The sequence below is a fragment of the Citrobacter sp. ANG330 genome (assembly GCF_047467925.1).
Classification (GTDB): domain Bacteria; phylum Pseudomonadota; class Gammaproteobacteria; order Enterobacterales; family Enterobacteriaceae; genus Citrobacter_A; species Citrobacter_A amalonaticus_G.
Map to the genome: position 1 here is coordinate 115,343 of NZ_JASJUI010000007.1, position 114,997 is coordinate 230,339.

Sequence of the window (114,997 nt, forward strand, 5' to 3'; positions counted from 1 at the left end):
AAGTAAGCCTCTCTCTGCCTGCTACTCCTTTTCCCGCACGGGTTGATACAGACGCCGGTAATAATTCAGTCGTTGCAGGTACATCTGCGCATTTTCAGCAGGCACTTCGCTCGGAACGTCATCACGCTCAGGCATTTTATTCAGATACTCTTTAAATGCCTGACTTGAGGCCATAAAATCCACAGCTTTATCAATCAGAAGCGGAACATTCTCGCCTATTTTTGCCATGTTATCTCCTCCATGCGGTCCTGCCGTGCTTAAACGCAACGGTCAATTTTAGTGTAGGATCGTCCGCGTTATAACATTAAGGAAAACGTGCTTAATTCGTCGGCGGAAAGTTATCCCTTACATGATCCTGTTATCGTCTAAAATCATAAATTAATCAGGTTATTACAAAAATAGCTAGCGAGTTAATATTCGCATCATTTGATTATTTTTATCCCATTAGTTGTGAATAAACCCGCTCTGCGCGCATACTATAGGCTATTCACCCTATTTCTATCAGAAGCCATACCATGAAAGAAGTCGAAAAAAACGAAATAAAACGTCTGAGCGATCGCCTCGACGCCATCCGCCACCAGCAAGCCGATCTGTCACTGGTTGAAGCCGCCGATAAATACGCGGAGCTGGAAAAAGAGAAAGCCACGCTGGAAGCGGAAATCGCCCGGCTGCGTGACGTCCACAGTCAGAAACTGAGTAAAGAAGCGCAGAAGCTCATGAATCTGCCGTTTCGCCGTGCGATTACCAAAAAAGAGCAGGCCGATATGGGCAAGCTGAAAAAAAGCGTACGGGGCCTGGTGGTGGTTCACCCAATGACCGCGCTGGGTCGTGAAATGGGACTGCAAGAGATGACCGGCTTCGCAAAGACCGAGTTCTGATATTCCGCCAGGCGGCATCTATGCTACCTGGCACGTCATCTGATTGGCCCTACCAATTCCCCTTCGTTACGACCACTGGTTCACAATTCATTAATTTCGACCTACACTTCCGTTGCCAATAAATAACATTTGATTAACTATTCGTTGTCATTATCCCTACACAACAATATTGGCAGGACCACTTTTACACAGAATGTGACGACGAGATGAGCACAGACTCATTGCAATTTGTGTGTGGCCCTCAGGAGACCTGCAATGAATCTCTGGCAACAAAACTACGATCCGGCCGGTAATATCTGGCTTTCCAGCCTGATCGCATCGCTCCCGATTCTCTTTTTCTTTTTCGCGCTGATTAAGCTCAAGCTGAAAGGCTACGTTGCCGCCTCATGGACGGTGGTTATCGCGCTGGCCGTGGCGCTGCTGTTCTACAAAATGCCGGTGGATCACGCGCTGGCTTCGGTGGTGTACGGTTTCTTCTACGGCCTGTGGCCGATTGCCTGGATCATCATCGCCGCGGTGTTTGTCTACAAAATCTCAGTGAAAACCGGGCAGTTCGACATCATCCGCTCGTCCATACTGTCAATTACTCCCGACCAGCGTTTGCAGATGCTGATTGTTGGCTTCTCGTTCGGCGCTTTCCTCGAAGGGGCCGCAGGATTCGGCGCACCGGTGGCCATCACCGCCGCGCTACTGGTAGGTCTCGGCTTTAACCCGCTGTATGCCGCCGGGCTGTGCCTGATCGTCAATACGGCGCCGGTCGCCTTTGGTGCGATGGGCATTCCGATTCTGGTCGCCGGCCAGGTGACCGGGCTGGACAGCTTTGAAATCGGTCAGATGGTCGGCCGCCAGTTGCCGTTCCTGACGATTATCGTGCTGTTCTGGATCATGGCGATTATGGACGGCTGGCGCGGCGTGAAAGAGACCTGGCCCGCGGTGATGGTGGCAGGCGGTTCATTCGCTATTGCTCAGTACCTCAGTTCTAACTTTATTGGCCCAGAATTACCGGACATTATCTCCTCGCTGGTCTCGCTGGTTTGTCTGACCTTGTTCCTGAAACGCTGGCAGCCGGTTCGCATCTTCCGTTTTGGCGATATGGGCGCATCACAGGTCGATCAGACGCTGGCACGCACGAACTATAGCGCCGGGCAGGTTGTTCGCGCCTGGTCGCCGTTCCTGTTCCTGACCGCCACGGTGACGGTATGGAGCATTCCGCCGTTTAAAGCCCTGTTCGCTCCCGGCGGTGCGCTGTACGACTGGGTGATTAACATCCCGGTTCCGTTCCTCGACAAACTGGTTGCCCGCATGCCGCCCGTGGTCCACGAAGCCACCGCCTATGCGGCGGTGTATAAATTTGACTGGTTCTCAGCGACCGGCACCGCCATCCTGTTCGCCGCGCTGCTGTCTATCGTCTGGCTGAAGATGAAGCCTTCCGCCGCCATTCAGACCTTCGGCAGCACGCTGAAGGAACTGGCGCTGCCGATTTACTCCATCGGGATGGTACTGGCCTTTGCGTTTATCTCCAACTATTCCGGGCTCTCCTCGACGCTGGCGTTAGCGCTGGCACACACGGGCAGCGCCTTTACCTTCTTCTCGCCGTTCCTCGGCTGGCTGGGGGTGTTCCTGACCGGTTCAGATACCTCTTCTAACGCGCTTTTCGCCGCCCTGCAGGCGACCGCCGCCCAACAAATCGGCGTGTCCGATGTGCTGATGGTGGCAGCGAATACCACCGGTGGCGTCACCGGCAAGATGATTTCGCCGCAGTCCATTGCTATCGCCTGTGCGGCGGTCGGACTGGTCGGCAAAGAGTCGGACCTGTTCCGTTTTACCGTCAAACACAGCCTGATTTTCACCTGCATGGTGGGCGTGATCACCACGCTTCAGGCTTACGTCTTAACCTGGATGATTCCATGATCGTAATGCCCAGACGCCTGTCAGACGAGGTTGCTTCTCGTGTGCGGGCGCTGATTGAAGAACAACAGCTGGAAGCGGGCATGAAATTGCCCGCCGAGCGCCAGTTAGCGGTACAGCTCGGCGTGTCGCGCAATTCCCTGCGTGAGGCCCTGGCGAAACTTGTCAGCGAGGGCGTGCTGCTCAGCCGTCGCGGCGGCGGCACGTTTGTCCGCTGGCAGCATGAGGAGTGGTCTGAGCAAAACATCGTTCAGCCGCTCAAAACCCTGATGGCCGACGATCCGGATTACAGTTTCGATATCCTCGAAGCCCGACACGCGATTGAAGCCAGCACCGCCTGGCATGCGGCGATGCGCGCCACCACCGCGGACAAAGAGAAAATAAAACTCTGCTTTGACGCCACGCTCAGTGAAGACCCGGATCTCGCTGCACAGGCTGATGTCCGTTTTCATCTGGCCATTGCCGAAGCCTCGCACAACGTGGTGCTGTTACAGACGATGCGCGGATTCTTCGACGTGCTGCACTCGTCAGTGAAACAAAGCCGCCAGCGCATGTATCTCGTCCCGCCGGTCTTTTCCCGACTGACGGAACAACATCAGGCCGTGATGGACGCCATTCTCGCGGGCGACGCCGATGGCGCACGCAAGGCAATGATGGCGCATCTCAGCTTCGTCCATACCACCATTAAACAATTTGATGAAGACCAGGCCCGTCAGGCGCGTATCACCCGTCTGCCCGGCGAGCACAATGACAATGTCAGGGAGAACAAAACATGATTATTTCAGCCGCCAGCGATTACCGCGCTGCCGCCCAGCGCATTCTGCCGCCGTTCCTGTTCCACTACATCGACGGCGGGGCGTATGCGGAATACACCCTACGCCGTAACGTGGAAGACTTATCGGAAGTGGCGTTGCGCCAGCGCGTACTGAAGAACATGTCTGATCTCAGCCTGGAAACGACGTTGTTTAAAGAGAAACTGTCGATGCCGGTGGCGCTGGCGCCGGTCGGACTGTGCGGCATGTATGCCCGTCGCGGTGAGGTGCAGGCCGCTGCCGCTGCCGATGCAAAAGGGATCCCGTTTACCCTTTCCACGGTTTCCGTTTGCCCTATTGAAGAGGTCGCTCCGACGATTAACCGTCCGATGTGGTTCCAGTTGTATGTTCTGCGTGACCGTGGATTTATGCGTAATGCGCTGGAACGGGCGAAAGCGGCAGGTTGCTCAACGTTGGTCTTTACGGTGGATATGCCAACGCCGGGCGCACGCTACCGTGATGCCCACTCCGGCATGAGCGGCCCGAATGCTGCGCTGCGTCGCTACTGGCAGGCGGTCACCCATCCGCAGTGGGCATGGGATGTCGGTTTGAACGGTCGACCACACGATCTCGGCAATATCTCCGCTTACCTCGGCAAGCCAACCGGGCTGGAAGATTACATCGGCTGGCTGGCAAACAACTTTGATCCTTCGATTTCATGGAAAGACCTTGAGTGGATCCGCGAATTCTGGGATGGCCCGATGGTGATCAAAGGGATCCTCGATCCGGAGGACGCCCGTGATGCGGTTCGTTTCGGCGCCGACGGAATTGTGGTCTCTAACCACGGTGGCCGTCAGTTGGACGGCGTGCTCTCTTCTGCGCGCGCTCTGCCCGCCATCGCCGACGCGGTGAAAGGTGATATCGCTATTCTGGCCGACAGCGGCATTCGTAACGGACTGGATGTGGTGCGTATGATTGCGCTGGGTGCGGACACCGTTTTGCTGGGCCGTGCGTATCTGTACGCGCTGGCGACGGCAGGTCAGGCGGGAGTGGCAAACCTGCTGAATCTGATCGAGAAAGAGATGAAAGTGGCCATGACGCTGACTGGCGCAAAAGCCATCACCGACATCAGCAAGGATTCCCTGGTCCAGGAAATCAGCAAGCTCCCTGCCGCACTGGCGCCGCTATCGCAAGGTGATGCGGCGTAATGAAAGTGCTATTCTGCCCTCCGTCATTAAGGGGGCAGCATGCTTAACATCGTCTTATTTGAACCAGAAATCCCGCCGAACACGGGTAACATCATTCGCCTTTGTGCCAATACCGGTTTTCGTCTGCACATTATTGAGCCGATGGGCTTTACCTGGGACGATAAGCGCCTGCGCCGTGCCGGTCTGGATTATCATGAATTTACCGCCGTGGTTCGCCATCATGATTACGCTGCGTTTCTCGACGCCGAAAAACCGCAGCGCATGTTCGCGCTGACGACCAAAGGCACGCCAGCACACAGCGCCGTAAGCTACCAGGACGGTGATTATCTGATGTTTGGTCCGGAAACGCGCGGTCTGCCAGCCAGCATTCTCGACGCCCTGCCCGCTGAACAAAAAATACGTATTCCGATGATGCCGGACAGCCGCAGTATGAACCTGTCGAATGCGGTATCGGTAGTGGTGTACGAAGCCTGGCGCCAGTTGGGGTATCCTGGCGCAGTCTTGCGCACACTTTGAATTGTCGGATGGCGGCTGTCGCCTTATCCGACTTACGGTTTTGTAGGCCCGGTAAGCACAGCGCCACCGGGCAAGAGATTAAATACCGTCGCCATACTCGAACGTGTGATGTATCCCGTTGAAATGCTGATCCATATCCATTGACGGCTTATCGCTGTCTGGCTTACCGACAATGCGCGCCGGGACGCCAGCGGCGGTGGTATGCGGCGGAACGGGTTGTAACACCACGGAACCGGCGCCAATTTTCGCCCCACGTCCGACTTCAATGTTGCCGAGGATTTTCGCCCCCGCGCCAATCATCACGCCTTCACGAATTTTCGGATGGCGATCGCCGCTGGTTTTACCGGTACCGCCGAGGGTGACCGACTGCAGAATCGACACATCATCTTCGATTACCGCTGTCTCACCGACCACAATACCCGTAGCGTGGTCGAGCATGATCCCACGACCAATCTTTGCCGCCGGGTGAATATCCACCTGGAACGTCACGGAGACCTGGTTTTGCAGGAAGATAGCCAGCGCGCGGCGGCCTTCATTCCATAACCAGTGACCAATGCGGTAGGCCTGCAGGGCATGAAAACCCTTCAGGTACAAAAGCGGAGTGGAGTATTTATCGACCGCCGGGTCACGCGTGCGGACGGCCTGAATATCACAGGCTGCTGAGGCGATCATTTCCGGGTCTGCCGCGTACGCTTCTTCGACCACTTCACGGATAGCAATGGCGGGCATAATGGGCGATGCCAGTTTGTTCGCCAGCATGTAGCTCAGCGCACTGCCCAGATTCTCATGCTTGAGTAGCGTTGCGTGGTAAAAACTGGCCAGCATAGGCTCACAGTCTGCCAGAGCGCGGGCTTCGGATTTTATATTGTTCCAGACGATATCCAGTTCTTCACACGGCATTGCGGACTCCAGGTAATGAGGCTAACGACCGGCCCGTTCTTCGCGGGCCGGGTCATTTTTTAAAAACGGATCCTTGAGACTAGTGGCTGCTTCGCTCATCCTTGCGTGCACGACCTAATAACGTCAATGCTGCCTCGCGCGCGTTTTTTCCGCAATATAATACTTGATAAATTTCCTCGGTTATTGGCATTTCGACACCAAAACGGTGCGCCAACTCGCGAACTTCTTTCGTATTGCGGTAGCCTTCAACCACCTGTCCAATCTTATCCTGCGCGCCTTGCACATCCATGCCCTGACCGAGCATCATGCCAAAACGGCGGTTGCGCGACTGGTTGTCGGTACAGGTCAGCACCAGATCGCCTAACCCGGCCATTCCCATAAAGGTCTGGGGATCGGCACCCAGCGCTGCGCCCAGACGCGACATCTCTGTCAGGCCACGGGTAATTAGCGCAGTACGGGCGTTAGCGCCAAAACCAATGCCGTCAGACATTCCCGCACCAATCGCAATCACGTTCTTCACCGCGCCGCCCAACTGGACGCCGATGAAATCCGGATTACTGTAAACGCGAAAGCTTTTGCCGCAGTGCAGCAGTTGCTGTAGGTCGTCAGCAAAGGTGTCGTCAGTGGAGGCCAGGGAGATGGCCGTTGGCATGCCTGCCGCCAGCTCTTTCGCGAACGTCGGACCAGAAATCACCGCCAGCGGGATTTTATCGCCCAGCGCTTCACGGGCAACGTCCTGCAACAGGCGCCCCGTCTCTGCTTCCAGCCCTTTGGTTGCCCAGACCAGACGCGCGTCAGGACGCATCAGCGGTTTAATCTGACGCAGCACCTCGCCAAAGACGTGGCTGGGCACGACCACCAGAATATCGCGGCTGGCCGCCAGCGCAGTGGCTAAGTCGCTTTCGAGGCGTAACGTATCGGGGAAAGGCACATCCGGGAGGAACGCGACGTTGCAGCGATCGTGCTCAAGGGTCGCGATATGTTTAGGATCGTGGCCCCACAGGACAACCTGGTGGCCATTTCTTGCCAGGGTGATGGCAAGAGCGGTGCCGTACGAGCCGGCACCGATCACAGTCATTGAAGCATTACTTTGGTTCATCAGGCATCCTGATGTTCTTCAGTACCTTCGCCAGCCTGCTGCTGTAAATAGTTCATGAACAGCGCATCGAAGTTAACCGGCGCAAGGTTCAGTTGCGGGAACGTACCACGTGAAACCAGGCTGGTGATGCATTCGCGGGCATACGGGAACAGAATGTTCGGGCAGTATGCGCCCAGGCAATGCGCCATCTGGGTGCCTTCGATTCCGCTGATAGAGAAGATACCGCCTTGCTGAACTTCGCACAGGAACGCCGTTTCTTCACCGAGGGAAGCCGTTACGGTAACACGCAGCACCACTTCGTATACGTCATCTGCCAGTTGGGTAGATGCTGTATCCAGATCAAGTTTAACCTCTGGCTGCCAATCTTTCTGGAAAACATGCGGCGCATTTGGCGCTTCGAAAGAGACATCTTTGGTGTAAATACGCTGGATCTGGAAAGCCATTTCGGTGTTATTTTGTTCTGACATGTGTAGAAAACCCTTTAGTGTTGTCCTTAAATAGCGCTTGATGCCAATAACATGGCCCAGCGTTAGCTCAGCAGGGGATCAAGTCCACCACGCGCATCCAACGCATACAAGTCGTCACAGCCGCCAATGTGCTGTGCATCAATAAAAATCTGCGGAACCGTCGTACGACCACTGCGCTTGATCATCTCTTCACGCTTCACGGCGTCGCCGTCAATCGGGAGTTCCTGGAAACTCACACCCTTGCTGTTTAACAGCGCCTTCGCACGATGGCAAAACGGGCAGGTTGCTTTGGTATAGATCTCGATGTTGGCCATACTTATCTCCAAATTCGTTTACGTCGGGAATATTATTTCCCGCGAACCAGCGGCAGGTTCTCGCCGCTCCAGCCTGCAACACCTTCTTTCAGCACAGACACTTTCTCAAAGCCCGCTTTGATCAGCGCATTCGCCGCTTCCTGGCACTGCATACCGGAACCATCAACTACGATCACCGGTTTGTCTTTGTGCTTGTCCAGCTCGCCTACGTTATTGGCTTTAATTTCGCTCGGCAGCAGATTAACAGAGCCTGCGATATGACCTTTACGGAAATCGTCACGCTGACGTAAATCGACGATCACGGCGTCTTCTTTGTTAATAAGACGCGTGGCTTCGCCACGAGTGATGACCTTAACTTTTGACGTCAGGCCCTTAAACGTGGTGAACAAAACCGCCACCAGTAACGCAATCCAGGCGATACTCAGTATGGGATGGCGACCAACAAATTGCATAATTTCTTGCATGGGGGGTAACAACTCCCGACTCAGTGATTAAAAAAACCAGGACAGGAGTATACCTGCGCGTTGGCGCAAATACAGCCAGCGCGTGCAATGGATTGCATTTTTGCGGGGCACTACGGAAAAAAAAGTGCAAATCGGAGCCATCCAGGAACCACCCTGCCCCATTCTTTGATCTTCTGAGGCTATTTTATCGATTCAGCTGTAGTAAAATTACGCAATTATTTTGTCTCTTGAGTGTGAGGTTTCGCAATGTCGGTTTCTAAAAAACCTATGGTACTGGTGATTCTGGATGGCTATGGCTACCGTGAAGACAGCCAGGATAACGCCATTTTTACTGCCAAAACCCCGGTTATGGATGCACTGTGGGCAAAACGCCCGCATACCCTGATCGATGCTTCCGGTCTGGAAGTGGGCCTGCCCGATCGTCAGATGGGTAACTCCGAAGTCGGTCACGTTAACCTGGGCGCGGGCCGCATCGTGTATCAGGACCTGACCCGTCTGGACGTTGAAATTAAAGAACGCACTTTCTTTGCTAATCCCACGCTGACCGCAGCCGTTGATCAGGCGAAAAACGCCGGTAAAGCCGTGCACATCATGGGCTTGCTCTCTGCCGGTGGCGTTCATAGTCACGAAGATCACATCATGGCGATGGTTGAACTGGCTGCTGAACGTGGCGCAGAGAAAATCTATCTGCACGCCTTCCTCGACGGTCGCGATACGCCGCCGCGCAGCGCTGAATCCTCCCTGAAAAAATTCGAAGACAAATTTGCCGCACTCGGCAAAGGTCGCGTAGCGTCGATCATTGGTCGTTACTACGCCATGGATCGTGACAACCGTTGGGATCGCGTGGAAAAAGCGTATGACCTGATGACGCTGGCGCAGGGTGAATTCCAGGCCAATACCGCCGTGGAAGGGCTGCAGGCGGCCTATGCGCGTGATGAAAACGATGAATTCGTCAAAGCGACTGTGATCCGTGCTGCAGGTCAGGCCGATGCCGCGATGGAAGATGGCGACACGCTCATTTTCATGAACTTCCGTGCTGACCGTGCGCGTGAGATCACCCGTGCGTTTGTTAACGCTGACTTTGACGGCTTTGCGCGTAAGAAAGTGGTTAACCTGAACTTCGTGATGCTCACCGAATACGCGGCCGACATCAAAACCGCGGTGGCCTACCCACCAGCCTCGCTGGCGAACACATTTGGCGAGTGGATGGCGAAGAATGACAAAACCCAGTTGCGCATCTCCGAAACCGAAAAATACGCCCACGTCACCTTCTTCTTCAACGGCGGCGTTGAAGAACCGTTCACCGGTGAAGATCGCATTCTGATCAACTCGCCGAAAGTGGCGACCTACGATCTGCAGCCGGAAATGAGTTCCGCTGAGCTGACCGAAAAACTGGTTGCCGCTATCGAAAGCGGAAAATACGACACCATCATCTGTAACTATCCGAACGGCGACATGGTCGGTCATACAGGCGTGATGGAAGCGGCTGTTAAAGCGGTTGAAGCGCTGGACCACTGTGTTGAGCAGGTCACGAAAGCGGTTGAATCCGTTGGCGGCCAACTGCTGATCACCGCAGACCACGGCAACGCCGAGCAGATGCGCGATCCGGCAACAGGCCAGGCGCACACCGCGCATACTAACCTGCCGGTTCCGCTGATTTATGTCGGCAACAAACAGGTGAAAGCGGTGGAAGGCGGCAAACTTTCCGATATCGCGCCAACCATGTTGACGCTGATGGGCATGGAAATCCCGCAAGAGATGACTGGTAAGCCGCTGTTCATCGTGGAATAATCCCTCCCCATGAGGGGAAAGGCGATGAATACCAAAGCCGGGGCCATGAAAACAAAGCGGTTTTCAGTCAGGCCCCTGATTTACGCCAGCGTGGTGAGCGCTGGCGTATTGTTGTGCGCCTTTTCCGCCCACGCGGATGACCGCGATCAACTTAAATCCATTCAGGCGGATATCGCCGCCAAAGAACGTGCCGTTCGTCAGCAACAGCAACAGCGTTCAGGCCTGCTTGCGCAATTGAAGGCGCAGGAAGAGGCCATCTCCGCCGCCGCGCGCCAGTTACGTGAAACGCAGAACACGCTTGCGCAACTCAATAAGCAAATCGATGAGATGAATGCCTCCATCGCGAAGCTGGAACGACAAAAAGCCAACCAGGAACGCAGCCTTGCTGCGCAGCTGGACGCCGCCTTTCGTCAGGGTGAACACACCGGTATTCAGCTTATCCTCAGCGGTGAAGAGAGTCAGCGCGGCCAGCGTTTACAGGCCTACTTCGGTTATTTAAACCAGGCGCGTCAGGAGACCATTAGCGAGTTGAAGCAGACTCGTGAAGAAGTCGCAGCGCAGCGTGCCGAACTCGAAGAGAAGCAGAGCCAGCAACAGACGCTGCTCTATGAACAGCGCGCCCAACAGGCGAAGCTCGAACAGGCGCGTAACGAACGTAAGAAAACCCTCGCCGGTCTGGAATCTTCCATTCAGCAAGGTCAGCAACAGCTCAGCGAGCTGCGCGCTAACGAATCCCGTCTGCGTAACAGCATTGCTCGCGCCGAGGCAGCCGCCAAAGCCCGTGCTGAACGCGAAGCGCGCGAGGCGGAAGCGGTACGTAATCGTCAGAAAGAGGCCACCCGCAAAGGCACCACCTACAAGCCCACAGACAGCGAGAAATCGCTGATGTCGCGTACCGGCGGCCTGGGTTCGCCACGCGGCCAGGCATTCTGGCCCGTTCGCGGTCCGACGCTGCATCGCTATGGCGAACAACTGCAAGGTGAGCTACGTTGGAAGGGGATGGTTATCGGTGCGTCTGAAGGCACTGAAGTGAAAGCCATTGCCGATGGTCGCGTCATTCTGGCTGACTGGCTGCAGGGATACGGACTGGTCGTCGTCGTTGAACACGGCAAGGGCGACATGAGTCTTTATGGCTACAACCAGAGTGCGCTGGTCAGTGTCGGTACGCAGGTTCGCGCCGGCCAGCCGATTGCGCTGGTAGGTAGCAGCGGGGGTCAGGGTCGACCGTCGCTCTATTTCGAAATTCGTCGCCAGGGTCAGGCCGTCAATCCACAACCGTGGTTGGGAAGATAAGTTTTGCCTCAATTTCGTCGTACCGTTCTTTCATTCGCCAGCCTGCTGGCATTCGCCTCCCCTGTTTTTGCCGGCAAACTCGCCATCGTGATCGACGATTTTGGCTATCGTCCGCATTATGAAAATCAGGTCCTGGCGATGCCGTCCGAAATCTCCGTCGCCGTGTTGCCGAACGCGCCTCATGCCCGCGAAATGGCGACTAAAGCGCATAACAGCGGCCATGAAGTACTGATCCATCTGCCGATGGCTCCGTTGAGTAAACAGCCGCTGGAGAAAGACACTCTGCGCCCGGAAATGAGCAGTGATGAAATTGAGCGAATTATTCGCGAGGCGGTTGGCAAAGTTCCTTTCGCGGTGGGGCTCAACAACCACATGGGCAGCGCGATGACCTCCAGCCTGTTTGGTATGCAGAAAGTGATGCAGGCGCTGGGACGCTACGATCTCTATTTTCTCGACAGTATGACCATCGGCAACAGCCAGGCGATGCGTGCCGCATCCGGGACCGGTGTGAAGGTGATTAAGCGGAAAGTGTTTCTCGACGACACGCAAAACGAGGCGGACATTCGCCGCCAGTTTACCCGTGCGATTGATCTGGCGCGCCGCAACGGTTCGGCCATCGCGATAGGCCATCCTCATCCGTCAACGGTGCGTGTTCTGCAGCAAATGGTGTATCACCTGCCAGCCGACATCACTCTTGTCCGCCCGAGCAGTCTGCTCAATGAGCCGCAGGTGGATACCTCCACGCCGAACCTGACGCCGCCAAAAACTATCGACGCGCCGCGAAATCCATTCCGCGGCGTGAAGGTGTGTAAACCGAAGAAGCCGTTAGAACCTGTCTACACCAGCCGGTTCTTTAGCGTATTAAACGAAAGCATCAGCCAGAGTACGCTGGTGAACTGGTTTCAACATCAATGGCAAGGCTGGGGAAAAGCGCCCCGCGATACTACCGCTAACCCAGATTAAGCGCTTTACGCGCAGTACGATGGTGCGAACGCGTCTTGTCGCGCCATTGGTACAATCTCACGGACCACAGTAACGTCTGATACGCGACTTTTGCGCTGCGCACGTTCATCAGCATACGTTTATACATCCCCGAGGTAAAAATCTCGGCGATCATTCGCTGGCGCGTCAAAATATCCGGCTCTTTGCGCACGGAATGACAAACACGCAATGCTTCATACGTTATTTGTTGATGAAATTCCGGATAAATCGTAATCCGGTCGGCATAATTGCGGTTCAGCTTTTCTAATAAGCGGGTGATTTTAATGTAATGCCGCTGATAATTCAGATTTTTATTACCCTGACGTTTCAGTCGGCTGACAGAATTGTGATGCAGGAAATACTTATACAACGATTCTTCGGTATAACGGGCACGTAGCACGTTAAACATAAACTCGGTAGTCCACACAATATCCTGATGATGCAAGCCAGGAATAAAGCGAATATTATTCTTTTCAATCACCTCACGGCGATAAACCCCCATCCATACCACGTGGGTCCAGCGGCGAGAAGAGAGCGCCATACGCAGCCAGTCCGGGCCGGTTAATACGCCGGTCGAGCGGATACGGTCTGTCGGAATAGATTGCCAGGTCACGCCTGTATCGCGTTCGCTCCAGTCGGCATTGCACTGCGCAACGTCCAGATTGTCTTCCAGCGCCATCGTCATCAGCGTTTCGTACATGTGCGGATAGACGAGATCATCCGCATCGACAAACGCAACGTATTTGCCGGTTGCGACGTCCATTCCCCGGTTACGGGCCACCGATGCCCCGGCATTCGCCTGGTGCAACAGTCGTACATGAGGATAGTTTTCGGCGTAATACTTTGCGATATCAACAGAATTATCCGTTGACCCGTCATTGACAATAATAATTTCCAGGGCAGTCCATGTTTGCGCGATGAGCGATTCCATGCAGGCTTTAAAATCATTACCCGCATTATATAACGGGATAATAACACTGAGTCTGTTTGTACTGTTCATCATAATAAATTACCGAATGCCTTTGAAGTTATCCGCCTTTTTACAGCCTTTGTATTAAGAAACGATTAAGGCTGATAATAATATTTGTAAAGGTTCCAGGAGACTTCAGCGTAGGGGCATCAGATAAACAGCAATATAAGACTACGGCGCAATTACGAATTATTTATGACAATGACATTTCTTTACAGCTTTCCGGATATTCCTGAGGAAATAAGGCCGGATTTTCCGGCCTTTTCTGATTAATTCCAGCTGAGAATGACTTTCCCGGACTGGCCTGAACGCATGGCGTCAAAGCCTTTCTGGAACTCATCAATCGAGAAGCGGTGGGTGATGATCGGCGACAGATCCAGACCAGACTGAATCAGCGCGGCCATCTTGTACCAGGTTTCGAACATCTCGCGGCCGTAAATGCCCTTAATGAACAACCCCTTAAAGATGACCTTCGTCCAGTCGATAGACATGTCGGATGGCGGAATTCCCAGCATCGCAATGCGGCCACCGTGGTTCATGGTGTCGAGCATCGTGCGGAAAGCTGGCGGCGCACCGGACATCTCCAGGCCGACATCAAATCCTTCAGTCATGCCCAGTTCTTCCATCACGTCCGTCAGGCTCTCTTTTGATACGTCGACTGCGCGGGTGATGCCCATCTTACGCGCCAGCTCAAGGCGGTACTCATTCACGTCGGTGATTACCACGTTGCGTGCGCCCACATGCTTCGCTACCGCCGCCGCCATGATGCCGATAGGGCCAGCTCCCGACACCAGCACGTCTTCGCCGACCAGATCGAACGACAACGCCGTATGCACCGCATTGCCAAACGGGTCAAAGATGGAGGCCAGATCGTCAGAGATATTATCCGGAATTTTGAACGCGTTGAACGCCGGGATCACCAGGTATTCTGCGAAACAGCCCGGACGGTTCACGCCCACGCCCGTGGTATTACGGCACAGGTGCGTGCGTCCGCCACGACAGTTGCGACAGTGTCCGCAGGTAATATGGCCTTCCCCGGACACGCGGTCACCGATCCTGAAGCCTTTCACTTCCTGACCGATACCGACCACTTCGCCAACGTACTCATGGCCGACGACCATAGGAACCGGGATGGTTTTTTGCGACCATTCATCCCAGTTATAGATGTGAACGTCAGTGCCGCAGATGGCTGTTTTACGGATTTTAATCAGCAGATCGTTGTGGCCGACTTCCGGTTCCGGAACGTCGGTCATCCAGATGCCCTCTTCCGCTTTCAGTTTGGATAACGCTTTCATCTCACATCCTCAGGCAATAACGCCCAGTTGTTTACCAATGCGGGTGAAGGCTTCCACCGCGCGGGTGATTTGTTCCGGGGTATGCGCCGCAGACATCTGCGTACGGATACGCGCCTGGCCTTTCGGAACAACCGGATAGAAGAATCCTGTGACGTAAATGCCCTCTTTTTGCAGCTCGCGGGCAAAGTCTTGCGCGATCACCGCATCACCCAGCATCACCGGGATAATTGCGTGATCGGCACCCGCCAGGGTAAACCCGGCGGCAGACATTTGTTCGCGGAACTGGCGGGCGTTTGCCCACAGGCGATCGCGCAGTTCACCACCCGATTCGACCATCTCCAGCACTTTGATGGAAGCAGCGACAATCGCCGGTGCCAGCGAGTTAGAGAACAGATACGGGCGGGAGCGCTGACGTAACCACTCAACCACCTCTTTACGGGCAGCAGTATAGCCGCCGGACGCACCGCCAAGGGCTTTACCCAGCGTGCCGGTGATGATGTCTACGCGGCCCATCACATCACAATACTCATGCGAGCCACGCCCGTTCTCACCGACAAACCCGACCGCGTGAGAGTCATCGACCATCACCAGCGCGTTGTATTTGTCCGCCAGATCGCACACGCCCTTCAGGTTGGCGATGACGCCATCCATGGAGAACACGCCATCAGTGGCAATCAGCACATGACGAGCCCCGGCGTCGCGCGCTTCTTGCAGACGCGCTTCCAGTTCCTGCATATCGTTGTTGGCGTAGCGGAAACGCTTCGCTTTGCACAGACGTACGCCATCGATGATGGAGGCATGGTTCAGCGCATCAGAGATAATGGCGTCTTCGGCGCCCAGCAGCGTTTCAAACAGACCGCCGTTAGCATCGAAGCAGGAGGAATAGAGAATGGCATCTTCCATGCCGAGGAAGGAAGCCAGCTTTTGTTCAAGCTGCTTATGGCTGTCCTGGGTGCCGCAGATAAAGCGCACCGACGCCATCCCGAAACCGTGAGAATCCATACCGGCTTTTGCCGCGGCAATCAACTCCGGATGGTTCGCCAGCCCCAGATAGTTGTTGGCGCAGAAGTTAATGACGTGGCTGCCATCCGCCACCGTGATATCTGCCTGCTGAGCAGACGTAATAATGCGCTCTTCTTTAAACAATCCTTCCGCACGGGCGGTGTCGAGATCGTTGGCTAACTGTTTGTAAAAATCCCCACGCATTGCGATTCTCCAGACTGGGCAAATTTCAGCACATCTTACCTAACCATGGACCCTGATACGAGATGACGCATTATCACTTCTTCAAAATGCAGGATAAATCACGCGTACCCACACGACCCTTCGGTGAATGGCTGAAGCCTGCGCTATGTAGTGATATGATAAGAGGTATTCGTGTCTGAGATTGTCTCTGACTCCATAATTCATAGGTTACAGTTATGATCATCGTTACCGGCGGCGCGGGCTTTATCGGCAGCAACATCGTTAAATCCCTGAATGATAAAGGCATCACCGATATCCTGGTGGTGGACAACCTGAAAGACGGCACCAAGTTTGTTAACCTGGTGGATCTGAACATTGCCGACTATATGGATAAAGAAGATTTCTTAATCCAGATTATGGCGGGCGAAGAGTTCGGCGAGATCGAAGCGATTTTCCACGAAGGCGCCTGCTCTTCCACCACCGAGTGGGACGGCAAGTACATGATGGATAACAACTATCAGTACTCCAAAGAGCTGCTGCATTACTGCCTGGAGCGCGAAATTCCGTTCCTGTACGCGTCTTCTGCTGCCACCTATGGCGGTCGCACGTCTGATTTCATCGAATCCCGCGAATATGAAAAACCGCTGAACGTCTACGGCTACTCCAAATTCCTGTTTGACGAGTATGTCCGTCAGATCCTGCCAGAAGCTAATTCGCAGATCGTCGGCTTCCGTTACTTCAACGTCTACGGACCGCGCGAAGGCCATAAAGGTAGCATGGCGAGCGTGGCTTTCCATCTCAATACTCAGCTCAACAATGGCGAAACGCCAAAGCTGTTTGAAGGTAGCGAAAACTTCAAGCGCGACTTCGTGTACGTCGGCGACGTGGCGGACGTCAATCTCTGGTTCTGGGAGAACGGCGTCTCCGGCATCTTTAACCTGGGCACCGGTCGTGCAGAATCCTTCCAGGCGGTGGCCGATGCCGCACTGGCCTACCATAAGAAAAGTGAACTTGAGTACATTCCGTTCCCGGAAAAACTGAAAGGCCGCTATCAGGCATTCACCCAGGCCGATCTCACTAACCTGCGTGCTGCCGGTTATGATAAACCGTTCAAGACCGTTGCCGAAGGCGTAACGGAATATATGACCTGGCTGAACCGCGACGCGTAAGGCAGGCAATCTATGAGGATTCTGGTGATTGGCCCGTCCTGGGTAGGCGACATGATGATGTCGCAAAGTCTCTATCGCACGCTCAAGGCACGCTATCCCCAGGCGATAATCGACGTGATGGCACCCGCGTGGTGCCGTCCGTTGTTATCGCGGATGCCGGAAGTCAACGAGGCGATCCCGATGCCGCTCGGCCACGGGGCGCTTGAACTCGGCGAACGGCGCAAGCTCGGTCACAGCCTGCGCGAGAAGCGCTACGACCGCGCATATGTCCTGCCAAACTCCTTCAAATCAGCACTGGTGCCGTTCTTTGCCGGTATTCCTCACCGCACTGGCTGGCGCGGCGAAATGCGCTACGGCCTGCTTAACGATGCGCGCGTGCTGGATAAAGAGGCCTGGCCGCTGATGGTAGAGCGCTATGTGGCGCTGGCCTATGACAAAGGCGTCATACGGTCGGCAAAAGATCTGCCGCAACCGCTTTTATGGCCGCAACTCCAGGTAAGTGAAGGGGAGAAGTCGTTAACCTGCAATGCATTTTCCCTTTCCGATGAACGCCCAATGATCGGTTTTTGCCCCGGCGCGGAGTTTGGTCCGGCAAAACGCTGGCCGCACTATCACTATGCGGAACTGGCCAAACAGCTTATCGACGAAGGCCATCAAATTGTGTTGTTCGGCTCGGCAAAAGACCACGAAGCCGGTAACGAGATACTGGCTTCATTAAGCGATGAACAGCAGGCGTGGTGCCGTAATCTGGCCGGCGAAACACAACTTGAACAGGCCGTCATTCTGATTGGCGCGTGTAAAGCGGTAGTCACTAACGATTCCGGTCTCATGCACGTCGCGGCGGCGTTAAATCGTCCACTGGTTGCGCTGTATGGTCCCAGCAGCCCGGATTTCACCCCGCCGCTGTCACATAAAGCCCGCGTGATTCGCCTGATAACGGGTTATCACAAAGTACGCAAAGGCGATGCCGCCGAAGGCTATCATCAGAGTCTGATCGATATTACGCCGGCGCGTGTTCTGGAAGAACTCAACAGTCTGTTACTGCAAGAGGAAGCCTGACGAATGCGGGTTCTGATCGTCAAAACATCCTCCATGGGTGATGTGTTACATACGTTGCCCACGCTTACGGATGCGCAACAGGCTATCCCGGATATTCAGTTTGACTGGGTGGTTGAAGAAGGATTTGCGCAAATACCGTCATGGCATCCCGCGGTGAATCGCGTTATTCCCGTGGCGATTCGCCGCTGGCGTAAAGCCTGGTTTTCCGCGCCGGTTACAGCCGAACGCAAAGCCTTTCGCGATGCCATACAGGCCGAACGCTATGACGCGGTTATCGATGCGCAGGGGCTAGTGAAAAGCGCGGCGTTGGTTACCCGTCTGGCAAAAGGGATAAAACATGGCATGGACTGGCAGACTGCGCGCGAGCCGCTGGCCAGCCTGTTCTATAATCGCCGCCATCATATTGCCAGACAACAGCATGCTGTAGAGCGAACCCGCGAACTGTTTGCCAAAAGCTTAGGCTATCAGAAACCGGCGTCGCAAGGCGATTATGCTATTGCGCAGCATTTCCTGACTGATGGAAATACAGATGAACCGCCTTATGCGGTATTTTTGCATGCCACAACGCGCGATGATAAGCACTGGCCAGAGGCAAACTGGCGAACCTTAATCGGTCTGCTGGCTGACAGTGGGATAAGCATTAAATTGCCCTGGGGTGCGCCTCATGAAGAAGCGCGGGCGAAGAGATTATCAGAGGGATACGCTCACGTTGAGGTATTACCGCGAATGACGCTGGAAGGCGTTGCACGCGTGTTGGCGGGGGCAAAATTTGTCGTTTCAGTCGATACCGGGTTAAGCCATCTGACCGCCGCACTCGATCGCCCCAATCTGACGTTATACGGCCCTACGGATCCAGGGCTCATTGGTGGTTACGGGAAGAACCAGGCGGCGTGTCGCGCGCCAGAGAATAATTTAGCGAAACTCAATGCTAATGTGGTTCACAGCGAATTATTATCATTCTTCTAAAGGTAAATGAATGCCAACCTTGAGTCTTACGAGTCCGTGGAATAGCTACGTCAGGAAGATGTCTTCAGCTCTGGAAATAACAACCTATTTACTCTGCGCGGTTACGCTGATTGTTGCACTGTTTGATAATACGCTGAGCATGAAGCTCTATAATGTCACCGCGATACTGGGTCTGTTAGCGCTGCTTTTGCGCGGTAAACCTGAAAGTTATTCGGTGCAGTACTGGTTGTTGCCGCTTGCTATTTTGATCATCGGCGCACTGGATGTTGCCTGGTATTCTGCCTTCAAGGTTGATAACTCTCCTTTCCGTGCGACCTACCACAGTTATTTGAACACGGCGAAAATCTTTCTCTTTGGCGCTTTTCTTACTTTACTGGCGCTGACGTCAAGAATTCGCTTTAAGAAAGAATTACCGCTTTATATCCTGTATTCGCTGTCATTTTTTATCGCGGGATATGCGTACTATATAAAAGTCCTCACAGGGGTACCACGTATTCATTTTGGGATAGGTTCAGCCACGGGCGCAGCCTACTCCATCATGTTTGTCGGGATTGTCAGCGGAATATCGATTCTCTACACCCAGCGGAATCATCCGATATTATTTTTACTGAATGCCATCGCGATATTCTATGCCCTGGCACTTACCCAGACACGCTCCGCGCTGCTGATCTTCCCGGTGATATGTGCGCTGTCGTTGGTTGCAGGGTATATCAAATCTCCCAAAAAACTCTTCTTTTCCGTGATTGGCTTTTTGATTGCGCTGGTTGTCCTGATCGCCGTATTCAGTAAGCCGATTTATAACCGCTACCATGAAGGTGTTTCAGATTTGAATCGCTACAGTCAGGGAAACAGCAATAGTTCTCTGGGCGCACGACTGGCGATGTATGAGATTGGTTTTGATATCTTTAAAGACGCACCGTTCGCCGCACGCTCGGCCGATACACGGGCACAGCGAATGACGGAATTAGCGAAAGAACATAAGTACCTGCAAGGCGCACTCGAATTTTCGAATGTCCATTTGCACAACGAGTTCATCGAAGCCGCTTCGTTGAAAGGGATTGCCGGGGTTCTGTCGACGCTTTTCTTCTATATCGCGCTGTTCTTTACGGTCTATTACCATCGTTCGCTGGGACTGTTTGCCTTAACGTTAGCCGCCATCGGTATCGGGCTGAGTGATGTTATTCTCTGGTCTCGTAGCGTACCAATTATATTAATCACAGCGATTGTGTTAATGCTTTTCCTCAAGAAAAATCGACAGCACAGCGATATCGCGCCACAATAACCTGACGATCAGAAGTGAGCCTTCCCTCACTTCTGATATTTCGACAGCAAACCCTCTACCGATTCAGTCAGCACTTTCAGGCTTATATCCTTCACTGTATACGTCGGAGAGACCACCTGTAGCGCGTTGCAATTATTCGGTGCCCAGATGAGGTGTGATGGGTAGGTAGTTTGTCGCGCATTTGGATAAAGTGCGAGCGTGGGAATTTCATAGGCCGAAGCAATATGGACCAGTGCGGTATCCACCGAGATTACATACTGACTGAATTTGGTCAGTGCAACGGTATAAATAAATTCATTAAAAGGAAGAGATTCTATTCCGGATAGCGCAATTGAACGGATGTCTTCTGCTAAGCCGGTAAAAATCACTCTGTATTCAGGGTAATGTTTGCGTAGATGCGAATAAATAATACTGATCTGCTCATTAGACAATCGGCAGATTTTCTTTGCGCCTAACGCATTGATAATAATTACTTTATCGTTACCAATAAAATTCAGAACATCTTTTTCAACAGATTCAGGCAGCGGCAAATCATAACTTACATCAAATTCATTACGCTCATCGCCATAAAAATGATGCAGGATCTCACTTGCCCGCGTGCACATATGCGCCGTTAACTTCTCATCATGCGGATGATAAACGGTGTAATAACGTTGATACCACTTATCAAAACCAAGGACATAGGAGTGGCTAACGCCAGACAACAGCATGCTATGGCCAAAGGAGGGCATGGTTTCAAAAGGGTCAAGCACAATGTCGAAAGACTTGCCAGAAAGTTGTTTCCGCAATGCCAGCACATCACTGATAGCATTAGATTTCTTAATATAAAATTGATGTATTCTGCTGTTACCAGAAAGAAATGCGCGTCCTGTTGCTGAGGTTAATATTGACAGTTTAACACCACGATTAGACAATTCACGATACAGCGAACTCAAAACAATTAAATCGCCTAACTTGTTGTTATCATGGATGAGCAAACAGGTCTGAATGTTGTCTGCATTAACTTTTATATTCTTTTTCGGGTTAAAGAAAAAAGACAGAAAATTAATCTTAATTTTATTTATGCAGTATCTTTTTTTCTTATGAAAAGCACCTAGACCCATTCGAGTTACCACACGACAATAAAAAAGAGGTTAACACTAACTGACATAAGAATCAGCACGATCGTGGAGATCGTGCGCTTTGTTCATAATGCGTTGTTTAGATGGCAAGTTTGCAACATCCATTGCCTTGATAAAGGGAATAATATCGTAGCTTATTGCGGTATCGTCAGACAGATTATAGATACTAAAATCATCTACGTTCTCACACATAAACTGGAAAAATGGCAGAATTTTGCCCAAATCCTTGCTCAGTTCAGAAGGCATCGGGTTGCGACTCTCATCATAAAAGCGCGCACAGCTGCCGGTGATATCTAACCCGGAGCAGATCGTGTTGTTATAACCTAATGAATAAGCAATCTGCATCGCCGTATATGCCACGGTATGACATGAGCAGTATCCTAAGCTGATATCCTTGCTAAACCCAACCAGTCTTTTACGTTTAGAAACCGGCACACGAATCAATAACGCTTTGTGCCATTTTGAAAGCATTTCCAGTTTCAGCTTCTTGAACAAACCACCTTTTTCACGTTTATAAAATGCACGTAAAATATAACAATGAGTCCGCATATATTTTTTATCATCTTCCGTGGCGGCTTCATAAACATCCATATTAACAACAGTAAATTTGCTTGCCCGACTGAATTGATAAAAATCATGACGTCTTTGTAGCAAAAAACGCGCATCTGTTAAAACATAAATGAAGGGAGTAATACTATTACTGAGCAAGTATTCCGCTGCACCGTTAACGGTAATGACATCATTGTTTTGTAAAAGAGAAAGCGGTGTCCCTCGGGAAGTTGGTCCCGATAAGAAAATGATTACGTTATCAGATGTTCTGCTGGCAATAAGTTGCTGAACACCTGCTCGAGTTATAAACTTAACATTACTCATACGAAACCTGTAGGCTTGTCATGCAACTTAAATCACGATGAATCTTTGAGGAAAGTGTTCATTGTTAATCTTTAGCGTGGATGAACAAACCAGGACAACAGATTTGCTCATAAAATATACGAACTCATTTTTGCATTTAGAACGACCAAAAGCAATATTCGAAAATTCACATTGAAGCTTAGCGCACACTTTTTCCTTTCAGACGACGAAGGAAATTTCGCCATTTCTTCTTATAAACCAGGAGATAAAAACCTAAGTCTTTTTCAGTATTTTCAATACCATAGTGGCGTTCTAAATCAATGCGATCTTTCGCCATTCGCTGTCGGGAAGGTCTTTTCCCGGACAGATCGATTATTCTTATCTCATCATTCTGTAATATGAAGTTACCTTTATGTGGGTCACCTGAAACCATACCATGCTGATGTAATCCCTGAATAGACTGTTTTATCTTCTCTTTCACGTCGGAAGAAATGACGGGCATGTCAACCAGCTCAATACCCTGGATATACTCAATAATCATTATGTAAGTATGCACATAACGCAGGGTCTTCACTTCGGCAAGCAAATAGAAATCATTTAGTGCATCAAAACCTTCCCGGCGAACGCGATCGGTCTGATAAAAAAGCTTTTCGTAGTAATCCCCTTTAACCAGCGATTTAAAAAATCTCTCAGTGTTTTTTACTTTAGGGTGAAATACTTTCAGGATATATTGTCCATGGTCAGTATCGATTAACACGACCTTAGTGTCCTCAATACTACGAAAGACTTTTCGTACCTTAAGATTCTGTGTTAAAAAATCATTAAAAATATCAATGTATTTTTCACCATCTTGCTTTACGAATACAGTATAGTTTTTAACTTTTGTTTCAATGATCATAATTATAAAGTTATCATTTTGCTAAAATTTTACGATAGAGGTACGCTGCACCCGCAATGACTCCTCGCAGATAATGTTTCTGAACTAAAAGATGTTTATATCTTTTTTTATACTCAACCATCGTCCGTGCTTCTTTGGCGGGAACATTTTTCCACGGCGATTTAATAAAGGCATTGGTATAATAAATTACGGATGGATAGTTTGCCCAGGCATGCCAGGGTTTTGTCGCCCCCGTAAAGTGAATCAGTTTTGTATCCGCATGGATTATATTTAAATACTTCTTATGCGTTTTATCGCTTAGCTCACTTTTAATCGTGTAAATCGTATTATATTCACGAGGCAAAAAATAAACTTTATCACACAGCAATATATTCAGGACATCCTGATCGGGGTATTTAAAAAATGTTGCACATCCATCGTCGCCTATCAAAAGCGATAATGCCCTTTCAGTTAATCGCTTCTCAGCCCATTGCCGAAGATTTATCAACACAACACCGGAGTTAAAATATCGTCCCTGCAGATTATAGGAGGGGAGTCGTTCATTTACCCGAGACTGAATAGAGTCAACATCTTTTACCACCGCCGCGACGTTATCATTAAGGTCAAGGTTTAGAAGATGATCCAGAGGGCCTTTGCAGATAACATCGGCGTCAAGATACAGCAATTTATCTAGCTTATGATACAGATAGTCAAAAGCGAATAGTCGAAAATACATGGCTCTTGACCAGACCTGTGTTTTCGGCAATATCTCAAGGCATTTGACATCGATAAGATACAATGAAATTTTTATTTTATATTCTTGCGCCAGCGCTTCAATTTTATCAACGAAACTTTGTGTATAGTTGTCACAAATGATATGAAATGCAACATTTATATCATTATTAATTAATACCGAGGTAATAGATACCCCGACACCATCAAGATAGTTCTCATCGATTCCATAAGAGATATTTAATGTGTTATCAATATCATCATAGCGCTCATCAAAAACTTTATATTCTGTTATCTCTATTTCAGGAAATGAGTCCACTGCATCACCTATAATTATTTTTATTTAATAATCTTGCTTTTAAAGTAAAGTGCATAATCAATCAGGCCTGCGACGTATTGCTTCTGATTAAACATATGCTTTGCCGCATAACGTAATTGATGACTGTTTTTAGGTTTCAGCAATTCAACATCACACCAGGGGGACAATTTTTTTGCATTCAAAAAGCTCTGTGCAATAGGGTAGTTTCCCCATTGATGCCAGGGCTTGGTTGGCCCGATATAATGAATGAACACCGTGTTTCCATCCACGGGATTGACCACGTCAGGCTTTAACTCGTAATTGATGCTGAACTGAGTATTAAACTTTTTGCCAATAAAACGCGCCTTGCCGACCAGCAACATATTCAATACATCTTGATCCAAATGAGTGATGCGCTGCACCACATCAGGATCGTGTAACATCTCAATAGCCTTGCGGGAAATATCCTCAGCGGTCCAGACGGGGAGGTTAATCAGCAAAAAGCCCGCATTAAAGTAGCCAGAAACCAGTCCCGGCGTTGCCAGACTGATTGAGCGTTTCGTCCACCACTCTGATTCACCCTCCGCAACGACGGCAGCAATTTCATGTTCCGCAAACTGAAGGTCAATCAATTCTTGCACACTTCCCTGGCAGGCAATATCCGCATCCAGATACAGCACTTTATCCGTTTTATCCGCGAAGCGATCAGCGATAATAAATCGGAAATACGTTGCATAAGACCAGTTTTTGGTACTCGGTAACGATTTTAATTGTTCACAGTCAACGAGATATACAACAATTTGGGTAGCGTATTGCTTTGCAAGCGCAGTAAATCGCGCTTTTTCTTCATTGCTAAATGAATCTGTAAATACATGAAAAGCAAATCGAATATCGGGGTTGGCAATCAGTATCGACGCAATGGACACACCGCAACCAAAAAGAAAATTCTTGTCAATTCCATAGGCAATATTAAACTTTTTAACATCACTATGTTCTGCATAGTTATAATCTAAAGTCTGCTGAATGACTTTTTCTTCAAAATACGTTTGAGTCATAGTGATCACTTATTGATTTTGGAAAATATTGCACTGCTTAAATTTTGAAAATAGACTTCATTATAGAATTTGTCTATCGTAGCGGGAATCAGATTATTATCATACTTCACCTGCCCACTAAGGATTTGGTTGAGCAGATCTGTAAACTGTTGGAGATCCTTCGGCGGATATAAATCGCCATTAATCCCCGGTTGGATCATATCTCGTGGGCCAGATATACAATCAGAACTGATACAAGGAATGCCATATGACATCGCCTCGAGTATCGCCATGCCAAATCCTTCAAACGATGATGTCAGCAATAATGCTGATACTTTTTTAACGTCATTCCGAACGACCTGCCATGGTTCGACCTGCCAGCCATGCCAGGTAATACGCGTGTCAATGCCCAACTCTCGCCCATAGGACTGACATTTTTCGAAATCAGAACCATCGCCAATCACATGCAACCGCCACTCGCCCTGAGCATGAGATAAGCCATCCAGCAGGTCCTTAATTCTTTTTTGTCCCTCAAACTTCATCCTTCCGACATACAGAAAGACTGCGGGTTGACCTTCTTCAGGTTGCGGAATAATCTCTGATTTTCTGGATACAGGATTATAAACAACGGTGATATTTTTTTGATCAATACCGCGAGCAATCATTTGCTGTTTAATACCACTACTGATTGCCAGATGGTAATCGGCCCAGACAACACATTCTGCGTGTTTTTTATGATCCAGTGAAAAATGGGGCCAGGAGAATATTGTAAAATTCCGTCCCGACTTCTTCCGCGCTTTGCTGGCAAACAGGCAAGACAGCACATCAATACAGATCACCACATCGGGTTCTGTTTTCTTTAACCAGTTGCTAAAGTTATGGATATGCTTTGCCCGACGTAAAAAACCTAGTCGAATATTAGAAAAAGAGCACGAATAATGGATGCCGCTTAACCATGCTTTATCCATCTTGTCATTACGACAAAAGAAGAACATTTCGCATGGGAATCCAGTATATTCGGTCTGAAAGTTATTGATAACATCCCGGATGACCGTTTCCATTCCGCCAAACCCGGAAACGGCTTCACCTACAAATGCAATCTTTAACGAAGTTGGCCTGGCGGGACTACTCATCGTTCAACTACCTTCAAAAATGCCGGGGTCTGCAACGAAAATTACAAATTCTTCCGCTGTGTACGTTCTTTAATCCGGGCGGCCTTTACCGTTGCCTCTGCAAGTAAGCTCGCTTCTTCACGCAGGATGCTTCTCAGTGGGGCGCCAAAATAAACCCGCATAAACCGCCAGATATCCCGCTGTGTCAACCCGATGTTTAGCGATGAAAAATAGAGGCCAATCAGGTCTTTGTCACGCCAGCGACGAGGTACTTTCGTACGTATCTGCGCTCTGTGTAGATCAATAACCGAAATTTTTAAGTCTTCTTTATTGCCCGTAAAAGGCAGATGCAGCAGGAAATGGCAGATATAGCAATCGCGGTGATTGATACCGCCTGCGTGCATCTTGCGCACCATCGTGGCAACCCGGTCGATGAGCATCCGCTTCACCTTCACATCCGGTGGGTTTGTCACCCAGTCTGCACAATAATCTTCCAGGCTGATGGTTGGCGTGAGATCTTCGGTAATAATGAACGACGTTTTGCTCAGAGGGTTAAGCCCCTTCTCACCGAATCCAACACCGTACATCGTATCCACGCCTAAATCCTGGAGGCGATGAATAGCGTTCCATTCTCTGTCGGCGCCTAATACCGGCATACGTAACGAAAGAAGGTTTTTGACGATTTCTTTGAGAGAAGTACCCCGATGCCATTTAAGGAAATAGCTTTTCCCCGCCAGTTCAAATCGCAGCGTACGTCGGGTTTCCAGTTCCCTGAAGACTTCCCCCTGCAGCGTTTTAACTTCTTCAAACGCATCTTTTCCGCGCCATAATGTGGCTAACGGTTCTTTCAGTTCAACCATCCAGGCCACCTGTAATAATGTCCGCCGCCTTTTCCGGCAAACTGTACAAATCTTGCGTGTCCGCATAATGCCGCGCGTTTTCTGCCCATGCTGCACGCAATGACGGTTGGGTCAGTGCCTTACGCAAAATATCGTTCAACGCGTCCTGTCGCCAGGGCTCTTCAATGACATCGCCACAGTTAGCCTGCGCAATATAATGCGCATAACCACAGACGGCGGAGGTCAACACCGGCAGACCCGCAGTAATTGCTTCAAGCAGAACAATACCTGCCGCTTCCTGATAGGCCGGATGCAGTAATAAATCAGCGGCCGCCATCAATTCTGCGACATCATTGCGTCCGGAGAAAAAATGGACATTACTGCGCACGCCGCGTTTTTCCGCAAGCGCTTCAAATTTTCGCGGCTTATCCTGACCGACAATATACAAAAGCGTGTTATGTCGTAGTGCCGCCGGCAATGAAGCAAGCGCTTCGATCGAGCGATCCACCCCTTTACGGGTAAAATCTGAACCGACCTGTAGTAATAAGTTTTGCTGCTCCGTAATACCGTTTTTCTGGCGAACGATTTCACGGGCATTCGGGATTTGTGCACTGTATTTTCTGTCCGGGTAAATTCCCGGAGGGAGAATATGAAAACGCTCAGCTTCGGTTTGATAATGCTTCTGGAAATCAGCAATCTGCGTATCCGTCAGCATTAATAACTGCGTCGGCTTACCCTGCTCAAAGGTTGCCCGTTCAAACGCCGCATAATGGCGATAACGAGAGGTCAGCCGGTAGAAGAAACCTTTTTCCTGGGCAACTTTTTCGGCGTAACAAACGTCAGCGGCAAAATAGACATCCAGTCCGGGCATTTTGTTAAAACCCACGACCCGATCAACCGGATGCTCACGCAAATGCGCCTGCACCCAGGCGTAATACTCCGCATTGCGCCCGTGGTTAGTCCGTGATTTAACGGGTACGCGAATGAGCTCAAATACCTCCGGGCATTCTCCGTCCCAGGATTGGGTATAAATACGGACCTGATGGCCTCGTGCGGCTACAGTTTGCGCAATGCGCATAAAGTCACGTTGTAATCCGCCGAACGGAAAATACTTATACAAACAAAAAGCCACGATCATACAGGCGCATCCATATCGATAATTTGCGCGTGCTGCGGCAACATTTTTTCCGTTGCTGCAATCACATCCTCAGCGGGAATAACGGACATATATTTTTTATCACGGTCCAGTTCAGATCGTTTAGGCATGGGCTGATAGTCACCTGCCCAGAACTGAATAATATTGTCCGTCCAGGGGCGCCAGAAGACGTGGTCTGTCGCACCAAACAGACATATCACCGGCGTTTTCACTGCCGCAGCGATATGCCCAGGCGCCGAATCGACGCCGATAAACAGGGCAGCATGATCAATCAGCGCGCCTAATTCCGGGAATCGGGTTTTGCCCGCCAGCCCGGTTACCGGCTTGGTTTCGCACCCCAGCGCAATCTCTTCCACACAGGCTAAATCGTCAGCAGAAGGGCCGGACGTCAGCACTACCTGATAACCTCGACGCTCAAGAGCATCAATGACGCGGGAGAATTTATCGTTATCCCAGCATTTAAATAACTGCCTTGCCGTGGGTTGAATCACTACATACTGATGCGTCACGCCGAGTTGGCGTAACTGCCGGCGCATATTCTCCCAGTGTTCAGGCCGATAACTCATGGTCGTTTCGGTAACCACCTGCACCAGTCCCAGCGGTTTGAGTGCTGACAGCGTGCGTTCAACAACGTGTTCACCGGAATAGGGAACGAGATGGGTAAAACTCTGTTTCCAGAATGCAGACTGCCGGTTAGCGAAATCCTGGGATATTTTTACTCTTGCACGCAAAAAACGAACAATCAGCGCCACAATCCACTGATCGGTCAGGTTGATGACCAGATCATATTGGTTGTTGCGTAAGGTCTTAATCAGGGAAAACGTATTTTTAATTTTTTCTGCCGCTCCCGTTCCCTTATTACTAATGCCATAAAGGGCATTAATCTCAGGATTTTCCGACAAAATAGGCATCGTATCCTTGTAAAGAAGCATATCGATTTTGGCGTCAGGATAGTTCTGCTTCAATGTACTGATAACGGGAGTGGTTAATAGCATATCCCCGTGGAAACGCATCTTGATGACCAGAATTTTTCGAAAAGGCTTTTCCACACGCGACTCTTTTGTTGTGATTGTCCGATAAAGTTAAGCACAAAACAGCACGCTACCGCCCCGGGCTCAACAGCTACCCGAACACTGATATTGCACTGACTTTTACGCGTTAGTGTATCACTTCTTTCGCTGCGATCCGACCCGAATAAATTAACCGTAAGCAGTACATTTTTCTTTTTTAAATCAAATTGATATTAATCCAGGCATCGCTTTATACGATACTCGCTAACTCCGCAAACAACGACAAGGACGGCAAAAATCAATAAATGGCATAAAAATGCAAAAAAGCTGAGCCTGACTAGCGGAATTAGTCTGACTTAAAGCTATTTAAGTCAAAAACAGGAAAAGTAATGGTAAAGCCCTGGCTAAATACATAGAATCCCCAGCACATCCATAAGTCAGCTATTTACTATGCTCGAATTGCTTTACACCGCCCTTCTCTACCTTATTCAGCCTTTGATCTGGATCCGGCTTTGGGTGCGCGGACGTAAGGCCCCGGCCTACCGTAAACGCTGGGGTGAACGCTACGGTTTTTACCGCCGCCCCCTGAAACCGGGCGGAATTATGCTCCACTCCGTTTCTGTCGGCGAAACACTGGCAGCAATTCCTTTGGTTCGCGCCCTGCGCCACCGCTACCCCTACCTGCCGATCACGGTCACCACGATGACACCAACCGGCTCCGAGCGTGTCCAGTCCGCCTTCGGTAGCGATGTTCAGCACGTCTACCTGCCTTATGATTTACCCGATGCGCTGGGACGTTTCCTGGATAAGGTCGATCCTAAGCTGGTACTGATTATGGAAACGGAGTTGTGGCCGAACCTGATTGCCGCGTTGCATAAACGCCGTATTCCCCTGGTCATCGCCAATGCGCGTCTTTCCGCTCGTTCCGCTGACGGTTACGCGAAACTGGGAAAATTTATCCGCAGAATCCTCCGTCGTATTACGCTAATTGCGGCGCAAAATGAAGAAGATGGTCAGCGCTTTGTGACGCTGGGCGCGAAGAATAATCAGGTGACCGTCACCGGCAGTCTGAAGTTCGATATTTCCGTGACGCCACAGCTTGCCGCGAAGGCAGTAACGCTACGTCGCCAGTGGGCGCCGCATCGCCCGGTGTGGATTGCCACCAGTACGCATGAGGGCGAAGAGAGTATTGTCATCGCCGCTCATCAGGCATTGTTACACCAGTTCCCCAACCTGCTGTTGATTCTGGTCCCGCGTCATCCGGAACGCTTCCCGGATGCGATTAACCTCGTGCGTGACGCCGGGCTAAGCTATACAACACGCTCATCCGGCGAAGTCCCCTCGACCAGTACGCAGGTTGTTGTGGGTGATACGATGGGTGAACTGATGCTGCTTTACGGAATTGCGGATCTGGCCTTTGTCGGAGGCTCTCTGGTTGAACGTGGCGGACATAACCCACTGGAAGCCGCAGCACACGCAATTCCCGTGCTGATGGGACCTCACACCTTCAACTTTAAAGATATCTGCGCCCGCCTGGAGCAGGCCAGCGGTTTGATTACGGTCACCGATGCCACAAGCCTCGCCAAAGAAGTTTCCTCTTTACTGACCGATGCCGATTATCGTAATTTCTATGGTCGTCACGCAGTTGAAGTTCTCTATCAAAACCAGGGCGCGCTACAGCGCCTGCTGCAACTGCTGGAACCTTATCTGCCACCGAAAACGCATTGAGGGCTGTTATGCAAAAACGGGCGATTTATCCAGGCACTTTTGATCCGTTGACGAACGGCCATATCGATATCATCACGCGCGCTACGCAGATGTTTGACCATGTCATTCTGGCGATTGCGGCAAGTCCTGGTAAAAAACCGATGTTCACCCTTGAAGAGCGCGTTGCGTTGGCTCAGCAGGCCACTGCCCATCTGTCCGGCGTTGAAGTGCTGGGCTTTAGCGATCTGATGGCCAATTTTGCGCGGGAGCAGCAGGCCAACATCCTGATTCGTGGATTACGCGCTGTCGCGGATTTCGAATACGAAATGCAACTCGCCCATATGAATCGTCATTTGATGCCAGAACTCGAAAGCGTCTTTCTGATGCCGTCTAAAGAGTGGTCCTTCATCTCATCGTCACTGGTGAAAGAAGTGGCGCGCCATAAAGGAGATGTCACCCACTTCCTGCCAGTAAATATTCATCAGGCGCTGCTGGCTAAGCTTAAATAGCGTCCCGGAGACGGGACGTATCACGTTACTTCTGACACTGGCGGCAATAGTATGTCGCACGTTGCGCGTGTTTGGATGCCACGATCGGCGTTCCGCACACTCTGCATGGCTCTCCTTTACGGCCATAGACCTGTAACTCCTGAGCAAAATAGCCCGGTTTACCATCACTTTGCAGAAAATCTTTCAGCGTCGTTCCGCCCTGCTCTATCGAACGCAACAAAACGGCCTTAATCACGCGCACCAGCAGTTCACATTCAGCCTGCGACAGCGACGACGCCAGTCGGTCAGGATGAATGCCAGCAGCAAACAGAGATTCACTGGCGTAGATGTTCCCGACGCCCACCACCAGTTTGTTATCCATCAGCCAGGGTTTAATCGCCGTTTTTTTCTTCGTGCACTTCTGTTGCAGGTATTCAGCGTTGAAATCGTCGCTAAGCGGTTCAGGACCGAGATGCGCCAGCACGTTGTGCCCTTCCAGCGCTTTCGTCCATAGCCAGGCGCCAAAACGTCGAGGATCGGTGTAGCGCAGGACTTTACCATTACTCATCACTAAATCGACGTGGTCGTGTTTTTCTGCCGGAAGATCTTCAGAAAGAATACGCAAACTGCCCGACATCCCCAGATGGATGATGATCCAGCCATCGGAGAGTTCCAGCAAAAGGTATTTTGCGCGACGTTGAACGCTGAGCACCGGTTTGTCGCTCAGACGGTAGATCTCTTCTGATACCGGCCAACGCAGACGCCCATTACGCACATTGGCATGCAAAATGGTTGCCCCGACCAGATGCGGCTCAATACCGCGGCGGCTGGTTTCAACTTCAGGTAATTCAGGCATAACGTCTCCGGCTGTGTATCAGGTCTCACTAATATGGGGATGGCCAGAAAACAAAAAACCCCGCCGAAGCGAGGTTTTTTATTACAGCAAAGCGAGAATTACTTAATTTTCGCTTCTTTGTAGAGAACGTGCTGACGGACAACTGGATCGAACTTTTTCAGTTCCAGTTTTTCCGGCTTAGTACGTTTGTTCTTCGTGGTGGTATAGAAGTGACCAGTACCAGCAGAAGAAACCAGCTTGATCTTCTCACGAATACCTTTAGCCATGATTTATTTCCTCTTAGTACTTAGTACTTTTCGCCACGGGCACGCAGTTCAGACAGAACTGTTTCGATGCCTTTCTTATCAATTACACGCATACCTTTAGCAGATACACGCAGGGTGACAAAACGCTTTTCGCTCTCAACCCAGAAACGGTGAGAGTGCAGGTTAGGCAGGAAACGGCGTTTAGTCGCGTTCAGTGCGTGGGAACGGTTGTTACCGGTCACCGGACGCTTGCCAGTAACTTGGCAGACTCGGGACATGTCTATTCTCCAAAAATCAAATTAGCTCGAGCTTCGTATGGGGTATCGGCGCCTCGTCAGGCTTTACAGCCCGGTCATCGCGGTTCAATGTGAACACTCGATTGCCAGGCCCAAATGCCAAACCCGAGATTCTCAAAGGTGGCGTAGTATACGCTGAGTCAGCGATGTGCTCAAGTCCCGAACAGACAAAGATCCCGATGGATCGCGCAAAGTGCGTCAAATCCAACCACGTTCCGCAAACGAAACGTACTCTCCGCGTCCAATGACAAGGTGATCAAGCACACGGATATCCATGAACTGACAGCATTTTACGACACGCTCAGTGATAAGTTTATCCGCTTTACTCGGCTCTGCACACCCCGACGGATGATTATGAGCAAGGATCACCGCAGATGCATTGATTTTTATCGCTTCACGAATAATTTCGCGCGGATGGATCTCAACATGGGTGAGCGTGCCAGAAAAAAGGCGGCTATGTTTAATGACCTTATGTTGGGAATCGAGAAAAACCACCATAAAAACTTCTCGCGCTTCCTGCGCAAATTGACTCTGCAAAAAATTCCGTGTTAACAACGGACTAAGTAACGGGTTTGTGCCTTTTATTTGCACTTGATAAAAGCGTCGGGCCAGCTCCGCAATACCTTTGAGCTGCGCATACTTTGCTACGCCAATCCCCGTCACCGTGCTGAACTGAGAGTAGTCCGCCGTCAATAAGCTATAAAGAGAACCAAAATGTTCCAGAATCTCTTTTGCCAGCGTAAAGACATCTTTCCCGGGCGTTCCTGTTCGTAAGAAGAGTGCTAACAGTTCATCATCCGTCAGTGTATCCACCCCAAGCGCCAACAGTTTTTCCCTCGGCAGTACGTACTCAACCGTCTCCATCCCACACCTCCTTATGGCTGCACGCATGGTGGCATAGCCCTGCGCGGGATTCGACGTGCAATTTTCACTCCTGCGTAGCGCCTCGCAAAGTGATTCATGGGTGAACGCACGACAGTTTACGGATTGTGATAAAATATCCGCCTTCTGGTGTAATCCAACAGGAAAGATCATGATGAGCCTGGCCGGTAAAAAAATTGTTCTCGGCGTCAGCGGCGGCATTGCGGCCTACAAAACCCCTGAACTGGTGCGTCGTCTGCGCGAGCGCGGCGCTGATGTCCGTGTAGCAATGACCGAGGCGGCTAAAGCCTTTATTACCCCACTCAGCTTACAGGCGGTTTCCGGGTATCCCGTTTCCGACAGTCTGCTGGATCCCGCGGCAGAAGCCGCGATGGGCCATATTGAGTTGGGGAAATGGGCCGACCTGGTGATTCTCGCCCCTGCCACCGCAGACCTTATTGCGCGTGTCGCAGCAGGTATGGCAAACGATCTGGTGTCCACGATTTGTCTGGCGACGCCGGCACCCATTGCCGTTTTACCGGCAATGAATCAGCAGATGTATCGGGCTGCAGCAACACAACACAATCTGGACGTACTGTCTTCCCGTGGGTTGCTCATTTGGGGGCCTGACAGCGGCAGCCAGGCATGCGGTGACGTAGGTCCGGGTCGCATGCTGGATCCCTTAGCAATCGTCGATATGGCCGCGGCGCATTTCTCCCCTGTCAACGATCTGCAACATCTCAATATCATGATTACCGCAGGCCCAACGCGTGAACCGCTCGATCCGGTGCGTTACATTTCTAACCACAGTTCCGGAAAAATGGGCTTTGCCATCGCCGCAGCGGCCGCCCGTCGCGGAGCGAACGTCACGCTGGTCACCGGCCCCGTATCGTTATCCACACCACCTTTTGTACAGCGTGTCGATGTGATGACCGCTCTGGAAATGGAAGCGGCGGTACATTCCGCGATACAACAGCAACATATTTTTATCGGCTGCGCTGCCGTAGCAGACTATCGCGCCGCCGTTGTCGCTCCGGAAAAAATTAAAAAGCAGGCAACACAAGGCGATGAATTTACAATAAAAATGGTTAAAAACCCGGACATCATCGCCGGCGTTGCCGCACGTAAAGACCCGCGCCCCTATGTCGTTGGGTTTGCCGCGGAAACGAATAATGTGGAAGAATACGCCCAGCAAAAACGTATCCGCAAAAACCTTGATTTGATCTGTGCAAACGATGTTTCTCTTTCAACTCAAGGATTTAACAGCGACAGCAACGCTTTACACCTTTTCTGGCAGGATGGAGATAAAGTCTTACCGCTTGAGCGCAAAGCACTCCTGGGCCAATTATTACTCGACGAGATCGTGACCCGTTATGATGAAAAAAATCGACGTTAAGATTCTGGACCCGCGTGTTGGCAAGCAATTCCCGCTGCCAACGTATGCCACCTCCGGCTCTGCCGGACTTGACCTGCGGGCTTGTCTCGATGACGCCGTAGAACTGGCGCCGGGCGCAACCACGCTGCTGCCAACCGGGCTGGCTATTCATATCGCCGATCCGTCTCTGGCTGCCGTCATCCTGCCGCGTTCAGGTCTGGGCCATAAGCATGGTATCGTGCTGGGCAACCTGGTGGGGTTGATTGACTCCGACTATCAGGGGCAACTGATGGTGTCCGTCTGGAACCGTGGCCAGGACAGTTTCACCATTGAGCCGGGCGAACGTATTGCACAGATGGTTTTTGTGCCCGTCGTGCAGGCTGAATTTAATCTGGTGGAAGAATTTGATGCCACTCACCGTGGTGAAGGCGGTTTCGGCCATTCCGGTCGTAAGTAAAAAAACTACGCATCCCGATAATGTCATAACGTCACCGCAAGCCCTGTGTTTGCGGTCATAGTGTGGATGCTCGCCTGTAAGTGCTTATTTTCAGGGGTATTTTGTAACATGGCAGAAAAACAAACTGCGAAAAGGAATCGTCGCGAAGAAATACTTCAGTCTCTGGCGCTGATGCTGGAATCCAGCGATGGAAGCCAACGCATCACAACGGCAAAACTGGCGGCTTCTGTCGGCGTTTCCGAAGCGGCGTTGTATCGTCATTTTCCCAGTAAGACGCGTATGTTCGATAGCCTGATTGAGTTTATCGAAGACAGCCTGATTACCCGTATCAATTTGATTTTGAAAGATGAAAAAGATACCCACGCGCGTCTGCGTCTGATTGTGTTATTGATTCTGGGTTTCGGCGAACGCAATCCCGGCCTGACGCGTATCCTGACCGGACATGCGCTGATGTTTGAACAGGACCGTTTGCAGGGTCGTATCAGCCAGCTGTTTGAACGCATTGAAGCGCAGTTACGCCAGGTGCTGCGGGAAAAACGGATGCGCGAAGGGGAAGGGTTCGTGACGGATGAAACGCTGCTGGCAAGCCAACTGCTCGCCTTTTGCGAAGGTATGTTGTCGCGCTTTGTGCGTAGCGAATTCAAATACCGTCCTACGGATGATTTTGACGCCCGCTGGCCGCTGCTCGCTGCGCAACTGCAGTAATGTTTGCCGGATAGCGCGCACGTTATCCGGCCACTCACGTCAAACGCCGAACGCTTCCCGATACGCCCGCACCGCTGCCAGATGCTCTGCCATTTCCGGCTTCTCTTCCAGATAAGCAATCAGGTCTTTCAGGGTGATGATGGAAATCACCTTACAGCCATAATCGCGCTCAACTTCCTGAATGGCGGAAATCTCGCCACGACCACGCTCCTGACGATCCAAAGAGATCAGCACGCCAGCCAGCGTTGCACCGTTGGCCTGGATGATTTCCATCGATTCCCGGATGGCCGTACCAGCGGTGATCACATCATCCACCAGCATCACTCGTCCCTGAAGCGCGCTGCCAACCAGAGTGCCGCCTTCGCCGTGATCTTTCGCCTCTTTGCGGTTAAAGCAGTATGGCAGATCCTTATCGTGGTGCTCAGCCAGCGCGACCGCCGTGGTAGTCGCAATAGGAATGCCTTTGTAAGCAGGACCAAAAAGCAGATCGAATTCAATGCCTGAATCCACTAACGCTTCGGCGTAAAAACGCCCTAACAGTGCCAGATCACGCCCGGTATTAAACAGCCCGGCGTTGAAGAAATAGGGGCTCTTACGCCCGGATTTCAGCGTGAATTCGCCAAACTTGAGTACCTGTTTGTTAAGCGCAAACTCGATAAACTGGCGTTGATAGGGTTTCATGGATTCGCTCCTCGTTTCACTTTCATCATTGACAAAATCTACGGACAAAAAAAAGGCGACTCACTGGTCGCCTTAAAAATCAATTTTCTAACGCCGCCTTCTGCGTCGCGACAATAGATTCGATTCCCCCTCGGGCCAGAGCCAGCAAGGTGAGAAGTTCTTCATGGCTGAACGGCTCGCCTTCCGCCGTTCCCTGGACTTCAATGATTCGCCCATCCTCGGTCATCACCACATTCATGTCGGTCTCCGCCGCCGAGTCTTCAACGTATTCCAGATCGCAGAGCGCTTCACCATTGACGATCCCCACGGATACCGCAGCAACCATCCCTTTCATCGGGTTGGTTTTCAGCTTACCGCTGGCCACCAGCTTGTTCAGCGCATCCGCCAGTGCAACGCAGGCACCGGTAATAGAGGCGGTACGCGTGCCGCCATCAGCCTGGATTACATCGCAGTCCAGAGTAATGGTAAATTCACCCAGCGTTTTGAGATCGACCGCTGCGCGAAGTGCACGGGCGATCAGACGCTGAATCTCCATCGTGCGGCCGCCCTGCTTGCCCTTGGCGGCTTCGCGCGCGTTACGGGTATGGGTTGCCCGCGGCAGCATGCCATATTCAGCCGTGATCCAGCCCTGACCCTGACCTTTCAGAAAACGGGGTACGCCTTCTTCGATCGAGGCAGTGCATAACACTTTGGTATCGCCAAATTCGACCAGCACCGAGCCTTCAGCATGTTTTGTATAGTTACGGGTCAGGGTTACGGGACGCACCTGATTAGCGCTACGGCCTGCTGGACGCATATTGAGATCTCCGGCTTGAAACGAATGTGGCTGCGCATTATACGGACTTCCCGCGGTTATTCCTATCCTGACAAGGCCGGGATGGCTATAATCCTCACATCTCTCCTTTAAAAACAGGAACGTCTATGATCCGCAGTATGACCGCCTACGCCCGGCGTGAAATCAAGGGTGAATGGGGTAGCGCCACCTGGGAAATGCGCTCGGTAAACCAGCGTTATCTGGAAACTTACTTTCGTCTGCCGGAACAGTTCCGTAGTCTTGAACCTGTTGTTCGTGAACGTATTCGTACTCGTCTGACGCGCGGTAAAGTCGAGTGTATGCTGCGCTTTGAACCGGATGCCAGCGCGCAGGGCGAGCTCATCCTGAATGAAAAGCTGGCAAAACAACTCGTGAACGCAGCCAACTGGGTCAAGATGCAGAGTGATGAAGGGGAAATCAATCCGGTCGATATCCTGCGCTGGCCAGGCGTAATGGCGGCACAGGAACAGGACCTGGATGCCATTGCCGCAGAAATTCTGACTGCACTTGACGGCACGCTTGACGATTTCATCGTTGCCCGCGAAACGGAAGGTCAGGCACTAAAAGCGCTGATCGAGCAGCGTCTGGAAGGCGTAAGCGCTGAAGTGGTTAAAGTCCGGGCTCATATGCCCGAAATTCTGCAATGGCAGCGCGAACGTCTGGTCGCTAAGCTCGAAGACGCCCAGGTCCAGTTAGAGAATAACCGTCTGGAGCAAGAGCTGGTCCTGATGGCACAGCGTATTGATGTGGCAGAAGAACTGGATCGCCTGGAAGCCCACGTCAAAGAAACTTACAACATCCTGAAGAAAAAAGAGGCGGTGGGTCGCCGTCTGGACTTCATGATGCAGGAATTCAACCGTGAGTCGAATACACTGGCGTCGAAATCCATTAATGCTGAAGTGACGAATTCCGCCATCGAACTGAAAGTTTTGATCGAGCAGATGCGCGAGCAGATTCAGAACATCGAATAAAGTGTCTATCCGCGTAGCCCGTCAGCCAAAGGCGGTGCTACGTTTATCCACCTATTACGCTGACTAATGTCTGGCTTCAGTTTAGTTTTTTTCATCTATTTTTCTGAATGAAAAATCCTCAAACCGCACACTACTTCAGAACAACAGGAATTTCGCATTAACTGAAGTTATCAAAAACGTCTCACCTTAGAAAATCTCAATCGTGACGACGAGCGCAAGTCGTTACCCTGTGTCCCCTAAATACTGGGGGGAGTCATGCTGTTACACGTTTTGTACCTGATAGGAATCACCGCTGAAGCCATGACCGGCGCTCTGGCGGCGGGCCGTCGTCGGATGGATACTTTCGGCGTCATCATTATTGCCACAGCAACCGCCATCGGCGGCGGCTCTGTCCGCGATATTCTGCTCGGACACTATCCTCTGGGTTGGGTTAAACATCCCGAATACGTGATTATTGTCGCCACGGCGGCGGTTGTGACGACCATTGTGGCTCCCGTCATGCCCTATCTGCGCAAGGTATTCCTGGTACTGGATGCCTTAGGTCTGGTGGTCTTTTCCATCATTGGCGCCCAGGTTGCTCTGGATATGGGGCACGGACCGATCATTGCCGTCGTTGCTGCGGTCACCACCGGCGTCTTTGGTGGGGTACTGCGCGACATGTTCTGTAAACGTATTCCGCTCGTTTTTCAGAAAGAGCTTTACGCTGGCGTCTCATTCGCCTCTGCCGTGCTTTACATCGTTCTGCAACACTATGTTTCCAACCAGGATATCGTGATTATCTCAACCCTGATGTTTGGTTTTGTCGCCCGTCTCCTGGCGCTGCGCCTGAAGCTGGGTTTGCCGGTGTTTTACTACCACCACGAAAGCCATTAAGGAATAAAGCTCTCAATTTGCTGAGCCGCCAGCCAGCGGCTCAGTTGTTTGACCTCCGCGTTGTCCAGCCAGGCCATCACCTGACGTGCGCGACGCGGGCCGACAGCCGGAAGTTGTTGCCAGTACAATTCCTTTCGCCCTGACAACTGCCGCCATGAACGATCGCCGCTGGCATTGAGCGCCGTCAGAGGTATCGGGATGCCTAACGCCTGGATCCAGCGGATAAATGGCTGTTTTCTCACCTTATTAAACTGATGCCATACCTGCTCGCCCTTCGCTTTCGCAAACCCCGGCGTGTGCTGAATCTGCTCCTGAGTTAAGGCCAGCCAGGAAAAGATATGCTCAAAGTGGTGCTGCTGATGAAGCGCTCGCCAGCCCGCCTCACCAACGCCGTCTAATTTTAAAACCGTGCCAGAGCCCAACCAGACCAGGCGGGAGATAAACTGCTCCTGACACGATGGTGAAACAAAAAAACAGGTCAATGTGTTGTAGCGATTTTCAGGAGGGCTCGGTTTAGTCCGTTCTGAACTCCGCCAGACAACGTCGTCAATACGCGGGATCCCCTGTCCGGCAAGACTCACCAGTATCTGATCGCCAGGGGCGATGTCCCACTCCTCCCAGCGACTAACAGAACCGATATTCACCCGCTGCACCCGTTTATCGTCCAGCATGACAGGGGCAAGCGTCGCAACAACAGCAATTTTTCCGCTTTTGCCGATCGAAAACTGAATCGCGGTGACCTCCGCCACCTGGGCAACAGGCGGATATTTCCAGGCAACCAGCCAGGTTCCTTGTCCCGGTAACCACCGGTGAGAGGCAGGTTCTTTGTCCATCCGCACAACCACCCCATCGGTGACAAAGGGTAACGCAGACGTCCACCATTGCGTACGCGCCCGCTCCACACCTTCAATACTGGTGGCTGGCAGCGTAAACATCTTCGTTAGCGTAAACCCCGCCGCACTCAACAGTTTTACTCTTTCGGACATTGTCTGTGGTCCATCAGGCCAGGCCCAGATAAAAATCCCCAGAGATGATAAATCACCAACGTTGCCCTTTCGCATCAACAGACCCGCCACCTTCGAACGGGCATTCATGCCACCCATTTTTTGCTGGATATGACCGTCCTGTTGCAGAAAGATCTCGCCCTGCAACACGCTGTTTGCCAGCGAGCCCACTATAGTTCGCGGCACAGCAGGAATCTGTTGTACTTTTTGCGTCCAGTCTTCGCCTTTTAGTCCATCACCACGGCTGATAGCCTGGGTCAATTTTCCATTCTGGTATTTCAGCGTAACCGCCACGCCATCAACCTTTGGCTGTACCCACAAATCGTTGTGCTCACGCATCCATTGCTGCATGGCTCGCTTGTCTGCCAGTTTTTGTACGCCAGTATGGGCGACAGGATGAGAGACTGTGCCACCAGGAGAGGATAATGTCAGGCCGGGAGGTGCGTCGTCAGCAAAGCAGTGCTGCCACTGGAGCAGTCGCGCATGCAATTGATCGTAGACGCCATCATCAACCGTGCCAGCGCCCTCCTTCCAGTAGGCGTCATCCCACTGCGCAATTTGCTGTTGTAAACGAGAGATCTCTTCGTGGGCTCTGCTTGCCGACCATACCGGGCATACCGCCCAGGCCTGCGTGTGCCAAAGCCACCCCCCCATTAATATCGCTATCCCTGTTTTCATCACCACCTCCGCTGTACGTTTTCAGGCAGATATAGCGCGTTGCATGGCCGTCGCCGAGCGACAAAAGTTAAGATTGCGTACACGCTTCCAGTGATTCCGTTCATTTGCAGAGAATGTTGCGTAAATCAGGAAACAGGCGCGCAAAAGCAATAATCTGGCGTAAAAAGTGTGACAAAGACTACGTCGCGTAGCGACGACGTGTATAATAAGCCCGTATGTAGGTTCATTTTCGATAATCACATACGTAAGATACTCATGGCTCAAGGCACGCTATATATTGTTTCTGCCCCCAGTGGCGCGGGTAAATCCAGCCTGATTCAGGCTTTATTAAAAACCCAACCGTTGTATGACACCCAGGTTTCTGTTTCACACACCACGCGCGCGCCGCGTCCGGGTGAAGTTCATGGTGAGCACTATTTCTTTGTGAATCATGACGAATTCAGAACCATGATTGGCAACGACGCGTTTCTGGAACACGCAGAAGTATTTGGTAATTACTACGGCACCTCGCGTGAAGCCATTGAACAAGTACTGGCTTCTGGGGTGGATGTCTTTCTGGATATCGACTGGCAGGGCGCGCAACAAATTCGCCAGAAGATGCCACATGCGCGCAGTATCTTTATTCTGCCGCCGTCTAAACTTGAACTGGACCGCCGCTTACGCGGTCGCGGTCAGGATAGCGAAGATGTTATTGCAAAACGTATGGCGCAAGCTGTTGCAGAAATGAGCCATTACGCCGAATATGATTATCTTATTGTGAATGACGACTTCGATACCGCTCTTGGCGATTTGAAGACCATCATTCGCGCCGAACGTCTGCGCATGAGCCGCCAAAAGCAGCGTCATGACGCTTTAATCAGCAAACTGTTGGCAGACTGAACCCAGTTTCAGTATCATGCCCAGTCATTTCTTCACCTGTGGAGCATTTTAAGTATGGCACGCGTAACTGTTCAGGACGCTGTAGAGAAAATTGGTAACCGTTTTGACCTGGTACTGGTCGCCGCGCGTCGCGCTCGTCAGATGCAGGTAGGCGGAAAGGATCCGCTCGTACCGGAAGAAAACGATAAAACTACCGTAATCGCGCTGCGCGAAATCGAAGAAGGTCTGATTAACAACCAGATCCTCGATGTCCGTGAGCGTCAGGAACAGCAAGAGCAGGAAGCCGCTGAATTACAAGCCGTAACCGCCATTGCTGAAGGTCGTCGTTAATCACAAAGCGGGTCGCCCTTGTATCTGTTTGAAAGCCTGAATCAGCTGATTCAAAACTACCTGCCGGAAGACCAAATCAAACGTCTGCGGCAGGCGTATCTCGTTGCACGTGACGCTCACGAGGGCCAGACACGTTCAAGCGGTGAACCTTATATCACGCACCCTGTTGCGGTAGCCTGCATTCTTGCCGAGATGAAACTCGACTATGAAACGTTGATGGCTGCACTGCTGCATGACGTGATCGAAGATACTCCCGCCACCTACCAGGACATGGAGCAGCTTTTTGGTAAAAGCGTGGCTGAACTGGTAGAAGGGGTATCAAAGCTTGATAAACTCAAGTTCCGCGATAAGAAAGAGGCGCAGGCCGAAAACTTCCGCAAGATGATTATGGCGATGGTGCAGGATATCCGCGTCATTCTCATCAAACTTGCTGACCGCACCCATAACATGCGCACGCTGGGCTCACTACGCCCGGATAAACGTCGCCGCATCGCCCGTGAAACCCTCGAAATCTATAGCCCGCTGGCACACCGTTTAGGTATTCATCACATTAAAACCGAGCTCGAAGAACTGGGTTTTGAGGCGTTGTACCCGAACCGCTATCGTGTGATCAAAGAGGTAGTTAAAGCTGCACGCGGCAACCGTAAAGAGATGATCCAAAAAATCCTCTCTGAAATCGAAGGGCGTCTGCAAGAAGCCGGCATTCCGTGTCGCGTCAGTGGTCGCGAGAAACATCTCTATTCCATCTATTGCAAGATGGTGCTGAAAGAACAACGCTTTCACTCGATCATGGATATTTACGCGTTCCGCGTTATCGTCCATGACTCCGACACCTGCTATCGCGTGCTTGGCCAGATGCACAGCCTCTATAAGCCACGTCCTGGACGGGTTAAAGATTACATCGCCATTCCGAAAGCGAACGGCTATCAATCTTTGCACACGTCGATGATTGGTCCGCACGGCGTGCCAGTGGAAGTTCAGATCCGTACCGAAGATATGGATCAGATGGCGGAAATGGGGGTCGCGGCGCACTGGGCTTATAAAGAGCACGGTGAAACCAGCACAACCGCACAGATCCGCGCACAGCGCTGGATGCAAAGTCTGCTCGAACTGCAACAAAGTGCGGGCAGCTCGTTTGAATTTATCGAGAGCGTAAAATCCGATCTGTTCCCGGATGAGATTTACGTTTTCACACCGGAAGGGCGCATTGTCGAACTGCCTGCCGGTGCCACTCCTGTCGACTTTGCTTATGCGGTGCATACCGATATCGGTCATGCCTGCGTCGGCGCACGCGTCGACAGACAGCCCTATCCGCTGTCACAGCCCCTGACCAGCGGCCAGACGGTTGAAATCATTACCGCGCCAGGCGCTCGTCCGAACGCGGCCTGGCTCAACTTTGTCGTGAGCTCCAAAGCGCGCGCCAAGATTCGCCAGTTGTTGAAGAACCTCAAGCGTGATGATTCCGTCAGCCTGGGGCGTCGCCTGCTCAACCATGCACTGGGCGGCAGCCGTAAGCTGGCCGAAATCCCGCAAGAGAGCATTCAGCGTGAACTTGAACGCATGAAGCTCGCTACGCTTGACGACCTGCTGGCTGAAATCGGCCTCGGCAACGCCATGAGCGTGGTGGTAGCAAAAAATCTGCAGCAGGGTGATGCCTCTGCTATCCAACCGGCGGTGCCAGGCCACGGTCATTTGCCCATTAAAGGCGCAGATGGCGTGCTGATTACTTTTGCCAAGTGCTGTCGTCCGATTCCTGGCGATCCGATCATTGCCCATGTCAGCCCGGGTAAAGGTCTGGTTATCCACCATGAATCCTGCCGTAACATCCGTGGTTACCAGAAAGAGCCAGAGAAATTTATGGCGGTAGAATGGGATAAAGAGACGGAGCAGGAATTCATCACCGAAATAAAAGTGGATATGTTTAACCACCAGGGCGCACTGGCTAACCTGACGGCGGCGATCAACACCACCACCTCGAATATTCAGAGCCTGAATACTGAAGAGAAAGATGGTCGCGTCTACAGCGCCTTTATTCGCCTTACCGCGCGCGACCGCGTCCATCTGGCGAATATTATGCGCAAGATCCGCGTGATGCCAGACGTGATAAAAGTCACCCGTAACCGAAACTAGTCAAATGAATGCACAGCGTTATGCGCGAATCTGCGAGATGCTCGCCAGGCGCCAGCCGGACCTGACCGTCTGCATGGAGCAGGTCCATAAACCTCATAACGTTTCTGCGATCATTCGTACCGCAGATGCCGTTGGTGTCCACGAAGTCCACGCCGTCTGGCCTGGCAGCCGTATGCGCACCATGGCCTCGGCGGCGGCGGGCAGCAACAGTTGGGTGCAGGTGAAAACCCACCGCACAATTGGCGATGCCGTCGCGCGTCTAAAAGATCGGGGCATGCAAGTTCTGGCGACCCACCTCTCTGACAATGCTGTCGATTTCCGCGAAATCGATTACACGCGTCCGACCTGTATTCTGATGGGTCAGGAAAAAACCGGCATTACCCAGGAAGCGTTAGCACTGGCAGACCAGGACATTATCATCCCGATGACGGGTATGGTTCAGTCACTTAATGTTTCCGTCGCTTCTGCGTTAATTCTTTACGAAGCGCAGCGCCAGCGGCAGAACGCCGGAATGTACCTGCGTGAAAACAGCATGTTGCCGGAAGAGGAACAGCAGCGCCTGTTGTTTGAAGGCGGCTATCCGGTGCTGGCGAAAGTCGCCAGGCGCAAAGGGCTGCCCTATCCGCACGTCAATCAGCAGGGCGCCATTGAAGCCGATGATGCCTGGTGGTCCACTATGCAGGCGGCGAAGTAAATCATGAGTGGGCGCCTGTTAGATGCGGTCCCGCTCAGTTCACTAACGGGCGTTGGCGCAGCGCAAAGCAGCAAACTGGCGAAAATTGGTCTGCACACCGTGCAGGACCTGCTGTTACACCTTCCTTTGCGTTATGAAGACCGCACCCAACTTTATCCCATTGGTGAACTGCTGCCGGGCGTTTACGCCACCGTCGAAGGGGAAGTGCTGAACTGCAATATCACCTTCGGCGGTCGCCGGATGATGACCTGTCAGATCAGCGACGGTTCCGGCATTCTGACAATGCGCTTTTTCAACTTTAGCGCGGCGATGAAGAACAGCCTCGCAACCGGACGACGCGTACTGGCTTATGGCGAAGCGAAGCGTGGGAAGTACGGCGCAGAGATGATCCACCCGGAATACCGTGTCCAGGGCGATCTCAGTACACCAGCGCTGCAGGAGACCCTCACCCCGGTTTATCCCACAACTGAAGGGGTAAAACAGGCCACGTTACGTAAGCTCACCGATCAGGCGTTAGACCTGCTGGATACCTGCGCCATTGCCGAACTTCTGCCACCTGAGTTATTACAGGGTATGCTCAGTCTGCCCGAAGCGCTTCGTACGCTGCATCGCCCACCGCCGACGCTCCAGTTAAGCGATCTGGAGACTGGCCAGCATCCGGCGCAACGTCGTCTGATCCTGGAAGAGTTACTGGCGCATAACCTGAGTATGCTGGCGCTTCGTGCAGGCGCACAGCGTTTTCATGCCCAACCACTGAGCGCTAACGACACGCTGAAAAACCAACTGTTAGCCTCTCTGCCCTTCAAGCCAACCGGCGCGCAGGCCCGCGTGGTGGCGGAAATCGAGCATGATATGGCGCTCGATATCCCAATGATGCGCCTGGTGCAGGGCGATGTCGGCTCTGGTAAAACGCTGGTCGCCGCGCTGGCGGCCCTGCGGGCGATTGCGCACGGTAAACAGGTCGCACTGATGGCCCCGACCGAGCTACTGGCGGAGCAGCATGCCAACAACTTCCGCAACTGGTTTGCTCCGCTGGGCGTCGAAGTCGGCTGGCTGGCTGGCAAGCAGAAAGGCAAAGCGCGTCAGGCGCAACAAGATGCAATCGCCAGCGGGCAGGTGCAGATGGTCGTGGGAACGCACGCGATCTTCCAGGAACAAGTGCAGTTCAACGGTCTTGCACTGGTGATCATCGACGAACAGCACCGTTTCGGCGTGCATCAGCGCCTCGCGCTTTGGGAGAAAGGCCAGCAGCAGGGTTTTCACCCGCATCAGCTCATTATGACCGCGACCCCTATCCCGCGTACGCTGGCGATGACCGCCTACGCAGATCTCGATACCTCTGTCATTGACGAGTTACCGCCCGGGCGTACGCCCGTCACAACGGTTGCTATTCCGGATACACGTCGCAGCGATATTATTGACCGCGTGCGCAACGCCTGTACGCAGGAAGGTCGCCAGGCCTACTGGGTCTGTACGCTGATTGAAGAATCTGATTTGTTAGAAGCGCAGGCCGCCGAGGCGACATGGGAAGAATTAAAACTCGCGCTACCAGAACTGAATGTGGGTCTGGTCCACGGACGCATGAAGCCGGCGGAAAAACAGGCGGTGATGGCGGCGTTTAAACAGGGCGAACTGCACCTGCTGGTCGCCACCACGGTAATTGAAGTCGGCGTAGATGTGCCGAATGCCAGCCTGATGATCATCGAAAATCCGGAGCGTCTTGGATTAGCACAGTTACACCAGTTGCGTGGGCGCGTCGGGCGTGGCGCGGTAGCCTCGCACTGCGTCCTGCTCTACAAATCGCCATTATCGAAAACGGCGCAGAAGCGATTGCAGGTACTGCGCGACAGCAGCGATGGCTTTGTGATTGCGCAAAAAGATCTCGAAATTCGTGGGCCGGGTGAGTTGCTGGGAACGCGGCAGACAGGTAATGCAGAATTTAAAGTCGCGGATTTACTGCGCGATCAAGCTATCATTCCGGAAGTTCAGCGTATTGCACGTCACATTCATGAACGTTATCCGCAACAGGCAAAAGCGTTAATCGAACGCTGGATGCCGGAAACAGAACGCTATTCTAACGCCTGATGGCGATGCAAAAGCGCGGTGGTTCATCACCACCGCACCTTCTCGTTATTGCGCAAAAATAGGTAACAGCAAATACAGCTTAATCACCAGTGCATTGACGATGTCGATAAAGAACGCCCCCACCATCGGTACCACCAGAAACGCCATATGGGAGGGACCAAAACGTTCGGTAATCGCCTGCATATTGGCAATCGCGGTTGGCGTCGCCCCCAGGCCAAAACCACAGTGTCCCGCCGCCAGCACGGCTGCATCGTAATTTTTGCCCATCATTCGCCAGGTGACAAATATCGCATACAGCGCCATAAAAATGGACTGTACAACGAGGATCGCCAGCATCGGCAGCGCCAGGGACGCCAGTTCCCACAGCTTCAGGCTCATCAACGCCATGGCCAGAAACAGCGACAGGCTGACGTTCCCGAGAACAGAGACTGCACGCTCAAACACGCGATAAAAACCTACCAGCGCCAGGCCGTTACTGACAATCACGCCGACAAACAACACGCAGACAAACGTGGGCAGTTCAAACACCGTTCCTGCCAGCAATTGCGCAACAATCCGGCCTACCGTCAGACAGATAGCAATAAGCGCAATGGTTTCGATCAGTACCAGAGAGGTGATCATGCGCCCGACGTCCGGTTTCTCAAACGCTGTCGGCACTTCCAGATCGTCCGGAATACCGTCCGGCGTAGTGGAGTGTTTGACCAGATAACGCGCTACAGGTCCACCAATCAGTCCACCAAGAACCAGACCGAAGGTGGCGCACGCCATCGCCACTTCCGTTGCGTTAGTAAAGCCGTAACGTTCGATAAACAACTTACTCCAGGCGGCGCCAGTACCGTGGCCCCCGGAGAGCGTGATCGAACCGGCAATTAGCCCCATCAGTGGATCGAGTCCCAGCAGGCTGGCCATCCCAATGCCGATAGCGTTTTGCATCAGCAGCAATCCCACCACGACGATCAGAAAAATCCCCACCACGCGACCACCAGCCCGTAGGCTGGCGATGTTGGCATTTAAACCGATGGTTGCGAAAAACGCCAACATCAGCGGGTCGCGCAACGTCATATCGAAATTCACTTCCCAGCCCATGCTCTTTTTCAGCACTAACAGGGCCAGCGCGACCAGCAACCCACCGGCAACCGGTTCTGGAATCGTGTATTTCTTGAGAAAGGAGACTGACTGAACCAGTTTACGCCCCAGCAGCAACGTCAGCGTTGCGGCAACGAGGGTTGATAAGGTATCGAGTTGAAACATACAAAGCTCCTTGAGTACGTCTGAATCAGTTACGCACGATGTCTTATTCCTGCGAAAATTTTTAGCTTTTAATGATAATTCGGCATGGATTTTAAGCAGAAAAAAGGGAAAAGTTATATAAAAATGTGATTTTATCTATTTTAAATATTAAGAATACCCACTCGCAAACGTTTGCTTTTACCATCTGGTCAGATAAAATGCCCGCTTTGCCACCACGGGATTATCACTGATGTCTGTTAACACCCTCGAGTCGGAAAATGCGCAACCGGTTGCGCAGACTCAAAACAGCGAACTGATTTATCGTCTTGAAGATCGCCCGCCGCTTCCACAAACGCTGTTTGCCGCCTGTCAGCATCTGCTGGCAATGTTCGTTGCGGTCATTACGCCGGCGCTGCTCATCTGTCAGGCGCTGGGGTTACCGGCTCAGGATACGCAACACATTATCAGCATGTCTCTGTTTGCCTCCGGCGTGGCCTCGATTATTCAAATTAAAGCATGGGGTCCGGTGGGTTCAGGATTGTTATCGATTCAGGGCACCAGTTTTAACTTTGTCGCGCCGCTGATTATGGGCGGTACCGCGCTGAAAACGGGTGGTGCAGATGTCCCGACCATGATGGCAGCGCTGTTTGGCACGCTGATGCTGGCGAGTTGTACGGAGATGGTAATCTCCCGCGTACTGCATCTTGCCCGTCGTATCATTACGCCGCTGGTGTCCGGCGTAGTGGTGATGATTATCGGCCTGTCGCTGATTCAGGTCGGCCTGACCTCCATCGGTGGCGGCTACGCCGCAATGAGCGACAACACCTTCGGTGCGCCGAAAAACCTGATGCTGGCGGGCGTGGTCCTGCTGCTGATCATTCTGCTCAACCGGCAACGCAACCCGTACCTGCGCGTGGCCTCTCTGGTGATCGCGATGGCCGCAGGCTACGCGCTGGCGTGGTTTATGGGCATGCTGCCGGAAAATACCGCACCAACCTCCGGGGATCTGATCATGGTGCCCACACCGTTGTATTACGGGTTGGGCATTGACTGGAACCTGCTGCTGCCGCTGATGCTGGTATTTATGATCACCTCGCTGGAAACCATCGGCGATATCACTGCGACGTCCGATGTCTCCGAACAGCCCGTCTCTGGCCCACTGTACATGAAGCGTCTGAAAGGCGGCGTGCTGGCAAACGGCCTGAACTCATTTGTCTCTGCGGTCTTTAATACCTTCCCGAACTCCTGTTTCGGGCAGAACAATGGGGTCATTCAGTTGACCGGCGTCGCCAGCCGTTACGTTGGTTTTGTGGTTGCGCTGATGTTGATCCTGCTCGGTCTGTTCCCGGCGGTGAGCGGCTTTGTACAGCATATTCCTGAGCCAGTACTCGGCGGGGCTACGCTGGTCATGTTCGGGACAATCGCGGCGTCTGGTGTGCGTATTGTTTCCCGCGAACCGCTGAACCGTCGTGCGATTTTGATTATTGCGCTGTCGCTGGCCGTCGGTCTTGGCGTCTCCCAACAGCCGCTGATCCTGCAGTTCGCGCCGGACTGGGTGAAAAATCTGCTCTCTTCCGGAATCGCTGCAGGCGGTATCACCGCTATCGTACTGAACCTGATTTTCCCGCCTGAAAAACAGTAAACGCTCCGCGACGGTGATTCCACTTCACCGTCGCTATCATACTCTTTCACGATTCCTGCCTTGAGGATTGTGCGTAAATCGTGCATAACTCAACTATGTGCCCTTCGCAGGATGGAAGACCATGAAATTTATTGGAAAGCTGATTCTCTACGTGCTGATTGCCCTTCTGGTGGTGATTCTCGGCCTCTATTTCCTGCTGCAAACACGCTGGGGTGCAGAACACGTCAGTGCCTGGATATCTGAGCACAGCGAGTATCGGTTGTCTTTTGAGGCGATGGACCATCGTTTTTCTTCTCCTTCGCATATCCTGCTGAAAAACGTCACCTTTGGACGCGACGGTCAACCTGCAACACTTGTGGCTAAAACGGTCGATATTGGCCTGAGCACTCGCCAACTGACCCATCCGCGATATGTCGATACGATCCTGCTACAAAACGGCACCCTGAATATTTCCCCTCATACAGCACCGTTACCCTTCCAGGCCGATCGCCTGCAGTTACAGGATATGGCGTTTAACAGCCCTGACAGCGAGTGGAATCTGAGCGCTCAGCGGGTAAATGGCGGCATCATCCCCTGGCTGCCAGAAGCCGGTAAAGTGCTTGGTAGTAAAGCCCAGATTCAACTCAGCGCCGGTTCACTGACACTGAACGATGTTCCCGCCGCTAACGTCCTGATTGAAGGCAGTATTGATAACGAACAGGTGACATTAAGCACTATCGGCGCGGATATCGCGCGCGGTGCTTTAACCGGCGTGGCAAAGCGCCATGCCGACGGTAGCTGGATGGTTGAAAATCTGCGACTGAACGATATCCGATTGCAAAGCGATAAATCGCTGAGAGACTTTTTCGCGCCGCTTACCACTATTCCGTCGCTACAGATTAACCGCCTTGAGGTCACTGACGCGCGTCTACAGGGCCCGGACTGGGCGGTCACCGATCTGGATCTCAGCTTGCGTAACCTGACCTTCAGCAAGGACGACTGGCAGACGCAGGAAGGCAAATTGTCGATGAATGCCAGCGAGTTCATTTTTGGCTCATTGCACTTGTTTGATCCTATTCTGAATGCCGAGTTTTCACCGCAAGGCATCGCGCTACGCCAGTTCACCACCCGCTGGGAGGGCGGCATGGTCAGAACCTCCGGCAACTGGCTGCGCGAGGGTAAAGCCTTAATCCTCGATGATGCGGCCATCGCGGGCATCGAGTACACCCTGCCGGAAAACTGGAAACAGCGCTGGATGCAGCCACTGCCCGCCTGGCTCAACAGCCTGACGCTGAAGAAATTTAATGCCAGCCGCAATCTGGTCATTGATATCGACCCGACGTTCCCGTGGCAGTTGACCGCGCTGGATGGCTATGGCGCCAATCTGGGGTTAGTGCAGAACCAGAAATGGGGTGTCTGGAGCGGAAACGCGACCCTGAATGCCGCCGCCGCCACCTTCAACCGCGTCGACGTACGTCGCCCCTCTTTGTCTTTAACCGCCAATGCCAGCACGGTGAATATCAGCGAACTGAGCGCTTTTACGGAAAGAGGGATTCTGGAAGCGACCGCCAGCGTGTCGCAATTACCGCTGCGTCAGACGCAGGTTAGCCTGAATGGACGCGGCGTCCCGGTGAACGTCCTGCAGCAGTGGGGCTGGCCCGCGCTACCGATTTCAGGTGACGGCAATATTCAACTGACCGCCAGCGGCACAGTGCAGGCTGACGCGCCCCTCAAACCCACGGTGAATGGGCAGCTTCACGCCATAAATGCGGATAAACAGCAGGTCACGCAAACCATGCAAGCCGGAGTGGTCACCTCGGGCGAAGTTACATCAACCGAACCTGCTCCAGTATCCCCCGCTCCCGTTACGCCGTAATCACCTCTTCCCACTCCCGGATGCTTCATTCCGGGAGGCTTCTACGCCTGAAAGCGAAACAGGTATTCATTTATCGGTTATTTGTGCCTATTTTCCGCAACAGGTTTTCATCCCCACCGGGAGTTGTTATAACGATTGCGTTGGAAGTTTTATTTAATAATTACAAACACCCTACATAAAATAAAGGAATAGCCATGTCTGTAATACGTCAACGTATTCTGGCGGATATGCAAAGATTCTCCAGAGCAATGATCGGGGCGGTCTTGTTCTTACCTGTTATTGGCTTAATTCTGGCCTTAAGCTCAATATTAACCAACCCGACACTTATTTCCGAAACCAGCTTTTTACATCAAATAGGTCAACTCCTCGGTGATACCTTCTGGCCATTATTCGGTAATCTGGGATTACTTTTCTGTGTCGGTATCAGCTATGGTCTGGCAAAAGATAAAAAAACCGAAGTCGCACTGGTTGCCGTCATGTGTTTTATTATGTTTTTGGGCGCAAACCACTCCTGGCTGGAATATACTCACGGCATCGCTGAGAAGATCAATGGTGAATATTATGGCACCGGACAAACACAGATTTTAGGTTTTGTCGTGGTCGATATGGGGATTTTTTTAGGGATTATTCTCGGCTGCACGATTGCCTGGGTACACAATAAAGTCTCTGGTATTGAACTGCCTGGCGCACTCTCGATGTATGGCGGCGCCAAACTGACCCTAATCGCTATGACGCCGGTGATCCTTTTTTACGCCATTGCATTCACCTGGTTCTGGCCATTCATCACGCACGGCATTGCCGCACTCACCAGCTTCATGAAAAACGCAGGTGTGGCCGGGGTCTTTGTCTACGGCTTTTTTGAGAAATTCCTCATTCCAACGGGACTGCACCACTTCGTCTGGTCTCCGTTCCAGTTGACCCAGATTGGCGGCACGCTGAACGTTGACGGGCAAGTGGTCTCCGGGACGCAGGCTATCTTCCTGGCCTATATGCGCCATCCGGATCTCACCCCGGTGATGAACGAAGCCCTGCGCTTTTCTCAGCAGGGGATGACAACGATCTTTGGCCTTTCTGGCGCGGCGCTGGCGTTCTACCACACCGCGACGCCGGAGAAGAAAATGATGGCGAAGGCAATTCTGTTACCCGCTATTATTACCTCTATTTTAACCGGCATTACGGAACCTATTGAATTTACATTCTTATTTATTTCGCCGCTGTTATGGCTGATTCACGCCACGCTGACCGCCGCCTCTCAGGCGATTTGCGATCTGCTGACAGTTCGCCCGTGGGGCGCGTCCGGACTCATTGAGTTTCTGATTTATAACCTGCCGCTACCGGCAGCCCTCACCCGCTGGCCGCTCTACGTTCTGATCGGTATCGGGCAATTCGCCGCGTACTATGTGATTTTCCGAACGCTGGTTGTCAGACTCAATCTGAAAACACCGGGACGCGAAGATGATGGCGAAGTGAAACTCTACAGCAAAGAAGAGTATCGCAATAAAAAGGCCAACGCGAGCCAGGCCGTCACCGATGAGATCATTAAAGGTTTAGGCGGCAAAGAAAATATTATTTCTGTTGATAACTGTTTTACCCGATTACGCGTCGCGCTCCATCATCCCGACAAAATTGATGAAGCCTTATTAAAGAGTACCGGCGCCAATGGCGTAGTGCGTAATCAAAATGAAGTTCAGGTTATTTACGGCGTGAGGGTTGGACAGGTTCGATCCCGGGTAGATAACTGGCTGGCAAATAATTAATCAGGAGTTGTTATGAAATTAACCGTATTAGGCGGGGGCGGCGTTCGCTCCGCGTTCCTGGCGAAATCTCTGGCCTATAATGCGCATCGTATTGGTTTACAAGAAGTGGTATTCCTCGATAACGCAGAAGAGAACCTGAAAATTTTCGGCGAAATCGCCCGTTATGTTTTTGCCACGATTCGACCTGATATTCGTTTCAGCCTGACGACGGATCCGGTATCCGCGTTAAAAAACAGTAATTATGTCATCACCACGCTGCGCGTCGGCGGCGATGAAAGCCGTGTGCGCGATGAACGTATCGCACTGAACCATAACACATTGGGTCAGGAGACCACCGGGGCGGGCGGTTTTGCCATGGCGATGCGTTCAATCCCCGCCATTCTCAATTATTGCCGTCTGATTGAGGAACACGCCGCGCCGGATGCCATTCTTTTCAACTTTACCAACCCTTCCGGGCTGGTTACCGAAGCCATCATTAAGTCCGGGTTTAAACGTCGGGTTTACGGCATTTGCGATGCCCCTTCAGAGTTGATTCGCGAACTACCTGCCATCCTCAACTGCGACGAAGCGGATTTGAAAGTGGAGTGCTATGGTCTGAACCACTTCTCGTGGTTTACCCATTTCACTGTGAAGGGTGAGGATGTCACCGACAAACTGGTGAACAACCCGGAACTGTACAGCAAGACGGCGATGCAGTACTTCTCACCGGTGCTGGTTCAACTTTGCGACAAGCAATTGCTGAATGAATATCTCTATTACTACTACTATCGCGAAGTGGCGCTGAAAGCGATTCAGGATGCACCGGAAACGCGCGGTGAAACCATCGCGCGGATCAACAAAGAAATGCGCGAAGAACTGCAAAACGTGGATGCACAGGCAAACCCGGAAACCGCATTCGATATCTGGATGAAGCACTATTTACGCCGCGAAAATAGCTATATGCAGAGCGAGTCACATCAGGAAAAATTCAACACGCGTGAACCGCTGACGCTACAACAGTTTATTGAAGAGCCGGATAGCGGCGGTTACGCCGGGGTGGCGCTGGATATTCTTGAAGCTGTGAACAGTTCCACCAGCAAACGCATTGTTGTCTCGCTGCAAAACAACGGCACGCTGGATTTCTTACGCCCGGATGATGTTATTGAGATCAGCTGTGATCTGAATAAAGAGGGGCTGAAACCCGTTACGCCAGTTCACGTACCGGACGCCCAGAAAAACATGATCTCCTGCGTTAAAGAGTACGAACGTCTGGCGGTAGACGCCATTATGCGCAAAAACAAGTTCCTGGCAATCCGCGCATTAATGGCACACCCGTTAATTGGCTCCTGGTCGTTGGCCGAACAACTGGTTAGCGAGTATCTCGACGAAGCGCAATTTAGCGACTGGAAATGATCGCCCCCGGGGCGTCGACAGGCGCCCCGCCCGGATTCTGCATAAACCAGAGTTTCAGCAGATGTTCAAATCCCAGGATGCAGTAACCAAAGAAGGGATTGCTCCAGTAGATATCATCATCAAATTTTTGCGGATCATGAATGATGACGGCGGTGTTTGCCGCCTGGGCCAGCGGGCTTTGATAGTCACCGGTAAAGCAGACAAGGTCGGTATTTTTACCTTCCAGCGCCTTGACCCAATTTAATGCCGAACTGCTGCGACCAGATTTCGACACCAGCCAGATAGAGTCAAATTTTGCAGCCGTTTTTTGTTCCAGTATTTCGTAGTCCGGCCAAAGTGCCAGACTGGCATTCACGCCAATCACCAGGAATTTATTATAAATATATTGGGCAATCAGCTGAGAGAAACCACTACCATGAATAAGAATACGGTCATGTTGCAGACGTTGTAATAGCTGAGGCAGATTTTCTGCAGGCTGGATATTCATAAAATTAATATCATTAGTCACATCAAGTTTTGGCATTGTGATATTAAATTTAATGAAGTACACCAGTTCCAGCCAGCCGCTAAAATTGAGCTTTTTCGCCAGCCTGACCAGTGATGACGGGTTACTGTAACAGTGCTCTGCAACAGTGCGGATGCCCTCACGAATGCATTGTTCTGGATTATTCTGAATAAAGCGCAGTACGGTAACTTCTGTCTTACTTAATTTTACATCACGAAATACGTTTTCCAGTTCCATTTTCTGCTCCTGTGAGTGCACTATAAATATATCAGTTTTTTAAACAACCGGTCTGTGCAACAGGTCACTTCATCACAATTTCATATTTAAAAAAGAAATGAATAAAAATCTGACACTACTCGCGATAATATTTTTCTTATGGGGAAATATAACGGCTATTAACAGCGTGTTGATCATCTTTTTCTATCAGTATTTTCATCTGTCATGGTCACAATCTATTTTGATTACCGTTATTTTCTACGTTGCCCCTTTCCTCACCTGCCTGCCCTGTTCAATGCTGATTGAACGCCGGGGATACCGTAAGGTATTGCTGCTGTCGTTAACGTTGTCGGTTGCGGGATGTCTGGTGTTTGTTCTGGCGTTGCAGATGGATTCTTTCGCCCTGTCACTGCTGGCGATGTTTGTCGTGGCGACAGGCGTGGCGGCAATGCAGGTCGTCGCCAATCCTTATCTGACGTTGCTCAGCGCACCGCACAAGCGGATTGGCAATCTGTGTCTGGCCTCCGCCGTTAATTCGCTAGGCACCACGCTGGCCCCCATGCTGGTTGCGCTACTTTTGGCGTTTTCCCCCGTCAATATCCTGGCGCGCGAAGAGCCCATCAGCGCGCTCTGGCTTTTCCTCGCCCTCTTTTCGCTGGCGCTGATTGCAGGGGTTTTCTGGATCCGCCTGCCGGATGTGGCACGCCCGGAAAAAGCCGTGTCGGGAACACATAACGCCTGGAAGAACAAAGAACTGTTATTCAGCGTGGCGGCAATTTTTGTCTATGTCGGTGTCGAAGTGAGCCTGGCGACCAGTCTGGTCAAATATCTCATCACCATCGGCGGCTGGGGCACCACTGGCGCAATGTCGCTGGTCTCTTTTTACTGGGGAGGCGCGCTGGTGGGGCGTTTTCTTTATGGTCTGCTCGCCGATAAAACAGGTAATTACACGCCGTTTCTGATGGCGACGCTGGCCTGCGCAACAGCAGTAAGCATCGCGATATGGTTGAACAATACCACTGGCGGTTATCTGCTCATCCTGACCGGCTTAGGCAATTCAATTCTCTATCCGATTATCTTCGGGCACACCATCAACAAAAATCCGGCAATCGCCAATATTTCTGCCGCAGCCATGGTGATGGCCGGCATTGGCGGTGCAGTTATTCCCTTACTGCAAGCCGTCTGTATTGATGGACTCAATCTCCGGTTCAGCTTTTTATTACCGCTCGTGTTGTATCTGTTGCTGGCGCTGTGGGGGCGGCTGAATCTCCGCCCCCTTGGCACATCAACTTAAAGAGAAATGACGATCTCATTACTCTGCGATGTCACCACCACGCCCAGTTCACTTCCCCGGTGTGAACCACCGCGAATACCGCTAATCTGCGCGATGTTACGCAGGCACAGCGTCCAGTCTCGCGCATCACCTTTGCCCGTCACGGTGAGGGTGTTGCCATTGCGTTTAGCGGTCAGCGTGAAGATCACCGAACCGTCAGCAGCGGGGACTTCGCAAACGGCTTCACGTCCCGCCTCAAGAGAGAACAACTGGAAGGCAGTGCCTGCATTCCACGCGTAATCTGGCTTCTGGTGGTTGCAGCCCAACGCCAGAAGGGTGTTGTCACGCACATACACCGGCAGACTGAGGAAATCATGCTGCTGTTTGTGCCAGCGGCTACCCTGCACTTCGTCGTTGCGCCACAGGTGCGTCCAGCGTCCTTCGGGCAGGTAAAACTGCACATCGCCTGCTTCCGAGAAAACCGGCGCCACCATCACTGAATCCCCCAGCATATACTGGCGATCGAGATAATCGCATGCCGGATCGTCCGGGAACTCCAGCATCATGGCGCGCATCATCGGCGTGCCCCGCTCGTGCGCGCGAGCCGCTTCACGGTACAGGTACGGCATCATGCGGCACTTTTGCTCGGTGAAGAAGCGCACGACATCGCAGGATTCCTCGTCATACGCCCAGGGCACACGATAGGATTTGCTGCCGTGCAGGCGACTGTGGCTGGAGAGCAGTCCAAACGCGCACCAGCGCTTGTAGACGTGTGCCGGCGCAGTATTCTCGAAGCCGCCGATATCATGACTCCAGAAGCCGAACCCGGACAAGCCGATAGACAAGCCGCCACGCAGACTCTCCGCCATTGACTCATAGTTGGCATAGCAGTCTCCGCCCCAGTGAACCGGGAACTGTTGTGCGCCCACGGAAGCAGAGCGGGCAAACAGAACCGCCTCTTCTTCACCCACGGTTTCTTTCAGGACATTCCACACCAGTTCGTTATAGATGTACGCATAATGGTTGTGCATTTTCTGCGGGTCGGAGCCATCAAACCATTGCACATCGGTCGGGATACGCTCGCCGAAGTCAGTCTTGAAGCAGTCAACACCGATGTCCACCAGACCTTTCAGTTTATTGGCATACCATTCGCAGGCCTGCGGATTAGTGAAGTCATAAATTGCCAGCCCCGGCTGCCATTTGTCCCATTGCCACAAAGAACCATCCGGACGCTTCAGCAGATAGCCTTTCTCTTTCAGCTCTCTGAAAAGGGGTGATTTTTGCCCAATGTACGGGTTTATCCATACACAGACCTTCAGCCCTTTCTCCTTTAGCCGACGAATCATCCCTTCCGGGTCCGGGAAGGTCACCGGATCCCATTCGAAATCACACCACTGGAAGGCCTTCATCCAGAAGCAGTCGAAATGGAAGACATGCAGCGGTAGGTTGCGCTCAGCCATGCCATCAATAAAGCTGTTGACCGTTGCTTCATCATAGTTGGTGGTGAATGACGTGGTCAGCCACAGGCCAAACGACCAGGCTGGCGGCAACGCCGGACGCCCCGTGAAGCGGGTATAGCGGTTCAGCACGTCTTTCGGCGTTGGGCCGTCGATCACGAAATATTCGAGATATTCGCCCTCGACGCTGAACTGCACTTTCGACACTTTCTCTGAACCGATTTCAAACGAGACGCACTGAGGATGATTGACCAGCACACCATAGCCACGGTTGGTCATATAGAACGGGATGTTCTTGTAGGATTGCTCAGTGCTGGTACCGCCATCACGGTTCCAGGTTTCTACCGTCTGACCATTGCGTACCAGCGCGGTAAAACGCTCACCCAGGCCGTAAACCGTCTCGCCGACGCCCAAATCCAGGCGCTCGAACATGTAGTTCCGCTGAGTGGCGGTGTCCTGTACATAGCCGTTGTTCTTCAACTGACTGCCGGTAATGCGCACGCCGTTACGCAGGAAATCCAGCGACCAGAACTCACCTTTAGTGACGCGCACGCTTAAGTTACCGCTTTTCAGTTCAGCCACCTCAGCAGTGTTTTGGATGTCGACCTTCACGTCCTGTAAAACGTTGAGCGGGTAATGCGGACCGTTATCCAGCGCCCCCTGAAAATGTTCCATACGCACGCCCACGATGCCTTCCTGCGGTGAATAGAAGCGCAATGTAAACAGCGGGGTATCGAGTTGCCAGGTGCGCTCGCGGACATCACGCGGCGCGGCATAAACCACCAGTTCGTTCCCGTGCTGTTCCACATCAAATACCTGGATCGGATGAGTCAAATTAAGACCCGGCTGAATCAGCCAGTTTCCATCGCTAATTTTCATTCTCTGTTCCTTTAGTTCTGAAATTCGTTATGCGTAAATTCTTGCTGATTGCGACGCGCGCCCTGTGCCAGTTGGTCAAGGATATTTCTCAGGTAAGGCGTTTTCAGGGTGTAGAAGCGTTTGGCAATCACGGCGCTCAGCAGATAGCAGATGGCCGGGACGATCGTGAACAGGGCAATAATGATGCTGATGGTGGCGCTGTTCTGGGTTTTCGCCGCCGCGTCGTAGCCACCGCCTGCCAGCATCCAGCCAATAAGCGCGCCACCGAGCGCCAGACCCAGTTTGAGTACGAACAGAGTGCCCGCAAAACTGATGCCGGTCAGACGTTTACCGTTGCACCATTCACCGTAATCGACGGTATCGGACATCATCACCCACTGGATCGGCGTCACCAGTTGGTGCAACACACCGATCACAAAAATGAAGACGAACATGGCGATGTCGGCCTGCATCGGGACAAAGAACATCGCGAGACTAACTACTGCCAGCGCCGCATTGGTCCACCAGAAGATGCTGACTTTGCATTTCCAGTCAGTGAGCGGTTTTGCCAGTGCTGAGCCAATCAGGTTTCCGACACAGTAGGTTGTAAGGAAGGCAACGAATACTTCCGGCGTTCCCAGGATCCAGGTGACGTAATACATCATCGCGCCACCGCGTACGCAGACAGCAAGGATATTGAGGATGGTCAGCAGCCCGACAATTCGCCACTGGTCGTTTTGCCAGATATCACGCAGATCTTCGCGCATTGAGGTGGTGTTCGGCGGGGCTTCCACACGTTCTTTGGTGGTGAAGAAGCAAAACGCCAGCATCAGAAACGCCACCACGGACAGCACCGCAATCCCGCCCTGGAAACCCAGCGCTTTGTTATCGCCACCAATGAAATTCACCAGCGGCATCATCAGCACAGTTGAGAGCATCCCGCCCGCCGTCGCCAGCACAAAACGCCAGGATTGCAGGGAAATACGCTGCGTGGGATCGTTGGTGATCACCCCGCCCAGTGCGCAATACGGGATATTCACCACGGTATAAAGCAGCGTGAGCAGCGTATAGGTAATCGCGGCGTAAACCATCTTACCGTTCATGCTGAGATCCGGCGTGCTGTATGCCAGAACGCAAACGAGGCCAAACGGCAGCGCGCCAAACAACACCCACGGACGGAACTTCCCCCAACGTGAGCGTGTGCGATCCGCCAACAACCCCATACATGGGTCCGAAATGGCGTCCAGCGCACGCGCCAGTAAAAACATGGTGCCGACAAACCCGGCAGGGATGCCGAAAATATCAGTGTAAAAAAACATCATATACAACATGACGTTATCAAAAATGATATGACTGGCAGCGTCACCCATTCCGTAGCCAATCTTCTCTTTAACAGACAAAATATGATTAGTCATAGCACATCCTCTGGCGCTCTCTCACACGCTGATACCGGTTACCATTTTTGTAAACCATCCTTTTGGATGCGGGTATTCCAATATCTTGTTATTAAATTACGATTCTTGTTTTCTGTGATCACGGTTGCGCGAGAAGATGTGAAGAAATGTAACCGCAGGAATTTATGAGGATTTATATGAAACCGATCAAGGCAAGGAGAAAGGGAAGTTAAAAAAGTGAGTAAGGAGGTGTGGAAACGTCAGGAAGTAGCTATAATGCGCCCCGCCTCCATGTAGCAATGCAGGCGCGGAAGATCGTCGTCTCCGGTGAGGCGGCTGGACTTCAAATCCAGTTGGGGCCGCCAGCGGTCCCGGGCAGGTTCGACTCCTGTGATCTTCCGCCAATTAGCCTCTTCTGAACTCTCCCGACATCAACAAACCCCCCGTTTAATCCCTTATATATCAGGTTTTTCTTGTATCCTGAGGTCAATCAACTTCAACCTACATCAAGTTGTTTTTGGGGGTGCATTAGGGGGTATTATTTTCCCGTCAAAAATTCAGCACCCCCATAACGTTTAAAATGTGATGTATAACAATAGGTTTCATCAACATCTTTGTTATACAAGGGGTGGGGATATCAGATAGGTTACTGGCGTAAGTTCCCCAGGAGGATGAATTCATCAAAAACTGGAGGACGTGATGGCATTGACCGACGTGAAAGTCAAAACAGCAAAACCAAAAGAAAAACCTTATAAATTAGCTGATGGAAGCGGTATGTATCTGCTGATTAATGCTAATGGCTCAAAATACTGGCGTATGAAGTATCGTTTTGCTGGTAAAGAAAAGATGCTTTCCATTGGTGTCTACCCTGATATCTCACTGGCTGACGCACGTGAAAAACGTAGTGAAGCCAGGAAAATCCTTGCCGCTGGGGGCGATCCGGGCGAAGTAAAGAAAGAAGAAAAACTCGCCCTACAAATGAGCCTGAAAAGTACCTTCGAAGCCATTGCCCGTGAATGGCATCAGTCAAAAGCCGACCGCTGGTCACTTCGTTACCGCGATGAAATCATCGATACCTTCGAGAAAGATATCTTCCCCTACATCGGCAAGCGCCCCGTGTCTGAAATTAAGCCAATGGAGCTACTGGAAACGCTGCGTAAAATGGAGAAACGCGGAGCGTTGGAGAAGATGCGCAAAGTTCGTCAACGTTGCGGTGAAGTATTCCGCTATGCAATTGTCACTGGTCGAGCCGACTACAACCCCGCTCCCGACCTTGCCAGCGCTTTAGCTACACCGAAAAAAGTCCATTTCCCCTTCCTTACTGCTAATGAACTTCCCCACTTCCTTAACGATCTGGCGGGCTATACCGGCAGTATTATCACGAAGACAGCTACTCAAATCATTATGTTAACCGGTGTACGCACGCAAGAGCTGCGTTTCGCTCGCTGGGTGGATATCGATTTTGAGAAGAAATTATGGGAAATACCCGCAGAGGTGATGAAGATGAAGCGGCCCCATATTGTGCCGCTCTCAGAGCAGGTTATTACGCTGTTTAAACAGCTTGAACCGATCTCGAAGCATCATCCGCTAGTCTTTATCGGTCGAAACGATCCTCGCAAGCCTATCAGCAAGGAAAGCGTTAATCAGGTTATTGAGCTGCTGGGGTATAAAGGTAGGCTAACTGGACATGGTTTTCGACACACGATGAGTACCATTCTGCATGAGCAGGGCTTTAACTCGGCGTGGATTGAAACGCAGCTTGCGCATGTCGATAAGAACGCGATTCGCGGGACGTATAACCATGCGCAGTATCTGGAAGGGAGACGAGAGATGATGCAGTGGTATGCGGATTACATTGGTGAGCAGGGGAAAGATGGGGGCTGGTAGAGGGGAAGTTTAGGAAGACAGCATAAAGCAAGTTGATAGCCATCTGGAAGTAAAGATGGCTACTAAAAATTTCATGACGCTTTATATTCGAAAAGCTCCGAGCTACAGACGAGAAGCTATCGAAGAGGCTAAGCACACTGTAGTTCGAAAATGCGTACGCCTCATTTGGTACCCTATCTCATCAGGCATTAGCAATCCTTAAACAGGTTCCCAAGCCTGGTGGCGATTATGATGCGCGTAAACCGGTAAGTGAAAACACTGAGAACAAAGTGCTGCGTGTGATGGCATGTAGTGCATTGATAGAACCCGGCTTGTGGTCGAGAGATGCTGTTGAACGGCAAATGAGCCATCAGGGGTGGAACTCAGTTCGTGCTGCTTACATAAAACAGAGCATCTTGATGAGAGAAAGCTTATTTCGCAGTGGTGGGCTGATTATTTAGATATAAATAAAGTTAATCCTTTGATTCTTTGTGAGCTGGCAAAAAAATAGATGTTTTATCATATAGTACGAGGCTATTAGCCTCGTACTACTGTTTTACTTCTCCTGATATTGACGGCCTAAAAATCGATGAGATTTAGTTAGAGTCACCCTTCTGTATTTCTCAATGTCTAGTTTTAACTCATCCTTTCCTATTTCATTCAACTTATCTATATTTAGTGTCAATATATATTGCGCATCTTCCAAACAACTGGATTTTGATGAAATGTAGTTGAGGCTTTTAAGCAAAGTATCTCTATCAACATCAAAAATATTATCATGAATGAGTAATTTTGGATGTCTCACGAAAGTATCATGTGTTAACAGTAATGACATGTCATAAATAAATACTTTTTCGCGCTCATTACTATGACTTCCGTCATCAAATATCCTTAAGTCGAAATCAACAACACTACTCTTTTCATTTGCAGAGATGCTAAATGAGCACTTTCTATTTTCCATAACATAATCATGTATATCAGATATGGTGTCTCTGAATTCTGAAATAGTTGAATCTTGATGTGATATATCTATGTCTAATTCTACAACTCTAGCTGCTTTCTCCGCTTTTTTAGCTTTCGCTTTAGATTCATAATCATCAAATTTTTTTATAAATGAGGATAGTTGAGAAAGTTCTTCCAACTTTTTCTCATATGCAAGGAATAGTGTTTTGATATTTCTGAGATGACCATTCTGTTTTATTATTGCAGTTTTTGAACTCAGCTTAACTGATATTTCAGATATGGACACTTCAATCTTCTCAAGATCAGCCAAGATAGAGTCTTTACGTGCATCAATAAGTACACGTTGAAAATCATCAATTTTCTTCTTAAATCCTAAAACATCTTTTAATTCTTTACCAATACTATCGCCAAGACCAGTTTTAAGCTTATTATATAGTTCTATTACTTCATTTTCATCTATATAATTATCCCCAATCAGGGCCTGTATCTTGTTGAGTTCTGATTTTAAAATGGCTTTTTTATTTCTCAGATTATCTAAGCTATCTTCGTAGATAACTATTTCATCTCGAACAAAATCGAATGTTTTATCACCTTCAAGTAATTCCATTTCTTGCTTTATAATTTTAACTTGATGATCAAGATCATTAACCTCAGCCCTAGCATCAGCAATTTTCTTTCCTGAAATGGATTCTATGTCATCTTTTATTTTGCGTTTTGCAATACTCAATTCAGATATTGATTTATTAATTTCTTTTATTTTTTTATAAAGCTGTATACTAATTCCGAAAAGGAAAAGATGCGGTACAAAGTCAGGAGGAATTCTTGTTTTTGTATCGTAACAATCAATAATAGATTTGAACTCCGAACGTTCATCTCTAATCAAAGGGCCTAACATCTTTCTAAAAGTCGGATGTAATTTTGACTTATTGTCATGGAACATTAAAAGAGTCAGGAAATGATTTACGTCATCAATTGACGTAAAATTCTTTTTGACCCCATTAATGAGCAAAGTAGGAGTATTTTCTTCTGAAATACTTCGCTTTGCGATAATGTGAGTTTTATTAATAAAAAAATCTATACAAACGTATGTCTTATCCGAAAAAACTGTATTAGGTATTTTCGAAAGCCTGCTGCGATTGTAATCCTTCATCAGTCCGAAATTAATAAATTCTACAAGAAGTGATTTTCCTACCCCATTGGTTTTATTAGATGACTCATCTTTTTCACCTAATATAAGATTGATTCCTTTTTTGAACTCAATAGGTTCAAAAGAATAAGGTTCACTGTATAATTTATTTATTCTTATCATTTTTTAAAACCACATAAGGTTCGTTAAAATCGATCAAATCAAGTGCGTATAAAAAAATCATCCCGTAGTATATCGAACGCACACCGATTAGTCTATTCTTGCGCAAATTTTTTGCTAGTTCGAAGATGCTAATACTGCTTCTCTCTTCAAGTAATTTTAATATATATGAACCGACTATCGGAGCTGATTTCTCTATTCGTTCATCTTTTGAAAAAAGTTTTAACATGACGTTGCCACCTTATTAGGGAAAACATTGCATCTTATCATGTTATCAATGAGGTAGTATTGAATTGCCGAATCATCATAGTCTATCCCATTTGAAAGAAGTCGAGATGCATAATAGTCAGTCATTTTGTTTAATGCATTTACAGGATCACCATCACATTCATCTAAAGCTGTATTGCTAGCACGTTTTAAATATGCAGAAAGTTTACTTATATTTATTACCCCAGAATCACTTGAGTCACTGATTTCATTCAAAATCCCTGCATAAGTTGTCATTAATGGAACATAAACCCCCATTAAATAATCTGCATAAGCAGAAAATCTTTTATTTATTTTTCCATTAGGATCAGGCTCTTCTTGAAATCCATTCCCACTCAACGGGTGCTCATCTGTACTCAGAATTTTGATCATTTCTAAAATGGTCGTAACTTCTTTCGGTGCTTTTTGCGTTGGAGTATCAAAAATTTGAGATGATAAATAATCGCAAATCTGCTGTATTTTTGCAGGTGGCAAACCCATTATGATTTTAATCAAATCAGTGTAATCCAGAACATCGTCTGAAAGGGATATTGTGAATTTTTCGCCATAAGTCTTGGCATGATATTTTTTCTTCTTTATCAATATTAAAACAATAAGCCTATCTATTTTTTTTACATTGTCAGTTTCTATGAAACCATTGACTGTTTTTTTGATTTTTGCAAAATCTGGGGTTGAGGTAACTTGAATGGCAAGTCTGTTTGCCTCATCAATGAGATCAATTGATTTTGCATTTGCATTAATGCTGTTTAAATTCACTAGTGATATATCAAATATCATATTTAGTAGTTCGCAGAAAAAATATTCAGCATGTATATTTAAATCCATTAAATTCAAACTGGTATTTAATTCCACTTTATGAGCCAAAATCGCTAGCTTAGTGCTGATTTTATCAATATTGTCTTTTCGCTGTAACATGGGCTTGGTCCTGGTTGCGCCTGCTCAATACGAATAATGTTATCCATAATAAATATGAGGTTAGAAACTTACCAGTTATATTTGGTAATATTAAACTAATGCATCACTGTAGCGCGAAATGCTCTCCCCACTACACTAGCCCACTTGCCGCGTCAGGCCTAGATTCGATAGCCGTTAAAATATTGCTGTCCTGCGAGGAATTATTAATTTTTTCACCGGCAGCCCACCACCTCCGACGGGGTTCCCAGTTTCAGTGTCTCCACTGTCAAGTGGTGGTGGTTTACGATCCCCAACTCTCCGTCGACAATTTGGGGAAGGTGTAATGTAACAACAACGCATCAGATGCCTTCTGTCGACTTCTAAACGCGGACGGTGAACCAGCTCCCAACCTGCATCTCCCTGTACCACAACCACCGGAGCATGGCAGGAGCCACAGAGCAGCGGTCTTGCGTGCAGATATGAGAGTTCAACAACAGCCACCCATTCACCATCGGCAGTAATCACATATTCGGTTGGTCTGAATTTTATAGCCATTTTACCGGCCTTCTGACACGCGAGGGAGTGAACGCTGGTCACCCGAACTATCAATCGGACAAGTGTAGTTCTCCCGCCAGGTGGTTTCTTCGATGCTGTAGATACCCGTGTTACAGCCCACACAGTGCTTCTCTCCCACATAATGACGCCCACACCAGACGCAATACCAGTCCTCAGGCACCATGCAGGCCTAATGCTCCAGAATGGTGTACAACATCACTCTGAAACGCTCTCCCGGCAATCCATCGCGGTGGTTGCGGTATTGACAGTACATCAGTGCAGAAATCTTTGCGTACCGCTGGTCGTGTTCGAACCAGGGTGGCTCGCTGATATCTCCAGGATGTAGTATCAGTCGACATCCACAGGAGAGGCAGGTCCAGCTCTCATCGGGCTGAGTGATAGCACTACGGGCCCCCACCAGCGAACCTTTGCTGTTCAGAGCCAGGTGGCATGGCATCATGAGCATACGGCCTCCTCATCCTTGTGGTAGGCACGTACAGGGCTATGATGAACAGCATGCTTGCAGAGGCTGACCATCGGCATTGCATTCGGTACGTAACGCTGTAGCTGGCGTATCAACAGAACTTCATCAACGTCAGGATGATTGTATGGACAGTCTTGCCTGCCTCGTTCAGCGTGTGCAGCATCGGTATGCGCAAACCACGGGCGTTCAGACTCAGCATGCAGTACCAGGACACTACCACAGTGATGACAGGTATAACGTTCGTAAGGAGAGCGTAATGCGGTTCTGGCACCGGTCAGGCGACCAGCGTTATTGAGGGCAAGAAATGATTTTGGGTACATAGTAATAGTCCTCACCGCCATATGGCACGCAGGCAAAGGCCGTCCCTGAATAGGCAACTTCATGCGCAGTATCTGGCGGGTAATAGATTTAATGGGTGAGCAGGAGTGTTACAAAGGGGTGGCGACTCAGTTAGCTGTGGCGGCTATCATATTGGCCGTGCTGTAACAGTACGGGCACATACGTTCACCGCAGTATTGTCGATTGCACTGCAGACAAATCCAGCGTATAGGAGGCTGCCATGTTCTGCGGTCATGTTTCTTCGTCATGTGTGTTCAGCTCCGTGATTCAGCAATACGCTGTTGTAGCCAAGCTTCCACTTCGCTTTGCAACCAGCGAGAGCTTCGCCCTAGTTTGATGGGTTTAGGGAATACCCCATCCTGAATAAGCTTGTAGAACCATTTATCCGTCAAGCCTGTTAACCGGGTAATAAACTTCATGTCGACAAACTGGTCATTTAGGACAGGGATATCGGTATTCATCATCTTGTTCTCCGTAAAGTGAATGGAGAAGGAATTACGAGTGAGATGTGATTCCTTCAGATGATGAAACCGGGGTGTAACTTTTGAACGTCCTGTATTAATTATCTACAACAGAGTTGTTGAAGTATCTTTTCTGTCGTATAAGATTTCCTTGGCCGACCACGCCCACTGTTTGGTGAAACTATGCTGGTACCGTAAATAAATTCTTCAAATTCCTCTTTCTGATCAGTCTTTGCCATATAGCTGAGGATGTATTCAATTTCCCTCTGGCGGTCTCTGTCATTATGGTGAATCATCTTCGTACCACTGACCTGATGATAGGATTTCTTATTTGAAATATGGAACGTCCCTTCACCCTCCGATTTGGCTTTCCACCTCTCGCCAATATATCTTGCTATCTGATAACTGCTTTTAAAACTCTGACCGTCGAGATAAAACATGACATGGAAGTGGTACTGCTTACGAGACGAGTATTCCATCACCCATGAGTAACCCACAATTTTCCCATCACGCATGAACTCCTCTACAAGTCGATATATATCCCAGTCATCGGGGTGACGGTAAAGATCTGAACGTTGATACCCAAAGTCCATGCGTAACGGGATCACCTTTGAATATTTGTTGAGTAGTCTGTAGAAGTGTTTTACCAGTTCAGGGAGTATCTGGTGGTTCATCTGGTATTTGCCATTCGTCTCTATTTCGTAATGCATATGCTACTCCTCAGTGTTTTTTGACATTAGAAGAGTGACGTATGTAATTTATGAGTTTCACGGGGGAATGGTGTTGGTTGTATAGACTTGTGATGTCACTCAAGGAGGTAGGTAGCTTTATTGGGTTGATGGCATGTATGAGATAAGCATAGTGATGTAGTGTAGGATAATTAATGAAAGCGGAGTTATGATCTTGGTGTTAAGAACTTTACTTCATTATAGTTATATAAATATACCTTAATCTATTTTAATTCTGTAGTGCTCAGGGTCGAAGGTTAACTGAAGGCTCTATTTAAATCCCTGGGGAATATCCAGAACCAGACGCCGCCTCAATCACTCCCCCAAAAATGTTTTGACATAAGTATAACAGAGAGTCATTATTTTTGAATGCAGAGGATGACGTAGCAATAAATATGGGATATAACCCATAACTGTCACTGGTATATTGTTCTCATTCATGCCAAAAAAAGTGGTCCAGCGTGGAGAGGATGATCGGTAATCTGTAGTGTCAGCAATTCAAAATCCGGGTTACTCCCTTCTCCTTGGGGGGCTCTAAGCGGGTTCAAGGCTTTCAGAAAAACGACGCAAAAATTACATTATTTTTCAGCTAAATACCCATGATCTTGAGCAAAAAAGATCGCATTTTTGCTGTAAAAAAACGTCCCGAAAGGCTATGGTTTCCCACAGTATAGTAATGGTTTTTGGTAATCATCATGACAATCTGAGGGGGCCTGATGGCAAGCGAAGCAAAAGCACAAGACATGATTAGAGATTTCAGAGCATTCAATTTGCGCAAGCAAGATGTGGCGTATGATTCTGAAATAGAGTATTACGGTGATATCAGTGAGAGATATACATTTATCGATTTTAGTTCATCTGAAACTGAACCACTTTCAAACCTTCTTAATGATATCTATCATGAACAATATAAACATCTGAACTGACTTCATCATGACGTGAGAGGACCAGATTATTCGCAAAGAGATAGCGAGCTAATAAATTTAGATCTATCTATCGAACAAAAAAACAGCCGTATCACAAATGTTACTAGTAGACTTAAAGAATCAATAAAGGAAAAGGAAGAAGCGTTAAAATATTTAACCGAAAAGTATGGCAGTATACTTTCTGAACATAAAAAAATAACTTTGCTCCCTTTTGCATTTTATCTTTCGAATGAGTGGGTAGAACGTTACGAAGAAAAAGATGACTTCTTTTCTTTTGAATCCTTAAATATTTCCCTTGAGGAGTTAAGACGTCGTTTTGATGTTATGACCAAGATAATGAAATCCAATAGTGAATATAAAAGCGCATGCGCTTATATTCGAGCTATTGTTTTAGATGAACTGTATCGACCATTTTATTTTGTTGTTTTCTTTTTTAAGGGAGATAGCCTAGGTAATGAAATGCCTAAAAAAATATGGTATCAATGGTTGGATTCAGGAGGAAGGGGTGAAAGGGACTGTGATCAGCGTGGCGTATTTTATCCATTTGATATTAAACACAGTCCGAAAACTGAAGATCTTTATGGACTAATAATTAACAAGCCTGAAAATGGTATTAGAAGTGAATATAAACCTAAAGACTTATATCGCAATTTTAGGGATGAAATAATGGGGTCGAGGTATGCTGAAAAGGTAACTTCACTAAAGAATAATAAATCAGGTCACTTAGCTTTTCTCCGCTTTTTGGCTCGGCGCATAAACAGAATTCATCCTAATAAAGCGCTAGTTTTCTCTAACGACTTTACCTACCTTACAAATAAAGAGAAAAAAGAACTAAGTAACAAGCGTAAAGCAGAAAAAGAGGGTGATGCCAACAAGGGGAAAATAAAAAACGAAAGGATACTAATGTTTAAAATTTCTCAGATATATATTACATAATTGAATAATAACACATCTTGTTCATCAGGATACCCTACGGGGTGTCCTGATTTATTTCTGAGGAGTTATCAATGAAGCAACCATCCGGATATCAGATTATCCGCCGACATTTACGCGGCTATCCCCGCACATTACGTCATACCCTAATTAAGGAACTCAGCCAGCTTATTACCTACGAGCCAGTCATTGGCATTATGGGGAAAACCGGAGCAGGTAAATCATCGCTTTGTAATGCCCTGTTCCGCAGTGAAGTTTGCGCGGTCAATGCCGTGGAAGCCTGTACCCGTGAACCACAGCGTGTGCGTCTGCGATTTGGTCAACATTATCTCACACTGGTGGACCTGCCCGGTGTGGGCGAGAGTCAGAGTCGGGATAACGAATACCGAGAGCTCTATCAGGAACAACTCCCAAAGCTGGATATGGTGCTGTGGGTATTGAAAGCCGATGACCGGGCCTTCTCGGTGGAGGAGCAGTTTTATCAGGCAATCCTCGCACAGTGCGGCAGCACCATGCCGCCTGTGCTCTGGATACTCAATCAGGTGGATAAAGTAGAGCCTTCTGAACGATGGAACTGGCACTCAGCAACGCCATCGACCACCCAGCTTGAGAATATCAAATGTAAACAGCAGGCCGTTGCCAGCCAGTTGGGTATACAGGATGACAGTATTATTTCTGTATCTGTAAAAGGGCGTTATCACCTGGCCCGTATCGTGGAGCAGATGATAAACCGCCTCCCAAAGCAGGCACGCAGCCCGCTGCTGCCTCATCTGCATCAGTCTTACCACTCCACTCCCATAAGGGAAACCGCCCGCAGCAGCTTTGGCGACATCGTTGTCGATACCCTTGACCGGGTCATTGAGAGTGCGCCATTACCGCTGATAGCCCGTAAAGCCCTTCAGGCTGTTACACATACGGTTGCCCATGTGGCCCGCAGCGTTTGGTCCTTCTTTTTCGATTAGCTTTTCTCGTTCGACGATAAAGGATTTTGCTTCTACATGATCGATTTTGTCGATCGTTCCGATCTGTTTTATTCATTATCCCTTAACTTTATAGGGTTATAAAATCGAGCTGAAATGCTTCTATCTGATTGAAATAAAACAGATATGGATATGCACATCCAAAATATTATAAGGAGATGACATGCCACTGGTTTTGTTATGGATTTTTCTGGCCGTCATGCTGGGCTTTCTGGCTAAGGGGGCCGGAAGGTCGTTCTGGGGATGGTTTATTCTGGCGATGATTATCGACCCGATTCTCGCCGGGCTGCTCTTCTTTCTCATCGTCAGAGACTGAGGGACGCTATGGCATTCCCGCATCGTCTGGCACGAAAAATCTTCCGCTGCTTCATTATCAACATCGTTCTCACGATTTTTATCGTGTTCGCCATGATTTTCCTCGTCGATACTTTTGCCCCATAGGGAAATAAATATGAAGAAACTGACCCTGCCAACACTGGCACTTCTGGCTCTCTCATCCGCACCAGCCATCGCGGGCAGCGATTGGGGATATGCCAGCGGAGAGTATTACTACACCATTAACCGGAACAGTGTGTTTTCTATGGATGACACGCCCGGGTATGAATATATCCAGGTAAAGACAAACGAAAGGAGTAAAAAGGTCTGTCAGGCACCGGAAAGCAACAGCGTGGCACTGACCCTCAATAAACAGCCGGTACAGGGAGAGCGCCATATCTGGCAGAAGAAAGGGGAATGTCAGATATCCCTGATTATTCGGGGTAAAGCCACCCAGCAGTGGCTGGTGAATTACCTGAGTGAATACGGCCATACCATCACGCTCTCTGATATTACCGGTGATTTTAAAATCAGTGGGCGTGGCTTTAAAGATTTCTGGGATGCAAATCAGTGAGGTAAATAATGAAATTTTCAGCAAAGAACTTTTTCTCTGCCACGGTATTTATCCTTGCCATACCGACAGCGGCCATCGCGGCCACCATCACCACGCAAACGCGTATTCCCGACAGTCCCTATACCCTCGCCAGTACCGAATCCGGGGATGGTCTGTGGTGCAAAGGATGTGGTGGTAAACAAGAGTGGGTGCATATCGACAATGACGAAATGATGACTCTCGACATGGGAACTTCTGTCGTTGCTTCTGGCGGAAAATTTGCCATTCTGCGAACCGATATGGGTATGTCCTGCCCGGCAGGCAATATCAGCGTACTGAACCTGGAAACCGGGAAATACGTCGGCCCCGAAATTGATGAATGTAATGATGAAAAAATCGATTACAAAATCAGCAACGGCAAATGGTGGGTGAAAGTTCGCAACCACATGTACTCCGGAAAATAACCTGTCTCCATCTGACAAAATACGTTCTCTTTTACTTCAGCTTCGGGAAACACCAGCCTTTAAGGATAAATCATGTCTGCTATTACCGACCTCAGCACACGTCTCAACACAAAAACGCTGAATTTTGTATTACTCTCCTTCATCACCTTCGGCATTTACCCACTGATGTGGCTCTACCGTAAGCAGGGCATTATCAGCGAAGTCACACGGGTGCCGTTTACGTCGGACCTTTATGTTCTGTGGATAGCTATTTGCTACGGCATCTCACGCCAGCTTAGCGTGATGGGCACGGCAGACCCGGAACTCTATGGCTATGACCCAACAGCGGATGCCATCGCCATGCTCGGTGGCGTGTTATCTATTGCCAGCGCGGTGATGTATATCATCTGGGCCTTTAAAGCCCGTACAGCACTGCAAAGCTATGTGCTTAATACCTTTAAATTTGAGCTGAAGATGAATATCTTCTACCTCATCATCTTCAACGTGTTTTATATCACCTACTGCATTAATGCGATGCCGGAGGCTTTTGCTAAACACAAAATTATCCAGGGTGGCTTAACCGCTGCTCCTGCTGAAGCCACTTTACCGGCGAGGAATAGCCAGGCTGATACGGACCCGAAATAACCACGCGGTAACTTTCGCTGTCATTAAAGAATCCCGCAATTCCCTGATCCCCCCCTCTGAAGCCCTGCTCGTATGAGCAGGGCTTTTTCGTTTATGTCATCCATGAAGGTAACCCCATGAAATTAGCCAGCCGCTTTGGTCGCGTTAACCTGATCCGCCGCGACCGCCCCCTGACCCATGAAGAACTGATGCAACATACCCCCAGCGTGTTCGGTGAAGAGAAGCATGCCTCCCGCAGTGAACGATATGCCTATATTCCTACCATTACCCTACTAGAGAGCCTGCAACGGGAAGGTTTTCAGCCCTTCTTTGCCTGTCAGACCCGCGTCCGTGACCAGAGCCGCCGGGAGCACACGAAACATATGCTGCGCCTGCGCCGTGCCGGGCAAATCACCGGCCAGCAGGTCCCGGAAATTATTCTGCTCAACTCACATGACGGCTCCAGTAGCTATCAAATGCTGCCGGGCCTGTTTCGTTCCGTCTGCTGTAATGGACTGGTCTGCGGGACGTCATTGGGGGAAGTGCGGGTGCCCCATAAAGGCGATGTGGTGGAGAAAGTCATTGAAGGCGCTTATGAGGTGCTCGGCGTATTTGACCGGGTGGAAGAAAAGCGAGATGCCATGCAGTCTCTGTTGCTGCCTCCTTCGGCGCAGCAGGCGCTGGCGAAAGCAGCCCTGACGTACCGTTTTGGTGAAGAGCATCACCCCGTCACCGAATCTCAGGTACTGAGTGCCCGCCGCTGGCAGGATGAACAGAATGACCTGTGGAGTGTCTTCAACCGCCTGCAGGAAAACCTGAGTAAAGGAGGTCTGTCCGGTCGTTCAGCACAGGGGAAACGTAGTCGGACGAGAGCAGTAAACGGTATCGACGGCGACATCAAGCTTAACCGCGCATTATGGGTAATGGCAGAAGAACTACAGCAGGTGATGAGCTGAAGTGGACTACATTTGGTCTTCTGCCTGGATGAGGTAACCTGCCAATAATCCATCTTTCTGTCCCCCCTAAGCCTGCCTCTCAACCGTAAGGCCCTGTTCAACGGGCCCTCAATGATTATCTTTCATAAGGAATATCCCATGAGTAACACCACCAGTCTGCACACGCTCGTCAGTACTGACAATACGGTTCCCATTACCGCTACTTTGCTGCCTGATGCACAGCGACTTCATTTCTGGCCGCAGCACTTTGGCGGTATCCCGCAGTGGATACTGCTGGAGCCCCGTATCTTCGGCTGGATGGACCGGCTTTGTGAAAATTACAGCGGCGGCATCTGGCGTTTTTACACACTCAGCAATGGTGGGGCTTTTATGGCCCCCGAGCCGGATGATGAGAACGATGAACAGTGAACACTGTTCAATACCATGAATGGCAACCGCGGCGCAATGAGCTCCATGGCGGCCGGTATCGCGGCCTGTCTGCTGGAATACAGCTATCATGCCTGCCGAACGGAATGTGATGCCATGACGGCCCACTATTACCGGTTGCGTGGCTACGCACTAAGCCACCCCGAATGCAGCGCCATCATGCACCTCATCGACTGAAGGGGATGACCATGAAACAGCAACTAGCGCTGTTTGCCTGTGAATTACCTGCCTCTGCACAGCGAACCATTCAGGAAGCTCTGATTCTGCTGGAGCGCCAGTTACGTGAACCCGGCGCGGTCTTTACTTCCAGTCACACCGTCCGCGACTGGCTACGGCTGCAGCTTGCCCCAATGGATCGCGAGGCATTCACAGTCCTGTGGCTGGACAATCAGCACCGACTTATTGCCGATGACATACTATTCCTCGGAACCATCAACAGCATAAGTGTGCATCCACGCGAAGTGGTGAAGGCAGGCCTGAAACATAACGCAGCAGCGGCCGTACTCGCACATAATCACCCCTCTGGGCATTCAGAACCCAGCGATGCTGACAGACGAATCACAGAACGTCTTAAACAGGCATTGGATCTGGTAGATATCCGGTTGCTGGACCACCTGGTGGTTGGCGGAATGGATATCGTCTCATTTGCTGAACGGGGCTGGCTGTAATTTCAGAGGAAAGCAATAGCATGAAAATTATCAGCAAACGTCAGGCGATGGCGATATACCGCCAGCATCCTGGCTCCCGGCTGTTTCGCTTCTGTAAGGGCAAATATAAATGGTCAGGCAGCATCTGCCATTATGCTGGCCGCGAGGTGGAAGATATACGCGGCGTTCTGGCCGTATTTGCTGAACGTCGTCAGGATCGCAATGGTCCCTATGTCATTATTCGAAGCGTTACTCTCAATTAATCCTTACCTTTAATCAGGAAAAATAATGAACAACCACTTAGAATCCGGTACCAAGCCGGAGAATCCCGCCTGCCCGCAGTGGGGACTAAAGAGTACGAACACACCCTGTTTTGGAGCTCGTCTGGTACAGGAAGGCAACCGCCTGCATTTTCTCGCTGACCGGGCCGGATTCAACGGTGCTTTCAGCGATGATGACTCGCTGCACTTGGATCAGGCCTTTCCGTTGATACTCAAACAGCTGGAGCTGATGCTCACCAGCGGAGAGCTCTCTCCCCGACATCAGCACTGCGTCAAGCTTTACCACAATGGACTCACGTGCGAAGCCGATACTCTTGGTAGTTGCGGCTACGTATACATCGCCATTTATCCCACTCAATATTAATTAATCTCACGAGAACAAAATGAAATATCAACCTGCAATAACCCTGCGGGCAGCGAAGCCATGCCTGTCCCCCGTGGCTGTTTGGCAAACGCTACTTACACGCCTTCTGGAGCAACACTATGGCCTGACCCTTAGCGATACACCATTCAATGATGAAAGTATTATTCAGGAACATATCAACGCCGGTATCACACTAGCCGATGCCGTTAACTTTCTGGTGGAAAAGTACGAACTCGTGCGCATCGATCGCAGGGGGTTTAGCTGGCAGGAACAATCACCTTATCTCCGTGCTGTTGATATTCTGCGGGCGCGGCAAGCCACTGGTTTACTAATTCAGTGCAAAAAACGCAAATGTAATCAGCCAGATGGTTGATTCAAAACATTATAAATGACGTAACCCGTGCCCGTTTAAAGCGAGCAATAAATGTTATTATACTAAAACATAAAAACAGGCGAGGCTGGTGTAATGAGAATCGACAAACTTTCACTGCTTAACTTTCGTTGCTTTAAACGGCTCGATATTACCTTTGATGAGCACATTACGATTCTGGTTGCACCGAACGGCGCAGGCAAGACTACAGTGCTGGATGCGGTACGCCTGGCGCTGTTTCCCTTTATTCGTGGTTTTGATGCCAGCCTCTATGTGAAGGATAAATCACTAGCGATCCGTACCGAAGACTTACGTCTGATTTACCGCCCAGAGGCGCTGAACATGGAACTTTCGCACCCAACCATCATTACCGCTACTGGTGAATGGAAACGTGGAGAATCGGCTACATGGATACTCAGCAAAGAGGGTGAGCAACCTCCGCATGAAGATACGGTGGCAGCCCGATTTACCCGTTGGGGTGAGCAGCTTCAAAAACTGGTTCGTAATGAGGAACATAAACAACCTGTTGATCTCCCGCTCATGCTTTATCTTGGCACGGCAAGATTATGGTATCAGGAGCGCTACGAACCACAGGTGGCAGAACAACGCCTGGATAACAGCGCATTTTCACGCCTGTCCGGTTACGACGATTGCCTTTCTGCTACATCGAATTATAAGCAGTTTGAGCAGTGGTATAGCTGGTTGTGGCGCAGTCACCTGGAGTTTCAATTCAAACTATTTGAATCCGGCAGACAAAATCAGATTGTAGATTTGGTCGAAGGTTTGCGCGACGACAGCATGAAAGAAGCCATTCAGGCTATCCAGCAGGCCATTAACTGTCTGACTCAGCAGGTGACAGGCTGGCACGATCTGGAATACAGTTCCAGCCATAACCAGCAACTGGTGATGAATCATCCGCAGCACGGCAAGATCCCCTTATCCCAGCTAAGTGACGGCCTGCGTAATGCGGTTGCGATGGTAGCGGATATCGCGTTTCGCTGCGTCAAACTTAACCCTCATTTACGCAGTAATGCCGCGTTAAAAACGCAGGGGATTGTGCTGATCGATGAAGTCGATATGTTCCTGCACCCAGCCTGGCAGCAGCAAATTATCCAGTCTTTGCGCAGTGCATTTCCACTGATCCAGTTTATTGTCACTACCCATAGCCCGCAGGTTATCAGCACGGTAAAACGTGAATCTGTTCGCCTACTTGAACAGGACGAGAAAGGTAATGGTCTGGCGTCAATACCACCAGGTGCGACCTACGGCGAGCCAAGTAACGATGTACTGCACAGCGTGATGGGCGTTGATCCGCAACCTCCGGTTAAGGAAAGGGATGATCTGCAAAAACTGACGGCTTGGGTAGATCAAGGGAAGTACGACGATCCAAAAGTGCAGCAACTAATGGCTTCATTGATAACTGCATTGGGTGAAAAGCATCCCCAGCTCCAGCGCTTACAGCGCAGTATTGCCCGGCAAAAGCTGCTAAAAGGGAAAGCACAATGAGGCACGTGATCAAAACCCGACGAGGAACGGATGCCTTATTCACTGCAAATGAAAATCCACCACAGAACTCTGATCAATCAACCAGTCGCTGGCGAAACTTCAGACGAGACAAAGCAGATGTAATGACGCTTCTGCTCAATGAGCAATATCATCTTTGTTGTTATAGCGAAGTACGTGCCGATTTGCGTGGCCTCGGCTATCACATTGAACACGTCGAAAATAAAAGCCAGCAACCAGGGCGAACCTTCGATTATCAAAATCTCGCCGCCAGTGCATTAGATTCAGAAAATGGTTTGCACCTGTTCGGTATCAACGCTTTCGGCGGTCACTCAAGAGGAAAACAAGATGCTGTGGATATGGCAAAATTTATCCATTGCCATATCCCCGATTGTTCCCGTTATTTTGCTTACTTATCTAATGGATATGTGGTTCCTTCGATAGATTTGACAGAGCAGGAAGCAAAAAATGCACAATACACCATTGATCTACTAAATCTGAACAGCGGATTTCTGCAAACTGAACGTCGGAAGCACTGGGCAGAGCTTGAAAAACTTCTTGATGAGCATATGAAGAAAGACTGGGATCTGCACCAATTACTTCAGCTTGATCTGGTCCCTTCGCCAGATCATAAACTGCATGAGTTCTTCAGCATTACACGCCAGTTTTTCCAGCAAGAAGCTGAACAGGTATTACAGAGCCACGCTCCCGCATTAATTTAACACCGCCATTCCAGATTCAAGGCGACAGTATTATTTATTGCGAGTCGCCTTCCTGATTTACACCCTCAACCGCATAATGCGCCTGCCACTCCCGGCAGGCGCGTTTGCTTTTATACGAACAAAATTATGCAAACAGAAGCTGAAATTTTAATCGATAACAACGAGCTTATTTGCTCCACTAGCATTGAATGGATCGTTACCGTTCGCCAGAACGCACTACAGCAACTCACATCCCTGATGCAACCAATCGCAGAAATCTCCCGCCTGACGCAGCGCATTGGCGGCGACATAATTATTAACGACATGAGACTAGATGTACGCATAACATCGTCATAAAATGATATTTTTAGAAATTAGCTAAGTGACATATATGGCAGATGATTATTTTCATATTACTCTGAATACCCGGCTTCCATGGTCAAATAACAAGCCAATGGAAGTAGGTAATAGCATAACAACGACCGATGTTAATCCATTCTTTAACTATTACATATCTTACCCATATCCCAGAGAAACATTTATCCAAAATGGGGCCACCCACGATATCAGCCGTATAGCCCTTCTGGAACACATTGCTTCAGGAAATCTACATAATAGCGATATGCGATATGTCGCAAGTATCGGCCACGAAACAGCTAAACATTTTTGTACTTATGTCAGAGAGCTAATTTGGGAATCAGTAAGAACATCAGAATTTCCAGAACTGCCATCTCGCCAAAAATGCATTTGGTTAACAAAGGGGGAGGACAATCTTCATTACTGGATTGAGCGACTTGGACGTCCCGCAGAGCAGATAACCGTATTCAAAGTACTACCTGATGGAAGAATGCATACAACCAGTGAGACTCATCTTTCAGGAGATGCTGAATCTTATCTGGAAAGCGTCGAAAAATCCCGTCGATACTGGAGGGGGGAAATTGATAACCCCTTACATCAGGAGATACTCTTCGAAGGCACAATGTTAGTTGAAAGCAAAGTGTCCATTTAACAAATGCTGGGGGTACTGTACAGCAAAACAGTAAACTGATCACAAGCAATTATTCTGTATTTTGGACTCTATTGCCGGTTTGCTACAATAGAAAACAGTGCCTAAAAAGTAGTTCAGGAAACCCCCGCCCCCCACAAGTAAAATCATTTGGGGGTGCTTATGGGGGTTACTCATTTATCCAACACAAAACATAAAATTAAAATCAACGAGTTAACCATCAAATGCGACTCCTGTGATCGCCAAAATATCATTCCCTGTTCCCGCTTCAGAAAGCCTAAAAAGCCTTCTACATTCGAGTTTCATACGGTTTTTATCGCGTCTCTTACAACACCATCACCATCTCGTGCCACGCCATCCCACCATGATCGGATTCAGACGGTTTGACGTAGCGATAGCCAATGAAAGGGATGCACAAAACCCGGCGTTATGCTATTCGCCGGGCCAATTGTGGATGCGCGAGCAGATTGACGCTCTCCAGCATGAAATCAGCTAGCCGGGTAGTCCAGATATCCTTCTTTCCCGCCGCCAAAGAACTTCTCTTTAATCGGCGCATTCAGCGGCAAGTCGTTTTTCAGGCGATGCGGCAGATCCGGGTTGGCAATAAACGGGCGACCAAAACCAATCAGATCGGCCCAGCCGTTCGCCAGTGCCTCTTCAGCACGTGCTTTGGTGTATTTACCGGAGTAAATCAGCGTGCCTTGGAAGATAATACGCAGCGCTTCTTTGAACGCGGCAGGCATGACCGGCGCATCTTCCCAGTCCGCTTCGGCGATATGAATATAGGCAATGCCCAGCTCGTTCAGCACGCTGGCCGCCGCCAGATAGGTCGCTTCCGGAGTATCATCTTTTGATCCCATAAGCGTAGTCAGCGGAGCGAGACGAATGCCCACGCGCTCTTTACCAATCGCCTCTGAGACCGCCGTTACCACCTCCTGCATAAAGCGCAGACGGTTTTGCAGCGAGCCGCCGTATTCGTCATCACGCAGGTTGGCCTGCGAATCTATGAACTGGTTGATCAGATAGCCGTTCGCCCCGTGCAGTTCAATGCCGTCAAACCCTGCGGCGATAGCATTGCGCGCCGCCTGGGCATAGTCATTGACAATCGCCGGGATCTCTTCCCGCGTCAGGGCTCGCGGCATGTCATGCTGCACCATCTCGCCGACGCCATTTTCCGGGCCGCGCCCTTCAACATCGACAAAGACTTTCACCCCAGGCGCCTGAATAGCCGAAGAAGAGACCGGCGCCGCGCCGCCAGGCTGCAGAAGGGTGTGGGAAACACGACCGACGTGCCACAGCTGAGCGAAGATTTTACCGCCCGCCTTATGCACGGCGTCAGTGACTTTTTTCCAGCCAGCTATCTGCGCATCAGAATAGATGCCCGGCGTCCAGGCATAGCCCTGACCCTGCTGGCTGATTTGCGTGCCCTCGCTAACGATAAGCCCCGCGCTGGCACGCTGTGCGTAATAGTCCGCCATCATGTCAGTCGCGACGTCGCCAGCCCCGGCGCGGGAACGCGTCATCGGCGGCATAACAATCCGGTTTTTTAACGGCAAGGCATTCAGCGCATAGTGATCGAATAACATGATGGGTTCCCCTCGCGATTATTTATACAGTTCTGCACTCATGGTGACGGTATTGCCCATACGAGCGCTGGTGATTTTGTATTCAGAGGCATTCATCTCTTTCGCTTTCTGTGCAATTACCGCTTCAGCAGAATCCAGCGTGGTGCCAGACGCCGTAACGCTCTGCGCAGAGGCGCTAAAGGTCATAGCAGAGAACAGAGAAGCAGTAATAACAGCGATAATGGTTTTCATGTTTAATCCCAGAGTAAATTGGTTGGTTGGCGTTGAATCACGCGTTGGATGAAGAATACGCCTGCTGCCTGATGACATAAATGATACAAATGGCAATAGACTATTGCGCTTTTGTTCATAATAAGAGGGCTCGACATGTTTAGCCTGACATCAGGCAAACCAATAGCTTCTGAAGAACACTACAGGGTAAGTACAGCTCCCAGAACATTACCGAATCTATGAAAGCGAACGGGTTCTATGCGGCAAAGACTTAACGCAACAGACGGGGTAAAAGTAATACACCAGTCTGTTGCGCTAAAGCCATTTTCTTCTGTGAAGGCCCTTAAGGATATCGAAGGATGATGTAAAAAACAGGGTATGTAAAAATCATCATGACTGTTTTTTTACTTTCAAAGCAAACTGCTTCGGTGTAATGCCAAAGAACTCTTTAAAGTTACGAATAAAATAAGATGTACTGGTGTAGCCCACTTCATTGGCGATACTGTTAATATGCTTCTCAGTCGTAGTGATAAGTTTCGCCGCCTGATGCATGCGAATATCCAACACCAGCGTGTTAAAGTTATTACTCTCTTTCTCCAGCTTTTTACGAATCGACACCTCCGACATATGTAAAATGTTCGCCAGATCTGCCAACTTCCACGATTTAGAGAGATCAGCTTCAATGATTGACTTCAGTCGCTCAGTAAAGGTGGTATCCGTCGATACCGACAAGGAATAAACTAACGATTCAATATCCCTCATTTTAGAAAGAAGATAAGTTATTTTATAAACTTGTCGGTGTTGTGGGACATCGCTTCCAATTAATCGCTTGAAGATTTTTGTATCTGTTTCATCAACAGGGCAGGTGAATATTTTACCTCGCGTATGGTTGACTCTTTGCGGATCCAACAGAAGCGGTTCCATCACCTTACAGATACAACTCAATACATCACTATCAACGTGATAGAGTTCATAAGGAACCCCTTTACCCAGCACTTTTAATGCAACATCAATCACTGTGTTTTTTTCGATATAACAAAGTGATTCAGGGGGAACATTAAAGGACTGCCCATCTTTCGTTTTTATAAGCAGTTGCGCATCCCGTAGATAGATAATCGCACAGTTATAAAAACGTATCTTTTTTAACACCAACAGATTGTTGTGTGCAAAACTTTCCTTAGCCGGAAAATTAAGGGTACTTAAAGCACTTTGACTATTCATACAGTCACCCCCATGCTTTGTATGCATATAATTTCATGGGTTATCAGCCATGTAAACTCGGAATTTTTTAATTAACGAAATCGTGTATGATTTTAATTATTACTTTTTTAACTATGCATCTCTTTAAAATACATAGTGTTACCCAGTGGCTTTGGTGATGTAATTAACAATTTAAATATTTTCAACGAGAAACCATGCGAAAATGTGGCAATCACACATTCGGTGCAAGAAAAAAATTCTTCAGCAGGATCGGTAGTTTTCGGGTGGATTCCGCACCCAGTTTGAGTTTAATCGAGCGTATTTTATAATAAATAGTGTTCTCTTTTAGCTGCGTTAACATCGCGATCTCCCTGATTTTCTTTCTTTTAAAGAAATACAGATAGACGATTTTTCGCTCATCCTCCGTAAACTCGTTGAATACTAAAACAGGCGAAGGTCTGCGGTTCGAGAACACACGCAACTTCTCATGCTGGTACGATACTTCCTCAAGGCAAAGACAGGTTATGGGGAATTTCTCCATCAGAAAGCAGTAAGAAAAGTAATCATCCCTGTCGCAAACCAAATAGGCTTCTTTATATTTGTTCAGCATTTCATGAGCTGAATCAACATCCCTGTACTCGTAACATTTAATATCTGAATCATCATTAGCGAGCAGAGACAATCCGTAATTAAAATAAGCATTTTTACTTGCCAACAAAAAAGCAACCGACATAAGGACTCTTAGCTATCAAATGTATTAGACACCCTAACTAAAAGTGACTATAAGGTATGAAAAGTACAAAAACCACCCTAAAAAATAACCCATTACGATAAAATTATGCACACTAAGTTGTTGCGTAAATGAATTTAATTCTCACTCACATTTAATCCATAAAAAAGCCTGAACTATAGGTTCAGGCTTTCACTTACTCACCCGTTAAAATCAGAATGAATAACGGATATTGGCGTTAATTGCCTTATCAATATCGTAATGACCGAAGGCCGAACGCTCTATATTAAGACTAATCCTGGTGTTTTCTTTAATTTTGGCATTAACGCCTAAACTGAAGTTAACCCGGCTATCTTTACCATTCTTAATATGAGTTTCCCCGGCAAAATCATGAACAACCGTCTCTGCCGGTTTAAACAGGTCATACTGATAATGAACGCCAGCCAGCGCCGTCAGTTCCCAGTCTTTACCTCTGAACGTTTTTCCGGACTCCACCCCCGTACGGCCTATCAACGGATTCTCCTGCTTACGCTGCATACGGATGTCTGAACCTGCAGACTGCCAGTCAAACCGGGTTCCTGACACCGAGCCATAAACCAGCTCCGTCTGCGGCTGGATGAAAGTTTCGCCGGGTAGCGAGAAGCGCCAGCCGGTTTCTGCCCCTAGGTACCAGGAGTGCGAGCGGTAATCCTGCTCCGGCATTCCGGTTTCACTCGCCGAATAGTGGTTATCGTGGCGGACATATTTACCGATGGCATCCACATACAGCCCGGAATCGAACATCGCGGAAGCATAGAGACCGATACCGGTTGATTTCGTCTGACCGGACCAGCCATCGCCATGGCTGTTACTGTGAGTGAACGTTGCCGTCACACCGGTAAACAGGTCGCCACCGTCAAACGCGTGCTTTCTGTCGGCGCCAGTCTGCAGGTGAGTCCAGCTGTTGGAATAACCCGCATCTTCGGAACCGGTACCGCTGAAGACCCGCGCCCACGCCCCGGTTTCACTGTGGGTATTGCGCAGGTCGCCCATGCGGTAGTTCAGGTTGTTCATCTCCGTCAGGAAGTTTTTATATCCCGTATTCATAACGGCTTTGCTGGCCTGCAGCGCCGCGTTGTCCTGCTGCACGTCAAACCCTTCCAGTCGCCATTGTTTGCTGTTCCCGCTTTCCACAAAACCCATCTGCGGCGTGAAGGTATGAATACCCACGCGCTGTGTCACCGGTTTGAGCGTGAACACATCGGCAGCCGTCGCTTTCGGTGCCGTGACTAACGCGACGGGTGATGCTCCCTGGCTTACAGAATCCACCGAAGGGACAACAACCAGCGCATTGTTTTTACCGGTCAGCGACTGCTTAACCGTTACCGTATCTGCCGTTTTACCGTCAGTGTTCATGATGAACTGGCTGTTGCTGGCCGTCAGAGTATCCACCGTCAGAGAACCCGCTGCGCCGGCATTGCCAAAGCGCACCTGTGAACCTTTCAGGTCGAGAGATTTCACCACGGACTGCCCGTTCGCCTGCCAGAGGGTATTCGTCATCACCGCGCCTGCCAGTGGCGCACTCAGGTTGCCACCATAAGCTGTGAACAGATCCTTACTGGCATCCTCTGCCGTACCCATATTCAGGCTGGCAGCAGCATCCGCCTGAATATTGCCTGTTATTACGCTACCCGCGCCGACATTCAGCGTGGTGCCCTGCCCGTCAAGACGCCAGCGCTCAGCCGAGTACGCTCCGGTTAACAGCGAAAGCGTTGATCCCGCACCGGCAGTCACTTCACTGTCAGAGACCAGCCCCGATGTCGCCGTCAGCTTCGCGCCATCTGCCAGTGACAGCGGCGAGTGGCTGAAGTGGCTGAACTGGCTGAGAACGGCATTGCTGGACGCCACGGTCACCGAACTGTCTGCGCTGTCAATCCCGCCGCTAAAGTGTTCATTAATGTTGAGGGTGGAGCCGTTCTTCAGCTGTACGCGTCCACTGAAACGGCTTTGATCGGCGTCGTTGGTCGCTTTTGACTGCCCGAATGACGGCGTGGTTTTCACCCCGTTCCCGTCATTGAGATCGATATAGAGGTTTTCACTGCCCAGCGTTACGGTGGAATGGTCGGCATTAATATTTGTATTAAGGCTGGCATTCCTCGCCAGACTGAAGTCAGCGTTGTACAGATCAAGCTGTTTCAGGCTGAACTGGCGGGTCTCCCAGTCACTCTGGGTAAAGGAAACCGGTTGGGTGAGAACAGAGTTGTCGCCCAGCGCCTTCAGCTTATTCGCTACGCCCTGGCTGCTGGCTGCATGGATAACCGGATGTCCCTGGATAAACAGGCGGCCATTTTGCTGGGTGAAGCTCCCCTGCGTGTTCATCCCGCCATCCATGACAAAGTCATTCTGCGTTCCGGGCGTAACGATATTTTTGACATCAACATTGCCGGTGAAGTGGCCGTGCCAGATGTTGGCAACCGCCGTTGTGGCATCTGCTTTATTGAAATCCAGGTTGACGGTAGCCTGCTTCCCGCGGTTGGTCAGGATCGCTCCGTCGTCCGCGCCGTTAAGCTGATGGAAGGTAAGGCTGTTACCGTTGATGTCGAGCTTACCACCACGGTAATCCCACATGATATTGTCAGGGTTAACCTGCTTATCATCATTCAGTACAACCGTTGGGCGTCCGCTAACAATATCAACCATATTAAAGGCCTGGACGTTGCCATCGCTGTCCGGGCGCTGCGCCAGAATCACCGTTCCTTCGCCAACATTCAGCCCACCGGGGTTGATACCCGTGCCATTGACTTTCAGTGTCCCGGTACCGAGCTTGTGCAGGTTATCACCCTGAACACCCTTCACCTGCCAGTCGACGGTATGATCGCCGTTAACAATGATCCCGCCACCTTTCCAGGTTTCATCGGCACTGGCGCTGACGGTGTAATTCGCATCAAAAGTCAGCGTACCCGCCCCCTGATCCACAGCGTCGTTCAGCATGATCTGCCCGTCGGAACCGAGGAAGGTCAGATTTTTGCCGTTATTGAGATTTGAGCCATTTACGCTACCATGCATATCCCAGCGCTGGCTTCCCTGGGTGAGATTCCCGGTACCGGTTTGACTATCAAAATTCCAGAAGATTTTGTCAGAAGAGGTAGTGTTAATGGCGGGATCGGTATCCTGATCGAGAACACCTTTAACATAGTCGACGGGGATGACAGCCCAGTTATTTCCGTTACCGCCCGCACCATTACTCCCGGTTAATACGCCAACCAAAGTCCATTTATTAATGGTTGTATCAAAACCAAACAAAGGGGATCCGCTGTCGCCAGCTTCACCATATGTCGCCATCGGTCCGTTTGCTGAATTATAAATTTGTCCAGAGGAGGTCGTGATCATTTGACCATTCTGGTAAGAGCGCAATGAGCCTACCGTTCCTCCTGTAAGATAACTATATGCACCTGCGATATGCTGAAGTTGCCCGGATGGCGTTTTAATGTACTGCGTCCCAGACCCTACACGATAGAAAACAGGAAATCGCGTTTTATCGTTATAGATGTTACTCACAGTACCTGCATGGGTCATTTCTGAAGGGATAACCTCCGTCACGATCTTGTTCAGCCTCGGCGTATGGAAGTCCAGTCCCCAGTGATTATTTCTGTCGACGATGGTATACGTGTAGTTGCCATACCGGACGGACTGATAGCCGCCGTTATGCTTAACACTTACCACATATTGCGGGTTGACTAAGGTGGCGACGCCTGTTTTATCTACAGAGCTAAAATCGATCATTGGCGCTTTATCCAATACGCCTGCAGGGTTACCACTTTTATCATATAAGGTGATATTGGATGCACCAGCCTGGAAAGTTCCCCTGTTTTGTGCGAAATCGCGATAGGTTTGATAGGGAAGGATGTTACCTACATCTGAGGCGTAAAGTTTAACAGGAGAAAAAACCGCCATAAATCCGGATATCAATAGAGAACATATTATCTTATATTTACGCCAACGACATATGCGTTGATTTTTGCTTACGCCACTACAAAGTTCAGATACTACAACAAGCTTCCCGCACGAATTGAATTTAACTGTATATATCTTGTTCACTGAATACTCCATCCATATCTTACAAATGCTAATACTTTAGATTAGGAACCACAAATAGGCATAGCAAGAATAAAAATAATAACTTCAACTTAATTATCGCGTACAAACAGAACCAGGGGAGCACAAAAAAACAATAAAAAAAGATAATTAACAACAAATAAAAATAAAAATAAACAATAAAAAAATAAAAAAAACCATCAAATTTTATCAGATTAAGTCATTTAATATCATTAATCACTTAAAAATCACAGACAACCACACCAAAGGGTTAAATTTATCCGATTGATTAGCAACAAACATTCAAATAACCTAATAAGACAATGCAGCCTGTCTTCAAAAAAGGTGACTAAGAAGTGCAACTGCATTGTTTAATTCAAACAATCATCAGATGAGATAAGATAAGAGATACATTTTATGAAAATGAAAAAAACATTTCTCGTAATGGGTTTATTATCAACCATGGCTGCCGGTACAGCGATGGCAGCTTCGGGCGATACAATTGGTACGGGTACAGTAGCAGTAACTGGCACAACGGGTGCTTCAACTTGTTCAGTTGTTTTTCCTACAAGTGTAACCATGCCAACCATTACGACTTCTTTGTTTCAGGCTGCTGGAAACGGAAGTGCAATCTTACAACAGCAGGCAGGTAACATCCAATTTAATGGATGTAATGGTCAATCAGTTAATATTAAAGTAGCAGTTAGTGATGGTCAGCTTACCGGTAGTAAAAATATCGTTTATCCAAAAGTCAATAATGCGGCCCAATCTTGGTTTGGGTTGACTTTTGGTATTTCAACAGATCAAGGCTCAAACTTTACAAACCTTAAATTAGATAACACCCCAAGTACAGCAATTTCTGTTGACAACGATGCGTTTACTGTGCCAGTTCGTGTTGAAGCAGTTAAAATGACTGCCAATAATGGCATTGCAATCTCACAAGGCAATTACAGTGAGAATTTCGTTGTAACCGCAACTTACGCTTAAGTCTAATTATAATAAAGCATGACCTTAAACAGTCATGCTTTAACCTTTAGCTTGGATTATTTAATGAAAAGACATATCGTTAGTTACTTTTCTTTTATATATATTCTTTTTTTGGCCTTTCCCTCCACAGCCCAGAATATTGAAGGGATAAATTTAGATCTGACCAGAGTGATATTAGATTCTCAGCAGAAAAGCGCATCCATAAAAGTTAATAACTTTAATAATAAAACTTGGCTATTACGTTCATGGATATCGGAATATAATAGTGATGAAAAAAATAAAAATTTCATTTTAACACCTCCACTTTATAGAATTTCACATGACGAAAGCATACAGTTGAGAATTGATAATATTTCTCAATCATTGCCAATGGATAAAGAATCGGTGTTTAGAATCAATGTATTAGCAATACCAGCCATACCAAAAGATAATAGCATCACTTCCCAAAACCCGACAAAGTTGCAATTTGCAATAAATAATAGGATAAAGTTATTTTATCGCCCGCATAATCTTAATAAGCAGGAAATAGTTAATGCTGCGTTCAAATCATTGAAAATATCAAATAACAAAACCAATGTGCAAATAAAAAACCCGACCCCTTACTACATTACGATGGATGATGTAAAAATAAATGGTAAAAAAGTAACTTCTATTGAAGATTTCATGGTGGCTCCTTATTCAACATTGCATATCCCAGAAAGGAATGCTATTTCGTTTAGCTTTACAACGATAAATGACTATGGCGGAAAATCACCAGTTACAGAAATTATTTTTTAAGATCATATTTTAATAACTATTCTGGAGGCTCTTTGAAAGGTATAATTAAAACCCCTCTACTTTTGATAAGGGTCGCAATTCTGTTTCCGGCGTTTAGCTGGGCTTCAGTTAACTCCACATATATCAGTAATACGGGTTTTACATTTAATGCAGATTTTCTAAAAATATCCGATGGGGGAAATGCTAAAAACATCGATCTGAGTTATTTTTCTAAGGCAAGCGGTGCTGTACCTGGTAAATATACAGTTGATGTTATTCTTAATAAGAAATTAATCGATAGCGCAGTTAGCATTGATTTTTTACCTCATAACTCTACACTTTGTGCAACATTAACACTCCAGCAACTTGACCGTTGGGGGATTAACATTAGCAAAATAGTAGCCCCCCTTCCAGGGAAAGATGCGTGTATTAATAAGTTAATTGCGGGTGCAGATGAAAATTTCGATATTAATAATCAAAGGTTAGTTTTAACTATCCCTCAAAGTTATCTTAAGCCTCAGGACTGGCTGAGCACACCGCCGTATCTATGGGATGATGGTTTGCCCGCTTTGATGGTTAATTATAACTACAATGGGCTAAAACAAAATAATAATGGATATGGCAGTCGTAGCCAATTTTTATCACTAGATAACTCATTAAATCTGGGAGGGTGGCGGTTGCGCCAAAGAGGAAACTGGTCAACCAACTCTTCAAATAAAAATAGCCACTGGCAGCCAGTCAGTGTTTATTTACAGCATGATTATGCTTTCTTACAAGGCGGACAATTTACGCTTGGGCAGACATCAACGGACGGTACGATTTTTAACAGCTTTCCTTTTGAAGGCGCACAATTCTCCTCCGATGATGGTATGATTGCTTCTGAACTCAGTCAGTACAGCCCCGTTGTAAGAGGCATTGCCTATTCACAAGCACAGATATCAGTAAAACAAAACGGAATTTTAATTTACCAAAAAAGCGTTCCTCCAGGCCCTTTCGAATTACGAGATTTCAACCAAATTTTCACAGGCGATCTGGAAATTGAAATTCGTGAAGCAGATGGCAGCGTTCGCCATTACACCCAGGCTACTGCTGCGCTGCCAATCCTCCAGCGGGAGGGACGACTGCGTTATAACTTGGCATTTGGTAAATATTATTCAGATTTTACAAATTCTGAGGATAGTAACAATCCACACTTTGTTCAGTCCTCTGTAGCAATAGGTTTACCTGATGAATACACTCTCTACGGTGGAGGGATTTATGCGGATGATTATACGGCTGCACTTCTTGGAGTGGGTAAATATTCAGATATATGGGGCGCCTTTTCTGTTGATGTGACGCACGCAAGATCAAAATTTACTCAGAACTATAGCGTATTAGGGATTCAGCAGGGGCAATCTTATCGATTTATGTATTCACGCGGCTTTGGTGAGACTAATACTACGTTAAATATCACTGGCTATCGTTATGCAACGCGAGGTTATTATGACTTTGATGAGTTGCAACAGATTCAAACCGGATATGCAAATGACAGAAACGTAAACAGCTATCACCAACGTTCACGTGTTTCAACAACAATTAATCAGGATCTGCAAAACTGGGGACAAGTCAATCTTTCAGCCAGCAAGGATCAGTACTGGGATATGGCGGATGGTTATAATTTCTCTGCCTCTTATACTCTACCATTCCGCTATATCTCAGCAATGGTATCGCTTGGATATAACAAAAACCCATCCTATCGCGATGTAGATAAATCACTATTCTTCTCATTCTCCGTTCCGTTAAGTAACTTTTTGAGCGGTAATAATATGTTCTTAACGGCTAACACGATTACAAACAATGGCCAGGTACAGCAACAAATTGGCCTCAATGGTACTACCCGTAACGGAGAATTAAATTATGCAATTGCTCAAGGTTGGCAAAACCATAACCATGGAGAAGCAGGCAATGTTAATCTTAATTATCGTGGCCCATACGGCTACATTTCTGGCAGTTACGCCTACCAAAAAGACGCCAGTCAATGGACTTATGGTCTCAACGGTGGCATAACCATACATCCACACGGAATTACTCTTTCGCAACCGCTTAGTTTAAATAGTGGCAGCGCGCTGATACAGGCTCGTGATGCCGAAAGTGTAAAAGTGTTAAATGGTGCGGGCATTTATACTGACTGGCGCGGCTATGCCATCGTTCCTTATCTTAGCCCTTACAATCGTAACCAAATATCACTGGACGTGAATAGCGTGAAGGATGATGTCGAGTTATTAAATACAGATGTTACGGTAATACCTAGTCGCGGCGCGTTAGTATCCGCGCCGTTTAAAGTAAATATAGGTAATAAGGCTTTGATTACCTTAATGCAGAAGAATGGCAACCCTGTTCCCTTTGGTAGCCTGGTCACTTTGGATTCAGAAAATAGCATCAATAGCAGTATTGTCGCTGATGATGGGCAAGTATATATGTCAGGCTTGCCTAAGGAGGACACCCTACTAGTTAAATGGGGTGACGAGCCATCACAGCAATGTCAAGCAAATTACAAACTTAAGGATACAAAGATTAAATTCAATGAGTTTACCGTTCAATGTAATTAAATTTTCCGAATAATGAATAGCCCCGTTTGAGGGGCTATTTTATATCTCATTAATCAAACACCCCATTAATAATCGCCGTGACCACGGCAGTACTGAGCGCAATCAGCACTAAATTATCCCCAACAATTTTCCATTCATAGCCAGGATAATAAGGCAATTGCCCCAGCATGGACGCCGGGACGGTTTTTTTCGCGATGCCCGGAGGGAGCGGTTTTCCACGCGCCAGGTTTTTCGCAATGCCCGGTGGCAGAGAATCATATCCCGTCAGGCCGTAGTTCACCGCCAGATGACGCGCTGTCGCAAAACTGATGTCAGACTCGACATGATCGGGTTTGCCGTAATTTTTACGATGATCGGAAGAAGCGTTGTTTTTCTGGGCCGGATTTCCTTTTTGCCCGTTATTTCCCTGGTTGCCCTTATTTCCATGATTGCCACTGCTGTTGCCCTGGCCACCGCTATGACCATTTCCGTTACTATTCCCCGGATTCGCCATGACCGGCGCGGCGAACAGAGAGAGTGAAACCAGAGTGGCCAGCACTGCCGTTAAACCCCGACGCTTACCCATGATGTGTTCCTTCCAGATGATGTTCCACTTTGACAATAGTGCGCCGCCATCAAGTGCGCAATGTCAAAAATCCTGGTTTTGAATTGGCTCGCAGGCTGTTAATAAACAACCTGTTATGTGGAGGGTAACGACTGTGCCTTATCTGCTATCATGCCTGCAAATAACGTCGAAAAAACACAGCCGAGGAAAACATGGGGTCCACCAGAAGAGGGATGCTGAATGTCCTGATCGCCGCCGTATTATGGGGAAGTTCCGGCGTTTGCGCGCAATACATTATGGAGCAAAGCCAGATGTCGTCGCCATTTCTGACCATGACGCGTCTGATTTTTGCCGGACTCATTCTGCTGATGCTCTCCTTTGTGCACGGCGACAAAATCTTTTCCCTTTTCAAAGACCGCAAAGATGCCCTGAGCCTGCTGATCTTTTCTGTCGTCGGCGCGCTGACCGTACAACTCACCTTCCTGCTGACCATCGAAAAATCCAACGCCGCGACAGCGACTGTGCTGCAATTTCTGTCTCCGACGATTATCGTGGCGTGGTTCGCTCTGGTACGTAAGGCACGTCCCGGCGTGTTGGTGCTCACGGCAATCCTCACCTCCCTCATCGGCACCTTTTTACTGGTGACGCACGGCAACCCCACCTCGCTGTCAATTTCACCCGCCGCGCTGTTCTGGGGAATTGCCTCGGCGTTCGCCGCCGCGTTTTATACCACCTACCCGTCAACGTTGATTGCACGTTACGGCACCTTACCGATTGTCGGCTGGAGTATGTTAATCGGCGGGATGATCCTGCTGCCGTTTTATGCCGGAGAGGGCACAGGTTTCGTGGTTAATGGCAGCCTGATCCTGGCGTTTTTCTACCTGGTGGTGATCGGCACGTCGCTGACGTTCAGCCTGTATCTGAAAGGGGCGCAGATGATTGGCGGGCCGAAAGCGAGCATTTTAAGCTGTGCCGAACCGCTGAGCAGCGCGTTACTGTCGTTGCTCTTGTTAGGAATTACCTTCACTCTGCCGGACTGGCTGGGCACGCTGCTGATTTTGTCTTCCGTGGTGTTGATCTCGATGGATTCTCGCCGCCGCGCCAGAACCGGCTGACATCGCTGGCGCGGCAGCGGTCATTTTACCAGCCCGGCACCGCACCGCCGTTAAAGATTTTCTCCGCCGCTTTAGCGACTTCCGGCGACTGATAGGACTGCAAAAATTCCTTCACGTTTTGCGCGTCCTTGTTGTCTTCCCGCGCCACCAGAATGTTCACGTACGGCGAATTTTTATCTTCGATAAACACGCTGTCATGAACCGGAGAAAGCCCGGTTTGCTGAATGTAGGTGGTGCTGATGATCGCGACATCGACTTTCGGGTCGTCAAGTACGCGCGGTAACTGCGCGCCTTCCAGTTCCATAATCTGTAAGTGACGCGGATTATCGGTGATATCCAGCGCCGTCGGCAGCAGACCTTTCCCTTCTTTCAGGGTGATCAGCTTCTCTTTTTGCAGCAGCAGAAGCGCACGCCCCAGATTGGTCGGATCGTTCGGGATCGCCACCGTCGCGCCCTCTTTCAGTTGATCCACCGTTTTGATTTTTTTCGAATAGCCCGCCATCGGGAAGACAAAGGTATTCCCCACCGCCACCAGCTTATAGTTGTGCGCCTGGTTATCCTGCTCAAGGAACGGGCGATGCTGGAAAACGTTGGCATCCAGTTCGCCGTGGTTGGTGGCGTCATTTGGCAACAGCGAGCCGCTGAAACCGACCAGCTCAACGTCGAGGCCGTACTTCTCTTTCGCCACTTTTTTGGCGACTTCCGCGACATCCTGCTCGGCACCGTTAATCACACCCACTTTAATGTGCTTTGCATCACTGCTCTGCTGATCGCATCCGACCAGCAACAATCCCGCCAGCAGTATCGCCGCCCCTGTCCGTAAATGAGGTATCGTCAATTTCACGTTTTTATCCTTTTGAAATAACCGCCTGATGAGTAATGAAATGACTATAGCGGGAAGGGTGCTGCGGTTTAAAAAACGAAAAGGTATCAATAAGAAGAAAAAGGCATAAAGGGAGAATATGCGAAAATCCTGATGGCGCTGCGCTGACCACACGCAGCGCCATTCGGCTCAGACCAGCGCTTTGACGATGTCCATTAACCTGACGATATCTTCAGGTCGCGTATTCCCGGTTTGCGGATCGATAATCGAACTGTACACATGCGGCATCACGCGCGGCACTCCCGCCTCCAGGCAGGTCTGTAATATGACGCCGAAGTTATCCAGATCGATACCGCCGGTCGGTTCAATCAGCGTCATGCCGTTACGCGCCGCGCTGCTTGCCAGTACGTACAGCTCCGGCAGCGATTTCTCTCCACCCATCGGAAAGAACTTCGCCGCGTGCGCACCCATATCCTGCATCATCCGCACGGCGGCATCGCAAGAGACAGGCGCTGGCGTCCCCTGGCTGCTGTTGACGCCAGTGGAGATCAGCACTTCGCCAGACGTTCCTGTCGGGCTGACCAGCGCATTGATATGCGTCTGCTCACCACCCGTCGCCGCCAGCGCCCCCGCCGCAAAACCGCTGCCGGTAAAGGTCTGGTTGACGTGGGCCGGATGGACCTTTGCAGCAATCATCGCCGCCTTGTAATACTGCGCCGGATCGCCCGCCCCCAGCCCGACCGAAATCGACGGCACTTCCGCCATCCAGCGCTTCACCTCCTGAACGCCTTCGTCGACCGACGAAAACTGCGCGGACAGAACACCAATCACCGCGTGTCCCTCAGCGGCATCATAGATTTCCCTGGCGTTGGCGATATCTTTCGCCAGCACGTTAATCGCCACACGCTGACGATAAAAATTAATCTGCTGCATGTTCTGCAATCTCCTTAAGTCGCGCCACAATCAACGCCATTTCCCCCTCCGCGACCGTACGTGGGTCGAGGCTGAATACGCCCTGATGGAGGTTATAGCGCCGTGCGTAAATGGCGATATCACCACTTCGCAGTTGGGCTTCAACTTCACGCGCGTCCAGACCAAACGCCTGCGCATCGACCCGAACGCGAATGCGCCAGATGGCGCGCCCGGCTTCGTCCTGCTCGATATCCGCGGTCAGACCAGGAATCGCTGAAATCGCAGCCGCTGTGGGTTGCAACTGTTCGGCGGTTACCACAGTCTGCCCCTGGTGATAATTTTCCAGCGCATACACCAGCCCGACCATGTTCTCCTTACCGATTTTCATCGCTCTGGCGATACCGTGATGCTGCGCTTTACAGGCAGCGATCCACGGTTTCTTGCCGGTGATAAACCCGGAGGTCGGCGCATTGAAGGCTTTCGCCCCGCTGTAGACAACCATGTCCGCCCCGCTCGCCACCCAGGCGTGTAAATCCTCCTCGGCGGCGGCATCGACAATCAGCGGCAGGTTGTGGATCTGCGCTACCTGCACAAAGTCGTCAATGCTGAGCATGCCTTTCTGCACGCAATGGTGCGATTTCACATACAGCAGCGCGGCGGTCTCGTCGGTAATGGCGCTCTCCAGTTGCCAGCGTGCGGCCAGGTTACTCGAGCCGACTTCCACAACGCGCCCGCCGCCCAGACGAATAGCGCTGGTAATCGGCGCGCCGTAGTCCACGTTATGCCCACGCAGCATCACCACCTCGTTGGCCATTCCGCTGCTGTCCGGCATCAGCGACACGCGAAGCGGATCGCCACGGGTAATGGCGGCCGCCACGGCAATGGCGATCCCTGCCGAGGCGCAGGAGGTCACATAGCTGTCCTGCGCGCCGGTAAAGCGGGAAACCAGTTCACCGGTTCGGTCCACCAGTTTGTCGATCTCAACAAAGGCCGAGGCCGCCCGCACTGTTGCCTGCATCACCTCCAGCGCGACGCTGGAGACGCCAAGAATCGTCATCTTGCCGCAGGCGTTAATCACCTGTTTTAGCCCCAGCTGTTGATAGATATTCTCTGTCATGGCTTACAACACTCCCAGCAGCGAACACACCACGCTCAGCGCCACAATTGACAACAGAATGGTGGTGTAACGCGGTCCCTTTTTCACCAGGAAGATATAGATGGCAAACACCGCCGCCAGCGGCAGCAGGCCTGGCGCGATGGAGTCGAGGATCTGCTGCACCACCACTTCAGAGCCTTTCAGCGCACTGATTTTCAACGGCGTGGTGATCTTGACGTAGCTTGCCGACAGCGCGCCCATCATGATCAGCCCCAACACGTTCGCGCCGTAGATCAGTTCTTTGATTCGCCCCCCTTGCAACAGGCCAACGATAGAATCACGTCCCAGGGTGTAGCCTTTGTGGATCAGACCGTAGCTGATCGCCAGCGTAATCGCCGGATAGAGGATTAACGGCGCAATACCGCCAAACGCGCTGCCATTAGCGGCGAAAGGGATGAAAATCGCAATCAGCAGCGGCATAACGGCGGCCCAGACGATGGAGTCGCCCATGCCAGCCAGCGGGCCCATCAGACCGGTTTTAATCCCGGTAATCGAGGCATCGCTAATCGGTTCGCCACGCGTTTTCTGCTCTTCCATGGCGATAGAAATCCCCTGAATCACCGCGCCAAATGTTTGCTCGGAGTTGAAGAAGTTCAGGTGACGTTTCAGCGCCTCGACCTGTTCCTCTTTTTGCGGATAGAGCTTTTTGATGATCGGCGTCATCGAGGCGCAGAAAATCAGGCTCTGCAGACGTTCATAAGAGTTAGACACTTCCGCGCCCAGCCAGTAGATAAACCACGCTTTGGTGATATCTGCTTTCGTCAGCGCCCCGGTTGTCCGCGCACGCTCAACCAGTTCATGTTGCATTACGTCGCTGCTCATTATGCTGCTCCTTCATTTTTCGCCAGACCTTTAATCAGGAAGGCCACACAGGTCCCGAAGATCGCCATCGCCATGATGTCTACCTTGAGGTACAGCACCGCGAAGAATCCGCCAATAAACCACGGCAGCAGGCTCTTTTTACCGATCACCATAATGGTGATCGCGAAGCCCAGCGCCGGCAGGATCCCGCCCATGATTTCAAATGAGTGGGTCAGCCAGTGCGGCATCAGTTTGAGGAAACTTTCCACCACGTCCTGACCGAAGTAGTTCGCGGCGAACACCACCGGGAAACGCAGCGCCAGTCCAAGCAGCGCCGGGTAGAGGAACGCACAGCGCATAATGCCCGACATGTTCGCCGTTTCCGCATGCTTATCAGCCATATGCACCCAGGCGGCGTTCAGGGTACGGCGCAACTGGTCGAGGAAGACGCCAATCACGCCGAAGGGGATCGCCAGCGCAATGGCCAGGTTCGGATCCATCCCGGCTTTTACCGCAATGGGAATCGAGATACAGGCCGCCAGCGCCGGATCTGACGGCACGTTACCGCCAGGCGTGGAGGTCACGCCGAGATAAACGAGCTGCATCCCGGCACCGATAATCATCGCGGTTTGCATGTTGCCCAGCAGCAGCCCAACAAAGACTGCGACCACCACTGGCTGAAGCAGCATGGCAGAGAAGGTGTAGCCAAGGCGTAAGCGGGCAAACCAGTAATACAACCCCATCAGGCTTGCAAAAACTAAGGTATCCATAGTGTTATCCCATTATCAGAGGGTTAGAATTTTTTCAGGATATCGTCCAGCGACTGCGGCTTATCTTCCGGGATAGTCTGGAAGAACACCTGAATGCCACGACTTTTCAGGTCGTTAAGAATGCCAACGTCTTTTTCATCGAGCGTAATGTTCTGGAATACCGCTTTGCGGTTCGGTCCACCGCCCAGACCCCCCACCTGAATTGTGGAGACATCAAAGCCCTGTTGTACGGCCTGCTGGATTGCGGCAAGAGAGGGGAACAGCACCAGCACATTGCCGTCGCCCAGTTGGTTCTCTTTCCATGAGGCGGCAAAGCTCAGGTTGCTGTAGCAGTCCACTTTGATGTTCGGCGGTGCGGCCATCAGGTAGATGTTTTTCATAAACGGATCGGCGTCCAGTTCGTCGCTGACCACCGCGATGCGGTTGGCCTGGGATTGCCCGACCCACTTCGTGACGACCTGCCCATGAATCAGACGGCTATCGATACGACATAACACGATGTTTGCCATGATGATTTTCCTTATTGTGATTGTTGTAACTGGCGGACGTGGGCGACAACGTCCAGGCAACTGCTGCGTCCGGCTTCCACCAGCTCGCTGACGCAGTCGGTCAGTGAGCCATGTTCACGTCTGTCCAGCGCTTCCAGCAGCAGCGATGCGTTGAGTCCGGAAACAACCGCCACCGGATAATCCGCGCTCAGTCGCGCGGCCACGTTGGACGTCGTTCCGCCCACAAAATCGGTCAGAATGAGCGAACCTTCCGGCATGGTTTTCACCACGGTTTCGACACGCTGATAAAACTCGCCCAGCGTATCGACGGGCATCAGCGCGATTTCCGTCACGCCTTTGATTTCGCCCATGACCATGCGCAGGCTGTTGCAAAGCTGTTGTCCCCAGCCGCCATGGGTCAGCAGCAGAATGTCGGGCAACGGTTGAGTGGTAGTCAAAATGGCCTCCTGGCGCGATTACATGAGACTTGCAATGCCTGATGGCGCTTCGCTTATCAGGCCTACGGATAGTGCTTTTGTAGGCCGGATAAGGCATTTATGCCGCCATCCGGCAAAACTCATCAAGGTAAGAGCAAACGCTGTGCCAGTATTTGTGTCACGCGAGGGGGGAAAGGAGAGCGGACAAGGCGTAACGCCTTGTCCGTTAAGGGATCAGCTATAAAGCAGTTCGTAGATATAAAAATATTCCGCATCCGACAAACGAACGGCGTAGGCTTCTTCAATAGGCAGGAAGGCGGATTTGATGACACTAAATGCGCGCGGGTCGAGATCCGGTTTGTTTTCCAGCGCCATCTGTAACGGTTTACGGTTGATCACGATACGCTCAACCATGCAACAGCAGTGGATCAGGAAGCGTAGTGTCACCTGGCGGCTCGGTTTGAGAGAAAGCGCGGTCGTCAGATGATTCAGTACGCCCTCCATCTCCTTGAGAATACGTTGTGGATTGAGCACTGAAATATGGTTGATGATGCTCTCCATGGTCAACGCGCTGATAAACCGCATGGCGCTGCGCTCCATCTCCAGACGGCGCTCAGCGCTGGAGAGATCCGGCGTCAGCAGGCTTAACACCAGCTCCGGCCCCTGCTCAGAGAACAGTTCTTCCAGCGAGATAAACGGAATATCCGGCAGTCCTGGCTGGAAGGTCCCGACGATCCCCGCCAGCCGTTCACTGGCCTTCAGCGCCTGCTGAACACGTTCAAGACTGCGTACCTCGTTGTAATCGAGGATCACCATGCGCGTATCCTGCGACATCAGCTCGCCAAAACTCTCCTCCAGTACTTTCTTAATCTTCTCCGCCGTTCCCATGCCGGTAATACACGAGATCACCAGCACTTTACCGCCGTTTTCCTGCTGCGGCGTACACAGCTGACAGGGGATATTTTTGCTCTGCATCAGCGCCGCGAGGTGGGGTAAGTCGCTGGTTTCGTAGCTTAAATCCAGACCGATCTCCAGAAGGCTGGTCAGCGTGATGTTGGGCATCAACAGCACATCTATCTGGAATAACTTGCTGATCGTACTGCCGAAGTGCACCAGTGAACCGATATCAACCATCAGGATCAACCGCTGGTAACCGTGGGTTTGAATCCGCTGGGTCAGCGTTTCCAGCGTATCGTGTACCGACTGCTCAAAGGGCATATCGATGGCACTGAACAACTCACGCTCCAGTACGCGGTTGACGTACTGCGCCATGCTGGTCGCAGTGGTCGCGCCGTGGGCGACCAGAATGACGCCACAGTCCGGGCTGGCATCAATGCGCTGACGATAGTGACGACACTCTTTCAGGAACAGACACAGCCAGACCACTTCCGTCGCCGGGCACTGAATATGCAGCAGCTCGTTGATTTTCCGACACAGCAGCGTGGCGTTGTCGTACTCGTCTTTGCAGCGATCAAGAATGAGGCTTGAAGAGTAGAGCTGGGGAATCAGCCCGCGCTGAACATAACCAATCAGCGCCAGGAAGTGTTTGCGCAGCGGATTCACTAAATTTTCCGGCAGCGTAAACGTGAGCACCTGTTCCACACAGCCAATCAACAGCGTCACGCGCTCTTCGATTTGATCGCCATAGCGCGGCGGATGCGCAATATTGTCGCGGCTGTAGAGACCGTATTCGAAAATCGAGCTGAGCTTGTTTTTCAGGATCGCCAGCGTTTCCGCCGGGGGGACGTTGCTGTTGCGCAGATTGACATATTCCCGCGTCAGAAAACTGTAAAAGAGGTCGCTCTCTTCGATTTCTGCGCCGGTCGCCAGTGAGCTTTTTAACGCAGGCAGCGTGCGCGCATCAATGCTTAGCCGCTCTTTCCCTTCAAACAAGGCATCGACCAGCAGGCGCTGTTCCGGCGTGGCGTGAAACGGTATCTCCGCCAGCCGTTTATCCAGCTGTAGTGTGTCGTTATGCTCCGTCATCCCTGACGCCCACGCCTGGGCGCAGAGGAACTGGATATCGCTTTTGAGCTGGCCGATATTGCCTTCAAGCGGTTTATTTAACAGCCAGAGCAACAACGCTTTATCGATGCTGACCGTGCGTTCAATTTTGCGACTTTCACGCTGCAGGAAACCGACGATCAGCTCGACCTGTTCCTCGACGGAACGCTGACGAATCCCAGGCAAATCTATGCTCACCTGAATTCGCCGCTGGAAGGTTCGCAACAGCGATGAACTCACGGGTTCCGTGGTCGCGCAAATCAGGCGAACCGAAATCGGGCGCGCCTTACTGCTTTCGCCGAGCGGTCGGTACTCGCCTTTATCAAGAATGGAGAACAGTTTTTCCTGCCCTTCGTACGGCAGACGATGCACTTCATCCAGCAACAAATAGCCGCCGTCCGCCTGTTCTACCAGACCGGGTTTGTTCTCGCTCGCACCGGTAAACGCCCCCTGACGATGACCAAACAGGTGGGAAGAGAGCAGTTCCGGGTTATGGGCGTACTCGGCGCAGTTAAAGTAGACCAGCGGTGGCGGGGAACCGGCGGCCTGTTCGCAGGCGAAACGGTGCATCAGTTCAGCAAAGAATGTTTTCCCTACACCAGAAGGGCCGGTTAACAACACATGTAAACCCTGCGGATAGAGTACGGCGGCTCGGCCTTTTTCTACCGCGTCGCGCAGGCTGCGATCGTAACCAATCAGGCCGGTAAAGGGATCGTCACCGTCCGTGTTTTCCGGTTGCGGAAGCAGATCGGCCACCGAACGGACTTCACGCTCGCTGTCTTCCAGTTTACGCCCGAGCAGCGTTTCCAGCGTCTGGCGATGCAGAAAGAACACCGGACGTCCCCGGCTTTTAACCGCCAGACCGTCGTTCCACAGCTGATTGAGATCTTTACTGACCGAGTTACGCGCCAGCCCAAGATTAAAGCCGATCGCTTCTGCCGTGAACGCGGTTTCCCGCGCCAAATCCGTACAGTCCAGCCCACGCGTCAGTCTTTCAAGCTCGCCCAGTACGATCTCAATCCGTCTCATCACTTTACCGCTTCAGAAATAAATGATTGTTCAGAACATACACTATTCTGCTATGCAAGAAAGTGAATCGGCCCCCAGAGGTCACGCCGAACGCGTTCCGGTCATCAAAATGTTTTCGATAAATAGTGGCGGGCGGCGCCTTTTTCCGGGAAGTCGTCGAGGGTGAGTTGCAGCTGGTAGCCGTTTTTTTGATAGAACGGCAGTGCCTGAAAACTCATCGTATCCACCAGCGCATGGTGACAGCCTCTTTCCCGTGCGGCCTGTTCGGCGGCCTGCATCAACCGGCTGCCGTAGCCGCCTTTACGCAGCGACTCATGCATCCAGAGATACTCAATACACAGCCACTCCCCTTTGATTTTGCCAATCAGCCCGCCGCGAATTTTCTGCGTTTCATCGCGCCAGTAAACGGCCAGATCGCCAAAATTGGTGGTCTTCAGAAACTGAAGGTTATAGGCGCGCAATCCGGTGAGCAGCGCGTTTTGATCGTCTTCGGTCACCGTATCCGTAATCTGTATCTGCATTTTATCCTCCTGAAAAATACCACTTTTAGCTGACATTCTTTTTGACAATAACACGGGGTGCTGAGTGAGCCGTACGCCGTCTACACTTACTCTTAAAATGATGCGCATCGACAACAAGGATTATTACCATGAAACGAGCCGTTTTACCGATCATTGCCGTCCTTTTCTTGATGCCAACGCTGGCACAGGCCGACTCGCCTTACGGCGCACTGCAATCCGCACACGAAAAAAATACGATACTCAAAGACTTACGAAAAATTTGTACGCCGCAAGGCTCGCCATCTGACGAGGCGTGGGAAAAAACGATCATGGCGAATGAGGGGAATCAGCAGCACATTCGTGAAGCAATTGTGGCGATAGAGAGGAATAATCAGAGCAACTACTGGGAAGCGCTCGGCAAGGTGGAATGCCCGGATATGTGAGCGTGAAGCCGACGCTTCACGCCCGGAAAACGGAAATTAACGCTGGCGCACATCCGGAATGATGAGGTCGCCGCGCAACACGTAAGACCCCAGCATGCTTTGTGTTTTTTCGTTCAGCCAACTGACAATCCGCGCCGCCATCGCATCCATGGAGTATTCGATTGCCGGAATGGTGGGAATGCCCGGCAGATGCAGCGAACCGGCGAGGCTAAAGACCATAATGTCTTCCGGAACCGACTTATTAAACGCCTGCAATTGGGGGATCACCCGCTGCGCCTGCTGCTCATCCGCCACCAGCAGGGCGTTAAAATTAAGCGTAGAGGCGTTGTTCAACAACTCCTGCAGTGCGACCGACGAAGAGGTCGCTTCCATAAAGACCAGGCTGCGATTAAACGGCAGGAAATTTTTTTCCAGCGCGTGCTTGTAACCGAGCAGCACCTGCTCACAGAACCCCATCCCTTCAGGATGAATGAGGGCAATCTGCCGACGGTTCTGGCTAATCAAATAGTTACAGGCCGTTTCTGTCGCAAAGGCATGATCAAACTGGATGCTGTTGACATCATCGCCTGCTTCCAGGCAATCCACCAGAATGACGTTTTCCTGGCTGATATTCAGTGGGAAACGCGCACCGATGATCAGCACATCGTCACACAGGCCGCAGCTCAATTCATCAAGGGCGCTCATCACCTCCGCTTTCGTATTCGCAAAACGAAGCAACAGATGTTTCTGGTGCTGGCTCAGATGTTTTTCCAGCGCGTAGAGATAGCCTGTCGTCTGGTTAATGTTGTCCTGTGCGCAAATGACGCCGATACAGCCGGTAGTCTGGCTGAGCAGCGACTGGGCAATCACATTCGGACGGTAGTTCAGCTCATCCACCGCTTTCAACACGGCAAGACGACTGGCTTCCTTCACACCACGCGATCCGCTCAACACGCGCGACACCGTGGCTTTAGACACGCCAGCCAAACGCGATACATCGTTGATAGTAGACATCATTCTCCCCTGACAGAGCCTGCCTGGCTCCTCGAATCCTGAATTTAACATTGGCTCAAATTATCGCCATCTGCAGTATAGCTGTTTCCGTTTTTCATGGAAACCGATTTTCCGTTTCCACTCAAAAAGGATGAAATAGCATCAAAATCGTGACCTGAATCGAAATAATTAGCCTTATAAGAATAAGATCTTGATGGCTATCACAGTTCCGTTTGCTGCGGATGGAAACCGGTTTCCGTATGATATCAAATCAGTCTCGCAATAAGTTTTTACATTTTGAGGATGGTTAATAATGTTCAGGATTATGTTGTGTTGCTCTGCAGGGATGTCCACCAGTCTGCTGGTTCGAAAAATGGTCGAGGCCGCAGAAGAGCGGAAGCTGCCTGTACAAATTGATGCATATGGCGTTTCCGAATTTGACATTCAGTTTCCAAATTACCAGGTGGTGCTACTTGGCCCCCAGGTAAAATACATGCTTAACACGCTCTCAGAGAAGGCTGCCACCCAAAACATCCCCGTCAAAGCGATCGATATGCTGGATTACGGGATGCAACGTGGTGACAAGGTGCTGGATTATGCTCTGTCGCTGATTGAAGCGACACACTAGAAAGGTGTCATTATGAGTTCGTTATATCAGTCAATGGTTGCTGTCATAGAACAATCCATCACCCCTCTTGCCGGTAAACTGGGCCAGCAAAAGTATGTGATTGCGATTCGTGATGGTTTTACCGCGGCGCTGCCGTTTATGATCATCGGCTCGTTTATGCTGGTGTTTATTTTTCCGCCGTTTTCTGCCGAAACCACCAACAGCTTTGCCCGTGGCTGGCTCGATTTCTCCGCCACGTATCGTGAACAGTTGATGCTGCCGTTTAACCTCAGCATGGGCGTTATGACGTTCTTCATCTCCGTTGGGATTGGCGCCAGTCTGGGTCGTCAGTTTAACCTCGATCCGATCATGTCCGGCCTGCTGGCGTTTATGGCTTTCTTACTGGTCGCCGCTCCCTATGCTGACGGGAAAATCTCCACCCAGTACCTTTCCGGTCAGGGGATCTTTACCGCCCTGATTACCGCTATCTATGCCACGCGCGTCTATGCCTGGCTCAAGCAGCACAACGTAACGATCCGTCTGCCGAAAGAAGTCCCCACTGGCGTCGCCCGTTCGTTTGAGATCCTCATTCCGGTTCTGGTGGTCATCGCCACGCTGCACCCGCTGAACCTGTTTATTGAAGCGCAAACCGGGATGATTATTCCGCAGGCGATCATGCACCTGCTGGCACCGCTGGTTTCCGCATCTGACTCCCTGCCGGCGATCCTGCTTTCCGTCCTGATGTGCCAGATTTTCTGGTTTGCCGGGATTCACGGTTCACTGATTGTTACGGGCATTATGAACCCGTTCTGGATGGCCAACCTTTCCGCGAACCAGGCGGCACTGGCAGCAGGCGCGGCATTGCCACACGTCTATCTGCAAGGTTTCTGGGATCACTACCTGTTGATCGGCGGCGTCGGTTCTACGTTACCGCTGGCTTTCCTGTTGCTGCGCAGCCGCGTTACCCATTTACGCACCATCGGCAAAATGGGAATTGTGCCTAGTTTCTTCAACATCAATGAGCCTATTCTGTTCGGTGCGCCGATCATTATGAACCCGATGTTGTTCATCCCGTTCGTCTTCGTACCTATGATCAACGCCGTACTGGCATATGCCGCGACCCGTCTGGGCTGGCTGGATCAGGTCGTTTCTCTGACGCCGTGGACCACGCCCGCCCCCATTGGCGCATCCTGGGCGGCGAACTGGGCCTTTAGTCCGGTGGTGATGTGTCTGATCTGCATGGTGATGTCGGCGCTGATTTACCTCCCGTTCCTGCGCGCTTACGAACGTTCTCTGCTGAAGACAGAAGAGCAAAAAGCGCAGGATGCCGTCTCCGTGGCGAACGCTGCCCGTAGCAACTCATAATGAATCAAGGAGTCAGAACAATGAGATACCGTTTTCCTGAAAACTTCTGGTGGGGCAGTGCCTGCTCAGCGCTGCAAACCGAAGGGGATAGCCTGAACGGCGGCAAAAGCCAGACCACATGGGATGTGTGGTTCGACCGCCAGCCAAGTCGTTTCCATCAGGGGGTTGGCCCGGTGAACACCTCGACCTTTTATCAGCACTGGAAACAGGACATCGCGCTGCTGAAGCAGTTGAAACATAACAGCTTCCGCACCTCGTTAAGCTGGTCGCGCCTGATACCTGACGGCACGGGCAAAGTGAATCCAGAAGCCGTGACGTTCTATAACAATGTTATCGACGAACTGCTGGCGCAGGGCATCACGCCGTTTATCACACTGTTTCACTTCGACATGCCGATGGTGATGCAGGAAAAAGGCGGCTGGGAAAACCGTGACGTCGTGGAGGCCTTCGGCCGCTACGCGCAGACGTGTTTCGACTTGTTCGGCAACCGGGTTAAACACTGGTTCACCTTTAACGAACCGATTGTCCCGGTAGAAGGCGGCTATCTGTATGACTTCCACTATCCGAACGTGGTGGATTTCAGACGGGCGGCGACCGTGGCGTATCACACCGTGCTGGCGCATTCGACGGCAGTTCGTGCGTATCGCACAGGCAACAACGACGGTGAAATCGGCGTGGTGCTCAACCTGACGCCCTCCTATCCGCGCTCGCAGCATCCGGCGGATGTGAAAGCCGCGCACCATGCGGATCTGCTGTTTAACCGCAGCTTCCTCGATCCGGTGCTGAAAGGGGAATATCCGGCGGATCTGGTGGCATTACTGAAAGAGTACGATCAGCTACCGGCATGCCAGCCAGACGATGCGCAGTTAATCGCTGATGGCAAAATCGACCTGCTGGGCATTAACTACTATCAGCCCCGCCGCGTGAAATGCCGCGATACTGCCATCAATCTGAATGCGCCGTTTATGCCTGAATGGCTGTTTGATTACTATGAAATGCCAGGCCGTAAAATGAACCCATATCGGGGCTGGGAAATTTATGAACCGGGTATTTACGATATTATTACCAATCTGCGTGATAATTATGGCAATCCCCGCTGCTTTATTTCTGAAAATGGTATGGGCGTCGAAAACGAACAGCGATTTATTGAGAACGGGCAAATTAACGACAGTTACCGTATTGAATTTGTCTCTGAACATCTTAAATGGCTACATAAAGGAATCAGTGAAGGCTGTCATTGCCTCGGCTATCACATGTGGACGTTTATTGATAACTGGTCCTGGCTTAACGGTTATAAAAACCGCTACGGTTTTGTCCAGTTAGATTTAGAGACCCAACAACGTACGGTGAAAAAGAGCGGCGAGTGGTTCGCGACTACTGCCGAACATAATGGATTCGATTAAGAGATATTTACAATGATTGCATTAGAAGAAGCAGTAATGGAAATTATCGTCAATGCCGGGCAGTCCCGCAGTCTGTGCTTCGAAGCACTGCACGCGGCGCGCGCTGGCAACATTGACGAGGCGAAAAGCCTGCTTCGTGAGGCGGACGGCTATGCCCGTCAGGCTCACCACATGCAAACCAAATTGATCGAACAGGATGCCGGGGAAGCCCGGCAACCCATGACATTAATTATGGTGCATGCGCAGGATCACTTAATGACATCGCTGTTAGCACGCGAATTGTCAGAAGAAATCATTCATCTTTATCAACGTTAATTTAAATTAAATAATAAACGGAGACGTCACTACGATTAAATAAACGCATTCTGTACCTATAAATAACAGATCAGCTTGTTTTGGTGATAGCGAATTACACCGGGACGGGATGGTTATTATCTTAAAATAAATTAATGCGCACATCTGTTCAGAATGCTAATGCAAACTGAAGGATAAAACGTAAATGAGATAACCATGAACATGATAAAAAAACTTCCATTAGCCATGGCGGTCGTGGCCGCGCTTTGCCCGATTTCTGTACTCGCACAGGAATTTACGCAGGAACAAATCGACGCCATTGTCGCCAAAGCCGTAGACAAAGCCCTTGCGGAACGTCAGGCGAAAATGGACGCTGCTGTGGCGAAAAAAACCGATGTGATTGTTGAGCCGCAAAGCGCCGCGCAGTCACCGGATATGGCCATTCCATTCGGCGTGAAATTCAGCGGCTATGCGCGTTACGGCGCGCACTTCCAGAGCGGCGATCAGAAGTACGTCGGCGTGGACGGCTCCTATAACGGCGCCTCCGCCATTGGTCGTCTGGGCAACGAAGGCAACGGCGGCGAATTCCAGCTCTCCAAAGCGTTCAAAAGCGACAATGGCGCCATCTGGGATATTAACGTGATGATCGACCACTGGGGCGACGAGGTGAACCTCAAAAAAGCCTACGCCGGTGTCACCAACGTTCTGGAATCCAACCCGAATGCTTATATCTGGGCGGGACGCGACTTCCACCAGCGCCCGCAACAGGGGATCAACGACTACTTCTGGATGAACCACGACGGCCAGGGCGCCGGAGTGAAGAACTTCGACATTGGCGGCGTTCAGTTTGACGTGGCAACCGTTGCCGCCGTTGAATCGTGCAGCCCGGAAGTGATGGAAGATGAAGCCAACCCGTCGCGCATTACCTGTACCGGTGGTTCCGGTACGGGCGACAAAGGCAACTACGCCGTAACGTCAAAAATCCACGGCATGAAACTCGGTCCGTTGGATCTGGAAATTTACGCCAACTACGGCTTTGACTCGAAAGCGGTCGATAGCGACGATCGCCTGAAAGCCTGGCAGGGCGCGTTTGTCGTCAGCCACACCAATGACAGCGGCGTGAACAAAGTGATCGCCCGTTACTCTGACAACTCCGACAACAGCGTCTACAACAAAACTGACGATCTGACCGCGATTTACGCCAGCTTCGAAGGGAGTCATAAATTCACGCAGCAGGCGCAGGTTGAATATCTGCTAGCGTTCCATGACTACGACAACAGTGCCGATCAGAGCGAAAACCGCAAGAACTACGGCGCGATTGTGCGCCCGATGTACTTCTGGAACGACGTGCACTCGACCTGGCTGGAAGCGGGCTATCAGCGCGTCGATTATGACACCGGCGGCGATAACAAAGGCTGGAAGCTGACGTTGTCGCAGAATATGTCAATTGCGATGGGGCCGGAGTTCCGTCCGATGCTGCGCTTCTATGTCACTGGCGGCAAGGTGGACAACGACCGCACCGCGCGCGTGAACGGCACGAATGACGAGACGCTTGACGATTTCAACGTCGGCGCGATGTGGGAAGCGTGGTTCTGATGAGCAATATCGCGTTATGCCGGATGGCGGCATAACTGCCTTATCCGGCCTACAGGTCTCTGTGCCGTAGGCCGGATAAGCGCAGCGCCATCCGACAAACAGAGAGTGAGATCATTGCATACCCTTTATGCGAACTTTCGCTGCCACCAGAAGCGCCGTCAGCAGCATCAGGCTGCCGGAGAGCATCAGGGGCGACAGCAGGCCCAGGTTATCGAGTGCATAGCCACCCACCGCGGCCCCACAGGTATTGGCAAGCTGGATCACGGCGACCTGGACGGATCCAGCCTTTTCTGCCTGATCGGCAAGCGATCGGGTAATCCATGTCGACCACCCCACCGGCACCAGCGCAAACGCCAGTCCCCAGACAATCGCAATACCGGCCGCCACAATCTTGTCGCTGCCCCACAGCATCAGTACCAGCGCGCTTAACGCCAGCACCAGCGGCGCACCGGCTAAAGCCAGTTTGACTGAGCGTTTGAGGATCACAGACGACAGCGAAGTGCCGACAAAACTGGCGATGCCAAAACTCAATAACACCAGCGTCAGGCCATCGACATCAAAGCCCGCCAGATTCATGTACACCGGGCGGATGTAAGTGAAGAACGCAAACTGTCCGGCAAAGGACATAAAGATAGCAATCATTCCCGCCATCACGCCCGGACGATTCAACAGGCTGAACATGTTTTGCTTCTGGTGCGACGGTTCGCCGGGCAGCGACGGAAGGGATTTCACCACCCAGACAACGCACAGCACACCCATCACCGCCGCGGCGTTAAAGACGTTACGCCAGCCAATAATGCCGCCTAAAAAACTGCCCAACGGTGCGGCAATCACCAGCGCGATAGAGACCGCGCCGAAAATCACTGACAGCGCTTTCGGCACCGTACGCGGGGGCACCAGACGCATAGTCAGCGACGCCGACATCGCCCAGAATCCGCCCAGCGCCAGTCCCAGACAGGCGCGCCCTACCAACAACAGCGCAAAGGAGTTGGCAAAAGAGACCAGCAGGCAGGAGAGGGTCAGTAACACGGAGAACAGAATCACCACATAGCGGCGATCGGTAGCCTGAATGATCTGCGTGATAAACAGGCTGGCAAACATGGCGACAAACGCGGTGACGGTCACCGACTGCCCGGCGACACCTTCGGAAATCCCCAGATCCTGCGCCATCGGCGTGAGTAAACTCACCGGTAAAAATTCGACAGTAATCAGGCAAGCGACACAGAACGCCACGGCAAACACCGCCGACCAGTTCGGGCGGGTGACAACGTCAGCGCGGGTTTTTTCTTCGATACATTCACTCATTTATGCGACCTGCGTGGTGTTCTTGTGAGAAAGTCACGCAGTGTAACATTTTAATTGTGACGTATTTAACGTTTTGGCAACTATTTGTCCAATGGCTTCACCTGTTTTACGCTTCATTTGCGTAACGACATTCATTATCCATACTGCTCTCAGTGCAGCCAGTGCACGCCATCTTCAGGCTGGAAAAAGGCGTTGTAGCGCATCTGGAAAGCGTTGATGTCCTGCCAGTCAGGCTCCATTTCGCGCAGAAAACCGAGCGCCAGGCGCACCTGCGCGTCGGTGACTGGCGCAGCCAGCCGGGCCTTTTGCAACAGGCGATGCCACTGCAACAGGTTTTGCTCGCTGCCGTCCACAATGACGCTTTGCCAGATCAACAAAACCTGAGCGGCATTTTGCAGATGTGACTCGTCGGGGCGATGGAGATACTGCATAAATGCCTCTCCCTGCGCTTTTCCCATCTGATCGATCATCGATTCTACCGCCACCACATCAATATTCAGACGCTCGCTCAAGCGGCGAATCGCCCGTCGGGATCCGGAAGTGAGTATCCGAAACCCGATAACAAACACCACCGCCAGTGTGGCCAGCATTATCCAGATCATGCGTTCTCCTGCTTTATCAGCGCTCATGATATCTGGAAACGGCCCGTGAATACTAATCCACCAGAATGATTTTCAGCGCAAAAAGCACCGCGACCACAACGACGCACAGGTTTAGTTCCCGCCAGCGTCCGGTAAACACTTTCATGATGCAGTACGACATAAAGCCAAGCGCGATCCCCTCGGTAATGGAGAAGCTAAAAGGCATCATCACCGTGGTGATGAATGCAGGCACCGACTCGGTAAAATCATCCCAGTTAACACGGGAGAGGCTTGAGGTCATCAACACGCCGACAAAAATCAGCGCGCCTGCCGTTGCATAACCGGGAACCATACTTATCAGCGGAGAAAAAAACATCACCAGCAGGAAAAGTACGCCAACCACCACCGCCGTCAGACCAGTGCGCCCGCCAACCGCCACGCCCGAGGTGCTCTCTATGTAGGCCGTCACGGAAGAGGTACCGATAAACGCTCCGGCAACCGAACTCATACTGTCGACATACAGCGCCCGCTTCATACCAGGGAACTTACCGTCGTCATCGATTAAGCCGGCTTTATCCGTCACACCAATTAATGTTCCTGATGAGTCGAATAAATTGATGAGCATGAATGAAAAGATAATCCCGGCCAAATTAAGCGATAATGCACCGCGTAAATCCACTTCACCCATTACCCCGCTAATGCTGGGAGGCACAGAGTAAATACCGCTAAAATGAACATCACCGAAAAACAACCCGCAACAGGAAGTCACAACAATGGATATCAGCACCGCCGCGTGAAATTGACGCGATGAGAGCACGGTAATAATAAAGAAACCTAAAATACCCAGCAATACGCTGTGGGAGCTTAAGTTACCAATGGTCACCAGCGTGTCTTTATTCGCAACAATGACGCCAGCATTTTTTAACCCCATCAACGCAATAAATAAACCGATACCGCTGGTGATACCAATACGCAAATTAATCGGGATATTGGAAATCATCCAGTAACGAATGCGGAAAAGTGTGAGTAAAAATAATCCTACCGCGCCCCAGAATATGGCTCCCATTCCCGTTTGCCAGCTCACCCCCATCGCCCCCACCACCACAAAGGCAAAAAAGGCGTTCAATCCCATCGCCGGGGCTAATGCAACGGGAAGGTTCGCGACGAGGCCCATTGCGATGCTGCCAATACCAGCGATGAGACACGTGGTGACAAACACCACTTTGGGGTCCATCTGCGCGGCCCCGAGTATTTGCGGGTTAACGAAAACAATGTACACCATCGTTAAAAACGTCGTCATCCCGGCAATCATTTCTGTCCGCACATCGGTGCCATGCTGGTGCAGATTAAATAACCGCGAAAAGTAATTTGACTCCTTTTTCGCGTCATCAGTGATATCACTATTCATCTTTGCCATCCATTCATGAGGATATAAACAGGCTTCATTTAAAACATCTCGTCTATTTAATTCAGTGATTGCAATCACAATGCAAACGTCCGTTAATCGATAAGCTTTAAATAATCAACCGGCACTCTTTAATGATAAATAATAATCAAATTGATAAAATCAAAATGAGAAAAATATGAATAACAGCATAAGCCATAAATTTCATTATATTAGCCGTCAGGAACAGCAGGAATTGTTAGCCGTTGCACGCGGTGAAGCTGTTGCCGATTATATTATTGATAATGTCATCCTTCTCGACATTATCAATGGCGGGGAAATGACGGGTCCCATCGTGACTAAAGGGCGACATATTGCGGGCATCGGTGCGGAGTACCGTGACGCTGCGGCATTACGGCGTATCGACGCCAACGGGGCAACGGCAGTTCCCGGCTTTATCGACTCACACCTGCATATTGAATCCAGCATGATGACGCCTGTGACTTTTGAAACCGCAACGCTCCCGCGTGGCCTTACCACCGTCGTGTGCGATCCGCATGAAATCGTCAATGTGATGGGCGAAAAAGGGTTCTCCTGGTTTGTCCGCTGCGCCGAACAGGCGAAACAGAATCAGTATCTGCAGGTAAGTTCCTGCGTTCCGGCCCTGAAGGGATGTGATGTGAATGGCGCACATTTCTCCCTCGACCAGATGCTGACCTGGCGCGATCATCCTCTGGTGACCGGACTGGCCGAAGTGATGGATTACCCGGGCGTCATCGCCGGACAAACGGCGCTGCTCGACAAAATGGAGGCCTTCCGCCACTTGACGCTGGACGGCCACTGCCCAGGACTGAGCGGTAAATCACTCAACGCCTACATCGCCGCCGGGATCGAGAACTGCCACGAGAGTTACACCCGGGAGGAGGGGCGTCGTAAACTGCAACTCGGGATGGCGCTGATGATCCGCGAAGGTTCCGCCGCCCGTAACCTCGACGCGCTGGCACCGCTGATCAACGCCTTTAACAGCCCGCAATGCCTGCTCTGTACCGACGATCGCAACCCGTGGGAGATCGCGCATGAAGGGCATATCGACGCCCTGATTCGCCGGCTGATTTTGCAGCATCACGTCCCCCTGCACGTCGCTTACCGCGTCGCCAGCTGGTCAGCGGCACGTCATTTTGGTTTGCACCATCTTGGCTTACTGGCCCCCGGAAAACAGGCGGATATCGTCCTGCTCAGCGATGCCCGCAACGTGACGGTACAGCAAGTGTTTGCCAAAGGAGAACCCATTGACACCGAACGTCTGAAAGCTGAAGAACCGGCAAGGCTGGCGCAAACCGTTCCGCCGTATGGCAATACCATTGCGCGCCATCCCGTTTGCGCCAATGACTTCCCGCTGCATTTCACCCCCGGCAAACGCTATCGGGTGATCGATGTTATCCCTAACGAGCTGGTGACGGGTGCCAGTGACTGCGAGTGCACTGCGGAGGGCTTCGATCGCCATGATATTTGCTACATCGCCGTGCTTGAGCGCTACGGTCGCCAGTCTCCCCCGGCCTGCAGTTTGTTAGGTGGATTCGGACTGCACGAAGGTGCGCTGGCGGCAACGGTCAGCCATGACAGTCATAATATTGTGGTGATTGGTCGCAGCGCTGAAGAGATGGCTCTGGCGGTTACTCAGGTGATTGACGATGGCGGCGGGCTTTGCGTTGTTCGTAACGGTCAGGTGCAATGTCACTTGCCGCTGCCGATTGCCGGATTAATGAGCACCGACACCGCCGATTCGCTGGCCGGACAAATCGATGCGCTAAAAACGGCAGGTCGCGCGTGCGGCACACTGCCTGACGAACCTTTTATCCAGATGGCATTTCTCTCCCTGCCGGTCATTCCCGCGCTAAAACTCACCAGCCAGGGGTTGTTTGACGGTGAAACGTTTACCTTCACCCCCCCGGAGATCGCTGACTGATTTAGGGTTGCCGAACCAGAGAATGAAAGGAGATGAAAAAAGAGAATTAAATGTGGGATCTCAAGTGATTATACGTCCCTGCTGTGGTTCATAAGACCCGCCACGGATGTAGTACATCCTCTCTCGCGATCCCACAGCTGTACCGGCAGACGGATTGCCGGTTCCTGTTATGCGGATTATTCTCCCGCAGTCAGATTCTGCGCGCCACGCAACCCGTCTTTTAACGTCAACCAGCGGCAGCCCG

The 114,997-nt window shown here is 50.4% G+C and carries 111 protein-coding genes, 1 tRNA gene and 6 pseudogenes (1 of these 118 only partly in view); 62 read left to right on the top strand and 56 right to left on the bottom strand.

Annotation, left to right across the window (positions count from 1 at the left end):
* Positions 1-6, top strand: partial view of a mannitol operon repressor MtlR gene (gene mtlR, locus QNN88_RS16175; RefSeq protein WP_414241116.1) — the 3' end only. Its footprint begins 585 nt before the window's first position; only the last 6 of its 591 coding nucleotides appear in the window; its start codon lies off the left edge, out of view; the stop codon is at positions 4-6.
* A 15-nt stretch (positions 7-21) separates the two neighbouring features.
* Here mtlR and QNN88_RS16180 read toward each other — a convergent pair whose 3' ends face one another.
* A complete protein-coding gene (locus tag QNN88_RS16180) occupies positions 22-228 on the bottom strand; it encodes a hypothetical protein (RefSeq protein ID WP_414241117.1) in 207 nt (68 codons plus the stop codon).
* Between the two features lie 287 nt (positions 229-515).
* On the opposite strand from QNN88_RS16180, the gene QNN88_RS16185 reads away from it, so the two are divergent.
* From QNN88_RS16185 to trmL, 5 genes are all read left to right on the top strand, one after another.
* A complete protein-coding gene (locus QNN88_RS16185) occupies positions 516-878 on the top strand; it encodes a YibL family ribosome-associated protein (RefSeq protein ID WP_414241118.1) in 363 nt (120 codons plus the stop codon).
* A gap of 255 nt (positions 879-1,133) precedes the next feature.
* The gene (gene lldP / locus QNN88_RS16190; protein ID WP_414241119.1) at positions 1,134-2,789 is read left to right on the top strand and encodes an L-lactate permease; all 1,656 of its coding nucleotides are present in this window, start codon (positions 1,134-1,136) and stop codon (positions 2,787-2,789) included.
* The gene (gene lldR, locus QNN88_RS16195; RefSeq protein WP_414241120.1) at positions 2,786-3,562 is read left to right on the top strand and encodes a transcriptional regulator LldR; all 777 of its coding nucleotides are present in this window, start codon (positions 2,786-2,788) and stop codon (positions 3,560-3,562) included. Before lldP ends, lldR begins: the two co-directional genes overlap by 4 nt.
* On the top strand, positions 3,559-4,746 hold the full coding sequence (gene lldD, locus QNN88_RS16200; RefSeq protein WP_414241121.1) for an FMN-dependent L-lactate dehydrogenase LldD: 1,188 nt from the start codon (positions 3,559-3,561) through the stop codon (positions 4,744-4,746). The genes lldR and lldD overlap by 4 nt, the downstream gene beginning before the upstream one ends.
* A gap of 39 nt (positions 4,747-4,785) precedes the next feature.
* Entirely contained in the window at positions 4,786-5,262 is a 477-nt protein-coding gene (gene trmL / locus QNN88_RS16205; protein WP_414241122.1) for a tRNA (uridine(34)/cytosine(34)/5-carboxymethylaminomethyluridine(34)-2'-O)-methyltransferase TrmL, read from the top strand.
* 78 nt (positions 5,263-5,340) lie between these two features.
* Here the strand turns inward: trmL and cysE are convergent, their stop codons facing one another.
* The 5 genes from cysE to QNN88_RS16230 all read right to left on the bottom strand — a co-directional run bounded on the left by cysE (position 5,341) and on the right by QNN88_RS16230 (position 8,506).
* Complete coding sequence (cysE, locus tag QNN88_RS16210; RefSeq protein WP_414241123.1) at positions 5,341-6,162, bottom strand: serine O-acetyltransferase; 822 nt, start codon at positions 6,160-6,162, stop codon at positions 5,341-5,343.
* A 79-nt stretch (positions 6,163-6,241) separates the two neighbouring features.
* Entirely contained in the window at positions 6,242-7,261 is a 1,020-nt protein-coding gene (gpsA, locus tag QNN88_RS16215; protein WP_414241124.1) for an NAD(P)H-dependent glycerol-3-phosphate dehydrogenase, read from the bottom strand.
* Positions 7,261-7,728, bottom strand: coding sequence for a protein-export chaperone SecB (secB, locus tag QNN88_RS16220; protein ID WP_003024155.1), 468 nt, complete (start codon positions 7,726-7,728; stop codon positions 7,261-7,263). Before secB ends, gpsA begins: the two co-directional genes overlap by 1 nt.
* Before the next feature lie 62 nt (positions 7,729-7,790).
* On the bottom strand, positions 7,791-8,042 hold the full coding sequence (grxC, locus tag QNN88_RS16225; RefSeq protein WP_012908148.1) for a glutaredoxin 3: 252 nt from the start codon (positions 8,040-8,042) through the stop codon (positions 7,791-7,793).
* A gap of 32 nt (positions 8,043-8,074) precedes the next feature.
* Positions 8,075-8,506, bottom strand: a complete 432-nt coding sequence (locus QNN88_RS16230; RefSeq protein WP_414241125.1) for a rhodanese-like domain-containing protein — start codon at positions 8,504-8,506, stop codon at positions 8,075-8,077.
* Between the two features lie 246 nt (positions 8,507-8,752).
* Here QNN88_RS16230 and gpmM point away from each other — a divergent pair, with 246 nt between their 5' ends.
* The 3 genes from gpmM to QNN88_RS16245 are packed head-to-tail and all read left to right on the top strand — an operon-like array spanning position 8,753 to position 12,553.
* Positions 8,753-10,297: a 2,3-bisphosphoglycerate-independent phosphoglycerate mutase gene (gpmM, locus tag QNN88_RS16235; RefSeq protein ID WP_414241126.1), complete on the top strand. Its 1,545-nt coding sequence runs from the start codon at positions 8,753-8,755 to the stop codon at positions 10,295-10,297.
* 9 nt (positions 10,298-10,306) lie between these two features.
* Positions 10,307-11,590 carry a murein hydrolase activator EnvC gene (gene envC / locus QNN88_RS16240; RefSeq protein ID WP_414241127.1) on the top strand — a complete coding sequence of 428 codons (1,284 nt, stop codon included), beginning with the start codon at positions 10,307-10,309 and terminating at the stop codon, positions 11,588-11,590.
* A 3-nt stretch (positions 11,591-11,593) separates the two neighbouring features.
* Entirely contained in the window at positions 11,594-12,553 is a 960-nt protein-coding gene (locus QNN88_RS16245; RefSeq protein WP_414241128.1) for a divergent polysaccharide deacetylase family protein, read from the top strand.
* Here QNN88_RS16245 and QNN88_RS16250 read toward each other — a convergent pair.
* The 3 genes from QNN88_RS16250 to kbl all read right to left on the bottom strand — a co-directional run bounded on the left by QNN88_RS16250 (position 12,540) and on the right by kbl (position 16,042).
* Positions 12,540-13,574 (bottom strand): glycosyltransferase, encoded by a 1,035-nt coding sequence (locus QNN88_RS16250; protein ID WP_414241129.1) that lies wholly within the window; start codon positions 13,572-13,574, stop codon positions 12,540-12,542. The two genes, QNN88_RS16245 and QNN88_RS16250, sit on opposite strands and share 14 nt — an antisense overlap.
* Before the next feature lie 236 nt (positions 13,575-13,810).
* The gene (tdh, locus tag QNN88_RS16255; protein WP_414241130.1) at positions 13,811-14,836 is read right to left on the bottom strand and encodes an L-threonine 3-dehydrogenase; all 1,026 of its coding nucleotides are present in this window, start codon (positions 14,834-14,836) and stop codon (positions 13,811-13,813) included.
* Positions 14,837-14,845: 9 nt separating this feature from the next.
* Positions 14,846-16,042 carry a glycine C-acetyltransferase gene (gene kbl / locus QNN88_RS16260; protein ID WP_414241131.1) on the bottom strand — a complete coding sequence of 399 codons (1,197 nt, stop codon included), beginning with the start codon at positions 16,040-16,042 and terminating at the stop codon, positions 14,846-14,848.
* Between the two features lie 215 nt (positions 16,043-16,257).
* On the opposite strand from kbl, the gene rfaD reads away from it, so the two are divergent.
* The 4 genes from rfaD to QNN88_RS16280 are packed head-to-tail and all read left to right on the top strand — an operon-like array spanning position 16,258 to position 20,497.
* The gene (gene rfaD / locus QNN88_RS16265; protein WP_042998615.1) at positions 16,258-17,190 is read left to right on the top strand and encodes an ADP-glyceromanno-heptose 6-epimerase; all 933 of its coding nucleotides are present in this window, start codon (positions 16,258-16,260) and stop codon (positions 17,188-17,190) included.
* 12 nt (positions 17,191-17,202) lie between these two features.
* Positions 17,203-18,249, top strand: coding sequence for an ADP-heptose--LPS heptosyltransferase RfaF (rfaF, locus tag QNN88_RS16270; protein WP_414241132.1), 1,047 nt, complete (start codon positions 17,203-17,205; stop codon positions 18,247-18,249).
* Positions 18,250-18,252: 3 nt separating this feature from the next.
* Entirely contained in the window at positions 18,253-19,215 is a 963-nt protein-coding gene (gene rfaC / locus QNN88_RS16275) for a lipopolysaccharide heptosyltransferase RfaC (protein ID WP_414241133.1), read from the top strand.
* A gap of 10 nt (positions 19,216-19,225) precedes the next feature.
* On the top strand, positions 19,226-20,497 hold the full coding sequence (locus tag QNN88_RS16280; RefSeq protein ID WP_414241134.1) for an O-antigen ligase family protein: 1,272 nt from the start codon (positions 19,226-19,228) through the stop codon (positions 20,495-20,497).
* A 26-nt stretch (positions 20,498-20,523) separates the two neighbouring features.
* Here the strand turns inward: QNN88_RS16280 and QNN88_RS16285 are convergent, their stop codons facing one another.
* The 9 genes from QNN88_RS16285 to rfaQ all read right to left on the bottom strand — a co-directional run bounded on the left by QNN88_RS16285 (position 20,524) and on the right by rfaQ (position 29,567).
* The gene (locus tag QNN88_RS16285; RefSeq protein ID WP_414241135.1) at positions 20,524-21,600 is read right to left on the bottom strand and encodes a glycosyltransferase family 9 protein; all 1,077 of its coding nucleotides are present in this window, start codon (positions 21,598-21,600) and stop codon (positions 20,524-20,526) included.
* A gap of 36 nt (positions 21,601-21,636) precedes the next feature.
* Positions 21,637-22,491, bottom strand: a complete 855-nt coding sequence (gene waaZ, locus QNN88_RS16290; protein WP_414241136.1) for a 3-deoxy-D-manno-oct-2-ulosonate III transferase WaaZ — start codon at positions 22,489-22,491, stop codon at positions 21,637-21,639.
* Between the two features lie 178 nt (positions 22,492-22,669).
* The gene (rfaY, locus tag QNN88_RS16295; protein ID WP_414241137.1) at positions 22,670-23,368 is read right to left on the bottom strand and encodes a lipopolysaccharide core heptose(II) kinase RfaY; all 699 of its coding nucleotides are present in this window, start codon (positions 23,366-23,368) and stop codon (positions 22,670-22,672) included.
* Between the two features lie 13 nt (positions 23,369-23,381).
* Positions 23,382-24,398 (bottom strand): glycosyltransferase family 8 protein, encoded by a 1,017-nt coding sequence (locus tag QNN88_RS16300; protein WP_414241138.1) that lies wholly within the window; start codon positions 24,396-24,398, stop codon positions 23,382-23,384.
* A 20-nt stretch (positions 24,399-24,418) separates the two neighbouring features.
* Positions 24,419-25,432 carry a lipopolysaccharide 3-alpha-galactosyltransferase gene (gene waaO / locus QNN88_RS16305; RefSeq protein WP_414241139.1) on the bottom strand — a complete coding sequence of 338 codons (1,014 nt, stop codon included), beginning with the start codon at positions 25,430-25,432 and terminating at the stop codon, positions 24,419-24,421.
* Positions 25,433-25,437: 5 nt separating this feature from the next.
* Positions 25,438-26,544: a lipopolysaccharide 1,6-galactosyltransferase gene (waaB, locus tag QNN88_RS16310; protein ID WP_414241140.1), complete on the bottom strand. Its 1,107-nt coding sequence runs from the start codon at positions 26,542-26,544 to the stop codon at positions 25,438-25,440.
* A gap of 41 nt (positions 26,545-26,585) precedes the next feature.
* Positions 26,586-27,383, bottom strand: coding sequence for a lipopolysaccharide core heptose(I) kinase RfaP (gene rfaP / locus QNN88_RS16315; RefSeq protein ID WP_414241141.1), 798 nt, complete (start codon positions 27,381-27,383; stop codon positions 26,586-26,588).
* The gene (locus tag QNN88_RS16320) at positions 27,376-28,500 is read right to left on the bottom strand and encodes a glycosyltransferase family 4 protein (RefSeq protein ID WP_414241142.1); all 1,125 of its coding nucleotides are present in this window, start codon (positions 28,498-28,500) and stop codon (positions 27,376-27,378) included. The genes rfaP and QNN88_RS16320 overlap by 8 nt, the downstream gene beginning before the upstream one ends.
* Positions 28,497-29,567, bottom strand: a complete 1,071-nt coding sequence (rfaQ, locus tag QNN88_RS16325; RefSeq protein WP_414241143.1) for a lipopolysaccharide core heptosyltransferase RfaQ — start codon at positions 29,565-29,567, stop codon at positions 28,497-28,499. Before rfaQ ends, QNN88_RS16320 begins: the two co-directional genes overlap by 4 nt.
* A gap of 411 nt (positions 29,568-29,978) precedes the next feature.
* Here rfaQ and waaA point away from each other — a divergent pair, with 411 nt between their 5' ends.
* Together waaA and coaD are read left to right on the top strand one after the other, a co-directional pair.
* The gene (gene waaA, locus QNN88_RS16330) at positions 29,979-31,256 is read left to right on the top strand and encodes a lipid IV(A) 3-deoxy-D-manno-octulosonic acid transferase (protein WP_414241144.1); all 1,278 of its coding nucleotides are present in this window, start codon (positions 29,979-29,981) and stop codon (positions 31,254-31,256) included.
* Between the two features lie 8 nt (positions 31,257-31,264).
* The gene (coaD, locus tag QNN88_RS16335; protein WP_414241145.1) at positions 31,265-31,744 is read left to right on the top strand and encodes a pantetheine-phosphate adenylyltransferase; all 480 of its coding nucleotides are present in this window, start codon (positions 31,265-31,267) and stop codon (positions 31,742-31,744) included.
* 25 nt (positions 31,745-31,769) lie between these two features.
* On the opposite strand, the gene mutM is transcribed toward coaD, so the two are convergent.
* The 4 genes from mutM to radC (QNN88_RS16355) form a co-directional block, all read right to left on the bottom strand.
* The gene (mutM, locus tag QNN88_RS16340; protein WP_414241146.1) at positions 31,770-32,579 is read right to left on the bottom strand and encodes a bifunctional DNA-formamidopyrimidine glycosylase/DNA-(apurinic or apyrimidinic site) lyase; all 810 of its coding nucleotides are present in this window, start codon (positions 32,577-32,579) and stop codon (positions 31,770-31,772) included.
* Between the two features lie 98 nt (positions 32,580-32,677).
* Positions 32,678-32,845: a 50S ribosomal protein L33 gene (gene rpmG / locus QNN88_RS16345; protein ID WP_003024094.1), complete on the bottom strand. Its 168-nt coding sequence runs from the start codon at positions 32,843-32,845 to the stop codon at positions 32,678-32,680.
* Between the two features lie 20 nt (positions 32,846-32,865).
* Positions 32,866-33,102 (bottom strand): 50S ribosomal protein L28, encoded by a 237-nt coding sequence (gene rpmB, locus QNN88_RS16350; RefSeq protein WP_003024071.1) that lies wholly within the window; start codon positions 33,100-33,102, stop codon positions 32,866-32,868.
* A 216-nt stretch (positions 33,103-33,318) separates the two neighbouring features.
* Positions 33,319-33,984 carry a RadC family protein gene (gene radC, locus QNN88_RS16355; RefSeq protein ID WP_414241147.1) on the bottom strand — a complete coding sequence of 222 codons (666 nt, stop codon included), beginning with the start codon at positions 33,982-33,984 and terminating at the stop codon, positions 33,319-33,321.
* Positions 33,985-34,156: 172 nt separating this feature from the next.
* Between radC (QNN88_RS16355) and coaBC the strand changes: the two genes are divergently transcribed.
* From coaBC to slmA, 3 genes are all read left to right on the top strand, one after another.
* Positions 34,157-35,377, top strand: a complete 1,221-nt coding sequence (gene coaBC, locus QNN88_RS16360) for a bifunctional phosphopantothenoylcysteine decarboxylase/phosphopantothenate--cysteine ligase CoaBC (protein WP_414241212.1) — start codon at positions 34,157-34,159, stop codon at positions 35,375-35,377.
* Positions 35,355-35,813, top strand: a complete 459-nt coding sequence (gene dut / locus QNN88_RS16365) for a dUTP diphosphatase (RefSeq protein WP_042998633.1) — start codon at positions 35,355-35,357, stop codon at positions 35,811-35,813. Before coaBC ends, dut begins: the two co-directional genes overlap by 23 nt.
* A gap of 108 nt (positions 35,814-35,921) precedes the next feature.
* On the top strand, positions 35,922-36,518 hold the full coding sequence (slmA, locus tag QNN88_RS16370; RefSeq protein ID WP_414241148.1) for a nucleoid occlusion factor SlmA: 597 nt from the start codon (positions 35,922-35,924) through the stop codon (positions 36,516-36,518).
* Positions 36,519-36,557: 39 nt separating this feature from the next.
* Here the strand turns inward: slmA and pyrE are convergent, their stop codons facing one another.
* Complete coding sequence (gene pyrE / locus QNN88_RS16375; protein WP_414241149.1) at positions 36,558-37,199, bottom strand: orotate phosphoribosyltransferase; 642 nt, start codon at positions 37,197-37,199, stop codon at positions 36,558-36,560.
* Between the two features lie 79 nt (positions 37,200-37,278).
* Complete coding sequence (gene rph / locus QNN88_RS16380) at positions 37,279-37,995, bottom strand: ribonuclease PH (RefSeq protein WP_042998636.1); 717 nt, start codon at positions 37,993-37,995, stop codon at positions 37,279-37,281.
* A gap of 125 nt (positions 37,996-38,120) precedes the next feature.
* Between rph and QNN88_RS16385 the strand changes: the two genes are divergently transcribed.
* Together QNN88_RS16385 and QNN88_RS16390 are read left to right on the top strand one after the other, a co-directional pair.
* On the top strand, positions 38,121-38,984 hold the full coding sequence (locus QNN88_RS16385) for a YicC/YloC family endoribonuclease (protein WP_195296015.1): 864 nt from the start codon (positions 38,121-38,123) through the stop codon (positions 38,982-38,984).
* Between the two features lie 255 nt (positions 38,985-39,239).
* The gene (locus tag QNN88_RS16390) at positions 39,240-39,857 is read left to right on the top strand and encodes a trimeric intracellular cation channel family protein (RefSeq protein WP_414241150.1); all 618 of its coding nucleotides are present in this window, start codon (positions 39,240-39,242) and stop codon (positions 39,855-39,857) included.
* On the opposite strand, the gene ligB is transcribed toward QNN88_RS16390, so the two are convergent.
* The gene (gene ligB, locus QNN88_RS16395) at positions 39,854-41,539 is read right to left on the bottom strand and encodes an NAD-dependent DNA ligase LigB (RefSeq protein WP_414241151.1); all 1,686 of its coding nucleotides are present in this window, start codon (positions 41,537-41,539) and stop codon (positions 39,854-39,856) included. The genes QNN88_RS16390 and ligB overlap by 4 nt on opposite strands.
* A gap of 255 nt (positions 41,540-41,794) precedes the next feature.
* Between ligB and gmk the strand changes: the two genes are divergently transcribed.
* The 5 genes from gmk to recG are packed head-to-tail and all read left to right on the top strand — an operon-like array spanning position 41,795 to position 47,657.
* The gene (gene gmk / locus QNN88_RS16400; RefSeq protein WP_414241152.1) at positions 41,795-42,418 is read left to right on the top strand and encodes a guanylate kinase; all 624 of its coding nucleotides are present in this window, start codon (positions 41,795-41,797) and stop codon (positions 42,416-42,418) included.
* A gap of 54 nt (positions 42,419-42,472) precedes the next feature.
* The gene (gene rpoZ, locus QNN88_RS16405; protein ID WP_000135058.1) at positions 42,473-42,748 is read left to right on the top strand and encodes a DNA-directed RNA polymerase subunit omega; all 276 of its coding nucleotides are present in this window, start codon (positions 42,473-42,475) and stop codon (positions 42,746-42,748) included.
* A gap of 18 nt (positions 42,749-42,766) precedes the next feature.
* On the top strand, positions 42,767-44,878 hold the full coding sequence (spoT, locus tag QNN88_RS16410) for a bifunctional GTP diphosphokinase/guanosine-3',5'-bis pyrophosphate 3'-pyrophosphohydrolase (protein WP_414241153.1): 2,112 nt from the start codon (positions 42,767-42,769) through the stop codon (positions 44,876-44,878).
* Between the two features lie 4 nt (positions 44,879-44,882).
* Entirely contained in the window at positions 44,883-45,572 is a 690-nt protein-coding gene (gene trmH / locus QNN88_RS16415) for a tRNA (guanosine(18)-2'-O)-methyltransferase TrmH (RefSeq protein WP_414241154.1), read from the top strand.
* 3 nt (positions 45,573-45,575) lie between these two features.
* On the top strand, positions 45,576-47,657 hold the full coding sequence (gene recG, locus QNN88_RS16420; protein ID WP_414241155.1) for an ATP-dependent DNA helicase RecG: 2,082 nt from the start codon (positions 45,576-45,578) through the stop codon (positions 47,655-47,657).
* Between the two features lie 45 nt (positions 47,658-47,702).
* Here recG and gltS read toward each other — a convergent pair whose 3' ends face one another.
* Positions 47,703-48,908, bottom strand: coding sequence for a sodium/glutamate symporter (gene gltS / locus QNN88_RS16425; protein ID WP_414241156.1), 1,206 nt, complete (start codon positions 48,906-48,908; stop codon positions 47,703-47,705).
* A gap of 229 nt (positions 48,909-49,137) precedes the next feature.
* On the opposite strand from gltS, the gene xanP reads away from it, so the two are divergent.
* From xanP to QNN88_RS16445, 4 genes are all read left to right on the top strand, one after another.
* Positions 49,138-50,529 carry a xanthine/proton symporter XanP gene (gene xanP / locus QNN88_RS16430; RefSeq protein ID WP_414241157.1) on the top strand — a complete coding sequence of 464 codons (1,392 nt, stop codon included), beginning with the start codon at positions 49,138-49,140 and terminating at the stop codon, positions 50,527-50,529.
* 121 nt (positions 50,530-50,650) lie between these two features.
* A complete protein-coding gene (locus QNN88_RS16435) occupies positions 50,651-52,384 on the top strand; it encodes an AsmA family protein (protein WP_414241158.1) in 1,734 nt (577 codons plus the stop codon).
* Positions 52,385-52,578: 194 nt separating this feature from the next.
* The gene (locus tag QNN88_RS16440) at positions 52,579-54,141 is read left to right on the top strand and encodes a PTS transporter subunit EIIC (protein WP_414241159.1); all 1,563 of its coding nucleotides are present in this window, start codon (positions 52,579-52,581) and stop codon (positions 54,139-54,141) included.
* 12 nt (positions 54,142-54,153) lie between these two features.
* A complete protein-coding gene (locus QNN88_RS16445) occupies positions 54,154-55,533 on the top strand; it encodes a glycoside hydrolase (RefSeq protein ID WP_414241160.1) in 1,380 nt (459 codons plus the stop codon).
* Here QNN88_RS16445 and QNN88_RS16450 read toward each other — a convergent pair.
* Entirely contained in the window at positions 55,517-56,275 is a 759-nt protein-coding gene (locus QNN88_RS16450) for a MurR/RpiR family transcriptional regulator (protein WP_414241161.1), read from the bottom strand. The two genes, QNN88_RS16445 and QNN88_RS16450, sit on opposite strands and share 17 nt — an antisense overlap.
* Before the next feature lie 97 nt (positions 56,276-56,372).
* On the opposite strand from QNN88_RS16450, the gene QNN88_RS16455 reads away from it, so the two are divergent.
* Positions 56,373-57,548, top strand: a complete 1,176-nt coding sequence (locus QNN88_RS16455; protein ID WP_414241162.1) for an MFS transporter — start codon at positions 56,373-56,375, stop codon at positions 57,546-57,548.
* On the opposite strand, the gene yicI is transcribed toward QNN88_RS16455, so the two are convergent.
* Together yicI and QNN88_RS16465 are read right to left on the bottom strand one after the other, a co-directional pair.
* Positions 57,545-59,863: an alpha-xylosidase gene (gene yicI / locus QNN88_RS16460; RefSeq protein ID WP_414241163.1), complete on the bottom strand. Its 2,319-nt coding sequence runs from the start codon at positions 59,861-59,863 to the stop codon at positions 57,545-57,547. The two genes, QNN88_RS16455 and yicI, sit on opposite strands and share 4 nt — an antisense overlap.
* 11 nt (positions 59,864-59,874) lie before the next feature.
* Positions 59,875-61,257 carry a glycoside-pentoside-hexuronide family transporter gene (locus tag QNN88_RS16465; RefSeq protein ID WP_414241164.1) on the bottom strand — a complete coding sequence of 461 codons (1,383 nt, stop codon included), beginning with the start codon at positions 61,255-61,257 and terminating at the stop codon, positions 59,875-59,877.
* 288 nt (positions 61,258-61,545) lie between these two features.
* Between QNN88_RS16465 and QNN88_RS16470 the strand changes: the two genes are divergently transcribed.
* The 3 genes and pseudogenes from QNN88_RS16470 to QNN88_RS16480 form a co-directional block, all read left to right on the top strand.
* A tRNA-Sec gene (locus QNN88_RS16470) sits at positions 61,546-61,640 on the top strand.
* Between the two features lie 295 nt (positions 61,641-61,935).
* On the top strand, positions 61,936-63,123 hold the full coding sequence (locus QNN88_RS16475) for a tyrosine-type recombinase/integrase (RefSeq protein ID WP_414241165.1): 1,188 nt from the start codon (positions 61,936-61,938) through the stop codon (positions 63,121-63,123).
* 144 nt (positions 63,124-63,267) lie between these two features.
* Positions 63,268-63,613, top strand: a pseudogene (locus QNN88_RS16480) (tyrosine-type recombinase/integrase); the annotation flags it as partial.
* Positions 63,614-63,658: 45 nt separating this feature from the next.
* Here QNN88_RS16480 and QNN88_RS16485 read toward each other — a convergent pair.
* From QNN88_RS16485 to QNN88_RS16520, 8 genes and pseudogenes are all read right to left on the bottom strand, one after another.
* Complete coding sequence (locus QNN88_RS16485) at positions 63,659-65,374, bottom strand: DUF2326 domain-containing protein (protein ID WP_414241166.1); 1,716 nt, start codon at positions 65,372-65,374, stop codon at positions 63,659-63,661.
* Positions 65,358-65,600, bottom strand: a complete 243-nt coding sequence (locus QNN88_RS16490) for an ABC-three component system middle component 6 (RefSeq protein WP_414241167.1) — start codon at positions 65,598-65,600, stop codon at positions 65,358-65,360. The genes QNN88_RS16485 and QNN88_RS16490 overlap by 17 nt, the downstream gene beginning before the upstream one ends.
* The gene (locus QNN88_RS16495; RefSeq protein ID WP_414241168.1) at positions 65,594-66,553 is read right to left on the bottom strand and encodes an SMEK domain-containing protein; all 960 of its coding nucleotides are present in this window, start codon (positions 66,551-66,553) and stop codon (positions 65,594-65,596) included. The genes QNN88_RS16490 and QNN88_RS16495 overlap by 7 nt, the downstream gene beginning before the upstream one ends.
* A gap of 142 nt (positions 66,554-66,695) precedes the next feature.
* Positions 66,696-66,782, bottom strand: a pseudogene (locus QNN88_RS16500) (phage polarity suppression protein); the annotation flags it as partial.
* A 306-nt stretch (positions 66,783-67,088) separates the two neighbouring features.
* Positions 67,089-67,553: pseudogene (locus QNN88_RS16505) on the bottom strand (putative zinc ribbon protein).
* Positions 67,544-67,891 (bottom strand): putative zinc ribbon protein, encoded by a 348-nt coding sequence (locus QNN88_RS16510; RefSeq protein WP_414241169.1) that lies wholly within the window; start codon positions 67,889-67,891, stop codon positions 67,544-67,546. Before QNN88_RS16510 ends, QNN88_RS16505 begins: the two are co-directional and overlap by 10 nt.
* Positions 67,892-68,164: 273 nt before the next feature.
* Positions 68,165-68,371, bottom strand: a complete 207-nt coding sequence (locus tag QNN88_RS16515) for a helix-turn-helix transcriptional regulator (RefSeq protein ID WP_414241213.1) — start codon at positions 68,369-68,371, stop codon at positions 68,165-68,167.
* Positions 68,372-68,472: 101 nt separating this feature from the next.
* On the bottom strand, positions 68,473-69,081 hold the full coding sequence (locus QNN88_RS16520) for a hypothetical protein (RefSeq protein ID WP_414241170.1): 609 nt from the start codon (positions 69,079-69,081) through the stop codon (positions 68,473-68,475).
* A gap of 734 nt (positions 69,082-69,815) precedes the next feature.
* On the opposite strand from QNN88_RS16520, the gene QNN88_RS16525 reads away from it, so the two are divergent.
* The 18 genes and pseudogenes from QNN88_RS16525 (at position 69,816) to QNN88_RS16610 (ending at position 80,130) form a co-directional block, all read left to right on the top strand.
* Positions 69,816-70,025, top strand: a complete 210-nt coding sequence (locus QNN88_RS16525; RefSeq protein WP_414241171.1) for a hypothetical protein — start codon at positions 69,816-69,818, stop codon at positions 70,023-70,025.
* A 12-nt stretch (positions 70,026-70,037) separates the two neighbouring features.
* Positions 70,038-70,961, top strand: a complete 924-nt coding sequence (locus tag QNN88_RS16530) for a hypothetical protein (RefSeq protein ID WP_414241172.1) — start codon at positions 70,038-70,040, stop codon at positions 70,959-70,961.
* Positions 70,962-71,032: 71 nt separating this feature from the next.
* Positions 71,033-71,920: a GTPase family protein gene (locus QNN88_RS16535; RefSeq protein WP_414241173.1), complete on the top strand. Its 888-nt coding sequence runs from the start codon at positions 71,033-71,035 to the stop codon at positions 71,918-71,920.
* 181 nt (positions 71,921-72,101) lie between these two features.
* A complete protein-coding gene (locus QNN88_RS16540; protein WP_414241174.1) occupies positions 72,102-72,254 on the top strand; it encodes a hypothetical protein in 153 nt (50 codons plus the stop codon).
* A gap of 135 nt (positions 72,255-72,389) precedes the next feature.
* Positions 72,390-72,827: a hypothetical protein gene (locus QNN88_RS16545; RefSeq protein ID WP_414241175.1), complete on the top strand. Its 438-nt coding sequence runs from the start codon at positions 72,390-72,392 to the stop codon at positions 72,825-72,827.
* Between the two features lie 8 nt (positions 72,828-72,835).
* A complete protein-coding gene (locus QNN88_RS16550) occupies positions 72,836-73,270 on the top strand; it encodes a hypothetical protein (RefSeq protein ID WP_414241176.1) in 435 nt (144 codons plus the stop codon).
* A gap of 72 nt (positions 73,271-73,342) precedes the next feature.
* Entirely contained in the window at positions 73,343-73,894 is a 552-nt protein-coding gene (locus QNN88_RS16555) for a DUF4234 domain-containing protein (protein WP_414241177.1), read from the top strand.
* 116 nt (positions 73,895-74,010) lie between these two features.
* Positions 74,011-74,829: a DUF932 domain-containing protein gene (locus tag QNN88_RS16560; protein ID WP_414241178.1), complete on the top strand. Its 819-nt coding sequence runs from the start codon at positions 74,011-74,013 to the stop codon at positions 74,827-74,829.
* Between the two features lie 138 nt (positions 74,830-74,967).
* A pseudogene (locus QNN88_RS16565) lies at positions 74,968-75,432 on the top strand (antirestriction protein).
* A gap of 11 nt (positions 75,433-75,443) precedes the next feature.
* Complete coding sequence (radC, locus tag QNN88_RS16570) at positions 75,444-75,923, top strand: RadC family protein (protein ID WP_414241179.1); 480 nt, start codon at positions 75,444-75,446, stop codon at positions 75,921-75,923.
* Between the two features lie 20 nt (positions 75,924-75,943).
* Positions 75,944-76,165 carry a DUF987 domain-containing protein gene (locus QNN88_RS16575; protein WP_414241180.1) on the top strand — a complete coding sequence of 74 codons (222 nt, stop codon included), beginning with the start codon at positions 75,944-75,946 and terminating at the stop codon, positions 76,163-76,165.
* Between the two features lie 25 nt (positions 76,166-76,190).
* Positions 76,191-76,547 (top strand): type IV toxin-antitoxin system YeeU family antitoxin, encoded by a 357-nt coding sequence (locus QNN88_RS16580; RefSeq protein ID WP_414241181.1) that lies wholly within the window; start codon positions 76,191-76,193, stop codon positions 76,545-76,547.
* 19 nt (positions 76,548-76,566) lie between these two features.
* Complete coding sequence (locus QNN88_RS16585; RefSeq protein ID WP_414241182.1) at positions 76,567-76,920, top strand: TA system toxin CbtA family protein; 354 nt, start codon at positions 76,567-76,569, stop codon at positions 76,918-76,920.
* A 93-nt stretch (positions 76,921-77,013) separates the two neighbouring features.
* A pseudogene (locus tag QNN88_RS16590) lies at positions 77,014-78,217 on the top strand (AAA family ATPase).
* Positions 78,217-78,423, top strand: a complete 207-nt coding sequence (locus tag QNN88_RS16595) for a hypothetical protein (RefSeq protein WP_414241183.1) — start codon at positions 78,217-78,219, stop codon at positions 78,421-78,423. Before QNN88_RS16590 ends, QNN88_RS16595 begins: the two are co-directional and overlap by 1 nt.
* A complete protein-coding gene (locus QNN88_RS16600) occupies positions 78,420-79,142 on the top strand; it encodes a retron system putative HNH endonuclease (RefSeq protein ID WP_414241184.1) in 723 nt (240 codons plus the stop codon). Before QNN88_RS16595 ends, QNN88_RS16600 begins: the two co-directional genes overlap by 4 nt.
* 126 nt (positions 79,143-79,268) lie before the next feature.
* Positions 79,269-79,433: pseudogene (locus QNN88_RS16605) on the top strand (restriction endonuclease subunit M); the annotation flags it as partial.
* A gap of 79 nt (positions 79,434-79,512) precedes the next feature.
* Positions 79,513-80,130, top strand: a complete 618-nt coding sequence (locus QNN88_RS16610) for a DUF2441 domain-containing protein (protein ID WP_414241185.1) — start codon at positions 79,513-79,515, stop codon at positions 80,128-80,130.
* Between the two features lie 485 nt (positions 80,131-80,615).
* Here the strand turns inward: QNN88_RS16610 and QNN88_RS16615 are convergent, their stop codons facing one another.
* The 5 genes from QNN88_RS16615 to QNN88_RS16635 form a co-directional block, all read right to left on the bottom strand.
* Entirely contained in the window at positions 80,616-81,713 is a 1,098-nt protein-coding gene (locus QNN88_RS16615; RefSeq protein WP_414241186.1) for an alkene reductase, read from the bottom strand.
* A gap of 18 nt (positions 81,714-81,731) precedes the next feature.
* Complete coding sequence (locus QNN88_RS16620) at positions 81,732-81,944, bottom strand: DUF1471 domain-containing protein (RefSeq protein ID WP_044263563.1); 213 nt, start codon at positions 81,942-81,944, stop codon at positions 81,732-81,734.
* Positions 81,945-82,313: 369 nt separating this feature from the next.
* Positions 82,314-83,144 (bottom strand): helix-turn-helix transcriptional regulator, encoded by an 831-nt coding sequence (locus QNN88_RS16625; RefSeq protein ID WP_414241187.1) that lies wholly within the window; start codon positions 83,142-83,144, stop codon positions 82,314-82,316.
* Positions 83,145-83,355: 211 nt separating this feature from the next.
* A complete protein-coding gene (locus QNN88_RS16630) occupies positions 83,356-83,856 on the bottom strand; it encodes a helix-turn-helix transcriptional regulator (RefSeq protein ID WP_414241188.1) in 501 nt (166 codons plus the stop codon).
* Positions 83,857-84,066: 210 nt separating this feature from the next.
* The gene (locus QNN88_RS16635; RefSeq protein WP_414241189.1) at positions 84,067-87,930 is read right to left on the bottom strand and encodes a S6 family peptidase; all 3,864 of its coding nucleotides are present in this window, start codon (positions 87,928-87,930) and stop codon (positions 84,067-84,069) included.
* A 414-nt stretch (positions 87,931-88,344) separates the two neighbouring features.
* On the opposite strand from QNN88_RS16635, the gene QNN88_RS16640 reads away from it, so the two are divergent.
* The 3 genes from QNN88_RS16640 to QNN88_RS16650 all read left to right on the top strand — a co-directional run bounded on the left by QNN88_RS16640 (position 88,345) and on the right by QNN88_RS16650 (position 92,258).
* Entirely contained in the window at positions 88,345-88,914 is a 570-nt protein-coding gene (locus tag QNN88_RS16640) for a hypothetical protein (protein ID WP_414241190.1), read from the top strand.
* 63 nt (positions 88,915-88,977) lie between these two features.
* Positions 88,978-89,691 (top strand): molecular chaperone, encoded by a 714-nt coding sequence (locus tag QNN88_RS16645; protein WP_414241191.1) that lies wholly within the window; start codon positions 88,978-88,980, stop codon positions 89,689-89,691.
* A 32-nt stretch (positions 89,692-89,723) separates the two neighbouring features.
* Entirely contained in the window at positions 89,724-92,258 is a 2,535-nt protein-coding gene (locus QNN88_RS16650; RefSeq protein ID WP_414241192.1) for a fimbria/pilus outer membrane usher protein, read from the top strand.
* A gap of 49 nt (positions 92,259-92,307) precedes the next feature.
* On the opposite strand, the gene QNN88_RS16655 is transcribed toward QNN88_RS16650, so the two are convergent.
* Positions 92,308-92,823, bottom strand: coding sequence for an anti-virulence regulator CigR family protein (locus QNN88_RS16655; protein WP_414241193.1), 516 nt, complete (start codon positions 92,821-92,823; stop codon positions 92,308-92,310).
* A 191-nt stretch (positions 92,824-93,014) separates the two neighbouring features.
* Here QNN88_RS16655 and QNN88_RS16660 point away from each other — a divergent pair, with 191 nt between their 5' ends.
* Positions 93,015-93,917 (top strand): carboxylate/amino acid/amine transporter, encoded by a 903-nt coding sequence (locus QNN88_RS16660; protein ID WP_414241194.1) that lies wholly within the window; start codon positions 93,015-93,017, stop codon positions 93,915-93,917.
* A gap of 25 nt (positions 93,918-93,942) precedes the next feature.
* Here QNN88_RS16660 and nlpA read toward each other — a convergent pair whose 3' ends face one another.
* From nlpA to QNN88_RS16705, 9 genes are all read right to left on the bottom strand, one after another.
* Complete coding sequence (nlpA, locus tag QNN88_RS16665) at positions 93,943-94,761, bottom strand: lipoprotein NlpA (protein ID WP_414241195.1); 819 nt, start codon at positions 94,759-94,761, stop codon at positions 93,943-93,945.
* Between the two features lie 168 nt (positions 94,762-94,929).
* A complete protein-coding gene (dagF, locus tag QNN88_RS16670) occupies positions 94,930-95,673 on the bottom strand; it encodes a 2-dehydro-3-deoxy-phosphogluconate aldolase (protein WP_414241196.1) in 744 nt (247 codons plus the stop codon).
* Positions 95,660-96,769, bottom strand: coding sequence for a D-glucosaminate-6-phosphate ammonia lyase (dgaE, locus tag QNN88_RS16675; RefSeq protein ID WP_414241197.1), 1,110 nt, complete (start codon positions 96,767-96,769; stop codon positions 95,660-95,662). The genes dagF and dgaE overlap by 14 nt, the downstream gene beginning before the upstream one ends.
* A 3-nt stretch (positions 96,770-96,772) precedes the next feature.
* Positions 96,773-97,633: a PTS system mannose/fructose/sorbose family transporter subunit IID gene (locus QNN88_RS16680; RefSeq protein WP_161215577.1), complete on the bottom strand. Its 861-nt coding sequence runs from the start codon at positions 97,631-97,633 to the stop codon at positions 96,773-96,775.
* Positions 97,630-98,379 (bottom strand): PTS mannose/fructose/sorbose/N-acetylgalactosamine transporter subunit IIC, encoded by a 750-nt coding sequence (locus QNN88_RS16685; RefSeq protein ID WP_042323417.1) that lies wholly within the window; start codon positions 98,377-98,379, stop codon positions 97,630-97,632. The genes QNN88_RS16680 and QNN88_RS16685 overlap by 4 nt, the downstream gene beginning before the upstream one ends.
* Before the next feature lie 23 nt (positions 98,380-98,402).
* Positions 98,403-98,888: a PTS system mannose/fructose/N-acetylgalactosamine-transporter subunit IIB gene (locus QNN88_RS16690; protein WP_414241198.1), complete on the bottom strand. Its 486-nt coding sequence runs from the start codon at positions 98,886-98,888 to the stop codon at positions 98,403-98,405.
* 11 nt (positions 98,889-98,899) lie between these two features.
* Positions 98,900-99,325, bottom strand: a complete 426-nt coding sequence (locus QNN88_RS16695) for a PTS sugar transporter subunit IIA (protein WP_414241199.1) — start codon at positions 99,323-99,325, stop codon at positions 98,900-98,902.
* A gap of 213 nt (positions 99,326-99,538) precedes the next feature.
* Positions 99,539-102,337 carry a transcriptional regulator DagR gene (dagR, locus tag QNN88_RS16700; RefSeq protein ID WP_414241200.1) on the bottom strand — a complete coding sequence of 933 codons (2,799 nt, stop codon included), beginning with the start codon at positions 102,335-102,337 and terminating at the stop codon, positions 99,539-99,541.
* A 104-nt stretch (positions 102,338-102,441) separates the two neighbouring features.
* Positions 102,442-102,858, bottom strand: a complete 417-nt coding sequence (locus tag QNN88_RS16705; RefSeq protein WP_414241201.1) for a GNAT family N-acetyltransferase — start codon at positions 102,856-102,858, stop codon at positions 102,442-102,444.
* 128 nt (positions 102,859-102,986) lie between these two features.
* Between QNN88_RS16705 and QNN88_RS16710 the strand changes: the two genes are divergently transcribed.
* On the top strand, positions 102,987-103,280 hold the full coding sequence (locus tag QNN88_RS16710) for a YicS family protein (RefSeq protein ID WP_414241202.1): 294 nt from the start codon (positions 102,987-102,989) through the stop codon (positions 103,278-103,280).
* A 36-nt stretch (positions 103,281-103,316) separates the two neighbouring features.
* Here the strand turns inward: QNN88_RS16710 and QNN88_RS16715 are convergent, their stop codons facing one another.
* The gene (locus tag QNN88_RS16715) at positions 103,317-104,273 is read right to left on the bottom strand and encodes a LacI family DNA-binding transcriptional regulator (protein ID WP_414241214.1); all 957 of its coding nucleotides are present in this window, start codon (positions 104,271-104,273) and stop codon (positions 103,317-103,319) included.
* Between the two features lie 292 nt (positions 104,274-104,565).
* On the opposite strand from QNN88_RS16715, the gene QNN88_RS16720 reads away from it, so the two are divergent.
* From QNN88_RS16720 to QNN88_RS16740, 5 genes are all read left to right on the top strand, one after another.
* Complete coding sequence (locus tag QNN88_RS16720; RefSeq protein ID WP_414241203.1) at positions 104,566-104,880, top strand: PTS sugar transporter subunit IIB; 315 nt, start codon at positions 104,566-104,568, stop codon at positions 104,878-104,880.
* A gap of 12 nt (positions 104,881-104,892) precedes the next feature.
* The gene (locus tag QNN88_RS16725) at positions 104,893-106,224 is read left to right on the top strand and encodes a PTS sugar transporter subunit IIC (protein ID WP_414241204.1); all 1,332 of its coding nucleotides are present in this window, start codon (positions 104,893-104,895) and stop codon (positions 106,222-106,224) included.
* A 20-nt stretch (positions 106,225-106,244) separates the two neighbouring features.
* Positions 106,245-107,627, top strand: coding sequence for a glycoside hydrolase family 1 protein (locus tag QNN88_RS16730; protein ID WP_414241205.1), 1,383 nt, complete (start codon positions 106,245-106,247; stop codon positions 107,625-107,627).
* A 12-nt stretch (positions 107,628-107,639) separates the two neighbouring features.
* Positions 107,640-107,942, top strand: a complete 303-nt coding sequence (locus tag QNN88_RS16735) for a PTS lactose/cellobiose transporter subunit IIA (protein ID WP_008786514.1) — start codon at positions 107,640-107,642, stop codon at positions 107,940-107,942.
* 195 nt (positions 107,943-108,137) lie between these two features.
* Positions 108,138-109,517 (top strand): carbohydrate porin, encoded by a 1,380-nt coding sequence (locus QNN88_RS16740; protein WP_414241206.1) that lies wholly within the window; start codon positions 108,138-108,140, stop codon positions 109,515-109,517.
* 111 nt (positions 109,518-109,628) lie between these two features.
* On the opposite strand, the gene nepI is transcribed toward QNN88_RS16740, so the two are convergent.
* The 3 genes from nepI to QNN88_RS16755 all read right to left on the bottom strand — a co-directional run bounded on the left by nepI (position 109,629) and on the right by QNN88_RS16755 (position 112,811).
* Positions 109,629-110,822: a purine ribonucleoside efflux pump NepI gene (gene nepI / locus QNN88_RS16745; protein ID WP_414241207.1), complete on the bottom strand. Its 1,194-nt coding sequence runs from the start codon at positions 110,820-110,822 to the stop codon at positions 109,629-109,631.
* A 149-nt stretch (positions 110,823-110,971) separates the two neighbouring features.
* Complete coding sequence (locus tag QNN88_RS16750; RefSeq protein ID WP_414241208.1) at positions 110,972-111,424, bottom strand: DUF1198 domain-containing protein; 453 nt, start codon at positions 111,422-111,424, stop codon at positions 110,972-110,974.
* 52 nt (positions 111,425-111,476) lie between these two features.
* Positions 111,477-112,811 carry an NCS2 family permease gene (locus tag QNN88_RS16755; RefSeq protein WP_414241209.1) on the bottom strand — a complete coding sequence of 445 codons (1,335 nt, stop codon included), beginning with the start codon at positions 112,809-112,811 and terminating at the stop codon, positions 111,477-111,479.
* 175 nt (positions 112,812-112,986) lie between these two features.
* Here QNN88_RS16755 and adeD point away from each other — a divergent pair, with 175 nt between their 5' ends.
* Positions 112,987-114,753: an adenine deaminase gene (gene adeD, locus QNN88_RS16760; protein WP_414241210.1), complete on the top strand. Its 1,767-nt coding sequence runs from the start codon at positions 112,987-112,989 to the stop codon at positions 114,751-114,753.
* Positions 114,754-114,997 lie beyond the last annotated feature (244 nt).

Excerpts from the sequence above, each read along its gene's own strand:
- QNN88_RS16320 (WP_414241142.1), bottom strand. The coding sequence starts at position 28,500 with ATGATCGTGGCTTTTTGTTTGTATAAGTATTTTCCGTTCGGCGGATTA.
- radC (WP_414241179.1), top strand. The coding sequence starts at position 75,444 with ATGAAACAGCAACTAGCGCTGTTTGCCTGTGAATTACCTGCCTCTGCA.
- dut (WP_042998633.1), top strand. The coding sequence starts at position 35,355 with ATGATGAAAAAAATCGACGTTAAGATTCTGGACCCGCGTGTTGGCAAG.
- QNN88_RS16185 (WP_414241118.1), top strand. The coding sequence starts at position 516 with ATGAAAGAAGTCGAAAAAAACGAAATAAAACGTCTGAGCGATCGCCTC.
- QNN88_RS16385 (WP_195296015.1), top strand. The coding sequence starts at position 38,121 with ATGATCCGCAGTATGACCGCCTACGCCCGGCGTGAAATCAAGGGTGAA.
- QNN88_RS16610 (WP_414241185.1), top strand. The coding sequence starts at position 79,513 with ATGGCAGATGATTATTTTCATATTACTCTGAATACCCGGCTTCCATGG.
- QNN88_RS16520 (WP_414241170.1), bottom strand. The coding sequence starts at position 69,081 with ATGCATTACGAAATAGAGACGAATGGCAAATACCAGATGAACCACCAG.
- dagR (WP_414241200.1), bottom strand. The coding sequence starts at position 102,337 with ATGAGACGGATTGAGATCGTACTGGGCGAGCTTGAAAGACTGACGCGT.
- QNN88_RS16285 (WP_414241135.1), bottom strand. The coding sequence starts at position 21,600 with ATGGGTCTAGGTGCTTTTCATAAGAAAAAAAGATACTGCATAAATAAA.
- rpmB (WP_003024071.1), bottom strand. The coding sequence starts at position 33,102 with ATGTCCCGAGTCTGCCAAGTTACTGGCAAGCGTCCGGTGACCGGTAAC.
- cysE (WP_414241123.1), bottom strand. The coding sequence starts at position 6,162 with ATGCCGTGTGAAGAACTGGATATCGTCTGGAACAATATAAAATCCGAA.
- QNN88_RS16580 (WP_414241181.1), top strand. The coding sequence starts at position 76,191 with ATGAACAACCACTTAGAATCCGGTACCAAGCCGGAGAATCCCGCCTGC.
- QNN88_RS16725 (WP_414241204.1), top strand. The coding sequence starts at position 104,893 with ATGAGTTCGTTATATCAGTCAATGGTTGCTGTCATAGAACAATCCATC.
- gpmM (WP_414241126.1), top strand. The coding sequence starts at position 8,753 with ATGTCGGTTTCTAAAAAACCTATGGTACTGGTGATTCTGGATGGCTAT.
- dgaE (WP_414241197.1), bottom strand. The coding sequence starts at position 96,769 with ATGACAGAGAATATCTATCAACAGCTGGGGCTAAAACAGGTGATTAAC.
- QNN88_RS16525 (WP_414241171.1), top strand. The coding sequence starts at position 69,816 with ATGGCAAGCGAAGCAAAAGCACAAGACATGATTAGAGATTTCAGAGCA.
- QNN88_RS16450 (WP_414241161.1), bottom strand. The coding sequence starts at position 56,275 with ATGGAACTGGAAAACGTATTTCGTGATGTAAAATTAAGTAAGACAGAA.
- QNN88_RS16515 (WP_414241213.1), bottom strand. The coding sequence starts at position 68,371 with ATGAATACCGATATCCCTGTCCTAAATGACCAGTTTGTCGACATGAAG.
- waaZ (WP_414241136.1), bottom strand. The coding sequence starts at position 22,491 with ATGAGTAATGTTAAGTTTATAACTCGAGCAGGTGTTCAGCAACTTATT.
- rph (WP_042998636.1), bottom strand. The coding sequence starts at position 37,995 with ATGCGTCCAGCAGGCCGTAGCGCTAATCAGGTGCGTCCCGTAACCCTG.
- QNN88_RS16550 (WP_414241176.1), top strand. The coding sequence starts at position 72,836 with ATGAAATTTTCAGCAAAGAACTTTTTCTCTGCCACGGTATTTATCCTT.
- rpoZ (WP_000135058.1), top strand. The coding sequence starts at position 42,473 with ATGGCACGCGTAACTGTTCAGGACGCTGTAGAGAAAATTGGTAACCGT.
- QNN88_RS16485 (WP_414241166.1), bottom strand. The coding sequence starts at position 65,374 with ATGATAAGAATAAATAAATTATACAGTGAACCTTATTCTTTTGAACCT.
- QNN88_RS16250 (WP_414241129.1), bottom strand. The coding sequence starts at position 13,574 with ATGATGAACAGTACAAACAGACTCAGTGTTATTATCCCGTTATATAAT.
- rfaP (WP_414241141.1), bottom strand. The coding sequence starts at position 27,383 with ATGGTTGAACTGAAAGAACCGTTAGCCACATTATGGCGCGGAAAAGAT.
- QNN88_RS16490 (WP_414241167.1), bottom strand. The coding sequence starts at position 65,600 with ATGTTAAAACTTTTTTCAAAAGATGAACGAATAGAGAAATCAGCTCCG.
- trmH (WP_414241154.1), top strand. The coding sequence starts at position 44,883 with ATGAATGCACAGCGTTATGCGCGAATCTGCGAGATGCTCGCCAGGCGC.
- QNN88_RS16630 (WP_414241188.1), bottom strand. The coding sequence starts at position 83,856 with ATGTCGGTTGCTTTTTTGTTGGCAAGTAAAAATGCTTATTTTAATTAC.
- QNN88_RS16735 (WP_008786514.1), top strand. The coding sequence starts at position 107,640 with ATGATTGCATTAGAAGAAGCAGTAATGGAAATTATCGTCAATGCCGGG.
- QNN88_RS16455 (WP_414241162.1), top strand. The coding sequence starts at position 56,373 with ATGAATAAAAATCTGACACTACTCGCGATAATATTTTTCTTATGGGGA.
- QNN88_RS16730 (WP_414241205.1), top strand. The coding sequence starts at position 106,245 with ATGAGATACCGTTTTCCTGAAAACTTCTGGTGGGGCAGTGCCTGCTCA.
- QNN88_RS16475 (WP_414241165.1), top strand. The coding sequence starts at position 61,936 with ATGGCATTGACCGACGTGAAAGTCAAAACAGCAAAACCAAAAGAAAAA.
- lldR (WP_414241120.1), top strand. The coding sequence starts at position 2,786 with ATGATCGTAATGCCCAGACGCCTGTCAGACGAGGTTGCTTCTCGTGTG.
- secB (WP_003024155.1), bottom strand. The coding sequence starts at position 7,728 with ATGTCAGAACAAAATAACACCGAAATGGCTTTCCAGATCCAGCGTATT.
- dagF (WP_414241196.1), bottom strand. The coding sequence starts at position 95,673 with ATGCAGCAGATTAATTTTTATCGTCAGCGTGTGGCGATTAACGTGCTG.
- QNN88_RS16465 (WP_414241164.1), bottom strand. The coding sequence starts at position 61,257 with ATGACTAATCATATTTTGTCTGTTAAAGAGAAGATTGGCTACGGAATG.
- rfaC (WP_414241133.1), top strand. The coding sequence starts at position 18,253 with ATGCGGGTTCTGATCGTCAAAACATCCTCCATGGGTGATGTGTTACAT.
- QNN88_RS16585 (WP_414241182.1), top strand. The coding sequence starts at position 76,567 with ATGAAATATCAACCTGCAATAACCCTGCGGGCAGCGAAGCCATGCCTG.
- QNN88_RS16705 (WP_414241201.1), bottom strand. The coding sequence starts at position 102,858 with ATGCAGATACAGATTACGGATACGGTGACCGAAGACGATCAAAACGCG.
- QNN88_RS16600 (WP_414241184.1), top strand. The coding sequence starts at position 78,420 with ATGAGGCACGTGATCAAAACCCGACGAGGAACGGATGCCTTATTCACT.
- QNN88_RS16445 (WP_414241160.1), top strand. The coding sequence starts at position 54,154 with ATGAAATTAACCGTATTAGGCGGGGGCGGCGTTCGCTCCGCGTTCCTG.
- rfaY (WP_414241137.1), bottom strand. The coding sequence starts at position 23,368 with ATGATCATTGAAACAAAAGTTAAAAACTATACTGTATTCGTAAAGCAA.
- QNN88_RS16510 (WP_414241169.1), bottom strand. The coding sequence starts at position 67,891 with ATGTACCCAAAATCATTTCTTGCCCTCAATAACGCTGGTCGCCTGACC.
- QNN88_RS16595 (WP_414241183.1), top strand. The coding sequence starts at position 78,217 with ATGGGCGTTGATCCGCAACCTCCGGTTAAGGAAAGGGATGATCTGCAA.
- coaBC (WP_414241212.1), top strand. The coding sequence starts at position 34,157 with ATGAGCCTGGCCGGTAAAAAAATTGTTCTCGGCGTCAGCGGCGGCATT.
- gltS (WP_414241156.1), bottom strand. The coding sequence starts at position 48,908 with ATGTTTCAACTCGATACCTTATCAACCCTCGTTGCCGCAACGCTGACG.
- yicI (WP_414241163.1), bottom strand. The coding sequence starts at position 59,863 with ATGAAAATTAGCGATGGAAACTGGCTGATTCAGCCGGGTCTTAATTTG.
- grxC (WP_012908148.1), bottom strand. The coding sequence starts at position 8,042 with ATGGCCAACATCGAGATCTATACCAAAGCAACCTGCCCGTTTTGCCAT.
- QNN88_RS16720 (WP_414241203.1), top strand. The coding sequence starts at position 104,566 with ATGTTCAGGATTATGTTGTGTTGCTCTGCAGGGATGTCCACCAGTCTG.
- waaO (WP_414241139.1), bottom strand. The coding sequence starts at position 25,432 with ATGACTCAAACGTATTTTGAAGAAAAAGTCATTCAGCAGACTTTAGAT.
- QNN88_RS16655 (WP_414241193.1), bottom strand. The coding sequence starts at position 92,823 with ATGGGTAAGCGTCGGGGTTTAACGGCAGTGCTGGCCACTCTGGTTTCA.
- QNN88_RS16710 (WP_414241202.1), top strand. The coding sequence starts at position 102,987 with ATGAAACGAGCCGTTTTACCGATCATTGCCGTCCTTTTCTTGATGCCA.
- QNN88_RS16645 (WP_414241191.1), top strand. The coding sequence starts at position 88,978 with ATGAAAAGACATATCGTTAGTTACTTTTCTTTTATATATATTCTTTTT.
- mutM (WP_414241146.1), bottom strand. The coding sequence starts at position 32,579 with ATGCCTGAATTACCTGAAGTTGAAACCAGCCGCCGCGGTATTGAGCCG.
- waaB (WP_414241140.1), bottom strand. The coding sequence starts at position 26,544 with ATGAGTAGTCCCGCCAGGCCAACTTCGTTAAAGATTGCATTTGTAGGT.
- envC (WP_414241127.1), top strand. The coding sequence starts at position 10,307 with ATGAGGGGAAAGGCGATGAATACCAAAGCCGGGGCCATGAAAACAAAG.
- QNN88_RS16685 (WP_042323417.1), bottom strand. The coding sequence starts at position 98,379 with ATGGATACCTTAGTTTTTGCAAGCCTGATGGGGTTGTATTACTGGTTT.
- ligB (WP_414241151.1), bottom strand. The coding sequence starts at position 41,539 with ATGAAAACAGGGATAGCGATATTAATGGGGGGGTGGCTTTGGCACACG.
- QNN88_RS16740 (WP_414241206.1), top strand. The coding sequence starts at position 108,138 with ATGAACATGATAAAAAAACTTCCATTAGCCATGGCGGTCGTGGCCGCG.
- QNN88_RS16535 (WP_414241173.1), top strand. The coding sequence starts at position 71,033 with ATGAAGCAACCATCCGGATATCAGATTATCCGCCGACATTTACGCGGC.
- slmA (WP_414241148.1), top strand. The coding sequence starts at position 35,922 with ATGGCAGAAAAACAAACTGCGAAAAGGAATCGTCGCGAAGAAATACTT.
- QNN88_RS16545 (WP_414241175.1), top strand. The coding sequence starts at position 72,390 with ATGAAGAAACTGACCCTGCCAACACTGGCACTTCTGGCTCTCTCATCC.
- QNN88_RS16575 (WP_414241180.1), top strand. The coding sequence starts at position 75,944 with ATGAAAATTATCAGCAAACGTCAGGCGATGGCGATATACCGCCAGCAT.
- pyrE (WP_414241149.1), bottom strand. The coding sequence starts at position 37,199 with ATGAAACCCTATCAACGCCAGTTTATCGAGTTTGCGCTTAACAAACAG.
- QNN88_RS16755 (WP_414241209.1), bottom strand. The coding sequence starts at position 112,811 with ATGAATAGTGATATCACTGATGACGCGAAAAAGGAGTCAAATTACTTT.
- QNN88_RS16540 (WP_414241174.1), top strand. The coding sequence starts at position 72,102 with ATGCCACTGGTTTTGTTATGGATTTTTCTGGCCGTCATGCTGGGCTTT.
- radC (WP_414241147.1), bottom strand. The coding sequence starts at position 33,984 with ATGGAGACGGTTGAGTACGTACTGCCGAGGGAAAAACTGTTGGCGCTT.
- QNN88_RS16230 (WP_414241125.1), bottom strand. The coding sequence starts at position 8,506 with ATGCAAGAAATTATGCAATTTGTTGGTCGCCATCCCATACTGAGTATC.
- nepI (WP_414241207.1), bottom strand. The coding sequence starts at position 110,822 with ATGAGTGAATGTATCGAAGAAAAAACCCGCGCTGACGTTGTCACCCGC.
- QNN88_RS16390 (WP_414241150.1), top strand. The coding sequence starts at position 39,240 with ATGCTGTTACACGTTTTGTACCTGATAGGAATCACCGCTGAAGCCATG.
- trmL (WP_414241122.1), top strand. The coding sequence starts at position 4,786 with ATGCTTAACATCGTCTTATTTGAACCAGAAATCCCGCCGAACACGGGT.
- recG (WP_414241155.1), top strand. The coding sequence starts at position 45,576 with ATGAGTGGGCGCCTGTTAGATGCGGTCCCGCTCAGTTCACTAACGGGC.
- QNN88_RS16620 (WP_044263563.1), bottom strand. The coding sequence starts at position 81,944 with ATGAAAACCATTATCGCTGTTATTACTGCTTCTCTGTTCTCTGCTATG.
- QNN88_RS16180 (WP_414241117.1), bottom strand. The coding sequence starts at position 228 with ATGGCAAAAATAGGCGAGAATGTTCCGCTTCTGATTGATAAAGCTGTG.
- coaD (WP_414241145.1), top strand. The coding sequence starts at position 31,265 with ATGCAAAAACGGGCGATTTATCCAGGCACTTTTGATCCGTTGACGAAC.
- gpsA (WP_414241124.1), bottom strand. The coding sequence starts at position 7,261 with ATGAACCAAAGTAATGCTTCAATGACTGTGATCGGTGCCGGCTCGTAC.
- QNN88_RS16280 (WP_414241134.1), top strand. The coding sequence starts at position 19,226 with ATGCCAACCTTGAGTCTTACGAGTCCGTGGAATAGCTACGTCAGGAAG.
- kbl (WP_414241131.1), bottom strand. The coding sequence starts at position 16,042 with ATGCGTGGGGATTTTTACAAACAGTTAGCCAACGATCTCGACACCGCC.
- waaA (WP_414241144.1), top strand. The coding sequence starts at position 29,979 with ATGCTCGAATTGCTTTACACCGCCCTTCTCTACCTTATTCAGCCTTTG.
- QNN88_RS16660 (WP_414241194.1), top strand. The coding sequence starts at position 93,015 with ATGGGGTCCACCAGAAGAGGGATGCTGAATGTCCTGATCGCCGCCGTA.
- QNN88_RS16625 (WP_414241187.1), bottom strand. The coding sequence starts at position 83,144 with ATGAATAGTCAAAGTGCTTTAAGTACCCTTAATTTTCCGGCTAAGGAA.
- lldP (WP_414241119.1), top strand. The coding sequence starts at position 1,134 with ATGAATCTCTGGCAACAAAACTACGATCCGGCCGGTAATATCTGGCTT.
- QNN88_RS16640 (WP_414241190.1), top strand. The coding sequence starts at position 88,345 with ATGAAAATGAAAAAAACATTTCTCGTAATGGGTTTATTATCAACCATG.
- adeD (WP_414241210.1), top strand. The coding sequence starts at position 112,987 with ATGAATAACAGCATAAGCCATAAATTTCATTATATTAGCCGTCAGGAA.
- xanP (WP_414241157.1), top strand. The coding sequence starts at position 49,138 with ATGTCTGTTAACACCCTCGAGTCGGAAAATGCGCAACCGGTTGCGCAG.
- gmk (WP_414241152.1), top strand. The coding sequence starts at position 41,795 with ATGGCTCAAGGCACGCTATATATTGTTTCTGCCCCCAGTGGCGCGGGT.
- QNN88_RS16615 (WP_414241186.1), bottom strand. The coding sequence starts at position 81,713 with ATGTTATTCGATCACTATGCGCTGAATGCCTTGCCGTTAAAAAACCGG.
- tdh (WP_414241130.1), bottom strand. The coding sequence starts at position 14,836 with ATGAAAGCGTTATCCAAACTGAAAGCGGAAGAGGGCATCTGGATGACC.
- QNN88_RS16690 (WP_414241198.1), bottom strand. The coding sequence starts at position 98,888 with ATGGCAAACATCGTGTTATGTCGTATCGATAGCCGTCTGATTCATGGG.
- QNN88_RS16435 (WP_414241158.1), top strand. The coding sequence starts at position 50,651 with ATGAAATTTATTGGAAAGCTGATTCTCTACGTGCTGATTGCCCTTCTG.
- QNN88_RS16560 (WP_414241178.1), top strand. The coding sequence starts at position 74,011 with ATGAAATTAGCCAGCCGCTTTGGTCGCGTTAACCTGATCCGCCGCGAC.
- rpmG (WP_003024094.1), bottom strand. The coding sequence starts at position 32,845 with ATGGCTAAAGGTATTCGTGAGAAGATCAAGCTGGTTTCTTCTGCTGGT.
- QNN88_RS16750 (WP_414241208.1), bottom strand. The coding sequence starts at position 111,424 with ATGATCTGGATAATGCTGGCCACACTGGCGGTGGTGTTTGTTATCGGG.
- lldD (WP_414241121.1), top strand. The coding sequence starts at position 3,559 with ATGATTATTTCAGCCGCCAGCGATTACCGCGCTGCCGCCCAGCGCATT.
- QNN88_RS16495 (WP_414241168.1), bottom strand. The coding sequence starts at position 66,553 with ATGTTACAGCGAAAAGACAATATTGATAAAATCAGCACTAAGCTAGCG.
- QNN88_RS16440 (WP_414241159.1), top strand. The coding sequence starts at position 52,579 with ATGTCTGTAATACGTCAACGTATTCTGGCGGATATGCAAAGATTCTCC.
- QNN88_RS16555 (WP_414241177.1), top strand. The coding sequence starts at position 73,343 with ATGTCTGCTATTACCGACCTCAGCACACGTCTCAACACAAAAACGCTG.
- rfaF (WP_414241132.1), top strand. The coding sequence starts at position 17,203 with ATGAGGATTCTGGTGATTGGCCCGTCCTGGGTAGGCGACATGATGATG.
- QNN88_RS16715 (WP_414241214.1), bottom strand. The coding sequence starts at position 104,273 with ATGTCTACTATCAACGATGTATCGCGTTTGGCTGGCGTGTCTAAAGCC.
- rfaD (WP_042998615.1), top strand. The coding sequence starts at position 16,258 with ATGATCATCGTTACCGGCGGCGCGGGCTTTATCGGCAGCAACATCGTT.